This window comes from Nonomuraea sp. NPDC047897 (genome assembly GCF_043204415.1).
Taxonomy (GTDB): domain Bacteria; phylum Actinomycetota; class Actinomycetes; order Streptosporangiales; family Streptosporangiaceae; genus Nonomuraea.
This window is the reverse complement of sequence record NZ_JBIDCC010000007.1, coordinates 146847-261366: the sequence shown is the minus strand read 5'-3', so window position 1 is coordinate 261366 and position 114520 is coordinate 146847. Positions and strand designations below refer to the sequence as shown.

General features: G+C 72.5%; 103 protein-coding genes, 1 tRNA gene and 1 pseudogene (1 of these 105 running past the window's edge). 65 read left to right on the top strand and 40 right to left on the bottom strand.

The annotated features are described in order from the left end of the window. The 18 genes from mfd to ACGF0J_RS17985 form a co-directional block, all read left to right on the top strand. A protein-coding gene (mfd, locus tag ACGF0J_RS18070; protein ID WP_393147045.1) for a transcription-repair coupling factor crosses the window boundary here: on the top strand, positions 1–515 show its 3' end. Its footprint begins 2974 nt before the window's first position; 515 of the gene's 3489 nt are visible here — the last part of the coding sequence; its start codon lies off the left edge, out of view; its stop codon occupies positions 513–515. Positions 516–543: 28 nt separating this feature from the next. Next, positions 544–1143, top strand: coding sequence for a SurA N-terminal domain-containing protein (locus ACGF0J_RS18065; protein ID WP_393147043.1), 600 nt, complete (start codon positions 544–546; stop codon positions 1141–1143). Positions 1144–1156: 13 nt separating this feature from the next. Continuing rightward, a complete protein-coding gene (locus ACGF0J_RS18060) occupies positions 1157–2101 on the top strand; it encodes a MazG family protein (protein ID WP_393147041.1) in 945 nt (314 codons plus the stop codon). 49 nt (positions 2102–2150) lie between these two features. Continuing rightward, positions 2151–3287, top strand: a complete 1137-nt coding sequence (locus ACGF0J_RS18055; RefSeq protein WP_393147039.1) for a serine/threonine-protein kinase — start codon at positions 2151–2153, stop codon at positions 3285–3287. A gap of 89 nt (positions 3288–3376) precedes the next feature. Then, entirely contained in the window at positions 3377–4654 is a 1278-nt protein-coding gene (gene eno, locus ACGF0J_RS18050) for a phosphopyruvate hydratase (RefSeq protein ID WP_393147037.1), read from the top strand. Positions 4655–4750: 96 nt separating this feature from the next. Beyond that, positions 4751–5185 carry a septum formation initiator family protein gene (locus tag ACGF0J_RS18045; RefSeq protein ID WP_393147035.1) on the top strand — a complete coding sequence of 145 codons (435 nt, stop codon included), beginning with the start codon at positions 4751–4753 and terminating at the stop codon, positions 5183–5185. 64 nt (positions 5186–5249) lie between these two features. After that, on the top strand, positions 5250–5738 hold the full coding sequence (locus ACGF0J_RS18040; RefSeq protein ID WP_393147329.1) for a DUF501 domain-containing protein: 489 nt from the start codon (positions 5250–5252) through the stop codon (positions 5736–5738). After that, positions 5729–6673 (top strand): exopolyphosphatase, encoded by a 945-nt coding sequence (locus ACGF0J_RS18035; RefSeq protein WP_393147033.1) that lies wholly within the window; start codon positions 5729–5731, stop codon positions 6671–6673. Before ACGF0J_RS18040 ends, ACGF0J_RS18035 begins: the two co-directional genes overlap by 10 nt. A gap of 177 nt (positions 6674–6850) precedes the next feature. After that, on the top strand, positions 6851–8299 hold the full coding sequence (locus tag ACGF0J_RS18030) for a hypothetical protein (protein WP_393147031.1): 1449 nt from the start codon (positions 6851–6853) through the stop codon (positions 8297–8299). A 90-nt stretch (positions 8300–8389) separates the two neighbouring features. Next, the gene (locus tag ACGF0J_RS18025) at positions 8390–8734 is read left to right on the top strand and encodes a PadR family transcriptional regulator (protein ID WP_393147029.1); all 345 of its coding nucleotides are present in this window, start codon (positions 8390–8392) and stop codon (positions 8732–8734) included. Then, entirely contained in the window at positions 8712–9737 is a 1026-nt protein-coding gene (locus ACGF0J_RS18020) for a hypothetical protein (RefSeq protein ID WP_393147027.1), read from the top strand. Before ACGF0J_RS18025 ends, ACGF0J_RS18020 begins: the two co-directional genes overlap by 23 nt. A 45-nt stretch (positions 9738–9782) precedes the next feature. Then, complete coding sequence (locus tag ACGF0J_RS18015) at positions 9783–10577, top strand: uracil-DNA glycosylase (protein WP_393147025.1); 795 nt, start codon at positions 9783–9785, stop codon at positions 10575–10577. Between the two features lie 85 nt (positions 10578–10662). After that, positions 10663–11979, top strand: a complete 1317-nt coding sequence (locus tag ACGF0J_RS18010) for an NAD(P)/FAD-dependent oxidoreductase (RefSeq protein ID WP_393147023.1) — start codon at positions 10663–10665, stop codon at positions 11977–11979. Between the two features lie 79 nt (positions 11980–12058). Beyond that, entirely contained in the window at positions 12059–12571 is a 513-nt protein-coding gene (locus ACGF0J_RS18005) for a glycine cleavage system protein R (protein WP_393147021.1), read from the top strand. Positions 12572–12852: 281 nt separating this feature from the next. Next, a tRNA-Leu gene (locus ACGF0J_RS18000) sits at positions 12853–12925 on the top strand. Between the two features lie 168 nt (positions 12926–13093). Further along, on the top strand, positions 13094–13888 hold the full coding sequence (locus ACGF0J_RS17995; RefSeq protein WP_393147019.1) for a Bax inhibitor-1/YccA family protein: 795 nt from the start codon (positions 13094–13096) through the stop codon (positions 13886–13888). Between the two features lie 165 nt (positions 13889–14053). Further along, the gene (locus ACGF0J_RS17990) at positions 14054–14287 is read left to right on the top strand and encodes a DUF4287 domain-containing protein (protein WP_101788372.1); all 234 of its coding nucleotides are present in this window, start codon (positions 14054–14056) and stop codon (positions 14285–14287) included. Positions 14288–14341: 54 nt separating this feature from the next. Next, entirely contained in the window at positions 14342–14752 is a 411-nt protein-coding gene (locus ACGF0J_RS17985; RefSeq protein ID WP_393147017.1) for a PPOX class F420-dependent oxidoreductase, read from the top strand. Positions 14753–14880: 128 nt separating this feature from the next. On the opposite strand, the gene ACGF0J_RS17980 is transcribed toward ACGF0J_RS17985, so the two are convergent. The 3 genes from ACGF0J_RS17980 to ACGF0J_RS17970 form a co-directional block, all read right to left on the bottom strand. Beyond that, positions 14881–16098, bottom strand: coding sequence for an acetyl-CoA C-acetyltransferase (locus ACGF0J_RS17980; protein ID WP_393147015.1), 1218 nt, complete (start codon positions 16096–16098; stop codon positions 14881–14883). Positions 16099–16209: 111 nt separating this feature from the next. Further along, positions 16210–17580, bottom strand: a complete 1371-nt coding sequence (locus ACGF0J_RS17975) for a PQQ-binding-like beta-propeller repeat protein (protein WP_393147013.1) — start codon at positions 17578–17580, stop codon at positions 16210–16212. 59 nt (positions 17581–17639) lie between these two features. Beyond that, positions 17640–18623: an SGNH/GDSL hydrolase family protein gene (locus ACGF0J_RS17970; RefSeq protein WP_393147011.1), complete on the bottom strand. Its 984-nt coding sequence runs from the start codon at positions 18621–18623 to the stop codon at positions 17640–17642. 128 nt (positions 18624–18751) lie between these two features. Between ACGF0J_RS17970 and ACGF0J_RS17965 the strand changes: the two genes are divergently transcribed. Together ACGF0J_RS17965 and speB are read left to right on the top strand one after the other, a co-directional pair. Continuing rightward, on the top strand, positions 18752–20122 hold the full coding sequence (locus ACGF0J_RS17965; protein ID WP_393147009.1) for a cystathionine beta-synthase: 1371 nt from the start codon (positions 18752–18754) through the stop codon (positions 20120–20122). A 19-nt stretch (positions 20123–20141) separates the two neighbouring features. After that, positions 20142–21143 (top strand): agmatinase, encoded by a 1002-nt coding sequence (speB, locus tag ACGF0J_RS17960; RefSeq protein ID WP_393147007.1) that lies wholly within the window; start codon positions 20142–20144, stop codon positions 21141–21143. 6 nt (positions 21144–21149) lie between these two features. On the opposite strand, the gene ACGF0J_RS17955 is transcribed toward speB, so the two are convergent. After that, the gene (locus ACGF0J_RS17955) at positions 21150–22010 is read right to left on the bottom strand and encodes an NAD(P)-dependent oxidoreductase (RefSeq protein WP_393147005.1); all 861 of its coding nucleotides are present in this window, start codon (positions 22008–22010) and stop codon (positions 21150–21152) included. Between the two features lie 62 nt (positions 22011–22072). Here ACGF0J_RS17955 and ACGF0J_RS17950 point away from each other — a divergent pair, with 62 nt between their 5' ends. After that, positions 22073–25276 carry a BTAD domain-containing putative transcriptional regulator gene (locus tag ACGF0J_RS17950; RefSeq protein WP_393147003.1) on the top strand — a complete coding sequence of 1068 codons (3204 nt, stop codon included), beginning with the start codon at positions 22073–22075 and terminating at the stop codon, positions 25274–25276. On the opposite strand, the pseudogene ACGF0J_RS17945 reads toward ACGF0J_RS17950, so the two are convergent. After that, positions 25214–25930: pseudogene (locus ACGF0J_RS17945) on the bottom strand (sensor histidine kinase); the annotation flags it as partial. The gene ACGF0J_RS17950 and the pseudogene ACGF0J_RS17945 overlap by 63 nt on opposite strands. 512 nt (positions 25931–26442) lie before the next feature. Between ACGF0J_RS17945 and ACGF0J_RS17940 the strand changes: the two are divergent. Together ACGF0J_RS17940 and ACGF0J_RS17935 are read left to right on the top strand one after the other, a co-directional pair. After that, entirely contained in the window at positions 26443–26688 is a 246-nt protein-coding gene (locus ACGF0J_RS17940) for a hypothetical protein (protein WP_393147001.1), read from the top strand. A 160-nt stretch (positions 26689–26848) separates the two neighbouring features. Next, complete coding sequence (locus ACGF0J_RS17935; protein WP_393147000.1) at positions 26849–27988, top strand: cystathionine gamma-synthase; 1140 nt, start codon at positions 26849–26851, stop codon at positions 27986–27988. Positions 27989–27995: 7 nt separating this feature from the next. Here ACGF0J_RS17935 and ACGF0J_RS17930 read toward each other — a convergent pair whose 3' ends face one another. Beyond that, a complete protein-coding gene (locus ACGF0J_RS17930) occupies positions 27996–28424 on the bottom strand; it encodes a hypothetical protein (RefSeq protein WP_393146998.1) in 429 nt (142 codons plus the stop codon). Between the two features lie 275 nt (positions 28425–28699). Between ACGF0J_RS17930 and ACGF0J_RS17925 the strand changes: the two genes are divergently transcribed. After that, entirely contained in the window at positions 28700–29122 is a 423-nt protein-coding gene (locus tag ACGF0J_RS17925; protein WP_393146996.1) for a DUF6292 family protein, read from the top strand. Positions 29123–29153: 31 nt separating this feature from the next. On the opposite strand, the gene ACGF0J_RS17920 is transcribed toward ACGF0J_RS17925, so the two are convergent. After that, the gene (locus tag ACGF0J_RS17920; RefSeq protein WP_393146994.1) at positions 29154–31157 is read right to left on the bottom strand and encodes a VWA domain-containing protein; all 2004 of its coding nucleotides are present in this window, start codon (positions 31155–31157) and stop codon (positions 29154–29156) included. Positions 31158–31193: 36 nt separating this feature from the next. Continuing rightward, positions 31194–32615: a sigma 54-interacting transcriptional regulator gene (locus ACGF0J_RS17915; protein ID WP_393147327.1), complete on the bottom strand. Its 1422-nt coding sequence runs from the start codon at positions 32613–32615 to the stop codon at positions 31194–31196. Positions 32616–32757: 142 nt separating this feature from the next. On the opposite strand from ACGF0J_RS17915, the gene ACGF0J_RS17910 reads away from it, so the two are divergent. The 3 genes from ACGF0J_RS17910 (at position 32758) to ACGF0J_RS17900 (ending at position 35389) form a co-directional block, all read left to right on the top strand. Next, the gene (locus ACGF0J_RS17910) at positions 32758–33936 is read left to right on the top strand and encodes an FIST N-terminal domain-containing protein (protein WP_393146992.1); all 1179 of its coding nucleotides are present in this window, start codon (positions 32758–32760) and stop codon (positions 33934–33936) included. Between the two features lie 287 nt (positions 33937–34223). Further along, positions 34224–34775 carry an RNA polymerase sigma factor gene (locus ACGF0J_RS17905; RefSeq protein WP_393146990.1) on the top strand — a complete coding sequence of 184 codons (552 nt, stop codon included), beginning with the start codon at positions 34224–34226 and terminating at the stop codon, positions 34773–34775. Next, positions 34772–35389 carry a hypothetical protein gene (locus ACGF0J_RS17900; protein WP_393146988.1) on the top strand — a complete coding sequence of 206 codons (618 nt, stop codon included), beginning with the start codon at positions 34772–34774 and terminating at the stop codon, positions 35387–35389. The genes ACGF0J_RS17905 and ACGF0J_RS17900 overlap by 4 nt, the downstream gene beginning before the upstream one ends. A 46-nt stretch (positions 35390–35435) precedes the next feature. Here ACGF0J_RS17900 and ACGF0J_RS17895 read toward each other — a convergent pair whose 3' ends face one another. Both ACGF0J_RS17895 and hppD read right to left on the bottom strand, forming a co-directional pair. Further along, entirely contained in the window at positions 35436–36833 is a 1398-nt protein-coding gene (locus ACGF0J_RS17895; RefSeq protein ID WP_393146986.1) for a M1 family metallopeptidase, read from the bottom strand. Positions 36834–36920: 87 nt separating this feature from the next. Continuing rightward, positions 36921–38030, bottom strand: coding sequence for a 4-hydroxyphenylpyruvate dioxygenase (gene hppD / locus ACGF0J_RS17890; RefSeq protein WP_393146984.1), 1110 nt, complete (start codon positions 38028–38030; stop codon positions 36921–36923). A gap of 103 nt (positions 38031–38133) precedes the next feature. Between hppD and ACGF0J_RS17885 the strand changes: the two genes are divergently transcribed. Beyond that, positions 38134–38613 carry an Lrp/AsnC family transcriptional regulator gene (locus ACGF0J_RS17885; RefSeq protein WP_393146982.1) on the top strand — a complete coding sequence of 160 codons (480 nt, stop codon included), beginning with the start codon at positions 38134–38136 and terminating at the stop codon, positions 38611–38613. 105 nt (positions 38614–38718) lie between these two features. After that, complete coding sequence (locus tag ACGF0J_RS17880) at positions 38719–40842, top strand: transglycosylase domain-containing protein (RefSeq protein WP_393146980.1); 2124 nt, start codon at positions 38719–38721, stop codon at positions 40840–40842. Here the strand turns inward: ACGF0J_RS17880 and ACGF0J_RS17875 are convergent. Beyond that, the gene (locus tag ACGF0J_RS17875) at positions 40828–42915 is read right to left on the bottom strand and encodes a thioredoxin domain-containing protein (protein WP_393146978.1); all 2088 of its coding nucleotides are present in this window, start codon (positions 42913–42915) and stop codon (positions 40828–40830) included. The genes ACGF0J_RS17880 and ACGF0J_RS17875 overlap by 15 nt on opposite strands. A 627-nt stretch (positions 42916–43542) precedes the next feature. On the opposite strand from ACGF0J_RS17875, the gene ACGF0J_RS17870 reads away from it, so the two are divergent. Further along, positions 43543–44727 (top strand): hypothetical protein, encoded by a 1185-nt coding sequence (locus ACGF0J_RS17870; RefSeq protein WP_393146976.1) that lies wholly within the window; start codon positions 43543–43545, stop codon positions 44725–44727. 82 nt (positions 44728–44809) lie between these two features. Here ACGF0J_RS17870 and ACGF0J_RS17865 read toward each other — a convergent pair whose 3' ends face one another. The 3 genes from ACGF0J_RS17865 to mca form a co-directional block, all read right to left on the bottom strand. Then, positions 44810–45103, bottom strand: a complete 294-nt coding sequence (locus ACGF0J_RS17865) for a GNAT family N-acetyltransferase (RefSeq protein ID WP_393146974.1) — start codon at positions 45101–45103, stop codon at positions 44810–44812. Next, complete coding sequence (locus tag ACGF0J_RS17860; RefSeq protein WP_185083045.1) at positions 45104–45271, bottom strand: hypothetical protein; 168 nt, start codon at positions 45269–45271, stop codon at positions 45104–45106. A gap of 78 nt (positions 45272–45349) precedes the next feature. Next, a complete protein-coding gene (gene mca, locus ACGF0J_RS17855; protein ID WP_393146972.1) occupies positions 45350–46234 on the bottom strand; it encodes a mycothiol conjugate amidase Mca in 885 nt (294 codons plus the stop codon). Positions 46235–46367: 133 nt separating this feature from the next. Here mca and ACGF0J_RS17850 point away from each other — a divergent pair, with 133 nt between their 5' ends. From ACGF0J_RS17850 to ACGF0J_RS17815, 8 genes are all read left to right on the top strand, one after another. Beyond that, positions 46368–46784, top strand: a complete 417-nt coding sequence (locus ACGF0J_RS17850; protein WP_393146970.1) for a DUF4307 domain-containing protein — start codon at positions 46368–46370, stop codon at positions 46782–46784. A gap of 105 nt (positions 46785–46889) precedes the next feature. After that, positions 46890–47390: a transcription elongation factor GreA gene (gene greA / locus ACGF0J_RS17845; protein ID WP_101788184.1), complete on the top strand. Its 501-nt coding sequence runs from the start codon at positions 46890–46892 to the stop codon at positions 47388–47390. 74 nt (positions 47391–47464) lie between these two features. Next, a complete protein-coding gene (locus ACGF0J_RS17840; RefSeq protein WP_393146968.1) occupies positions 47465–48751 on the top strand; it encodes an NlpC/P60 family protein in 1287 nt (428 codons plus the stop codon). Between the two features lie 59 nt (positions 48752–48810). Then, the gene (locus ACGF0J_RS17835; protein ID WP_393146966.1) at positions 48811–49314 is read left to right on the top strand and encodes a hypothetical protein; all 504 of its coding nucleotides are present in this window, start codon (positions 48811–48813) and stop codon (positions 49312–49314) included. Positions 49315–49569: 255 nt separating this feature from the next. Then, the gene (locus ACGF0J_RS17830) at positions 49570–51363 is read left to right on the top strand and encodes a phosphoenolpyruvate carboxykinase (GTP) (protein WP_393146964.1); all 1794 of its coding nucleotides are present in this window, start codon (positions 49570–49572) and stop codon (positions 51361–51363) included. Positions 51364–51510: 147 nt separating this feature from the next. Further along, the gene (locus tag ACGF0J_RS17825; protein WP_393146962.1) at positions 51511–52092 is read left to right on the top strand and encodes a hypothetical protein; all 582 of its coding nucleotides are present in this window, start codon (positions 51511–51513) and stop codon (positions 52090–52092) included. Between the two features lie 55 nt (positions 52093–52147). Then, on the top strand, positions 52148–52909 hold the full coding sequence (locus ACGF0J_RS17820) for an isoprenyl transferase (RefSeq protein WP_393146960.1): 762 nt from the start codon (positions 52148–52150) through the stop codon (positions 52907–52909). A 213-nt stretch (positions 52910–53122) separates the two neighbouring features. Beyond that, the gene (locus ACGF0J_RS17815; protein ID WP_393147325.1) at positions 53123–54451 is read left to right on the top strand and encodes a PhoH family protein; all 1329 of its coding nucleotides are present in this window, start codon (positions 53123–53125) and stop codon (positions 54449–54451) included. A 1-nt stretch (position 54452) separates the two neighbouring features. On the opposite strand, the gene ACGF0J_RS17810 is transcribed toward ACGF0J_RS17815, so the two are convergent. The 3 genes from ACGF0J_RS17810 to ACGF0J_RS17800 are packed head-to-tail and all read right to left on the bottom strand — an operon-like array spanning position 54453 to position 57081. Continuing rightward, positions 54453–55001: a hypothetical protein gene (locus ACGF0J_RS17810; protein ID WP_393146958.1), complete on the bottom strand. Its 549-nt coding sequence runs from the start codon at positions 54999–55001 to the stop codon at positions 54453–54455. After that, on the bottom strand, positions 54998–56407 hold the full coding sequence (locus ACGF0J_RS17805) for an ATP-binding protein (RefSeq protein WP_393146956.1): 1410 nt from the start codon (positions 56405–56407) through the stop codon (positions 54998–55000). The genes ACGF0J_RS17810 and ACGF0J_RS17805 overlap by 4 nt, the downstream gene beginning before the upstream one ends. Next, complete coding sequence (locus tag ACGF0J_RS17800) at positions 56407–57081, bottom strand: response regulator (protein WP_393146954.1); 675 nt, start codon at positions 57079–57081, stop codon at positions 56407–56409. The genes ACGF0J_RS17805 and ACGF0J_RS17800 overlap by 1 nt, the downstream gene beginning before the upstream one ends. Positions 57082–57464: 383 nt before the next feature. On the opposite strand from ACGF0J_RS17800, the gene ACGF0J_RS17795 reads away from it, so the two are divergent. Next, complete coding sequence (locus ACGF0J_RS17795; protein ID WP_393146952.1) at positions 57465–58109, top strand: lytic transglycosylase domain-containing protein; 645 nt, start codon at positions 57465–57467, stop codon at positions 58107–58109. 91 nt (positions 58110–58200) lie between these two features. After that, positions 58201–60246 carry a glycosyltransferase family 2 protein gene (locus ACGF0J_RS17790; RefSeq protein ID WP_393146950.1) on the top strand — a complete coding sequence of 682 codons (2046 nt, stop codon included), beginning with the start codon at positions 58201–58203 and terminating at the stop codon, positions 60244–60246. A 91-nt stretch (positions 60247–60337) separates the two neighbouring features. Here ACGF0J_RS17790 and ACGF0J_RS17785 read toward each other — a convergent pair whose 3' ends face one another. From ACGF0J_RS17785 to ACGF0J_RS17775, 3 genes are read right to left on the bottom strand one after another with little or no spacing between them, the layout of a single operon-like run. Continuing rightward, the gene (locus ACGF0J_RS17785; RefSeq protein ID WP_393146948.1) at positions 60338–61633 is read right to left on the bottom strand and encodes an MFS transporter; all 1296 of its coding nucleotides are present in this window, start codon (positions 61631–61633) and stop codon (positions 60338–60340) included. A 54-nt stretch (positions 61634–61687) separates the two neighbouring features. Further along, positions 61688–63562, bottom strand: a complete 1875-nt coding sequence (locus ACGF0J_RS17780; protein ID WP_393146946.1) for a helix-turn-helix domain-containing protein — start codon at positions 63560–63562, stop codon at positions 61688–61690. A 49-nt stretch (positions 63563–63611) separates the two neighbouring features. Then, positions 63612–64361, bottom strand: a complete 750-nt coding sequence (locus ACGF0J_RS17775; protein WP_393146944.1) for a 3-hydroxybutyrate dehydrogenase — start codon at positions 64359–64361, stop codon at positions 63612–63614. Positions 64362–64604: 243 nt separating this feature from the next. On the opposite strand from ACGF0J_RS17775, the gene trpD reads away from it, so the two are divergent. Continuing rightward, positions 64605–65645 carry an anthranilate phosphoribosyltransferase gene (gene trpD, locus ACGF0J_RS17770; RefSeq protein ID WP_393146942.1) on the top strand — a complete coding sequence of 347 codons (1041 nt, stop codon included), beginning with the start codon at positions 64605–64607 and terminating at the stop codon, positions 65643–65645. Positions 65646–65686: 41 nt separating this feature from the next. On the opposite strand, the gene ACGF0J_RS17765 is transcribed toward trpD, so the two are convergent. Genes ACGF0J_RS17765 through ACGF0J_RS17755 form a run of 3 tightly spaced genes read right to left on the bottom strand, consistent with a single transcriptional unit; the run spans position 65687 to position 68228 of the window. Further along, positions 65687–66832, bottom strand: a complete 1146-nt coding sequence (locus ACGF0J_RS17765) for a thiolase family protein (RefSeq protein ID WP_393146940.1) — start codon at positions 66830–66832, stop codon at positions 65687–65689. Continuing rightward, on the bottom strand, positions 66829–67458 hold the full coding sequence (locus tag ACGF0J_RS17760; RefSeq protein ID WP_393146938.1) for a CoA transferase subunit B: 630 nt from the start codon (positions 67456–67458) through the stop codon (positions 66829–66831). Before ACGF0J_RS17760 ends, ACGF0J_RS17765 begins: the two co-directional genes overlap by 4 nt. After that, positions 67455–68228 carry a CoA transferase subunit A gene (locus ACGF0J_RS17755; RefSeq protein ID WP_393146936.1) on the bottom strand — a complete coding sequence of 258 codons (774 nt, stop codon included), beginning with the start codon at positions 68226–68228 and terminating at the stop codon, positions 67455–67457. The genes ACGF0J_RS17760 and ACGF0J_RS17755 overlap by 4 nt, the downstream gene beginning before the upstream one ends. Before the next feature lie 136 nt (positions 68229–68364). On the opposite strand from ACGF0J_RS17755, the gene ACGF0J_RS17750 reads away from it, so the two are divergent. Continuing rightward, positions 68365–69849 carry an IclR family transcriptional regulator C-terminal domain-containing protein gene (locus tag ACGF0J_RS17750; protein WP_393146934.1) on the top strand — a complete coding sequence of 495 codons (1485 nt, stop codon included), beginning with the start codon at positions 68365–68367 and terminating at the stop codon, positions 69847–69849. A gap of 12 nt (positions 69850–69861) precedes the next feature. Here the strand turns inward: ACGF0J_RS17750 and ACGF0J_RS17745 are convergent, their stop codons facing one another. The 4 genes from ACGF0J_RS17745 to ACGF0J_RS17730 form a co-directional block, all read right to left on the bottom strand. After that, the gene (locus ACGF0J_RS17745; protein WP_393146932.1) at positions 69862–71253 is read right to left on the bottom strand and encodes a class II fumarate hydratase; all 1392 of its coding nucleotides are present in this window, start codon (positions 71251–71253) and stop codon (positions 69862–69864) included. Between the two features lie 28 nt (positions 71254–71281). Further along, entirely contained in the window at positions 71282–73057 is a 1776-nt protein-coding gene (locus tag ACGF0J_RS17740; RefSeq protein ID WP_393146930.1) for a protein kinase, read from the bottom strand. 35 nt (positions 73058–73092) lie between these two features. Continuing rightward, entirely contained in the window at positions 73093–74259 is a 1167-nt protein-coding gene (locus ACGF0J_RS17735; RefSeq protein WP_393146928.1) for a serine/threonine-protein kinase, read from the bottom strand. Positions 74260–74329: 70 nt separating this feature from the next. Beyond that, entirely contained in the window at positions 74330–74938 is a 609-nt protein-coding gene (locus ACGF0J_RS17730; RefSeq protein WP_393146926.1) for a superoxide dismutase, read from the bottom strand. A gap of 592 nt (positions 74939–75530) precedes the next feature. On the opposite strand from ACGF0J_RS17730, the gene ACGF0J_RS17725 reads away from it, so the two are divergent. Continuing rightward, positions 75531–75719 carry a DUF5999 family protein gene (locus ACGF0J_RS17725; RefSeq protein ID WP_393146924.1) on the top strand — a complete coding sequence of 63 codons (189 nt, stop codon included), beginning with the start codon at positions 75531–75533 and terminating at the stop codon, positions 75717–75719. 36 nt (positions 75720–75755) lie between these two features. Here the strand turns inward: ACGF0J_RS17725 and ACGF0J_RS17720 are convergent, their stop codons facing one another. Together ACGF0J_RS17720 and ACGF0J_RS17715 are read right to left on the bottom strand one after the other, a co-directional pair. Further along, positions 75756–77408, bottom strand: a complete 1653-nt coding sequence (locus ACGF0J_RS17720) for a fumarate hydratase (RefSeq protein ID WP_393146922.1) — start codon at positions 77406–77408, stop codon at positions 75756–75758. A gap of 59 nt (positions 77409–77467) precedes the next feature. Continuing rightward, on the bottom strand, positions 77468–78343 hold the full coding sequence (locus ACGF0J_RS17715; RefSeq protein WP_393146920.1) for an EamA family transporter: 876 nt from the start codon (positions 78341–78343) through the stop codon (positions 77468–77470). A gap of 69 nt (positions 78344–78412) precedes the next feature. On the opposite strand from ACGF0J_RS17715, the gene ACGF0J_RS17710 reads away from it, so the two are divergent. The 3 genes from ACGF0J_RS17710 to ACGF0J_RS17700 are packed head-to-tail and all read left to right on the top strand — an operon-like array spanning position 78413 to position 81589. Next, on the top strand, positions 78413–79804 hold the full coding sequence (locus ACGF0J_RS17710; protein WP_393146918.1) for a PLP-dependent aminotransferase family protein: 1392 nt from the start codon (positions 78413–78415) through the stop codon (positions 79802–79804). Between the two features lie 49 nt (positions 79805–79853). Further along, positions 79854–80792: a Gfo/Idh/MocA family oxidoreductase gene (locus tag ACGF0J_RS17705; protein ID WP_393146916.1), complete on the top strand. Its 939-nt coding sequence runs from the start codon at positions 79854–79856 to the stop codon at positions 80790–80792. After that, entirely contained in the window at positions 80789–81589 is an 801-nt protein-coding gene (locus tag ACGF0J_RS17700; RefSeq protein ID WP_393146914.1) for a TIM barrel protein, read from the top strand. Before ACGF0J_RS17705 ends, ACGF0J_RS17700 begins: the two co-directional genes overlap by 4 nt. Before the next feature lie 15 nt (positions 81590–81604). Here the strand turns inward: ACGF0J_RS17700 and ACGF0J_RS17695 are convergent, their stop codons facing one another. Then, complete coding sequence (locus tag ACGF0J_RS17695; RefSeq protein WP_393146912.1) at positions 81605–82759, bottom strand: MFS transporter; 1155 nt, start codon at positions 82757–82759, stop codon at positions 81605–81607. A gap of 78 nt (positions 82760–82837) precedes the next feature. Continuing rightward, positions 82838–83506 carry a DUF998 domain-containing protein gene (locus ACGF0J_RS17690; protein ID WP_393146910.1) on the bottom strand — a complete coding sequence of 223 codons (669 nt, stop codon included), beginning with the start codon at positions 83504–83506 and terminating at the stop codon, positions 82838–82840. A 97-nt stretch (positions 83507–83603) separates the two neighbouring features. On the opposite strand from ACGF0J_RS17690, the gene ACGF0J_RS17685 reads away from it, so the two are divergent. Next, a complete protein-coding gene (locus ACGF0J_RS17685) occupies positions 83604–84248 on the top strand; it encodes a DUF1707 domain-containing protein (RefSeq protein ID WP_393146908.1) in 645 nt (214 codons plus the stop codon). A gap of 40 nt (positions 84249–84288) precedes the next feature. On the opposite strand, the gene glpX is transcribed toward ACGF0J_RS17685, so the two are convergent. The 4 genes from glpX to ACGF0J_RS17665 form a co-directional block, all read right to left on the bottom strand. Next, positions 84289–85323: a class II fructose-bisphosphatase gene (glpX, locus tag ACGF0J_RS17680; RefSeq protein ID WP_393146906.1), complete on the bottom strand. Its 1035-nt coding sequence runs from the start codon at positions 85321–85323 to the stop codon at positions 84289–84291. Between the two features lie 122 nt (positions 85324–85445). Further along, complete coding sequence (gene bla, locus ACGF0J_RS17675) at positions 85446–86360, bottom strand: class A beta-lactamase (protein WP_393146904.1); 915 nt, start codon at positions 86358–86360, stop codon at positions 85446–85448. A 13-nt stretch (positions 86361–86373) separates the two neighbouring features. Then, positions 86374–87369, bottom strand: coding sequence for an AraC family transcriptional regulator (locus ACGF0J_RS17670; protein ID WP_393146902.1), 996 nt, complete (start codon positions 87367–87369; stop codon positions 86374–86376). A gap of 7 nt (positions 87370–87376) precedes the next feature. Next, complete coding sequence (locus ACGF0J_RS17665) at positions 87377–88300, bottom strand: NADP-dependent oxidoreductase (protein WP_393146900.1); 924 nt, start codon at positions 88298–88300, stop codon at positions 87377–87379. A gap of 195 nt (positions 88301–88495) precedes the next feature. On the opposite strand from ACGF0J_RS17665, the gene ACGF0J_RS17660 reads away from it, so the two are divergent. The 3 genes from ACGF0J_RS17660 (at position 88496) to ACGF0J_RS17650 (ending at position 89954) form a co-directional block, all read left to right on the top strand. After that, positions 88496–89104, top strand: coding sequence for a TetR/AcrR family transcriptional regulator (locus ACGF0J_RS17660; RefSeq protein ID WP_393146898.1), 609 nt, complete (start codon positions 88496–88498; stop codon positions 89102–89104). 11 nt (positions 89105–89115) lie between these two features. Continuing rightward, positions 89116–89643, top strand: a complete 528-nt coding sequence (locus ACGF0J_RS17655; protein ID WP_393146896.1) for a DUF4245 domain-containing protein — start codon at positions 89116–89118, stop codon at positions 89641–89643. A gap of 65 nt (positions 89644–89708) precedes the next feature. Beyond that, entirely contained in the window at positions 89709–89954 is a 246-nt protein-coding gene (locus ACGF0J_RS17650) for an exodeoxyribonuclease VII small subunit (protein ID WP_393146894.1), read from the top strand. Positions 89955–89961: 7 nt separating this feature from the next. Here ACGF0J_RS17650 and ACGF0J_RS17645 read toward each other — a convergent pair whose 3' ends face one another. The 3 genes from ACGF0J_RS17645 to ACGF0J_RS17635 all read right to left on the bottom strand — a co-directional run bounded on the left by ACGF0J_RS17645 (position 89962) and on the right by ACGF0J_RS17635 (position 92668). Beyond that, positions 89962–90375 carry a nitroreductase family deazaflavin-dependent oxidoreductase gene (locus ACGF0J_RS17645; RefSeq protein ID WP_393146892.1) on the bottom strand — a complete coding sequence of 138 codons (414 nt, stop codon included), beginning with the start codon at positions 90373–90375 and terminating at the stop codon, positions 89962–89964. Between the two features lie 98 nt (positions 90376–90473). Then, positions 90474–91709 carry an exodeoxyribonuclease VII large subunit gene (xseA, locus tag ACGF0J_RS17640; RefSeq protein WP_393146890.1) on the bottom strand — a complete coding sequence of 412 codons (1236 nt, stop codon included), beginning with the start codon at positions 91707–91709 and terminating at the stop codon, positions 90474–90476. A 26-nt stretch (positions 91710–91735) separates the two neighbouring features. After that, positions 91736–92668 carry a hypothetical protein gene (locus tag ACGF0J_RS17635; protein ID WP_393146888.1) on the bottom strand — a complete coding sequence of 311 codons (933 nt, stop codon included), beginning with the start codon at positions 92666–92668 and terminating at the stop codon, positions 91736–91738. Positions 92669–92768: 100 nt separating this feature from the next. On the opposite strand from ACGF0J_RS17635, the gene ACGF0J_RS17630 reads away from it, so the two are divergent. Further along, on the top strand, positions 92769–93743 hold the full coding sequence (locus tag ACGF0J_RS17630) for a 4-hydroxy-3-methylbut-2-enyl diphosphate reductase (protein ID WP_393146886.1): 975 nt from the start codon (positions 92769–92771) through the stop codon (positions 93741–93743). Positions 93744–93824: 81 nt separating this feature from the next. Here the strand turns inward: ACGF0J_RS17630 and ACGF0J_RS17625 are convergent, their stop codons facing one another. After that, positions 93825–94334, bottom strand: a complete 510-nt coding sequence (locus tag ACGF0J_RS17625) for a DUF6542 domain-containing protein (RefSeq protein ID WP_393146884.1) — start codon at positions 94332–94334, stop codon at positions 93825–93827. A gap of 14 nt (positions 94335–94348) precedes the next feature. After that, on the bottom strand, positions 94349–95605 hold the full coding sequence (locus tag ACGF0J_RS17620; protein WP_393146882.1) for a DNA recombination protein RmuC: 1257 nt from the start codon (positions 95603–95605) through the stop codon (positions 94349–94351). Positions 95606–95801: 196 nt separating this feature from the next. On the opposite strand from ACGF0J_RS17620, the gene ychF reads away from it, so the two are divergent. The 14 genes from ychF to ACGF0J_RS17550 all read left to right on the top strand — a co-directional run bounded on the left by ychF (position 95802) and on the right by ACGF0J_RS17550 (position 114302). After that, entirely contained in the window at positions 95802–96878 is a 1077-nt protein-coding gene (gene ychF / locus ACGF0J_RS17615) for a redox-regulated ATPase YchF (protein ID WP_393146880.1), read from the top strand. Positions 96879–97042: 164 nt separating this feature from the next. Next, on the top strand, positions 97043–98548 hold the full coding sequence (locus tag ACGF0J_RS17610; RefSeq protein ID WP_393146878.1) for an ATP-binding protein: 1506 nt from the start codon (positions 97043–97045) through the stop codon (positions 98546–98548). A gap of 202 nt (positions 98549–98750) precedes the next feature. Further along, positions 98751–99137, top strand: a complete 387-nt coding sequence (locus tag ACGF0J_RS17605) for a hypothetical protein (protein ID WP_393146876.1) — start codon at positions 98751–98753, stop codon at positions 99135–99137. 365 nt (positions 99138–99502) lie between these two features. Next, complete coding sequence (locus ACGF0J_RS17600; RefSeq protein WP_393146874.1) at positions 99503–99817, top strand: hypothetical protein; 315 nt, start codon at positions 99503–99505, stop codon at positions 99815–99817. Positions 99818–100439: 622 nt separating this feature from the next. Then, the gene (locus ACGF0J_RS17595; protein WP_393146872.1) at positions 100440–101198 is read left to right on the top strand and encodes a conjugal transfer protein; all 759 of its coding nucleotides are present in this window, start codon (positions 100440–100442) and stop codon (positions 101196–101198) included. A gap of 81 nt (positions 101199–101279) precedes the next feature. After that, complete coding sequence (locus ACGF0J_RS17590) at positions 101280–101525, top strand: hypothetical protein (protein WP_221496131.1); 246 nt, start codon at positions 101280–101282, stop codon at positions 101523–101525. A gap of 54 nt (positions 101526–101579) precedes the next feature. Then, the gene (locus ACGF0J_RS17585; protein ID WP_393146870.1) at positions 101580–104273 is read left to right on the top strand and encodes a TcpE family conjugal transfer membrane protein; all 2694 of its coding nucleotides are present in this window, start codon (positions 101580–101582) and stop codon (positions 104271–104273) included. A 44-nt stretch (positions 104274–104317) separates the two neighbouring features. Then, a complete protein-coding gene (locus ACGF0J_RS17580; protein ID WP_393146868.1) occupies positions 104318–106792 on the top strand; it encodes an ATP-binding protein in 2475 nt (824 codons plus the stop codon). Then, positions 106789–109170 carry a type IV secretion system protein gene (locus ACGF0J_RS17575; RefSeq protein WP_393146866.1) on the top strand — a complete coding sequence of 794 codons (2382 nt, stop codon included), beginning with the start codon at positions 106789–106791 and terminating at the stop codon, positions 109168–109170. The genes ACGF0J_RS17580 and ACGF0J_RS17575 overlap by 4 nt, the downstream gene beginning before the upstream one ends. 2 nt (positions 109171–109172) lie before the next feature. After that, complete coding sequence (locus ACGF0J_RS17570; protein WP_393146864.1) at positions 109173–109793, top strand: hypothetical protein; 621 nt, start codon at positions 109173–109175, stop codon at positions 109791–109793. Next, entirely contained in the window at positions 109790–110875 is a 1086-nt protein-coding gene (locus tag ACGF0J_RS17565; RefSeq protein ID WP_393146862.1) for an NlpC/P60 family protein, read from the top strand. The genes ACGF0J_RS17570 and ACGF0J_RS17565 overlap by 4 nt, the downstream gene beginning before the upstream one ends. Beyond that, complete coding sequence (locus ACGF0J_RS17560) at positions 110872–111264, top strand: (deoxy)nucleoside triphosphate pyrophosphohydrolase (protein ID WP_393146860.1); 393 nt, start codon at positions 110872–110874, stop codon at positions 111262–111264. Before ACGF0J_RS17565 ends, ACGF0J_RS17560 begins: the two co-directional genes overlap by 4 nt. Before the next feature lie 62 nt (positions 111265–111326). Then, positions 111327–112757 carry a hypothetical protein gene (locus tag ACGF0J_RS17555; RefSeq protein ID WP_393146858.1) on the top strand — a complete coding sequence of 477 codons (1431 nt, stop codon included), beginning with the start codon at positions 111327–111329 and terminating at the stop codon, positions 112755–112757. 75 nt (positions 112758–112832) lie between these two features. After that, on the top strand, positions 112833–114302 hold the full coding sequence (locus tag ACGF0J_RS17550) for a hypothetical protein (protein ID WP_393146856.1): 1470 nt from the start codon (positions 112833–112835) through the stop codon (positions 114300–114302). The last annotated feature ends 218 nt before the right edge of the window (positions 114303–114520 follow it).

The window sequence follows — 114520 nt, the reverse complement described above, 5'->3', positions numbered from 1 at the left end:
AGCAGAAGGACAAGCTGTCCGGCGTCGAGACGCGCGAGGAGCAGCACGACGTCAAGGTCGAGCTGCCCATCAACGCGCACATCCCGCACGACTACGTCACCTCCGAGCGGCTGCGGCTGGAGGCGTACAAGCGGATCGCCGCCATCGCCACCGAGACCGACATCGGCGAGGTGCGCGACGAGCTCACCGACCGCTACGGCAAGCCGCCGGTCGAGGTGGACAACCTGCTGGAGGTGGCCCGCTTCCGCATCAGGGCGCGTCAGGCCGGGCTCACCGACGTCACCGTGCAGGGCCCGAACATCAAGTTCGGCCCGGCCAGGCTCAGGGAGTCGCAGCAGGTCAGGCTGGACCGGTTGTACAAGAAGGCCGTCTACAAGCAGGCCGCGGAGACGCTGCTGGTGCCCGTGCCCAAGACCAAGCCGCTGGGCGGGCAGCCGCTGCGCGACCTCGACCTGCTCAAATGGTGCGGCGACCTCGTCGAGGCGATGTTCCTCGAGCCCGCACGGGTAAGCTAGCCGGGGTTTTTGTCGGAAAGGGACGCACGTGAAGTCGATTCGAGCGGCTGCGGCCGCTGCCGCCGTGGGTGCGAGCCTCGTCGCGCTGACCGCCTGCTCCTCCCCCATGGAGGCCGGTGCGGCGGCCGTCGTGGGCGGCGAGCGCATCTCGGCCAGTGACCTGAACAGGAACGTCCAGGAGTACGAAGCGGCGCTGAAGCGGGCCGGCATCCAGCCCGACCAGCTGCCCGCCCCCATCACCCAGTTCGTGCTGACGCGGATGGCCAACCAGAGCGCGTTCGAGCAGCTCGCCGCCAAGCACAACATCAGGGTGAGCGAGGCGGAGGTCGACACCGGGCTCAAGGACCCCGGCCAGTACCAGTCGCCCGAGATCAACCTGTTGGCCAAGGGCGTCTCGCCGGCCGACGCCCGCGCGTACATGCGCGCCGAGCTGGGCGTGGTCAAGCTGCAGCGGCAGTTCGGCGGCCCGGAGGACCAGAACGCCGCGGCCAAGCTCCAGCAGGAGTTCGGCGCGATCAAGATGGTCTACAGCCCCCGCTACGGCCAGTTCACCAACGAGCAGGGCTTCGTCGACACGGGCCGCTTCGGCAAGCTGACCCAGCAGGCCCAGCCGCCGGCCCAGGGCTGACGGGGCCGACCCGGTGCCGCTGATCGTCGTCACCACCTCGCCGCGGGTCGCGCCCGGCCTGCTCAGCCACCAGGCGTGGCGGGCGTTCGGGTCGGGCCGGGTCCTGACCGGCTCGGAGGACCACCCCCAGCTGCCCTACCTGGCCGAGGCCGGCGTCGAGGTGACGGTCGTGCCACCCGACGCCGCCCGGCTGGCCCGCGAGGCGGTCGCGGGCACGGTGGTGTGGCTCGCCGACGGCGCCGGGTCCGACGAGGAGTTCATGCGCGCGCTCGGGCACGCCGCGATCGCGCTGGACGACCCGCCGGTGATCGAGGTGGTGCCCGGCTCGTACGACCTGCCGGGCGCCCGCGTGCTCGACCTGGTCGCCGTCATGGAGCGGCTGCGGGCCGAGTGCCCCTGGGACCGGGGGCAGACCCACGAGTCGCTCGTCCCCTACCTGCTCGAAGAGGCCTACGAGGTGCTGGAGACGATCGAGCAGGGCGACTACCCCGCGCTGCGCGAGGAGCTCGGCGACCTGCTGCTGCAGGTGGTCTTCCACGCCAGGGTGGCCGAGGGCTTCGACATGGACGACGTGGCGGCCGGCATCGTGGACAAGCTGGTCCGGCGGCACCCGCACGTGTTCGGCTCGGTGCGGGCCGACAGCGCCGACGAGGTCAACGACAACTGGGAGGCCATCAAGGCCGCCGAGCGGGCCGCCAAGGGGGAGCGGACCTCCGCGCTCGACGGCGTGCCGCTGGGCCAGCCGGCCCTGTCGCTGGCGGCCCAGCTCCTGCGGCGCGCCGAGCGGGCGGGCGCGCCCGAGAGTCTCGCCTCGGCGGTCGGCCAGGGGGTCGGGCGCGAGCTGTTCGACCTGGTGCGCCGGGCCCGGGGGGCCGGCATCGACCCCGAGGCGGAGCTGCGCGCCGCCGCCCGTTCCTACCGCGAGCGCGTGCACGCCTGGGAGACCCACGAGACGTAGATCCGCCGAAGACGCCAGGATCAAGCTGTTCTCGACGGCAGGGGGCCTGATGGCACGCGTGCGGGAGTTGCATCGGGGGGAGCCGCGCGAGGTCGCCGGCTACCGGATCGTGGGCGTGCTCGGCGATGGCGGCCAGGGCAGCGTCTACCTGGCCGAGGACGCCGCGGGGCGGCGGGTGGCGGTCAAGGTGCTGCACGCGCGCCTGGCGGGCGACGAACGCGCCACGCGCCGCTTCCTGCGGGAGAGCGTCCTGGCGCGCAAGGTCGCCGCCTTCTGCACGGCCAGGGTGATCGACTCCGGGCTCGTGGACGGTCGCCCCTACCTCGTGAGCGAGTACGTGCCGGGGCCGTCCCTGCAGGAGCTGGTACGCCGGGAGGGGCCACGGCGAGACGGCGCTCTCGAACGGCTGGCGGTGGGCACGGCGGCGGCACTCAAGGCCATCCACCGGGCCGGGATCGTGCACCGCGACTTCAAACCCGGCAACGTCCTCATCGGCCCCGACGGGCCACAGGTGATCGACTTCGGCATCGCCAAGACCCTGGAGACGGGCACCACAGGCAGCGTCCTGGTGGGCACGCCCGGGTACATGGCGCCCGAGCAGATCGCGGGCGAGCCGGCGACCGCCGCCTCCGACATGTTCGGCTGGGCCGCCACGATGACGTACGCGGCGACGGGCCGCGAGCCCTTCCCCGGGGAGTCCATCCCGGCGGTCATGCACCGCGTCCTCACCGGCGAGCCGGACCTGTCGGGGGTGGAGGAGCCGCTGCGTTCGCTGCTGGGAGCCTGCCTGGCCAAGGATCCCGAGGCCCGCCCGTCGGCGGACGGGGTGCTGGAGACGCTCATGGACGGCGGCGGCGACCTCGTGGCGCCGGCCGCCGCATGGCACTCGACCGTCGAACGGTTCGCGGACGGCGAACGACGCGCGGACGGCGGACGCGCCGGCGAGGACGAACCCGTCGAGGACGAGGGGTGCTTCACGGACGACGCCGTCATGTACCCGATCGAGGGCAGGGCAGCGGACAGCGGGCCCGGGCGGGGCCTGTCGCCCCGCCGGCGCGCGCTCGCCGCCGGCGGGGTGGCCGTCCTGCTGCTGGGCGGGATGGCGCTGGGCCTGGCCTGGCGCAGCGACGTCGGCGCCGTGCGGCCGCCCGACGTCGTCAGGCCGATCGACTGGGCGGGCCGCTGAGCCGTCCGCGCGTGGACCCTGCGGCAGCCGGCGGCGGTACCGATAGGCTCTGAAGGCATATTGCCTTTTCGGATTTAGGAGCGCATCCCGTGGCTACCATCGAGGTCGTTTACGCTCGTGAGATCCTCGACTCCCGGGGCAACCCCACGGTCGAGGTCGAGGTGGTGCTCGACGACGGCAGCAGCGGCCGCGCGGCGGTGCCCAGCGGCGCCTCGACCGGGCAGTTCGAGGCCGTGGAGCTGCGTGACGGAGACGAGCGCTACGGCGGCAAGGGCGTGGAGAAGGCCGTCCTGGCCGTCACCGACGAGATCTTCGACGAGATCCACGGGGTCGAGGCCGAGGACCAGCGCATCGTCGACCAGATCATGATCGACCTGGACGCGACGCCCAACAAGTCCAAGCTGGGCGCCAACGCGATCCTCGGCGTGTCGCTGGCCGTCGCCAAGGCCGCCGCCGACAGCGCCGAGCTGCCGCTGTTCCGCTACCTCGGCGGGCCCAACGCCCACGTGCTGCCCGTGCCGATGATGAACATCCTCAACGGCGGCGCCCACGCAGACACCAACGTCGACATCCAGGAGTTCATGATCGCTCCGATCGGGGCGGGCACGTTCCGTGAGGCCGTGCGCATGGGCACCGAGGTCTACCACGCGCTGAAGAAGGTGCTGCAGGAGAAGGGCTACGCCACCGGCCTCGGCGACGAGGGCGGCTTCGCGCCCAACCTGCCATCCAACCGCGACGCGCTCGACCTCATCCTGGTCGCCGTCGAGCGGGCCGGCTACACGCCCGGCGAGGACGTCGCGCTGGCCCTCGACGTGGCCGCCACCGAGTTCCACAAGGACGGCGTCTACACGATCGACGGCAAGGGCCTGTCGGCCCAGGAGCTCATCGCCTTCTACGCCGACCTCGTCGACAACTACCCGCTGGTCTCCATCGAGGACCCGCTCGACGAGGAGGACTGGGAGGGCTGGAAGGCCATCACCGAGGCGCTCGGCGACAAGGTGCAGCTCGTCGGCGACGACCTGTTCGTGACCAACCCCGAGCGGCTGGAGCGCGGCATCGGCACCGGCACCGCCAACGCGCTGCTGGTCAAGGTCAACCAGATCGGCACCCTGACCGAGACGCTGGACGCCGTCGAGCTGGCCCACCGCAACGGCTACCGCTGCATGATGAGCCACCGTTCCGGCGAGACCGAGGACACGACCATCGCCGACCTGGCCGTGGCGGTCAACTGCGGGCAGATCAAGACGGGTGCGCCGGCCCGTTCGGACCGCGTGGCCAAGTACAACCAGCTGCTGCGCATCGAGGAGCTCCTCGACGACGCGGCCCGTTACGCCGGTCGCGCGGCCTTCCCGCGCTTCCGGCGGTAGTTTCCGGGTACGGGCCCGTGATCGCGAACGGTCGCGGGCCCGTACGGCCGGAGCCGGACGGAGATCCGGCCGCACGCATGAGGGGGGACGCGGAGCATGGCGAAGAGGCCGCAGCTGACCGGGAGGGCCGCCATCCTGGCGATCGTGGTGTGCGCGATCGCGATGAGCCTCGCCTACCCGGTGCGCGAGTACATCGCCCAGCGCCGCGCCATCGCGGAGCTGCAGGCGGAGAAGTCGCGGGTCGAGGCCGACCGGCGGGCGCTGGAGGCGCAGGCCCGGCAGATCCGCGACCCCAACTGGATCAAGCGCACCGCCAAGGAGCGCCTGCACTACTGCGGTCCCGGCGAGAAGTGCTACGTGGTGATGGAGGCCGAGCCCGGCAAGTCGCAGACGGCCGTCAAGCAGGCCGCGCCCGCGCCGCCGTGGTACCAGACGTTGTGGAAGTCCGTCGAGGCCGCCGACGCGGGCACCGGCCGCAAGGCGGGCGCCGGGGAGAGCCCGGGGGAGAAGGAGACCGTTGGACAGCCCTGAGCCCGAGCCCGCCGGCGACGTGCGGGACAGCGACGTGCGGGACAGCGACGTGCGGGACAGCGACGTGCGGGACAGCGACGTGGAGGCGGTGCGGCGGCAGCTCGGCCGCCCGCCCCGCGGACTGCGCGGGGTGGCGCACCGCTGCCCGTGCGGCAACCCCGACGTGGTGGAGACCGCGCCGCGGCTGCCCGACGGCTCGCCGTTCCCCACCCTCTACTACCTGACCTGTCCCCGGGCGGCCTCCGCCATCGGCACGCTGGAGGGCTCCGGCCTGATGCGTGAGATGCAGGCCAGGCTGGCGGACGACCCCGAGCTGGCCGCGAGCTACCGGGCCGCACACGACGACTACGTCGCCCGGCGTGACAAGGCTGCCGAGGACGCGGGCATGGAGCCGCTTCCGCGGGACATGCAGAGCACCGGGGGCATGCCGCTGCGGGTCAAGTGCCTGCACGCGCTCGTCGCGCACGAGCTGGCCGCCCCCGGGACCAACCCGTTCGGCCGGGAGGCGCTCGATGCCCTCCCCGATTGGTGGAGTGACGGACCATGCGTGTAGCCGCCGTCGACTGCGGCACCAACTCCGTACGCCTGCTCGTGGCCGACATCCCGCACGACACGCTCACCGAGGTCGAGCGGCGGATGGAGATCGTACGGCTGGGGCAGGGCGTCGATGAGACCGGCCGGCTGTCGGCCGCGGCCCTGGAACGCACGTTCGCCGCGATGCGCGGCTACCGGGAGCTGATCGACCGCCACGGCGCCAAGCGCACCAGGGTGGTGGCGACGAGCGCGACGCGTGACGCGGCCAACCGGCAGGAGTTCGTCGACGGGGTGCGCGAGATCTTCGGCGTCGAGCCGGAGGTCGTCAGCGGCGGTGAGGAGGCCGAGCTGTCGTTCACGGGCGCGACCCGTGGCCTGTTGCACCTGTCGCCGGAGACGGAGCATCCCGAGGGGCCGGTGGGGCCCTACCTGGTGGTGGACATCGGCGGTGGCTCCACCGAGTTCGTGATCGGCTCGCGCCACGCCGAGGAGGCCCTCTCGGTCGACATCGGCTGCGTCCGGCTCACGGAACGGCACCTGCGTGACGCGGGCGACCCGCCGTCGTCGGCGGCGGTGGCGGCCATGACCGCCGACATCGAGGCCGCGCTCGACCGGGTGACGGAGGCGGTGCCCGTGGAGCGGGCGCACACGCTGGTGGGGCTGGCGGGCTCGGTGACGACGGTCGCCGGCATCGCGCTCGGCCTGCCGGCCTACGACCGCGACCGGATCCACCACGCGCACGTCACCGCCGAGGAGGTCCACGACGTCACGCGGCGGCTGCTCGCGATGACCCATGGTGAGCGGGCCGGCATTCCGGTGATGCATCCGGGGCGGGTCGACGTCATCGGGGCGGGGGCCCTGATACTCGACAGCGTCATGCGTCGTTTCGCGTTTTCGCAGGTCGTGGTCAGTGAGCACGACATCCTCGATGGAATTGCGTGGTCTATCGCCTAAAAGAGCCACTAAATCCGGACATTTCGCGTTACGGTGCCGTGTTGAGCGTGCAATCAGTATTGTGCTTAGGTAAAGGGGCATTACGGGGGCTTTGCCATATTGCCGGACACGTATGGTGCCGGCGTGGCGACCGTTCCCGAGCGCATCTTTTCCCTCACGGAATGGAGCACTCTCACCATGAAGTCATCACCGTTAGCGCGTCGGGCGGCGGCGCTCGGCGCCACCTCCGCGATGCTGGCCGGGCTGGTCGGGCTGGTCGCCACGCCGGCGCAGGCGGCCACCGCGGCCACCGCGTCCGCCTCGAAGGCCAAGCCCAAGGTCTCGGTGTCCACGCCGACGACCGCGGACCGCAGCTACGTGGGCGCGTGTCCGGCCAAGGTCAGCTTCTCGGCCAAGATCAAGGTGAAGCTGACCGGCAAGACCACGCTGGCCTACCGCTGGCTGCACGGTGACGGATCCGCGAGCAAGGTCAAGACGATCAAGCTCAGCGGCAAGGGCACCAAGTACGTCAACGTGTCCCAGGCCAACACCTTCGGCGAGGACGTCAAGGGCTGGGAGGCCCTGCAGGTCCTCAGCCCCCGCAAGGTGACCTCCAAGAAGAGCCACTTCTCGGTCACCTGCGCGGACCCCAAGGTCATCGACGAGGACCAGCTCTCCAACCGGCACAAGGTCTCGGCCCGCGCCTGGGCCAGCCCGAGCACCTACGTCGGGTCCTGCACCCCCGGCGACAAGGTCCACTTCGGTGGCCGGATCAAGGTGAACAAGCCGGCCTGGGTGAGGTACCGCTGGGTCCTCAACGGCCGTGTCGTCGACTACGGCAAGACGAAGGTGTGGAGCAGCAAGCGGGTGGGCTTCGGCATCTCCCCGCGTGACAGCCAGCGTGGCTACGCGCAGCTGGAGGTCCTGAGCCCGGCTCGGGTCTCCTCCAACCGCGCCTACTACAAGGTCGTCTGCCAGGACGAGGCCCCGGCCCCGCGCGTGTCCGTCTCCGGCCTGGTGACGGCCACCGACCACGAGACCTGCGCGGTCAGCGCGCACGCGAACGTCAGCTCGACCGCCCGCGGCCGAGTCGAGTACGCGTGGAAGCTGAACGGCCGCACCGTCAAGACCGGTGACGTCTGGTTCAGCCACCGTGACACCCGCAACATCCAGCTCGGCGAGCAGGAGCTGCGGGGCTACGCCACCAAGGGCGGCAGGATCACCCTGACGGTCTCCGGGGCGCGCAACACCGACTCGATCACGCAGTCCTACGCCGCGTGCGAGGCGCCGAAGCCCAAGGTCTCGGTGTCCAGCGTCTCGGTCGCGGGTCAGCGTAACGACATGTGCGCCGACAACCGGGGTCCGGGCGTGGACTTCCAGGCCACGATCACCAGCACCGGGCCGGCCACGGTCAAGTACTACTGGGTGATCAACGGCAAGCGCGAGCACGAGACGCTCGAGCGTCAGGTGAACGGCAGCCTGAACGTCACCTGGGGGATCGGCGGCACCCACGGCGCCTCCGAGACCTCGGGCTCGGTCGCGCTGGTCGTCGTGAGCCCGAACGAGGCCGCCTCCGGCAGCACCGCCTTCTCGGCGACCTGCCCGCCGAAGGCCGCCGAGTCCGGCAAGGCTGACACGTCCGCCTGATCGGGATGAACTAGGCCGGACGGCGTCCCCGTGGCGCCGTCCGGCTTTCTCGTTTGCCACTATTACGCAAAGCGCAGTAGTGTGCATGCCGTGGATAGCAGCCAGCTCCTCAAGGGCGTGCTCGACCTGGCCGTCCTCGCGGTCCTCGACGAGCGCGACGGCTACGGCTACGACGTCGTGCGCAGGCTGAGGGAGGCGGGCCTGCACGACGTGGGCGACGCCTCGGTGTACGGGACGCTGCGCAGGCTGTTCAAGGCCGGCGCGCTCACCTCGTACGTGGTGGCCTCCGACGAGGGGCCCCATCGCAAGTACTACGGGCTGAACGAGGTCGGCAGGAGCATGTACGCCTCCTCCACCCGGACCTGGACCTCGTTCGCGGCCACCATGGCATCCCTGCTCAAGGAGGGGCACAGTGACACAGCACCCCGGTCCTGAGGCCGGTGACGGCACCCTGGACACCCCGGCGCGCTACGCGCAGGCCGTACGCGACGCCCTGGCCGGTCATCCGGACGCCGAGGAGCTGCTCGACGACCTCGACGACCACCTCGCGGAGATCGCGGCGGAGTCGGACGTCCCGCTGGAGGAACGGCTGGGCCCGCCGGCCGCGTACGCGGAGGAGCTCGCGGCCGCCTACGGGGGCCGGCCCGCGAGCCGCCAGAAGCGCCGCCTGCGGCCCGTCGGGCGGCTGCGCGACCTCCACGCCACCCTCATGGGTAAGGACGCTTACCGAGGCTTCCTGGGCCTCCTGCGCGAGCTCAGGCCCGGCTGGTGGGTGCTGCGCGGCTACCTGCTCGCCATGATCCTGGCCGGCTTCGCCGACGACCGCGTCCTGCCGGGCGACGCGCTGGGCTGGCTGCTGGTCCTCGCGTTCGTGGCGGCGTCGGTGTGGTGGGGCAGGTCCGCCCGGGGCCGGCTGGCGCTGCCGGTCACGCTGCTGGCCAACGCGGGGGCCGTGGTGGCGCTGCTGATCGGGGTGGCGATCGCGGACCGGCCCGCCCTCGACGAGCGCCACCTGGCCGACGGCTCGGGCCCCGTCATGGTGGAGACCGTCTCCGGCCTCGGCGGCGACGTCTACAACATCAAGCCGTACGCCAAGGACGGCACCCCGCTGACCGACGTCTACCTCTACGACCAGAACGGCCGGCCGCTCACCACCGACCCCGAGGCGCACGGCTACACGGTCGACCGGTCGTGCGGCGAACCGATACTCAACCGCTACCCGCTGCCTCTGGTCGAGGAGACCGAGCCCGACTCCGGCGTCGCCCGGAGCCCCTCGTGCGCGACGGCCGCCCCTGCCGCGCCGGCCTCCTCGCCGGCGCCGGCGCCCGTGCCCAGCGCCGACTCCGGCCAGGCGCCGCCCCGCACGAGGTCACCCGAGCCGTCCGGCCGGCCGTCCGGCCCGCCGTCCGGCGTGCCGTCCCCCGAGCCGTCCGGCTGACGGGCGGCGGCGGGGCCCGGCGGCGGATCGGGCACCATCGAAGGCATGAGTTTCGTTCCCCCCGGCACCGGCTGGCCCGAGGACCCGGCGACCGCCGAGACGCCGGTCGCCCATGACCCCGCGGACGTGCGCCGCCTCGCCGCCACCAGTCGCACCCTCGCGGAGCTCACGGCGCGGCAGTCGGTCTGCCGCGCCTGTCCCCGCCTGGTGGCCTGGCGCGAGGAGGTCGCCCGGACGAGGCGGCGCGCGTTCGCGGACGAGACCTACTGGGGCCGCCCGGTCGCCGGGTGGGGCGACGAGCGCCCGCGCCTGCTCATCGCCGGGCTCGCCCCGGCGGCCCACGGCGGCAACCGGACGGGCCGGATCTTCACCGGCGACCGCAGCGGCGACTGGCTGTTCGCCTCGCTGCACCGCTGCGGCCTGGCCGCCCAGGAGACCAGCACCCACGCCGGCGACGGGCAGCGGCTCCTCGGCGCGCGGATGGTGGCGTCGGTGCGCTGCGCGCCGCCCGCCAACAAGCCCGCCCCCGACGAGAAGGCCGCCTGCTTCCCGTGGCTGGCCCGCGAGGTCGCGCTGGCCGCCCCGTCCGTCCGGGTGATCGTCGCGCTCGGGGGCTACGCCTGGCAGGCCCTGTGGCCGGCGCTGAAGGAGGCTGGCTACGCCCTGCCGCGGGCCAGGCCGCCGTTCGGCCACGGCGCCGAGGTCGCGCTCTCGTACGGCGAGACGCCCGTGACCCTGCTCGGCTGCTACCACCCGAGCCAGCAGAACACCTTCACCGGCCGGGTGACCGCTCCGATGCTCGACGACGTCTTCACCAGGGCATTCCGCCTCATGGTGTGATGAATCGCATTGCTCACGGAGTGGAGTTCCGCCCCATCGGCGCGTAAGCTTGTGAATGCTTTCACAAACGAGGATGGGCCTCAGGATGAACAAGCGCATTGTGATCGTGGGCGGCGGCTACGTCGGCCTCTACACCGCACTCCGACTCCAGAAGACGCTCCGCCGCGAGCTGCGCGACGGCTCCGTCAGCATCACGATCATCGACCCCCAGTCGTACATGACCTACCAGCCGTTCCTCCCGGAGGCGGCCGCCGGCAACCTGTCACCGCGGCATCTGGTCGCGCCGCTGCGCCGGGTGCTGCCCAAGGTGGAGATCCTCAACGGCACCGTCACCAAGGTCCACCACGGCGAGCGGACCGTCACCTTCCAGCCCGCCGAGGGCCAGGCGCGCGAGATCGCCTACGACGTGATCGTGATGGCCGCGGGCTCGATCTCGCGGACGCTGCCGATTCCCGGTCTCACCGACATCGGCATCGGCTTCAAGACCGTGGGCGAGGCCATCGCGCTGCGCAACCGCGTCCTGCACCTGCTCGACGTGGCCGAGTCCACCGAGGACCCCGAGGTGCGCCGCCGGGCGTTGACCTTCGTGGTCGTGGGCGCCGGCTTCGCGGGCGTCGAGGCCCTGGCCGAGCTGGAGGACATGGCCAAGGACTCCACGCGCTACTACCGCAACATCAAGCCGTCCGACCTGCGCTGGGTGCTCGTCGAGGCCACCAACCGGGTGCTGCCCGAGGTCGGCCCGGAGATGGGCACGTGGACGCTGGAGCAGCTCCGCGAGCGCGGCATCGACGTCAAGCTGGAGACCCGCCTGGAGTCCTGCGTCGGCGGCCGCGTCGTGCTCTCCGACGGCACCGAGTTCGACGCCGACACCCTCGTCTGGACGGCCGGCGTCAAGCCCAGCACGATCGTCAACTCCACGGACCTGCCGCTCGACGAGCGCGGCCGGGTCAAGACCACGGCGGCGCTGACCGTCGCGGGCGTCAAGGGCGCCTTCGCCGCCGGTGACATCGCGGGCGTGCCCGACGTGACCAACCCCGGCCAGTACTGCGCGCCCAACGCGCAGCACGCGGTGCGCCAGGCCAAGGTGCTCGCCGACAACATCGCCCGCCACCTGCGCGGTGAGCAACTGGTCGACTACCGCCACAAGTATGTCGGATCGGTCGCCGGGCTCGGCCTGCACCAGGGCGTCGCCAACGTCTACGGGGTCAAGCTTCGCGGATTCCCTGCGTGGTTCATGCACCGGACCTACCATCTGTCGCGGGTGCCGACGCTCAACCGGAAGGTCCGTGTCGTCGTCGACTGGACTCTTGCGCTGTTCTTCAAGCGGGAGACGATCTCGCTCGGCGAGGTCGAACACCCGCGTGACGGGTTCAGGGCCGCTGTGGCGACGATGCGCCGCTAGCCCGGCCACGCAGCGCCCCGGTGCCCTCGCGCCGGGGCGTTCCGGTGCCCGCGATCTTCGGACGAGAGGGGATCCACGGGTGGGGCTCTCAGCGGTGACCGTGCTCGGCGTCGACCGGCCCGGCGTCATCGCCGCGGTCACCGGTTCGCTCGCCGGATGCGGGGCGAACATCCAGGACTCGACGATGACCCTGCTCGGCGGGCACGTCGCGATGATGTTACTGGTGTCGGGCGACCTCAGCCCGGAGGACCTGCTGCGGCGGGTGAGCGCCCCCGACCTGGTGGTGACCGCCTCGGCCGTCAAGGCACAGCGGCACTTCGGCTCCCCGTCCAGCGGGCGCGGCCACGTGCTGACCGTCCACGGACCCGACCGGCCCGGCATCCTGTCGGTCATCAGCACCGAGCTGGCCGCGGTCGGCGGCCACATCACCGGCATGAGCAGCCGGCTGTCCGGCCGCCTGTACGTGCTCATCGCCGACGTGGAACTGCCGGACGAGGTGGACGTGGCGGGCCTGGCGTCCCGGCTCGCCGCCGTGGGCGCCGGCCTTGACAGCGAAATCACCATCCGTCGTGTGGAATCTCACGCGCTGTGAAGGCCGGGTGAAAACCGTGCGAGTACGCTCCGTAACCCGTGGTCGTCCGAACAGCGAAAACGCGGCGTACTTCACATAAGCGGTTGCCAGAAACGCAAGATCCCGTCACCATCGAAGCCGATGCCCCCGAACCCCGGTCCTTTCCGCACCATCAGGACCAAGGGTGTTGTCCCTGGACAGAGCGTCAGGAGCCCTGACACTTCCTCGCGGGCTTCACAGTTGTGACGCATGATGCGAAGTTGTGCTCCTCGGGAGCATGGTCCGTTTCGTATGATTGCGGCGCCCCCGTAGCCCAATGGCAGAGGCAAACCCCTTAAAAGGGTTGACGTGCGGGTTCGAATCCCGCCGGGGGCACGCGCGTCCACTCCGGAAAAGGACCCTGTTTTCGATGCCGCTGACCCCGGGAACTTCCCGGGTGTCACGTTCGTTGTGCTCGCGATGACGTCTCGAACCTACATAGATCTGGGCGCGAGTTGACCTAGGCGGTGACCGGTCCAATAGGCTCGGCCACAGGAGGCACCGATGGAGAGCAAGAACCCCGTTTTCAGCAGGTCGCGGCAGCAGTCCGGTGGTTGGGGAGCGCCCGCCCCCACGCCCGATCAGCTGCAGCACATGTACGACAGCCCGTCGTACGCCCCCCCGGCCCCGCCGGCCTACCGCGCGATGACGCTCGACGACGTGGTGGTCCGCGGGTTCATCACCCTCGGCGCGCTCGTCGCGGCGGCCGCCGCGGCCTGGTATTTCGAGGTGCCGATGGGCGTCGCGGTGGTCTCGGCCATCGTCGCGCTGGTCATCGGTCTGGTGGCGTCGTTCAAACAGAGCACCAACCCGGCGCTCATCCTCGCCTACGCGGTCTTCCAGGGTGTGTTCCTGGGGGCGCTCAGCTCCCTGTTCCAGTCGATGTTCGGCAACAACATCGTGCTCCAGGCGGTGCTGGGCACGGCGTTCGCCTTCGGCGCGATGCTGACCGTCTACTCACTGCGCATCGTCCGCGTCACGTCCAAGATGGTCAAGTACGTGGTGGGTGCCGCCATCGCGGCGCTCGGCCTCGTGCTGGTCAACCTGATCCTCGGCTTCTTCATCCCCGGCGGGCTCGGCCTGCGGACCGACTCCCCGATCGGCTGGGTCTTCAGCATCGCGATGATCCTGATCGGGTGCTTCTTCCTGCTCCTCGACTTCGACGCCGTCGAGCAGGGCGTCAAGCAGGGCGCTCCGGAGAAGTTCGCCTGGCAGTGCGTCTTCGGGCTCACGCTCACCCTGGTGTGGATCTACATCGAGGTGCTGCGCTTCATCAGCTACTTCACCAGCAGCGACTGACCGGTCCGTCCGACCGCTGCTGCGAAGGGCCCTGCCGACCCGGCGGGGCCCTTCGGCTTGCCAGGAGATCAACAGTTCGTAACGAATTGGTGGCGAGTTGGGGGTTGCGATTCCGGATGAGGTGTTGCAGTGTCAAGCAAAGGACCTTATTCCGTGGAGGTGCCCATGTCCTTGAACCACTCACCGGAGACGCAGACCAAACTGATCGCAAGGGTCCCGGCGATAACGGGACGCGAACTCCCCGAGTGGTTCCAAGCCATCGACAACGGCCCGAGCTTCCTGCGCTGTGACGAGCGGGCCAACTGGCTCGCCGACGAGCACGGGCTGACCCACGGCTACGCCGCCGCGATCGTTCACGAGCACGAGCGGCACCGCCGCAACCGGATGGGCTTCATCTAGAGCCCGCCCCACCCGCGCGCCCGTGCCTCGGCACGGGCGCGTCATCATGGGGGCATGGATCTGGACGCAGCACGCACGTTCCTCCGCGGCAGCCACCGCGCGGTCCTGCTGACCCGGCACGCCGACGGCCGCCCGCAGCTCTCACCGGTGACGGTGGGCGTGGACGCGGAGGGGTTCCTGGTGGTCAGCAGCAGGGAGACGGCGGTCAAGACACGGAACGCCCGCCGCGACCCCCAGGTGTCCGTCTGCGCCTTCACGGACGCCTTCTTCGGCGAGTGGGTGCAGGTGGACGGCACGGCGGAGGTGGTCTCGCTGCCGGAGGCGATGGACCACCTGGTCTCCTACTATCGCGACATCTCGGGCGAGCACCCCGATTGGGACGACTACCGGGCGGCCATGGTGCGCGAGCGCAGGGTCGTCATCCGCATCACGCCGCACCGCGCCGGCCCCGACTTCCACGGCTGACCCGCCGCGGGCGCGCGTCCCTCCGTCCGGCGGGCGCGTCCGGAGAGCGGTCGGCGGGCGGCGGCCGGCTGTGCCCGGCTGGGCGCGGCCGGGCGCGGCACGTTCGGCGCGGCGCCCGGCCACGGACGTCAGGAGAGGCGCTCCAGGATCATGGCCATGCCCTGGCCGCCGCCCACGCACATGGTCTCCAGCCCGATGGACTTGTCGTGGTGCTGGAGGCTGTTGATGAGCGTGGAGGTGATGCGGGCCCCGGTCATGCCGAACGGGTGCCCCACGGCGATCGCCCCGCCGTTGACGTTCAGCCGGTCGAGGTCGATGCCCAGCTCGCGGTAGGACGGGATGACCTGGGCGGCGAACGCCTCGTTGATCTCGACCAGGTCGACGTCCTCGATCGCCATCCCGGCCCGTGACAGCGCCTGCCTGGACGCCTCGACCGGGCCCAGGCCCATGATCTCCGGTGACAGGCCGGTGACCCCGGTCGAGACGATCCGGGCGAGCGGGGTGATGCCCAGCTCGGCCGCCCGGACGTCGCTCATCACGACGACGGCCGCGGCCCCGTCGTTGAGCGGGCAGCAGTTGCCGGCCGTGACCGTGCCGTCGGGGCGGAAGACGGGCTTGAGCGCCGAGACGCCCTCGTACGTCGTGCCGGCCCGCGGGCCGTCGTCCTGGCTCACCACGGTGCCGTCGGGCAGCGTCACCGGGGTGATGTCCTTCTGCCAGAACCCGTCGGCGATGGCCTTCTCGGCGAGGTTCTGCGAGCGCACGCCGAACTCGTCCTGCTCCTGGCGGCTGACGCCCCTGAGCCGGGCGACGTTCTCGGCGGTCTGGCCCATGGCGATGTAGACGTCGGGCAGCGTGCCGTCCTCGCGCGGGTCGTGCCAGTCGCGGCCGCCCTCGGCGAACTGCCGGGTGCGGGCCACGGCCTCGTCGAAGGCGGGGTTCTGGGTCTCGGGCAGCGAGTCGGAGCTGCCCTTGGCGAACCGCGAGACCATCTCGACGCCGGCCGAGACGAACACGTCACCCTCGCCGGCCTTGATGGCGTGGAAGGCCATCCGGGTGGTCTGCAGCGACGACGAGCAGTAGCGGGTGATCGTGGTGCCCGGGACGCCGTCCAGGCCGAGCATCACCGACACGACGCGGGCCATGTTGAAGCCCTGCTCTCCGCCGGGCAGGCCGCAGCCCAGCATGATGTCGTCGATGGTCGTCGGGTCGAGCTGGGGCACCTTGTCCAGCGCGGCTCTGATCATCCGCACGGTCAGGTCGTCCGCGCGCAGCTCCTTGAGCGACCCCTTGAAGGCGCGCCCGATCGGGGATCGGGCGGTGGCGACGATGACTGCCTCGGGCATCTGCCCCTCCTCTGTCAGCACTTAACAGAACTATATTTCAGTGCTGGCGGGTGGTCTCGTCGCCCCGTCGCCAGGTTATTTCCGCACTTTTGTACGACCTGTCATCTTCGGTCAGCCGTACATGCCCGGCGCGGTGGCCGTGTTGTCGTTGACCGCGTGGACGGCCCCCTTCTCGTCGCGCCACAGCCGCCAGCCGTTCTGGCTGCCGGTGAACCACGAGGGCGGCGTCGGCGAGCCCGTCACCCGCCGTCCCGTGGCCAGGTCGTACTCGCACACGGCGGCCACCGAGTAGAAGCCGGGCGCCTGCCCCTTCAGCGGGAGCGGCTTGGGGTCGGTCACGCAGAAGGACCAGCCGCGCTGCTCCTCCACGGGCACCGGCCGGCCGGTGGTCAGGTCGAAGACCGACCCCTTGCCGCCGTGCCGGAGGAAGCCCAGCTTGTCCATGCGGTCGGGGAAGGCGAGCCACCAGCCCGAGCCGGGCACCGAAGCGGCCGGGATCTGGCCGATCACCCGGCCGGTGCCGGAGTCGAGCCGGGCGAAGCCCCCGTAGGCGCCCTGCTCGTCGACCGGACGCACGACAGGCGCGAAGCCGGGGTTGCCGCTCGGGTAGACCCGGACCACCGAAGGGCGCATCCAGTTGACCGTGCCGTCGGCGATCTTGACGGAGAACAGGCCGAACGTGGTGAGCTTCTTCGTGCGGGGGTCGGTGTAGGGGGCGAGGTAGCCGACCAGGTCGGAGCCGCTCGCGCCGAACGCCCAGCCGCCCGACAGGTCGATGCCGGGGCCGAGCGCCTGCTCGACGGGCTGCTGCCACAGCAGCTTGCCGGTCTTGAGCTCGTACGACTCGACGGTGGGCGCGGCGGCCAGGCGCAGCATGAGCACGCGCTCGCCGTCGGACCACTCGACCTCGGCCAGGCCGGGCAGCTTCCACACGGGCTTGCCGGTGGCCGGGTCGAGCACCACCACGCGCGCCGACGACAGCGCGGTGTGCTCCGACAGGCAGACGTACGGACCGCAGCCCTGCGGGCCGAAGGTGGAGTGCACCGGCCGGGCCCACAGCCGGCGGCCGGTGCGGGCGTCGCGGGCGACGACGGTGGCGTTCCAGCGGCCCTCCTTGGCCGGGTCGAGCGCCACGACGACGGCGCCGCCCCCGCCGGGCAGCTCGGTCAGCGCGGGGGCCGAGACGCCCATGCCGGGCAGCCGGCCCGCCATCGTGGCCGGGTGCGCCCACAGGCGGCGGCCGGTGGCGAGGTCGAGGGCGACGGTTTCGAGCGTGCCGCCGGACTTCATGGACGTGGCCGTGACGACACCGCCTCCGGTGACCATCCGGCTGACGACGTCGACCTCGGAGTTGTGCCAGGCGGGGAAGGCGGCCGTGGCCGCGTCGCTGCCCGAGCAGCCGGTCAGCGTGGTGGTGAGCGCGGTGGTCAGCGCCAGCGCCGAGGCGAGGGCGGGGGCGGGTTTCGTGAGGGGCCGGAGCACGGTCAATCCACTCCAAACAGGACGAAGAGTGGCGGCCTGGACGCGGAGGGTGACCGGTGTCAGGCGTCGTCGAGCAGCGGCCCCGGCCGCCGGCGGAACAACGTCACCCACCTGCCGTGGGGGCCCGTCGCCTGCCCCGCGACCCGGGTCGCGGAGACCTCGGTGCCGGACTCCTCCGCGGCCGCAGCCGCCGCAAGGTAAATCGGTTGCAGTCCTTCGCCACGCCCGGGACGCGGCTCGGGCCACAACCCCAACGCAGTGCATACAGAAGGTAGCACCGCGTAAGCGGCCTGTGCGTAACCTCGGTCAGATGGATGGAAACGATCCGGTCCGAACATCTCTGCGGGGTTTGTGTCGAATTCGGGGCCGAGCAGGTCGGCGAAGGCGACCGTCCGGCCCCCCGCGTCGACCACCGCCACCGTCTGGGCCGCGGCGAGCTGGCGGCTCCACCGCCGGGTGACCCAGCGCAGCGGCTGCGCGATGGGGCGCACCGTGCCCAGGTCGGGGCACGTGCCGACGACCACCTCCGCGCCCGCCTCGCGCAACCGCCGCACCGCCTTGACCAGGTGACGCACGGCCGTCGCCGGCGGGGTCTGGGTGACCACGTCGTTCGCGCCGACGAAGACGACGGCCACGTCGGGCCGCGCCCGCAGCGCCTGGTCCACCTGCTCGCCCAGCTCGGCCGAGGCCGCCCCCGACCGGCCGAGGACGAGCAGCCGCACCGGACGCTCGGCGAGAGCCGCCAGGCCGTTGGCGATCAGCGCCGCCGGAGTCCGCTCGGGCGCGCTCGCGCCGAGGCCGACGGAGGTGGAGTCACCCAGCATCACCAGGGTCAGCGGCTCGCCGGAGAAGTCGCCGTACACGCCGTCGGAGGGCGGGCCGTCGAGGCCGTGGGGCTGCCCGATCATCTTGCGGGCGACCAGGCTTTCGACGATGAGCAGCCCGTAGGCCGTGGCCCCCAGAGCCGTCAGCCCGCCCCCGCCCAGCGCGGCCGCCATGGCGATCCTGCGGGCGGCGCGCGCCGCGCCCGGCGCCCAGACCATGCGATGCCCCCCTCGTGCGGACTCGGCGGTAGCGTTTGCCTGAGAAACTAGCCGAGCGCCGGCCACCCCCATCGGCCCTCGGCGTCGAGCTAGCTGACCAAGCTTTGGCAAAGAAGGTGAACACCTCGGTGCGCGTACATGATTCCCTGGTCGAGCTCATGGGCAACACTCCGCTCGTCAGGCTGCACAAGGTCTCGGCGGGAGCGCCCGCCCAGGTGCTCGCCAAGGTCGAGTACTTCAACCCCGGCGGTTCGGTGAAGGACCGCATCGCCGTCCGCATGATCGAGGCGGCGGAGGCGTCCGGCCGGCTGCGGCCCGGCGGCGTCATCGTCGAGCCGACGTCCGGCAACACCGGCGTGGGCCTGGCCATCGTGGCCCAGCAGAAGGGCTACCGGTGCGTCTTCGTGGTGCCCGACAAGGTCGCCCAGGACAAGATCTCCGTCCTGCGGGCGTACGGCGCCGACGTGGTCGTCTGCCCGACCGCCGTCGCGCCCGACCACCCCGAGTCCTACTACTCGGTCTCCGACCGGCTGGCCGCGGAGATCCCCAACGCGTGGAAGCCCGACCAGTACTCCAACGTCGACAACCCCGCCTCCCACTACCACTCCACGGGGCCCGAGCTGTGGGAGCAGACCGAGGGGCGCATCACCCACTTCGTCGCCGGCATCGGCACCGGCGGCACGATCAGCGGCACCGGCCGCTACCTCAAGGAGATCTCCGGCGGCCGAGTGAAGATCATCGGCGCCGACCCCGAGGGCTCGGTCTACTCGGGCGGCACCGGCAGGCCCTACCTGGTGGAGGGGGTCGGCGAGGACATCTGGCCGGCCACGTACGACACGACGATCTGCGACGAGATCATCGCGGTGTCCGACAAGGACTCCTTCACCATGACCCGCCGCCTCGCCCGCGAGGAGGGGCTGCTCGTGGGCGGCTCCTGCGGCATGGCCGTGGTGGCCGCGCTGCGGGTGGCGGCCCAGGCCGGCCCGGACGACGTGGTGGTCGTGCTGCTGCCCGACGGCGGCCGCGGCTACCTGTCGAAAATCTTCAACGACGACTGGATGGCCGACTACGGCTTCCTCACCGAGTCCTCCGAGGAAGGGCTCGTGGGCGACGTGCTGGCGCGCAAGGGGGCCGGGCTGCCCGAGTTCGTGCACGCCCATCCGCACGAGTCGGTCGGCACCGCCATCTCCATCATGCGCGAGTACTCCGTGTCGCAGCTCCCCGTGATGAAGGAGGAGCCGCCGGTCATGGCCGCCGAAGTGGTCGGCTCGATCGTCGAGCGCGACCTGCTGGAGGCCCTCTACCACGGCAAGCTGTCGTCCGACGACCCGATCGGCGACCACATGTCGCCGCCCCTGCCGACGATCGGCAGCGGCGAGCCGGTGGCCCGCGCGGTCGAGGCGCTGGAGAAGGCCGACGCCGCGGTGGTGCTGGAGGACGGCAAGCCCGCCGGGATGATCACCCGGCAGGACCTGCTGGGCTTCCTGGCCAACCACTAGCCGGGGCGGGCGGATCGCCATGACGCGTTACGGAGCGCAGTTCGGCCCCGACATCACCTTCCTCGGGGTCGACCGCTGCGACCTCGACGACCCGGCGTCGTACGCGGGCGCCGACGTGGTCGTCGTCGGCGCGCCGTTCGACGGAGGCACGTCGCACCGGCCCGGCGCGCGCTTCGGCCCGATGGCGATCCGCCAGACCTGCTACCTGCCGCAGGACGGCTCCCGCCCGCACCTGGCGCTGCGGGTGGACGCCCTGCGCGACCTGCGGGTGGTGGACGCGGGCGACGTGGAGATGTACTCCGGCGACGTCGAACGCTCCATCGGCGCGCTGGAGGAGGCCGTCTTCGCGGTGGCGTCGTCGGGCGCCGTCCCGCTCGTCCTGGGCGGCGACCACACGATCGCGCTGCCCGACGCGACGGGCGTGGCCCGCCACCTCGGCTACGGCAACGTCTCGATGCTGCACTTCGACGCGCACGCCGACACCGGCCACATCGAGTTCGGCTCGCTGTACGGGCACGGCCAGCCGATGCGCCGGCTGATCGAGTCCGGCGCGCTGCGCGGTGACCGGTTCCTGCAGATCGGCCTGCGCGGCTACTGGCCGGGCCCGGAGACCCTGGCGTGGATGGCCGGGCAGCGCATGCGCTCGTTCGAGATGACCGAGATCGGCAGGCGCGGCCTCGACGACTGCCTCGACGAGGCGTTCGGCATCGCCACCGACGGGTGCGCGGGCGTGTTCCTGTCGGTCGACGTGGACGTCTGCGACCCCGGGCACGCCCCCGGCACCGGCACCCCGGAGCCCGGTGGGCTGTCCGCCCGCCAACTGCTCGACTCGGTGCGCCGGATCTGCCTGGAGCTCCCGGTGGTCGGCATCGACATCGTCGAGGTCGCCCCGCCGTACGACCACGCCGACATCACCGCCTACCTGGCCAACCGGGTGGCTCTGGAGGCGCTGTCGGGCATCGCCGCCCGCCGCAAGGGCATCACGCACGACCCGGCGGGGCCGCTGCTGGAAGGCCGCTGACCCGGGTCAGGGCTTCCTGATCGACTCGATCACGGTGCCGAGCCCCTCCTGGCCGCGGCCCTCGGCGTCGGCCCGCTCGAACAGCGCCTTCAGCGCGCCCGGCACGGTGGTCTCCAGCCCGGCGTCCCGCAGCGCGTGCACCGCGTGGCCCAGGCCGACGGCCTGCATGTGCAGGGTGTTGAGCTCGCCCGGGTAGACGCCCGCCTCGAACTCCTCGGCCAGGATCTTGGCGAACCCCATCGGGCCGTCGCCGCCGAGCCCGGTGAACGTCTCCTGGGCGTACGGCATGAACTCCGTCGGCTTGACCCCGGCGGTGCCGAGCATCGCCACCGCGTGCATGTAGCTGGTCAGGCTGGACCAGAAGATCAGTAGCTGGGCCTGGTAGTAGAGCATCGCCAGACCCTCGTCGGCGCCCATGTAGTGCACCTCGGACAGCGCCTTCAGCGTCTCGGCGTGCCGCTCCACGACCTCCTTCGGGCCGCTGTAGAAGGTGTAGGCGCCCGGCTGCCCGATGCCCGGCGGCGGCACCATGATGCCGCCGGTGACGAGCACGCCGCCCCGGCCGGCCACCCAGCGGGCCGCCGCGCGCAGCTCCTCGGGGGTGCCGGAGCTGAGGTTGACCACCACCTTGCCGTCGAGGCGCAGGTCGCCGAAGCTGTCGTACATCGCCTGGTAGCCGATCTGGCTGACCACCAGCAGTTCGCTCGGGCCGACGGGCGTGGCGGAGAGCCCGGCGCCCTTCGCCACGAGCGGCTCGGCCTTGCTCGCCGTGCGGTTCCACACGGTCACGTCATGTCCGGCCTGCAGGAACGTCTCGGCCATCGTCGCACCCATCGGCCCCAGGCCGATCACTGTCACATCCGTCATGGCTCCACCTTGCGGCTCGGCGCTACGGAAATTCTGCGGGCCGGCTACGGGTTGGTGGTGGTGTGCTGCGTTTCGGAGTGCTCGGCCCGCTGGAGGTGTGGGCGGACCACGGCGATCCCGTCCCGGTGGGCGAGCCGAAGGTCCGGGCCCTGCTGGCCGACCTGCTCGCGCACGGAGGCGGCCCGGTGCGCGCCGACCGGCTGATCGACGACCTGTGGGGCGAGCGGCCCTCGCGCAACCCCCTGGGCACCCTGCAGGCGCGCGTCTCCCAGCTCCGCCGCGCCCTCGGCGACCCCGGCGCGGTCGTGCACGGCCCGGCCGGCTACCGGCTGGCCGACCACTGGTCGGACGCGGCCCGCTTCGACGAGCTGCTCGCCCGGCGCTCGGGCGGCCCGCCTGAGCGGATGGCTCGCCTCGACGAGGCGCTGGCGCTGTGGCGCGGCCCCGCCTACGCCGACTTCGCCGACGCCGAGTTCGCCCGCGCCGAGCGGACGCGCCTGGAGGAGGCGCGGCTGAGCGCCCTCGAAGAGCAGGCCGAGCTGCGGCTCGCGCTCGGCGAGGACGTCGACCTGGCCACCCTCGCCGCCCGCCACCCGCTGCGCGAACGGCTGCACGGGCTGCACATGAAGGCCCTCTACCGGGGCGGACGGCAGGGCGAGGCGCTGGCTGTCTACAGCGCGCTGCGCGAGCGGCTGGCCGACGAGCTGGGGGTGGACCCGTCGCCGGAGCTGACCGCGCTGCACGCCGCCATCCTGCGCCAGGACCCCGGCCTCGCCGGCCGGCCCCCGGTGCGCGCCAACCTGCCCGCCGCGCTCACCGGCCTGGTCGGGCGGGAGCCGGAGCTGGCCGAGCTCCGCCACCTGCTCACCCCGGCGGGCCCGCCGACTTCGGCCGGTCGGTCGGCTCCGGCCGGTCGGTCGGCTCCGGCCGGTCCGCCAGATTCGGCCGGTCCGCCGGCTTCGGCGGGTCCGGGCGCCTCGGCCCGCCTGGTCACGCTCACCGGCCCCGGCGGCGTCGGCAAGACCAGCCTCGCCCTGGAGGCCGCCCGGACGGCCCTGGACGGCTCCAGGAGCTCGGGGGAGGGGTTCCCCGACGGGGTGTGGCTGGTCGAGCTCGCAAACAGCCGGGAGGCGGCACAGGCCGTGGCGGCCGTCCTCGGCGTCCGCGACGACGGGGCGGGCCCGCTGCCGCCGAAACTGGCCGCCGCGCTGGCCGAGCGGCGCATGCTGCTCGTCCTCGACAACTGCGAGCACCTGGTGGCGGAGACGGCCGCGCTGGTGGCCGCGCTGCTGCGGGCCGCCCCCGGCCTGCGGGTGCTGGCCACCAGCCAGGAGCCGCTGGGCGTCACCGGCGAGCACGTGCTGCCCGTGGCGCCGCTGGCCGAGCCCGAAGCGGTCCGGCTGTTCACCGCACGGGCCGGGATCGGGGCGGACGAGCACGTCGCGACCGTCGTGCGCCGCCTCGACGGCATCCCGCTCGCCCTGGAGCTGGCCGCCACGCGGGTGCGCGCGCTCGGCTTGCGCGGGGTGGCCGACCGGCTCGACGACCGGTTCAGGCTGCTCAACGCCGGCACGCGGGACGCCCCGCCCCGGCAGCGCACGCTCCGGGCCACGATCGACTGGAGCTGGGGCCTGCTGACCGAGCCCGAACGGGTCGTGCTGCGGCGGCTGGCCGCACACGCCGACGGCTGCACGCTGGAGGCGGCCGAGGAGGTGTGCGCCGAGCCGGGCGTGGACGTCCTCGACGCGGTGGCCAGGCTGGTGGACAGGTCCCTGGTCGTGGTGGCGGCCGGGACCGGGCACGGGCCGAGATACCGCCTGCTGGAGTCGGTCGCCGCCTACTGCGCCGAACGGCTCGCCGAGGCCGGCGAGCTCGACGCGATCAGAGAACGGCACGCGCGCCACTACACCGAGCTGGCCGAGCGGGCCGACCTGCGCGGCCCCCACCAGCTCGACTGGCTCGACCGGCTCGACGCCGAGAGCGGCAACCTGCGCCTCGCCCTGGCCGGTCCAGAGCCGCTGCGCCTGGCCAACGCACTGGCCTGGTACTGGTACCTGCGCGGCCGGATCGGGGAGGCCCGCCGGGCGCTGGCAGCCGCCCTGGCCAGGGGCGGAGCGCCGGCCGAGGCGGCCACGGCGTCGGTCTGGCTGGCCGGGATGACCGCGCTCACCGGCGAGCCGCCCACGCCCGTCCACCACGCCGCCCTCGACGAGCGGGGCCGCGCGCTGGCCGGCTGGTTCCTGACGCACGTCCGGTGGGCGTACGGCGACATCCGGGCGCACGAGGCGGCGGTGAAGGAGGCGCTGGAGCTGTTCGAGCGGCTGGGCGACCGGTGGGGGACCGCCGCGGCGCTCGCCCAGCGCGCCCGGCTCCGGCTCTTCCCCGGCGACCTGCCGGCCATGCGGCGCGACGCCGAGCGCAGCCACGCCCTGTTCGCCGAGCTGGGCGACGTGTGGGGGCGGCTGGAGGCCATGGACAGCCTCGACCGGCTGGCCGAGATGCGCGGCGACTACGCCGAGGCGGCGCGGCTGCGCGAGGAGGAGCTGCGCCTGGCCGAACGGCTCGGCGTCGAGACCTCCTTCAAACTGTCGGCCCTGGGCCGCACGGCGCTGCTGGCCGGCGACCTCGCCGCCGCCGACGACTACCACGAGCGGGCCCGCCGGCTGGCCGTGGCGCAGTCGTACAAGTCGGCCGAGGAGCACGCCGTGCTCGGCCTGGCCCTGAGCGCCCGGCGGCAGGGCGACCACGAGCGCGCCGAGGCGCTGCTGACGCCCTGGCTCGACTGGCTGCGCCAGGTGCGCGGGACGTCCGGGATCGCCTTCGTCATGGCCGAGCTGGGCTTCGCCGCCGAGCAGCGCGGCGACGCCGGGACGGCGCTGGCCAGGCAGCGGGCGGGCCACGAGGCGGCGGTGGCCAGCGGCGACCCGCGGGCGGTCGCGCTGGCGCTGGAAGGGCTGGCCGGCGCCGTGTCGCTGACGGGCGACCACCTGGAAGCGGCGCGGCTGCTCGGCGCGGCCGCGGCGGTCAGGCGGGCCGTGGGCACGCCGCTGGCCGCCGGGGAGAGCCGCGACGTCGAGCGGATCACCGCCCGGGTCCGCGCCGCGATCGACGAGACCGCGTGGGAGCGGGCCCGCGCCTCAGGCGAGCGGGAACTCGGCGACCACTTCCCAGGCGCCTTCGGGGGACGGGCCCGCGTACAGGCGGCCGCCCAGCGCCTCCACCCGCTCGGCCATCCCGACCAGCCCGAAACCGCCGCCCAGCCGTGAGACCCGCGGGTCGGTCGCCCGCGGATCGGGCGCCGGGCCGTAGTTGCGCACCCGCAGCACCACCGACCGGTCGGACCGCCGCAGGGACGCCTCCACCCACGCCGTGCCCGGCGCGTGCTTGCGCACGTTGGTCAGCGCCTCCAGCAGCACCCGGTGCAGCGTCGTCATCACCTCGGGCGGCAGGGTGGCGTCGTCCACGCCCTGCGCGATCTCGAACGCCACCCGCGGCCCGTTGGCCGCGAACCGTTCGGTCAGCTGACGCAGGTCCGCCAGCGACGTGCCCGGGGTGCGGTCGGCCCGCTCCTCGGCCCGCAGCACGGTGACCAGGCGCCGCATCGAGGTGAGCGCGTCGCCGCCGGCGGTGGCGATGGCGTCGAGCGCGGGCACCACCGCCTCGGGCTTGAGCTCCGCCACCGTGCGGGCCGCCTGGGCCTGCACGACGATGCCGGTGATGTGGTGGGCCACCAGGTCGTGCAGCTCGCGGGCCAATTCCAGGCGCTCGGACCGCCGTACGGCGTGCACGGCCTCGTTGCGGCGCTCCTGCTGGAAGCGCAGGTAGCCGCCGATGCCCGCGGCCGTGGACCAGCCGGCGAACAGGAGGAACGAGAAGATCACGCCGTTGCCGTAGTAGTCGCGGCCGATCCCCTCGGCCATGAGGACCACCAGCGCCGCGATGGAGAACACGGCGGCACGCCGTACCGGCTGGACGTGGCGCAGCACGCCGATGGTGAGCACGAGCAGCGAGCCCGTCTCCGCCGAGCCGGGCACCCCGTGCGTGAAGGTCAGGCCGAGGACGAGCGAGGCGGTGAGCGACACCACGAGCATGGCGACGAACCCCTGCACCCGGTGGCGGCGCCGCAGCACCACGGCCACCATGCCCGCCACGCCCGCGATGGGGGCGCACCACTGCGCCCCGCCGAGGTTGACCGCGATGGCCAGGTCGACCAGCAGCATCATGCTCAGCCAGCCGAGCATGGCGATCTCGCTCAGCCTGCGGATCCAGTAGACGACGCGTTTGGTCTCCCCCACGCGCCACAGCCTAGGCCGGAAGTCCTACGGGCAGGATCGACCGATCGGCCGAGGGCTCGCGGCGTGGACCGGCCCTTCAGCGGAGGCGCGGGGCGGGGCCGTCCGGCGATGCTGGACGCGTCGGAAGGGGAACGGCCATGGTGGTCATCGGATTCACGCTGCTGGGTGTCGGGCTGGTCGTCGGGCTGCTGCTCGCGCTGGCGGACCCCGTGCTGCTGTCACGCATCAACGGGGAGCCGGCGCAGGGCGGCAGCGGGCGCCACATCGACGCGCCCCCGGTGCGGGCGTCGCGCGAGGCCACCGCTGGGGCCGCCGCTGGGGGGGCCGTGGTGCGGCTCGCGGACCGTGTCCGCGGCGAGCGGCCCGCTTCCCGGGCCGCCTGAGCCGGGCACGTCCAGGCTCGTCCAGGCTCGTCCACACTCCGGGCCCGTGCCCGTTGACAGGGGGCCACGGTCCGGCGGGCGCGGTCGGGAGACCCGCGCCCGGCCCGGCCCGCGATCCGTTGGGGAACGGGTCGCGGGCCGCTTCCGTTACCGTGGCCGTATGACCAACGGTTTCGAAACTCTGGCGATCCACGCAGGTCAGGAGCCTGACCCGCTGACCGGCGCGGTCGTGCCGCCGATCTACGCCACGTCCACCTACAAGCAGGACGGCGTGGGCGGCCTGCGTTCGGGCTACGAATACAGCCGCTCGGCCAACCCGACCCGCACCGCCCTCGAAGCGGCGCTCGCCGCCGTGGAGGGCGGCGCGCGGGGCTTGGCCTTCGCCTCCGGCCTGGCGGCCGAGGACACTCTGCTGCGTACCGTGTGCAAGCCGCAGGACCACGTCATCATCCCGAACGACGCCTACGGCGGCACCTACCGGCTGTTCGCCAAGGTGCACGCGCGCTGGGACCTGCACTTCGACCCGGTGCCGCTCGGCGACCTCGACGCCGTGGCCGCCGCGATGACGCAGAAGACCAAGATCGTATGGGTGGAGACGCCCACCAACCCGCTGCTCGGCGTCGCCGACATCGCCGCCCTGGCGCAGCTCGCCCACGACAACGGGGCGCTGTTGGTCGTCGACAACACCTTCGCCTCGCCCTACCTGCAGCAGCCGCTCGCGCTCGGCGCCGACGTGGTCGTGCACTCGACGACCAAGTACATCGGCGGTCACTCCGACGTGGTCGGCGGCGCGCTGGTGGCGGCCGACCAGGGGCTCGGCGACGAGCTGGCCTACCACCAGAACGCCATGGGCGCCGTGGCCGGACCGTTCGACGCCTGGCTGACGCTGCGCGGGCTCAAGACGCTCGGCGTGCGGATGGACCGCCACTGCGACAACGCCGAACGCGTGGTGGACCTGCTGCTGGCGCACCCGCGCGTCACCGACGTACTCTACCCGGGGCTGGCCGAGCACGCCGGGCACGAGGTGGCGGCCAAGCAGATGAAGAGGTTCGGGGGCATGGTGTCGTTCCGCGTGGCCGGGGGCGAGGACGAGGCTGTCGCGGTGTGCGACCGGGCCCAGCTCTTCACGCTGGGGGAGTCGCTCGGCGGCGTCGAGTCGCTGATCGAGCACCCGGGCAGGATGACGCACGCCTCGGCGGCGGGCTCGCCGCTGGAGGTGCCCGCCGACCTGGTGCGCCTGTCGGTCGGCATCGAGACGGTCGACGACCTGCTCGCCGACCTCACCCGGGCGCTGGGCTGATCCCCGGTCAGCTCGGGAAGATCATCAAAGCGAGGATCACCAGCCAGATGACGGCCAGCAGGCCGCTGATGGCGGCGATCCGGCCGTTCTGCACCTTCGCGTCGTCGTCCGTCCCCTCACTGGTGAGGGCCCGGACGGCGGCGCGCAGGTCGCGGTCGATGAGGAAGAGCAGCACGATGGCCACGATGAACAGCGTCATCGACGCGGTCATGTGCCACCTGCCCAGCAGGCCGCCGCCGAGTGACACCCCCAGCGCGATGCCGAACAACAGCACACCCAGCGAGCCGATGCTGTAGATGCGCGTCGTACGCTGGATGTTCTGCAGGACAGCGATGTTCTTGGCGCGGATGGCGCGCGGCGCGGCCATGGTCACGGCGGTGAGCGGTCCGATCGTGAAGATCGCGAACCCGATGTGCAGCCAGAGAAGCAGGGACATGCCGCTGAGACTAGTCGGCGGCGATCTCGGCCGGTGATCCGACACTCTCCTTCCGCCGGGCGGCGCAGTGCAGCACGAGCTCCGTGGCCACGACGGCCACGATCATCAGCGTGATCAGAAGAATCATGGCAATCATGACAATGCCTCCTTCCCCGTGCTGGACGTGAATATCGTCCGTAATGACTAGACGCTCTGGTCTCGGAATAAGTTCGGCGCGGGTATGGTTGTCAATCGTTCCGTTTTGCTTACCCGCGAGGCACAAGGGGGTGCCGTCCGTGGCCATCAGGCACGTCGAGCCGTATTCCGACGAGTGGCTGCAGCAGCCGGTCTGCTACCTGCGGCGCGTCGTCGACGTGCTCGGACCCGAGGTCGCCGACTGGTGGGAGGGCCCCTGCGATCCGCGTGACGCGACCGTCCTGCTGTCCGACGGCAGCGCGCTGGTGTGGGACGAGGAGAGCGGCTGGCGGCTCGGCCAGTTCGTCTCCGGCGGGCACGGCCGGCACACCGAGTTGTCAGGCGTCCGCTACCTGGGCGGCGGGTTGCTGCCCCGGCCGGAGCGGGTGCCGCAGGCGCTGCTCGACGCCCGCGCCGGAGTGGGCGCCAGCACGGCATTCCGGCCGTGCTACCGCTCCCACCGCAACTGCCGCGACGGTTTCGACGTCGCCCTCGACTTCTACGTCCGCCTCGTGGAGGCCTGACCCTCCACGGCCTCCTCGCCCGGCCGGGCGGTCAGCGGGCGCGGCGCATCCGCAGGAAGTCGCTGACCACGTACTCGCCGAGCTTGTCGGCGCTGGGGGAGAAGACGCGGCCGCCATTGCGGCGTGCCACCTCGTCCACGAAGTCCTTCAGCCGCTCGTCCGCCGCCAGCATGAAGACGTTGAGCGTCGCCCGCCGCCGCGTCATCTTGTCGACCTCGGCGAGCGTCAGCTCCAGCGTCTCGCGCGACGGCGGCCACTCGAACGCCGCCGTGCCGTTGCGCAGCAGGTGGGCCGTCGGCTCGCCGTCGGTGACGACCAGCACGACCGGCTCGAAGTCGGGGTGGCGGTCGAGGTGCCGGCCCGCGATCAGCAGGGCGTGGTGCAGGTTGGTGCCCTGGACCATGTCCCAGTCGAGGCCGGCGAGCTCGTCGGGCTGCAGCACCCGGGCGTAGTTGGAGAAACCGATGATCTGCACGGCGTCCTGCGGGAACTTCGACGCGACCAGCGCCTGCAGCGCCAGCGCCGTCTGCTTGGCCGCGGCCCAGGTGCCGCGCAGCGCCATCGAGTACGACAGGTCGACGAGCAGGCAGACGGCCGCCGCACTGCGCCGTTCGGTCTCGGCCACCTCGAAGTCGTCCACGGACAGCCGCACCGCCACCGACCCGGTCCGTGGCCCGGCGCCGCCGCCCGCCTCCTCGCCGGCCGGTCGCGAGCGGCGCAGCCCGCCGGCGCGGACGCCGTTGACCAGGGTGCGCACCACGTCGATGGGCTGCTCGTCGCCGAAGCGCCACGGCCGTGACGACCCGGTCAGCTCACCGGCCGAGCCCGCGTCGCGCTGGTCGTGATCGCCGCGCCGCCCCGCGTCGAGCGAGGCGAACACCCGGCGCAGCGCCGTCTCGCCCAGCCGCCGCACCGCCTTGGGGGTGAGCTCCAGCTTGCCGCGGCGGCGCAGCAGGTAGCCCTGCTCCTCCAGCTCCCGCTCGATCCGTCGCAGCGCCTCCAGGTCGTCCACGGCCGACCGGCCGAGCGCCCGGCGCACCGCCGCCTCGTCGATGTCGTCCAGCCGGGCACCCGGGTAGTCCTGTCGCAGAGCCGACTCCAGCCGCGTCAGGTCGGCCAGCTCCTCCAGCGCGGTGACCGCGTCACCCATGCCGAGCGGCTCCTCGCCGGTCAACCGCTCGGGGGCGGTCCACGCCAGGTCGGGCCGGCGGGCGACGAGCGCGTCACCGAGGCGGCGCATCTGCTCCGACAGCCCGGCCTCGTCGAGGGTCTGGTTGATGAGGTTGCCCAGCTCCACGCGCTGGCGCGGGGTCATGGAGGCCAGCATCCGCTGGGTGGCCGCCGCCCGGCGGGCCAGGATGTCGACCAGCTCCTCCAGGTCGCGCGGCCGCTCGGGGAACAGATCGCCGTACTCGTCCATGAACGCGTCGAAGTCGGCCTGGGTGTGCTCGCCGCGGGAGTCCTTGTCGAGCATGTCGTTCAGGCCGGCCATCATCCGCCGGACCCGTTCCATGGCCTCGGGGTCGGGGTTGGCCAGCGCGTCGCGCAGCCCCTTGAACTGGCTGTCGAGCACCTCGCGCCGCAGCAGGTCGCGCAGCTCCTCGAAGGTGCGCCGGGCGGCGGCCGAGCGCCACTCGTAGCCGCTCAGCTCCTGAATGGCGCTCGCCGTGTCCTCGGGCAGCGCGTCCAGCTCGCTCTCGCGCAGCCGCGCCTCGTCGGAGGGGTCGGGGAACAGCTCGGCCCGCTCCTGCCCGATCGCCTTGTCGAGCAGCGCCCGGGCCTGCTCCAGCGTGCCGTCGAGCCGGCCGCGCTCGCGCAGCTCGCGGCGCCTGCGCCGGACCTCGCGCAGCATCTCGTCGAGGCCGTTGCGTTCCTGGGCGCCCGGCAGCCCGCGCTTGAGCAGGTCACGCAGGGCGTGCACGGGGGTGGAGCCGGACAGGATGGCGTCGCCCATCTCGTCCAGCGCCGCCCGCACGTCGTACGGCGGGGCGAGGGGGTCGGGGCCGTCGTGGTACGCGCCATAGCGGTAGGCCATCACGCCACCACGCTAACCCGGAATGTCCCACCGCGGTCAGGTGCGATAGACGGTCACCCCGTCCATGTCGTCCTTGGACAGGCGGCGCAGCAGGTAGAGGCCCTCCAGGGCGAACTCCAGCGCCGCGGCCGCGTGCCCGGGCGACTCCTCGCCCTCGCCCATGCCGAGCCGGGACATGATCTTCGACAGGCCCTCGACGGGCCCGATGCGGTGCAGCAGCTCGCCGGCCGGCACCAGCTCGCCCGACTCGACCTGGTTGCCCTGCGCGAACTTGTCGGTCAGCGGCGCCAGATCCAGCCCGCCCAGCCGGGCCCGGAACGTCTCGGCGGTGGCCCGGCGCAGCAGATGGGCCAGGATCTCCGTCTCCCGGCCCTCCTCGCTGACCTCGAACTCCACCTTGCCGCGCAGGCTGTGCACCACGTTCGCCAGGTCGCACACCCGGGTGACGGCATGCTCCTCGCCGGTGATCGCCGCCCTGCGCACGGCCGAGGCGGCGGCCGTCTCGGCGGCGGCGATGGAGAAGCGCGCCGACACGCCCGACCGGGCGTCCACCGACGTGGACTCGCGGACCAGCCGGGTGAAGCGCGCGATGGTCTCGACCAGGTGCTCGGGGACGTCGGCCCCGATGTCCGGCATCGACTCCTGGCGGATCAGCGCCAGCTCGTCCTCGATCGTCGGCGGGTAGTGGGTGCGGATCTCGGCGCCGAAGCGGTCCTTCAGCGGCGTGATGATCCGGCCCCGGTTGGTGTAGTCCTCGGGGTTGGCGCTGGCGATCAGCAGGATGTCGAGTGGCAGGCGCAGGTTGTAGCCGCGCACCTGGATGTCGCGCTCCTCCAGCACGTTGAGCAGCGCCACCTGGATGCGCTCGGCGAGGTCGGGCAGTTCGTTGACGGAGAAGACGCCGCGGTTGGTCCGCGGCACCAGCCCGTAGTGGACCGTCTCCGGGTCACCCAGCGTGCGCCCCTCCGCGATCTTGATCGGGTCGACGTCGCCGATCAGGTCGCCGACGGAGGTGTCGGGGGTGGCGAGCTTCTCGCCGTAACGCTCGTCGCGGTGCTTCCAGGCGACGGGCACCTCGTCGCCCAGCTCCTGCGCCAGGGCGCGGCACCGCGCGCAGGCCGGTTCGTACGGATGGTCGTTGATCTCGCAACCCGCGACCACCGGCGTCCACTCGTCGAGCAGGCCGGTGATCGTACGGATGAGCCGGGTCTTGCCCTGGCCGCGCTCGCCGAGCAGGACCAGATCGTGCCCGGCGAGCAGGGCCCGCTCCAGATGGGGCAGGACGGTGTCGTCGAAGCCCACGATGCCGGGAAAACGGGGCTCACCTGCTCGGAGCCTGGCCAGCAGGTTTTCGCGGACCTCTGCTTTCACGGTGCGATGAACGTGGCCGCTCTCTCGCAGCTCGCGGAGAATTAGAGGCTGATGCACGGGATCGAGACTACGTCCCCCGCGCCCGATGCGGCAGAGAAGTTTCGCATCCAACCAGATTTCGGATCCTGACCCATTGTGTGATGGTTCGGGCGCGTGCTTGTCCCTTTAGTGGGGAGAATCCGAGCCTGAGGGAACTTGGCAGCCGAGGGAGGCGGGACGCGTGGCCCTGATGACCAGCCGATTCGCAGACGGCCTCGCCGTGGGCTCCGACCTGGTCGAGGTGGCCGAGCGAGCCGTGCGCCAGGCGCTGTCCAGGCTCGGTGGCGAGGCCGACCTGATCTGCTTCTTCATCTGCGGCGACGACCCCGACGACGTCGCCCGCGCGGGTCAGCGCGCGATGCGGATGGCACCCGGCGCCAATGTCATCGGGTGCAGCGCCACCGGAGTGATCGGCGACGGCCAGGGGGTGGAGCTCACCCCCGCGGTGAGCGCGTGGGCGGCCAGGCTCGGCGAGGCCAGGCTGACCACGTTCGCGCTGGAGACGCTGAACGCCGAGGACAAGTTCGTCGTCGTCGGCCTGCCCGAGCGCAGCCCCGACGACCACGTGGCCATCCTGCTGACCGACCCCTACTCGTTCCCCACCGACGCGTTCGTCGAGCGGTCCGCGGAGGTGCTCGGCGAGCTGCCGCTCATCGGCGGGCTGGCCAACGGGATGCACGGCCGTGGCTCCGTCCGGCTCTTCGCCGACGGCGAGGTCTACGCCGAGGGCGCGATCGGCGTGCTGATCAGCGGTCAGGTGCGGGTCAGCACCGTCGTCAGCCAGGGCTGCCGCCCGATCGGGCCGTCCATGGTGGTCACCCGCGCCGAGGAGAACCTCCTCCTGGAACTCGCCGGCCAGCCCGCCCTGGCCCGCCTGGAGGACATCGTCAGCGACCTCGACGAGGACGACCGCGACCTGGTCGCCTCCGGGCTGCAGATCGGCGTGGCCATCGACGAGTACGCCGAACGCCACGAACGCGGCGACTTTCTGATCAGGGGCGTGATCGGCATCGACCCCGAACGCGAGGCGGTGGCCATCGGCGACATCGTCGAGGTGGGCCGCACCGTGCGCTTCCAGGTGCGCGACGCCGCCACCGCCGACGAGGACCTGTACGACCTGCTGGACGCCCACCGCGAGGAGTTCGGCCGGGTGGACGGGGCGCTGCTGTTCTCCTGCAACGGCCGGGGGTCGGCCATGTTCGGCAGCGCGGACCACGACCCGGTCGCGCTGCGTGACACGCTGGGGCCCGTCGGCATGGCCGGCTTCTTCGCCGCGGGCGAGGTCGGGCCGGTCGGCGGACACAACCACGTGCACGGCTTCACCGCCTCGGTCCTCGTCTTCTCCGCCGCCACGCCCGACGGCGAGTAACCCCGCACCACTCCCTCCGGCGAGTACCCCCGCCACCACTCCCAACGGCGAACAACCCCGCCGCCACTCCCTCCGGCGAGCAACCCCGCCATCACACCCAAGGGCGAGTGGCTCCGCACCACACTCAACGGCGAGCAACCCGCCGCCGGTCCCGCATGCGCGGGGCCCGGCTGCCGACCCCCATCGCGTCCGCGCGCGACCGTCCGGGCAGGCGCTCGACTGGGTTTGTAACGCTTCGGCGGGGCCGGTCCAAGCAGGGGTGAAGATCGACGAAGGGAGCACGGCCGGTGCGTCGCAAACAGGCGGAGATCGCCACCGACCCCGTGGCGTTCGAGGCCTTCTACCGGCGGCACGTCGACGAGGTCACCCGCTTTCTGGCCCGCCGGGTCGACGACCCGCACACGGTGGCCGACCTGGTGGCCGAGGTGTTCGTCGCGGTGCTCGACTCGGCCCACACCTACCGGGCCGGACTGGGCAGCGAGATCGCGTGGCTGTACGGCGTGGCACGCAACACGCCGTCGGCCGAGCGGCGGCGGGCGTTCAGGGAGTCGAGGCTGGCCGACCGGCTGAACGGGCGGCGGCTGCTCGACTCCGACGCCCTCGTCCGGCTGGAGGAGCGGATCGACGCGGAGAGCCACGCCAGGCGGGCCTTCGAGGCCATGGCCGAGTTGCCGGAGGGCGAGCGGGCCGTGATCGAGCTGGTCGCCCTCGACCAGTTGACGGTCCCGGAGGCCGCGCAGGCCCTCGGCATCCGGCAGAGGACCGCCAGGGTCCGGCTGCACCGCGCCCGCCGCGCGCTACGGGCCGTGCCCTTCGTCATGGGAGGAACGACACGATGAGTTTCGAGGAGCGTCTGCTGATGGAACTGAAGACCGAAGTCGCCACCCGTGGCGAGCGCCGCCGCAGGACCACGGTCCGCCGCCTGTTCGCCGGGGCGGCGGTGGCCGGGCTGGCCGCCGCGGCCGCCGTGGCGGTGCCGCTCCTGACAGGGGCGGAGCGGCCCGCGTACGCGGTGAGCAAGAGCGCCGACGGCACCGTCCGGGTGCAGATCAAGGAGTTCAGGGACGCCGACAGACTGGAGGGCGACCTGAAGCGCATGGGGATCACCGCCGACGTCAGCTACACCCCGCCGGGCAAGCGCTGCCAGTCGGGCAGGGGGCGCGTTCTCGGAGGGGAGTCGGCCACCCCCGAGGAATGGGACAAGTCCCCTTCCGCGAAGGCCGTGCTCATGAGGAAGGACGGGATCCACATCGACCCCGCGCACGTGGCCCAGGGCCAGACCGTGGTGATGGAGTTCGCCGAGAACGACGACCAGGTCTCCGACAAGCCGCAGGTGCTCTGGCAATTCGCCGGCAAGGTGATCGACGGGCCGGTCAAGCCCTGCGTGCTCGTCGACGACCCGCTCTGGAACGACGTGGGCGGTCCCGAGGGGCAGCCGCCGGCGGGTAGCTGACCTGTGCCGCCAGGGGCACCGGGCGCGTGCCCCTGGCGCGACGGGGTCAGGCGGGGCGGCGGGGCTGGAAGAGCCAGGCGTCGAAGAGGGTGTCGAGCTGCTTGCCCGAGCGCTGCTCGGCCAGGGTGACGAACTGCTGGGTGGTGGCGTTGCCGTACTTGTGCCGCTCCACCCACTCGCGCAGCAGCGCGAAGAACGTCTGGTCGCCGATCTCCTTGCGCAGGGCGTGCAGCGTCATGGCGCCCCGCTTGTAGACGGCGTCGTTGAACAGGTCGTCGGGCCGCGCCCGCCCGGGCGGGTAGGTCCAGAAGGCGTCGGTGGCGGGCCGGGCGCGCAGGGCGGCGAAGTGGGCGTCGGCCGTGGTGCGGCCCCGGTGCTCGGACCACATCCACTCCGCGTAGGTGGCGAAGCCCTCGTTGAGCCACAGGTCCTGCCAGCGCTGGATGGTGACGCTGTTGCCGAACCACTGGTGGGCGATCTCGTGGGCGATGATGCTCTCGTCGGGGGCGAAGCCGCCGTACATCGGCTTGGTCTGGGTCTCCAGCGCGTAGCCGGCCGAGTAGTCGTCGACCACGCCGCCGGTGGAGGAGAACGGGTAGGGGCCGAAGACCTTGCTCCAGTGGTCGGTGACCTCGCCGGAGACGGTGTGGAGCTTGTCCAGGGAACCCCGGTAGGCCGGGTCGACGGCCGCGACGTTGGGCACGCCGCCGGCCGTCTCGCCCCGCCGCAGCTCGAACTTCCCGAGGGTGGCGGTGGCGAGGTAGGTCGCCATGGGATGGCGCTCGCGCCACCGGAACGTGGTCTTGCCGCCGCTGGTCGTCGGCTCGCCGGCCAGCTCGCCGTTGGCCAGCGCGGTCAGCCCGCGCGGCACCGTGATCTCGAAGTCGAACGTGGCCTTGTCGGCCGGGTGGTCGTTGGCCGGGAACCACGTCTTGGCGCCGTTGGGCTCGGCGGCCACGAAGGCGCCGTCGGGCGTGGGGATGAAGCCGAACGTGCCCAGGTTGCCCGAGTCGGTGATCGGCCGCGGCTGCCCGCCGTAGCCGACCTTGACGGTGAACCGGGCGCCGGAGCCGAGGGGGGTGGCGGGGACCACGGTCAGCTCGTCGCCCTGGCGGGAGAAGGTCGCCCCGGCGCCGTCGACCGACACCTCGGCCACCTGGAGCCCCGACAGGTCGAGGTTGAAGCGGGACAGCGGTTGCAGGGCCCTGGCCCGGATGGTGGTGACGCCGTCGAGCCGCTTGGTGGCCGGGGTGTAGCCGAGCGCGATGCCGTAGTGGGAGACCTCGTAGCCGCCGTTGCCGTCGAGCGGGAAGTCACGGTCGCCGATGCCCGCGGCCCCGGCGGAGGGGGGCTGGGTGGGCAGCACGGCCCCGTCGGTGGGCGAGCAACCCAGCAGGGCCAGGATCGCGACGACCGGCGCGACCACGTGACGGATGGACCTCATGGAACAACGCTCCCCTTCTTTGGCGTGAGCATGAGCTTACGCTGAGTAAGGGGAGCGCGGGTCCACACGGTCGCCGGTCGGTGGGCGTCACAGGTTGCCGCGACGCTCCTGCTCACGCTCGATGGCCTCGAACAGCGCCTTGAAGTTGCCCTTGCCGAACCCGAGCGACCCGTGCCGCTCGATCAGCTCGAAGAACACCGTGGGCCGGTCCTGCACCGGCTTGGTGAAGATCTGCAGCAGGTAGCCGTCCTCGTCGCGGTCCACGAGGATCTTGCGCTTCTTCAGCTCCTCGATCGGCGCCCGCACCTGGCCGATGCGCGCCCGCAGCTCCGGGTCGTCGTAGTAGGAGTCGGGGGTGTCCAGGAACTCGACGCCGGCCGCGCGCATGTGGTCGACGGTGGCCAGGATGTCGTTCGTGGCCAGCGCGATGTGCTGCACGCCGGGCCCGCCGTAGAACTCGAGGTACTCGTCGATCTGCGACTTCCTGCGGCTGACCGCCGGCTCGTTCAGCGGGAACTTGACCTTGCGCGTGCCGTCGGCCACGACCTTCGACATCAGAGCGGAGTACTCGGTGGCGATGTCGTCGCCGATGAACTCCGCCATGTTGGTGAAGCCCATCACCTTGCGGTAGAACTCCACCCACTCGTCCATCTTGCCGAGCTCGACGTTGCCGACGCAGTGGTCGACGGCCTGGAAGAGCCGCCCGTTCCTGACCGCCGGCGCGGGCACCAGCGGCTCGGCGGGCGCGTAGCCGGGCAGGTAGGCGCCGCTGTAGTTGGACCGGTCGACGAGGGTGTGCCGCGTCTCGCCGTAGGTGGCGATGGCCGCCAGCACCACCTTGCCGTGCTCGTCCTCCAGCGTGTACGGCGCCGCCAGCCCCCGCGCGCCCTGGGCCACTGCGTGCTCGTAGGCGGCCTCCACGTCGGGCACGTCGAGGGCGAGGTCGATCACCCCGTCGCCGTGCTCGGCCACGTGCCGGGCCAGCGGGGTGCCGGGCCGGACCGAGGCCCGGAACTCGAACCGGGCGCCACCGGAGGTCAGCACGTAGGCGACCTCGTCGCGGCTGCCGTTCTCCGGCCCGCGGTAGGCCGCCAGCCGCATGCCGAAGGCGGTCGAGTAGTAGTGCGCGGCCTGCTTGGCGTTGCCCACGGCGAACACCACGGCGTCCATGCCGTTAACCGGAAAGACATCACTCATGCCACTAAATCTCGTCTTTCCTGGACGACCTGTGCAAGAGTTACTTTCGACAGTGGACAATCTGACCAGTCGTCCGTGCGAAACCGGGGAGTTCCTGTACACCATGACGATCGACGAGCTGGACGCCCGCCTCATCGCCCTGCTGGCCGCCGAGCCGCGCCTGGGCGTGCTGGAGTGCTCGCGCCGCCTCGGCGTCGCCCGCGGCACCGTGCAGGCGCGCCTCGACCGCCTGATCTCCCGGGGGGTGATCACCGGCTTCGGTCCGGACGTCTCGCCCGAGGCGCTCGGCTACGGCGTGACCGCGTTCGTCACGCTGGAGATCAGGCAGGTGGCGGGCCACGACCCGGTCGCCGACGGCCTGGCGCGCATCCCCGAGGTGCTGGAGGCGCACACGATCACCGGCGGCAGCGACCTGCTGTGCCGGGTGGTGGCGCGCAGCAACGCCGATCTGCAGCGGGTCATCGACCAGATCGTTGACGTCCAGGGCGTGCTCAGGACCTCGTCCCTCATCGCCCTCGACACGCCTGTGCCCTACCGTGTGCTGCCCTTGGTCGCGGACGTTCCGCGGCGTGCCTCGCGCTAGACGTATCCTCGCAGGAGGGGGCGAGCACCGTTAGCAGTCGTTTACCCTTGCTATTCGCCCAGCATACGGGGGTATGACCAGGTGCGGAGCGGTGGTGGGAAGGGCATGCGGAAACGGAGGCTGCTCCGGCGGCTGTCGATCGCGGTCGGCGTGGGGGTCCTGCTGGGCGTCGTACTGTTCGGCATCGCCTGGGCGATGACCCCGATCCCCGACAGCACCCAGAAACAGGCGACCGCGCAGGGGTCGGTCATCTACTACCGCGACGGCAAGAGCGTGCTCGCCCGCCAGGGCGTCGACCGCCGCAACGTCGAGCTGGCCAAGGTCCCCCGGCACGTGCGCGACGCCGTGATCGCGGCGGAGAACCGCTCCTTCTACGAGGACGCCGGCGTCTCCATCAAGGGCACCGGCCGCGCGCTGTGGTCCACGATCACCGGCCAGCAGCTCCAGGGCGGCTCCACGATCACCCAGCAGCTCGTCCGCAACTACTACAGCGGCCTGAGCCAGGAGCGGACCGTCACCCGCAAGTTCAAAGAGATCATGATCGCGATCAAGGTCGACCAGTCCAAGTCCAAGGACTGGGTGCTGGAGCAGTACCTGAACACGATCTACTTCGGCCGCGGCGCCAACGGCATCCAGGCGGCCGCCCAGGCATACTTCGGTAAGAACGTCGACAAGCTCACCGTCGCCGAGGGCGCCTACCTGGCCGCGGTGATCCAGCAGCCGAGCCGCTTCGCCGACCCCAAGGGCGCCGACCTGACCGCCGCCCGGGCGCGCTGGCAGGCCGTCGTCGAAGCGATGGGCCAGACCGGGGCGCTGGACGCCCAGCAGGTGGCCGCCCAGACGTTCCCGAAGCTCGCCAAGGCCAAGAAGCCTTTCGTGCTCAAGGGCCAGGCCCAGTACATGCTCGACCAGGTCACCGCCGAGCTGAACCGGCGCGGCTACAGCGACGAGGACATCAGCAGCGGCGGCCTGCGCGTCGTCACCACCTTCGACAAGAAGCTCATGAAGGCGGCCGAGCGCGCGGTCAGGAGCGTGCTGCCGCAGGCCACGCCGAAGAAGGTGCGCACCGGCCTGGCCGCGGTCGACCCCGCCACGGGCGAGGTCGTCGCCTTCTACGGGGGCGACCCCGAGCGCTCCGACTACGACAACGCCTTCTCCGCCAAGGTGCAGGCCGGCTCGACGTTCAAGCCGTACGCGCTGGCCGCCGCGCTGAACGGCGGCTACGACCTGTCCACCCGCGTCGACGGCAACTCGCCGATGCGGGTGGCCTCCGATCCCCGGCACCCCATCCCGAACGACAACGGCCGCTCCTACGGCCCGATCGACCTCGTGCAGGCCACCACCAACTCCGTCAACACGGCGTTCGTCGACCTCGGCCAGAAGATCGGCCTGGACAAGGTCGCCGCCACCGCCGAGGCCGCCGGCATCCCCAGGGCGCAGCTCGAACGGCAGCGGACGGCCGCCTCCTTCCCGCTCGGCGTGGCCTCGGTGAGCGCCGTCCAGAACGCCTCGGGCTTCTCCACCTTCGCCAACGGCGGCGTCCACATGGAGGCGCACGTCGTCAAGTCCGTGACCGACGCCGACGGCGCGAAGGACGTCGTCAAGCCCGCGTCCACCGAGGTGATCGGCAAGCAGGCCGCCGCCGACACCGTCTACGCGATGGAACAGGTCGTCCAGCGCGGCACCGGTACGGCCGCCCGGCTCTACGACCGTCCGGTCGCCGGCAAGACCGGCACCACGGACGACTCGGGGGCGGTGTGGTTCAACGGCTTCACGCCGCAGCTCGCCGTCGCCGTGAACATGTTCCGCGACGACAACAAGACGGTCACCATCCCCGGCTACGGCGTCCAGTTCGGCGGGCAGCTCCCCGCCCAGATCTGGCGGGCGTTCATGACGGAGGCCATGCAGGGCAAGCCGGTCGAGGAGTTCCCGGAGCCGTCCGAGCGCGGCTACGGCGGCTACGACGACGCCGCGCCCGAGCGGTTCGACGAGGACGTCCCCGACTGGCGGCCGAGCCGCCGGCCGGACGACTGGCGGACCGACGGGCCGGAGGAGCCCGAGCCGTCGTTCAGCGAGCCGGCTCCCACGGCGACGCCCGACGACCGGGGCGGCGTGCCGGACGAGACCGTCGCACCACCCACGCCGGACGACCCGGCCGTGCCCAGCGGCGGCACGGAGCGCACCGGCACGCCCGAGCAGCGGGACGCCCCGCCCTCACCGGCCGGCTAGCTCGGCCCGCAGCTCCTCGGCGGTCGTGACCGGCCGCCGGCAGGTGAAGCCCCGGCACACGTACGCGGCGGGCGCCCCGTCCACGAGCCCCCGCCCGTCCAGCAGCGGGGGCTGCTCCGCGACCGCGGCCCGCCAGTCGAGGGTCCCGTCCGGCCCCGGCATGAGCCCGCCCGAGCCGTCTGCCACGCCCGTGCCGGCCCCAGTGCCGGCCCCAGTGCCGGCCCCCGTGCCGGCCCCAGCGCTCACGCCGGAGTCGCCGCGGCCGAGCGCCACGACGAGCCCCGGCACGTCGGCGAGCAGCGCCTCGCGGTGCAGCGCCCGGGTGCGCGGGTCGTCCGGCGGCCCGACGATCGCCACCTCCACCGGCCCGTTGAGCGCCGCCCGCACCACGGCCAGCCCCCACCCGGCGAAGCGCGCGTGCCCGGCCGCCAGCACCGACACCGGGCCCAGCGCCGCGTGCGCCGCCTCCCGGTGCCGCGCCGACCCGGTCAGCGCGGCGTACGCCAGCAGCGCGCCCGCTGCGGCGTACTGGCCCGACGGCGTGGCGTTGTCCGTGGGGTCCTGCGGCCGCTGGAACAGCAGCTCGGCGTCGTCGGCCGTGTCGTAGAACCCGCCCACCCCGTCGGCGAACCGGTCGAGCACCGTGTCGAGCAGCGACCCGGCCAGGCGGAACCAGCGCGGGTCGCCGGTCACGCCGTGGAGGGCGATCAGGCCCTCGGCCACGTTCGCGTAGTCCTCCAGCACCCCGGCGCTCGGGCCCGGCCGGCCGTCGCGTGAGGTGCGCGCCAGCCTGCCGCCCACCACGTGCACGTCGTCGAGCAGCACGGCGCACGCCGCCGCCGCCTCGACCAGGTCGGGCCGGTCGAACACCGCGCCGGCCTCGGCCAGCGCCGCGATGGCCAGGCCGTTCCAGGACGCCACGACCTTGTCGTCGCGTCCCGGCCGGACGCGCCGCTCCCGCGCGGCGAGCAGCCGGGCCCGCACGGACGTCAGCCGCTCCGGGCCGGGCGGGTCCTCCAGCAGCCGCAGCACCGACGTGCCGTGCTCGAACGTGCCCGTCACGTCGAACACGACGCTCGCCCAGTCACCGTCCTGCTCGCCCAGCACCTCGCGCAGCTCGTCGGGCGTCCAGACGTAGAACCTGCCCTCCTCGCCCTCGCTGTCGGCGTCGAGAGCCGAGGCGAAGCCGCCCTCGGGGGTGCGCATCTCGCGCAGCATCCAGTCGGCGGTCTCCAGTGCCACCCGGCGGGCGAGCGGGCCGCCGCCCGCCTTCCACCAGTGCGTGTAGACCCGCAGCAGCAGCGCGTTGTCGTAGAGCATCTTCTCGAAGTGCGGCACGACCCAGGCCGCGTCGACGCTGTAGCGGGCGAACCCGCCGCCGAGCTGGTCGTAGATCCCGCCGCGGGCCATCGCGTCGAGCGTCTTGCCGCTCATCTCCCGCTCGCCCGAGCGCAGCAGGAACTCCAGCACCATCGACGGCGGGAACTTCGGCGCACCGCCGAAACCGCCGTGCACCGGGTCGAACGTCTCGCGCAGGTTGCGCATGGCCTGGTCGAGCGTCTCGGCGGTGGGCAGCGGGCCGCTCGGCAGCGCCGTCTGCGTGTTGAGCGCCTCGACGAGCTTGGCGCCCTGCTTGAGCACCGCCTCACGGTCACCGGTCCACGCCTGGTGCACGGCCACCAGCAACCGCTGGAAGTTCGGCCGCGGGAAGTAGGTGCCGCAGTAGAACGGGTGACCCTCCGGCGTGGCGAACACCGTCATCGGCCAGCCGCCCTGGTGCGTCATGGCCTGGGTGGCGCTCATGTAGACGGCGTCGACGTCGGGCCGCTCCTCGCGGTCCACCTTGACGTTGACGAAGTGCTCGTTCATCAGCTTCGCGGTCTCGTCGTCCTCGAAGCTCTCGTGCGCCATGACATGGCACCAGTGACAGGCTGAGTAGCCCACGCTGATCAGCAGCGGCACGTCCCTGCGGCGCGCCTCGGCGAACGCCTCGTCGCCCCACGGATGCCACTCGACGGGGTTGTCCGCGTGCTGGAGGAGGTAGGGAGAGGTCTCACTACCGAGCCTGTTCATAACTCCAGGCTCTCACACTGTCAGAACAGGACGACGCGGGTGAGAAGCACCTGTCGGTTCGGTTCTTACGGTCGGCGAGCGTGTCAGCCACGACCTCCGAAGGGACCACAGGCCAAAGGCCGTCGTCCTCGTTCACCGGACGCCGCGCTCCTGCCGTCGGCGTAGGACCTCGTCCATGGTGGTGGTGGGCAGACTCCCGGCTTCGGCCGCCGCTCGGATGCGGTCACGATCAGGGTCGGTGTCCAGAGTCGCGCCCCCACCAGGCGTTGAGCACACCATCCAACTCAGGGCCTTGCTGAGCTTCTAGAAGTTCGGCGAAGAACTGAGCACGGCGGCTGCTCGCAGCGCTCCGGAGACGCCGCCGATGGTTCGCGGCACCCCCGGGCGGTCGGCTGCGCCACCGTGGACAGGCTGAGCACTCATGACACCACCTTTCACGAGTGCTCAGCCTACGTCGTGATCGCACATTATGGAGGGAATCCGGTGCCACCGGTGACGGGCCGCGTGGGCACGCTCATCAGCGGCGGCACGTCTCAGCTGTGGCACGTCGGGCCCGTGTTCGCTCCGGGGGCGTGTGGCGGAAGGGGCGCGTGTGCGGAGGGGGCGCGGGGGCGTAGGTTACGGAGAGTGGATCTGGACTTCGTCTGCACGCACGCCGGCCGCCCGGCCGCGGCCCTGACCCGAAGGGACGTGGCGCGGGCGCTGCTGGCCGTGCCGTCCGGGGTGGCGCTGGTGGCCGTCCCCGACCTGCGGCGCGCCCTGCTGGCCGCCGGCAACCCCCTGTCCGCGCCGTTCTGGGACTCGGCGCGCACCACGCTCAGCTCGATCGAGTCGGGGCTGGCCACGGTCGGCGACGTCCAGCGCTGGGTCGAGTCCACCGGCACCGAGCCGGTCCTCATGACGCCCGGCTACTTCGTGTGGCCGGAGGAGGACGAGCGCGGACCGGTGGCCGCCGAGATGTACTCCCGGCTCGTCCGCCACCTGGAGGAGCGGGTGCAGGCCGGCGAGATCGACCCCGACGCGCTGGCCCACGGCGACGCCGAGGCGCGCGGCCGCTACGAGGAGCTGCAGGAGCAGTGGCTGAGCACGCCGCTGCCCGACGGCCGGGTGCCCGCCTTCGCCGTCAACGACGAGCAGGACGAGGAGCTGTTCGCCGTCTGGGACGAGGAGGAGGCGTTCGCGCTGTCGGAGCTGCGGCGCATCCTCGCCGATCTGCCCAAGCAGCCGGAGCTGCCCGCCGACGAGCTCGACCGCGCGGGTGCGCGGCTGCGCGTGCTGCTCGGCCAGCCCGGCTACCCGGCCAACGTGCTGCGGGCCTGCGCCGGTTTCGAGGAACGGCCGATGCCCGACGACGACGGCGAGCTGTGGCTGTCGGTGGCCGCCGGCATCGCCGGGCCGGTCTCCGACCTGTCGGAGGACGGCGACACCCTGGAGGAGTTCGCCGACCTGGACGGTGAGCTGAGCCACGAGGACGACGTGCTGTCCAAGCTGTGCGCCATCCAGCACGCCGACTGGCTGGCCGCCGTGGCCGCGCTGGCCAGGCTCGGCCCCGGCGTGCTGGCCTCGCCCGAACGTCTCGCCCGGCTGATCGCCGAGTCGGAGGACATCGACGTCGAGCTCGACTCCTCCATGGACCTCGACCTGGCCGCGGGCATGGGCGTGGACGAGGTGGAGGCGACCGAGCGGCTCTTCGTGCCGGTCGTCACCCTGTGGGGCCACCTCGGCGTCGTCGACGAGGACGACGTGCTGACGCCGCTCGGCTGGTGGGGGCTGCCGCGAGCGCTGGAGCTGGCCTGGTCGCCGCGCGACTGAGCCGGGGCGCACGGGCCGGATGCGCCACGCGGCCGTGCCGGGGCGCACGGGCGAGGCGCCGGGCGGCCGTGCCGGCGCGCCGCTACTCGGCGGGCGCGGCTTCGAGCAGGTCCTGGTACTCGGGGTGGCGCTCGATGTAGGAGGCGACGTACGAGCAGAGCGGGACCACGCGCAGCCCGGTGTCGCGGCTGGCGTCGAGGGCGTGCCTGACCATCCTGGCGGCCAGCCCCCGCCCCTGGAAGTCGGCCGACACCTCGGTATGGGTGAAGGAGATCGTCACGCCGCGCAGCCGGTAGTCGGCCAGCCCGGCCAGCTTGCCGTCCACGTGCACCTCGAAGCGGCTGCGCTCGACGTTGTCGACCACGTCGATCGCCATCTAGTCGGCTTTCTTGTCGTGCGGGACGTCGGTTTCGCGTGGCACGCTGATCTTCCCCATCTGCTTGTTCATCGACTTGATGAGGAAGTACGTCGCCAGTCCGATGAGAGCGATGACGACGAAGCCGAGCAGGCCCGGGCTGACGTCACCGGCGGCGAGAACTGTCACCCCTCCAGTCTGCCACCGGGGGGTGATGCTCCGGCCGCCGGCAGGCGCCGGCGGCCCGGAGCGTGCGTGCGGGCGGCCTCAGTGGCAGGCGGGGGAGACCTCGTCGGCGTGGATGCCGGTGAACAGGTCGTCCTCGGGCAGCTCGGTGTCGACGAGCGAGCGGGCCAGGTGGTAGTCCTCCGTCGGCCAGATCTCCTGCTGCAGCTCGCGCGGGCAGACGAACCAGAAGCCGTCGGGGTCGACCTGTGTGGCGTGCGCGAGCAGCGCCTGGTCGCGCAGCTCGAAGTAGTCGGCGCACGGCACCCGGGTGGTCACCGGCCACTTGGCGGGCCGGTCCTCCCAGCGGGCGATCCAGTCGGAGTAGGGGGATCCCATGCCGCGCGCGGTCATCGCCTCGTGCAGCGCCTCGAACCGCTCCTTGGTGAAGCCCATCTGGTAGTAGAGCTTCAGCGGCTGCCAGGGGTCGCCGGTGCCGGGGTAGCGGTCGGGGTCGCCCGCGGCCTCGAAGGCCTCGACCGACACCCGGTTGGTCATGATGTGGTCGGGGTGCGGGTAGCCGCCGTCGTCGTCGTACGTGATGATCACATGCGGCCTGAACTCGCGCACCGCGGCCACCAGCGGCGCCGCGGCCACCTCCAGCTTCTGTACGGCGAAGCAGCCCTCGGGCAGCTCCTCCTCCTCGCTCTCCGGCAGGCCGGAGTCGACGAAGCCCAGGAACCTCTGCCGGACGCCGAGGATCTCGCGTGCCCGGTCCATCTCGGCCCGGCGGACCTCGGCGATGTTGGCGACGACGTCGGGCCGGTCCATCTTGGGGTTGAGCACGGAGCCCCGCTCACCACCCGTGAGCGTACAAACCAGCACCTCGACGCCTTCGCGAACGTAGCGCGCCATGGTGGCGGCGCCCTTGCTCGACTCGTCGTCGGGGTGTGCGTGGACTGCCATCAGCCTCAGCGGTGCACTCACGGGCTCGATGCTCCTAGGTCGGACGGTTCACCCGCCCAGAGAGGTTAGTTTCTGCTGGGCGGTCGCGAGGGCGTGACCCGCGCGCGAGACAATTGTCTCGGATAACGCTGAGGGAGTGCAGGGAGATTCCGTCATGGCCACCAGAGATGTCGAGAACGGACCCGTTCTCGGCACACCCGACGACTACCCGGACCGCCCCGAACGAGGCGGCCGTCTCGTCGTCCACGTGGTGATCGGCCTGCTGGTGGCCATCATCGCGGGAGGCTGGGGCTTCGTGATGTGGTCGATGACCGGCACCGGCTCCGGGGCCACGGCCCAGGTGGTGTCGTTCAGCGTCACGCCGGGCCAGGCCGAGGTCGTCTTCGAGCTGGCGAAGCCGGACGACCGGGCCGCCGTGTGCCGGGTCAGGGCGCTCGACGTGACCCACGGGGAAGTCGGCGCGAAGGACGTAAGAATCGCGGCCGGTGCGGGTACGAAGAGGTTCAAGGAACGCCTGGCCACCAGTGGTGAGGCCGCTTCTGTCCACATCCAGTACTGCAATCTCGTATAATGAGACGTTTGGGGAAGCGTACCATCGGCGAAGTTGTTAGCCTTTCGCAATTCGACCGACACGCACCTCAAGTGTTCAGGGCCCCTAGGCAAGCAAGGAGAACCCGTGGCCGACTCTCGCGATGAGAACGTCACATGGCTGACGCAGGAGGCGTACGACCGCCTGAAGGCGGAGTACGAGTATCTCTCGGGCCCAGGGCGCGTCGACATCGCCAAGAAGATCGAGGCCGCCCGTGAGGAGGGGGATCTCAGGGAGAACGGCGGCTACCACGCGGCCAAGGACGAGCAGGGCAAGATGGAGGCCCGCATCTTCCATCTGCGCCAGATCCTCGACAACGCGAAGGTGGGCGAGGCTCCCAAGACGGAGGGCATCGTCGGTCCCGGCATGACCGTGACGATCAGGTTCGTCGGTGACGACGACGAGGTGACCTTCCTGCTCGCCTCCCGGGAGGAGAGCGGAGCCCCGATCGACGTCTACTCGCCCAAGTCCCCCCTGGGGGCGGCCATCAACGGCAAGAAGATCGGCGAGAAGGCGACCTACAGCATGCCCAACGGCCGTCAGAACACGGTCGAGATCCTCGAGGCCGTGCCGTACATCGGCAACTGACCCCCGACGACACGCACCGCCGGGCCCCGACGGGTCCGGCGGAACTCATGCGTGCCCCGGCAGGTTCGGAGCTCATGCGACCTTCGGCGATCCGTCAGGACCTCAGCTTCCTCGTCCGCTCGCCCGGGCGGCGGCGCGACCATCGATGGCTGGTGCCGTTCATCGTCGTGACGCTCGTGGCGGTGCTGACCGCCGACGTGCTGCTGCTCGCCCAGAGCGGGCAGCGGGACGGGCAGCAGAGCGGGCAGCGGGACGGGCAGCAGAGCGGGCAGTGGGCCGGGCGGAGCGAGGGCGGTGAGCGGCCGGGCGAGGGGCGGCGGACGGCGACCACGCAACCCCGCCCCGCGCCGCGGCAGACCCTCGTCGCCGAGGCCAGGGCGGTGCAGCCGGTCAGGCCGCTGGACAAACTGCACAAGCCACATCTGTTCGTGGTGACCCGCAAGCCGTTCACCCGGGAGCTGCTGGAGAAGGTGGCCGCGCAGCGCGGGGTGCGGGCGCTGGAGCTGGCCGACGCCGCCTCGATCATGCTCGACGGCAAGCGGGTGCAGACGCTGGGCGTCGACCCCTCGTCGTTCCGCGCCTACACCCCCAAGGTCACCGCCGCCTCCGACCCGCTGTGGGGCAACATCGCCGCCGGTGACGTGGCGGTGTCGTTCGTGCTGGGCACCGACGGCGGGCTGCAGTTGCACAGCCGGGTCAACGGCCCGGCCGGGCAGTTACGCATCGGCGCCTACGCCACCACCGGCTTCGGCGCGGTCGACGCGGTCGTCTCGAAGGAGACGGCCCGCTCCCTCGGCCTGCCGCGCGACAACGCGCTGATCGTCAGCGCCCCCAAGGCCGACTCCGGCAAGCTGCGCGCCGCCCTGCTCAAGGTGCTGCCGAAGGGCACCCAGGTGGCCATGGTCAATCCGGTGCTGCGACCGGCGCGGACCCAGGCGCGCCCCTCCGCCACGGGTGCGTACATGTCCGGCGAACAGCTCACCGTGGCGCTGCGCGCGGCCGTCTCCAAGCTGGGCCGGCCGTACGTGTGGGGCGCCGAGGGCCCCGACACCTTCGACTGTTCGGGGCTGGTGCAGTGGGCCTTCGCCCGGGCGGGGGTGAAGATGCCGCGCGTGACGCATCAGCAGTGGGTCACCGGCCCGCAGGTGCCGCTCTCCCAGGCGCAGCCGGGCGACCTGCTCTTCTGGCGCAGCGACCCGACCAACCCCGGCTACATCTCGCACGTGGCCATCTACTGGGGCCAGGGCAAGATGCTGCACGCTCCGCGCACCGGTGACGTCGTCAAGATCGTCCCAGTGAACACCCGCAACCTCGCCGGCGTGGTCCGCGTCAGCCCGCCCGTGGCGGCCCGGGTCAGGTAGCCCTTCTCGCACCTCCGCGGCAGGTGCGCGCGGCCCTCTTGTCGTGTAATTCTCATTACATGGAAACAGCACAGGTACGCGCCTGGTTCGCCGGACGGCTCCCGGACGGCTGGTTCACCGGTGCGCCGGAGATCGTCCAGGACCGCGAGGAGATCGCCGTGCTCGGCGCGCTGCCCGAGCCGCCCGGCGACGTGCCGGAGGAGGAGCGTCCCGCCCTCGTCGAGGGGCTGGTGGCGCGCTTCCGGGAGGAGACCCGCGAGCGGCGGGTCGAGATCGCCCGGGAGGCCGAGCGGAAGTTCCGGCAGAAAGTCTCGTGGGGCGTCGTCTGCGGCGGGGAGACAGTGATGTTCACCACACTGTCCGTGCCGGTGATGACGCGCCTGCGCCAGTCGGAGCGCCAGGTGCTCGACACCCTGGTCGCCGCCGGCGTGGCCCGCAGCCGCAGCGACGCGCTGGCCTGGTGCGTGCGGCTGGTGGGCCGCAACACCGACACCTGGCTCGCCGAATTGCGCGACGCACTGCGGCACGTCGACCGGGTCCGCGCCTCCGGACCCGGTCTCTGATCCCCGCGCGGCGCAGGCGAAACGGCCCGGAAAATGGTTTATACCAGTCGCCGAATTGGTTTAGACCAGCGTCGATGGTTTATGCCAGGGCCCCCGAAAGACAATTTTAAAACCGTTCGGCGTGGGTAGGCTTCCCGAATCGTCAAGGCCGCTGCCTGCGACGACGGGCGTCGCCGAAAGGTCTATGCCAATTGGCTCCGGCGCCACTTCGTCGTTAATGATGACTGGGCCCTGAAGAGTGGAGGAGCCGTAGCCGTGTCCCTTTCCGTAGAAGTCCCGGCGCCGACGACCAATAGCGAATTGGTCGCGTGGGTGCACGAGATAGCGTCCCTTGCCCAGCCCGATCGGATCGAGTGGTGCGACGGCTCGGAGGAGGAGTGGACGCGCCTGACCAACCTCCTCTGCGAGCAGGGCACGTTCACGCGGCTGGCCAAGCGGCCCAACAGCTTCTACGCCACCTCCGACCCGAGCGACGTGGCCAGGGTCGAGGACCGCACCTTCATCTGCTCCGAGCGAGAGGAGGACGCGGGGCCGACCAACAACTGGATCGCCCCCGCCGAGATGCGGGCCACGTTCGGCGAGCTGTTCAAGGGCTGCATGCGCGGCCGCACCATGTACGTCGTCCCGTTCTGCATGGGGCCGCTCGGCGGCGAGATCTCCCAGCTCGGTGTGGAGATCACCGACTCGCCGTACGTCGCCGTGTCCATGCGCGTCATGACGCGGATGGGGGAGCGGGCCCTGCGCCTCATCGAGGAGCGCGGCGACTTCGTCCGCTGCGTGCACAGCGTCGGCGCGCCCCTGGAGCCCGGGCAGCGGGACGTGCCCTGGCCGTGCAACTCCACCAAGTACATCAGCCACTTCCCCGAGACCCGCGAGATCTGGTCGTACGGCTCCGGCTACGGCGGCAACGCGCTGCTCGGCAAGAAGTGCTACGCCCTGCGCATCGCCAGCACCATGGCGCGCGACGAGGGCTGGATGGCCGAGCACATGCTCATACTCAAGCTGACCCCGCCGGACGGCGAGGCGCGCTACATCGCGGCCGCGTTCCCGAGCGCGTGCGGCAAGACCAACCTCGCCATGCTCCAGCCGACGATCCCCGGCTGGAAGGTCGAGACCGTGGGCGACGACATCGCCTGGATGCGTTACGGCGCGGACGGCCGGCTCTACGCCATCAATCCCGAGGCCGGGTTCTTCGGCGTCGCGCCCGGCACGGGCGAGGTCACCAACGCCAATGCCGTCAAGACGCTCTGGGGCAACAGCATCTTCACCAACGTCGCCCTCACCGACGACGGCGACGTGTGGTGGGAGGGGCTCACCGACGAGCCCCCGGCGCATCTCACCGACTGGAAGGGGCGCTCCTGGACCCCTGACGGCGGCGAGCCGGCGGCCCACCCGAACGCCCGCTTCACCACTCCGGCCGCCCAGTGCCCGACCATCGCACCCGAGTGGCAGGACCCCAAGGGCGTGCCCATCTCGGCGATCCTGTTCGGTGGCCGCCGCGCCAGCGCGGTGCCGCTCGTGACCGAGTCGCTGAGCTGGGAGCACGGCGTCTTCCTCGGAGCCAATGTCGCCTCCGAGAAGACCGCCGCCGCCGAGGGCAAGGTCGGCGAGCTGCGTTACGACCCGTTCGCCATGCTGCCGTTCTGCGGCTACAACATGGGCGACTACTTCGGGCACTGGCTGGAGATGGGCCGCCGCGCGGGGGCGGAGCCGCCGCGTATCTACTACGTCAACTGGTTCCGCAAGGACGCGGACGGGCGGTTCGTCTGGCCGGGCTTCGGCGAGAACAGCCGGGTGCTCAAGTGGATCGTGGAGCGGCTGAACGGCGAGGCCAAGGCCGTGCCCACCCCGATCGGGCTGGTGCCCGAGACGCTCGACACCGAGGGGCTGACCCTGTCGGAGGAGGACCTGCGCACGCTGCTCAGCGTCGATCCCGAGGTCTGGCGGCAGGAGGCCGAGCTGATCCGGTCGCACTTCGACACGTTCGGCTCCCGCCTGCCCAAGGAGCTGTGGGACGAGTACAACGCGCTGCTGGACCGCCTGTCCTGATCCGGCTGTCCTGATCCGGCTGCTCGGTACGACGCCGGCACGGCCGGCCCCGCGTGGCGCGGGGCCGGCCGTGCGCGCCGGGTGCCATGCCATTGCTGGGCGTTTTTGCGGGTTTAGTGAAGTTTGACGCTGGATATCCCATCCGACGTGGGAGGAGTACGTTGCGTCGATGGATCTTTCCTGACCGTCACGCCGGTCGCGTGCACGGACAGCGTGGGCGTGCCGTACGAGGTGACCCTGGAGCTGCGGCGCGACGGCACGCCGTACGGGACCGTGGGTGAGCGGTGCGGTTGGCTGCTGGCGCGGCTGGCGCGCGGCGTGGCCGAGGCGCGGGCCGGGCGCGGGCCGGCGGCGCGCTGGCCCGATCCCGACGACAGGTTTCCCGACGAGGAGCCGGACAGCGAGTTGTTCGCGTTCCGCTATCGTACGAGGTCGAGCCTGGTGGGCGGCGGTGAGCTGCGCTGCCAGCTCCGGACGATCCCGCTCTGGGTGCCCCGCCGGGGACGGCCGGGCGAGTGGCGGCTGACGCGCCGCGCCTTCGTCGAGGCGTGGGGCGCGGAGGGCGTGGGCATGCGGGCGGTGCTCACGTCGGGAGAGCTCGCGGAGTTCGTGCGCGAGCTGGTGGACGAGGCCGAAGGTTGTCTCGCCGGTCGGCCGCTGGCCCGAAATCCGGGTGAAGATCTTCCCAGGAATCCCGTTGAGGGGGCGGGCACGGGCGAAACGCGGTGATAATTGCCTGTTAGGTCATTCGGCCATTGGCACCGCACCACTGGGGAGGGACTCCGTGGGCCTGCGCGACCTGGTCTACCGGCTGTACGAGCGTCGGCTGGAGACCAAGCTGTCGAGGGACAGCATGCCCCGGCACGTCGGGGTCATCATCGACGGCAACCGCCGCTGGGCCCGCGCCATGGGCATGCGCGACGTCTCCAGCGGCCACCGCAAGGGCGCCGACAAGATCTCCGAGCTGCTCACCTGGTGCCGTGACACCGGCGTCGAGGTGGTCACGGTGTGGATGCTCTCCAACGACAACCTCAACCGGCCCCGCGAGGAGCTGGAGCCGCTGCTGCGCATCATCGAGGACGTGACGCGGGAGCTGGTGGACCAGGGCTGGCGGATCAGCCCCGTCGGAGCACTCGACCTCCTCCCTGACAGGACAGCAAATGTCCTGAAAGATGCGAAAGAGGCAACATCTCACCGTCCGGGCCTGATTGTGAACGTTGCAGTTGGGTATGGAGGAAGACGTGAGATTGCCGATGCGGTGCGCTCACTCCTCCAGGAGCACGCCAGCAAGGGGGCGAGCATCGAGGACCTCGTCGAGGTTCTCGATGTCGAGCACATCGCGGAGCATCTCTACACTCGCGGTCAGCCCGACCCGGACCTTCTCATCCGGACCTCGGGCGAGCAGCGGCTGTCCGGCTTCATGCTCTGGCAGAGCGCTCACTCGGAGTTCTACTTCCACGAGGCCTACTGGCCTGACTTCCGCAGGGTCGACTTCCTGCGGGCGCTGCGCGACTATGCCGCGAGACACCGACGTTACGGTTCCTGATGGGACATCTGGGTATCCAGTACGTAACGTTGGAAGTGTCCGGCCACAGGCCGGACACTCCGGAGAGGGCCCGTCCTTGCGCCACGAACCGCCGAGGGGGGCCGGAACCCGGCGCCGACGGCACGTAGCGGCCGAGGACACGGGTCCGGTCCGATTCCCACCTCGTCTGCAGGGTGCCCGTTCCCACGGGTGCCCGGGGGAGAACGTGTGGCAGTGTCCTCGAGCAACCCTTCGACCCAGCCCACCGAGCGCGAGCCGGGCAAGCGCACGTACGTGCTGGACACCTCGGTCCTGCTAGCCGACCCGGCGGCGATGACGCGCTTCGCGGAGCACGAGGTCGTCCTCCCGATCGTGGTCATCACCGAGCTGGAGGGAAAGCGGCACCATCCCGAACTCGGCTACTTCGCGCGCAAGGCCCTGCGCTACCTCGACGACCTGCGCGTGCAGTACGGCAGGCTGGACGAGCCGATGCCCACCGGGGACGGCACCATCAGGGTCGAGCTCAACCACAGCGACCCGTCGATCCTGCCCGTCGGCTTCCGCCTGGGTGACAACGACACCCGCATCCTGACCGTGGCCCGCGCACTGGCCGCGGAGGGCTGCGACGTGGTGCTGGTCTCCAAGGACCTGCCCATGCGGGTCAAGGCGGCCTCGATCGGCCTGGCGGCGGAGGAGTACCGCGCCGAGCTGGTCGTCGAGTCGGGCTGGACCGGGATGGCCGAGCTGCAGGTCACCAGCGAGGACGTCGAGACGCTCTTCGACAAGGGCACCGCCGAGCTGGAGGAGGCCAGGGACCTGCCCACGCACACCGGGCTGCGGCTGCTGTCGAGCAAGGGTTCGGCGCTCGGCCGGGTGCTGCCCGACAAGTCGGTGCGGCTGGTGCGGGGCCACCGCGAGGTGTTCGGGCTGCACGGCCGCTCCGCCGAGCAGCGCATCGCGCTCGACCTGCTCATGGACCCGGAGATCGGCATCGTCTCGCTGGGCGGCCGGGCCGGCACCGGCAAGTCGGCGCTGGCCCTCTGCGCGGGCCTGGAGGCCGTCCTGGAGCGCCGCCAGCACCGCAAGGTCATCGTCTTCCGGCCCATCTACGCCGTGGGCGGGCAGGAGCTCGGCTACCTGCCCGGCACCGAGGGCGAGAAGATGGGCCCGTGGGGCCAGGCGGTCTACGACACGCTCGGCGCGGTGACGACGCCCGAGGTGATCGAGGAGGTCCTCGACCGGGGCATGCTGGAGGTGCTGCCGCTCACCCACATCCGCGGCCGCTCGCTGCACGACGCGTTCGTGATCGTGGACGAGGCCCAGTCGCTGGAGCGCGGGGTGCTGCTGACCGTGCTCAGCCGGATCGGCGCCAACTCCCGGGTGGTGCTCACCCACGACATCGCCCAGCGCGACAACCTGCGGGTCGGCCGGCACGACGGCGTGGTCGCGGTGGTCGAGAAGCTCAAGGGCCACCCGCTGTTCGCGCACGTCACGCTGACCAGGTCGGAGCGGTCGCCGATCGCGGCGCTGGTCACCGAGATGCTGGAGGACATCACCCTCTAGCTCACCTGAGATCGCCGCAGATGAACCGCCCCTCCGTCCTGGAGGGGCGGTTCTCGTACCGGTGGACGATCTTGACCTGCTCGAAGGCGGCGTCCTGCTGGGCCGTGCAGACGATCTGGGCCTTGCCGAGCTTGGACAGCCGGCCCTCGCCCTTGACGAACACGGTCAGCGTGGAGGTTCGCGGCAGCCGCACCTCGTCCCGCTGGACGGGATTGAGCGAGTCCTCGATGCCCTCGAACGTGAAGCCGCGCAGCGCGGTGTCACGGTCGCCGAGCGGCTGGGCCGAGGCCGCGAACAGGGCGGTGAGCAGGCTCTCCACCGTGTCCGACTCGACGTCGGCGGGCTCCAGCGCCAGCTCGCCGTTCTTCAGCAGGTAGATGGTCTTGGACGGCGGCGGTACCTCGACGGTCGGCGGCTTGGCCCGCTCCTGCACGTCGGTGGGCGCGATCCCGCACCCCGCCGCCACGACCACCGCCACGACGACCGCCACGACCGCGGCGAGCAGCGCCGCGACCGGTCGCGGCGCTCCGGGGAGTCGGCGGCCGGTCATCGGCGGGGCAGCCAGACCGTGAAGAGCGTGCCGGGGTCCTGGGCGCGCACCGAGACGGTGCCGCCGTGCAGGTGGACGTTGGCCCGCGCGATGGCCAGCCCCAGGCCGCTGCCCTGGCTGCGGGCCCGCCCCGCGCCGGCCTTGTAGAAGCGGTCGAAGACGTGCGGCAGCGCCTCCGGCGGGATGCCCCGCCCGTGGTCGCGCACCTTCACCTCCAGGCCGTTCTCGGTGCCCCGGGCGCTGACCTGCACCGGCGGCCCGCCGTGCTTGAGCGCGTTGCCGACGAGGTTGGCCACGATCACGTCGAACCTCCTCGGATCGAGGTTCGCCGCCAGCCCCTTGGGGGCGCTGACCCGCACCTCCCCGGCCCAGCCGCGCACCTCCAGGCAGTCGTGGACGGCGTCGGCCACGTTCACCGTCTCCAGGTTGAGCGTGGCCGTGCCCGCGTCGAAGCGGCTGATCTCGATGAGGTGCTCGATCAGCTCCCGCAGCCGCTCGATCTCGTTGAGCACCAGCCGCACCGCCTCGCCCGTGTCCGGGGGCAGCCGGTCGGCCTCCTCGTGCAGCATGTCGGCCACGGCCGTCATCGCGGTCACCGGCGTGCGCAGCTCGTGGGAGACGTCCGCCACGAACCTGCGCGACATGGCCTCCAGCGCGCGCAGCTCGGACACGCTGAGCTCCAGGGCCGCCGCCGCGTCGTTGAACCTGGCGGTCAGGTCGGCCAGCTCGTCCTGACCGTGCACCGGCAGGCGGGTGTCCAGCCTGCCCTCGCCGAGCGCCTGCGCGGCCGCGCTAAGCCGCCTGACCGGCAGCAGCACCCGGTGGGCCGACACCAGGGCGACGACCAGAGCGATCAGCACGACGGCCGTGCCGCCCTGGGTGAGCCGGGTCCTGAGCATGGACAACTGGCCCTCCTCCGCGCGCAGCGGGAAGAACACGAACGCCCGCAGCCCCGTCGCCTCGGCCCGCGCGCCGCTGCGGCGGTGGACCTCGGAGCCGACGATGAGCCACAGCTCGTTGCCGATCACCCGGCGCTGGGTGACGAGGTGCCCCTTGGCCCTGCCGTACAGCTCGTTCGGCACGTCGTCCATGGTCAGCGGGCCGTCGGAGTAGGTCAGGTCGCGATACTCCACCATGACGCTGCGGCCGGGGCCGTCGAGCGCCTGGGCCAGCGAGGCCAGCTCGGCGCTGCCCGGCGCCGCCTCGCCGGGCCTGAGCCGGCCGATGGGGAAGGTGATCCGGTCCAGCTCTCTCCTGACCACGCTGATGGCGTTGTCCTCGGCCCGCTGCACGAGCGCGGTCTTGGCCAGCTCGAATCCGATCGTCGCCACCAGCACGGACGCCAGCACCCCGACCAGGGTGAAGGTGATGACCAGCCGGGCGCGCAGCCCGGTGGGCAGCCGCATCACGGAGGGCTGAACCGGTAGCCGAACCCGCGGACGGTGTGGATGAACACAGGCTCGGCCGGCACCGGCTCGATCTTCGCGCGGACCCGCTGGACGCAGGCGTCGACCAGGCGGGAGTCGGCCACGTGGGTGTGGTCCCACACCTCGCGCAGCAGGTAGCGCCGGTTGAGCACCTGGCCGGGGTGGCGGACCAGCTCCAGCACCAGCCGCAGCTCGGTGGGCGTCAGGTGGATCTCCTTGCCGGCCAGCGTCACCTTGAGCGCGCCCCGGTCGATCACGAGGTCGCCGAAGGTGATGCGGTCGGACGTGGCCGACTCGGCCCGGCGCAGGATGGCCCGGATGCGGGCGTCCAGCACCCTCGGCTCGACCGGTTTGACGACGTAGTCGTCGGCGCCCGCCTCCAGACCGACCACCACGTCGAGGTCGTCGCCGCGGGCGGTGAGCAGGATGACGGGGAGCTGGTCGAGCCGGCGGATGCGGCGGCACACCTCCACCCCGTCGATGCCGGGCAGCATCACGTCGAGGATGGCGAGCTCCGGGCGGCGTGAGCGGATGTGCTCCAGCGCCTCCTCGCCGGTCGCGTACGAGGTGAGCGAATGGCCCTGCCTGGTCAGCGCCAGCTCCAGAGCGGTGCGGACTGAGGGATCGTCTTCGACGAGGAGGATGCCGGCCACACGGACATTATTCGCCCGGGTCACGCATGCTTCTGCCTAGTGTCATGAAACTGTGACAGCCCACTCACATGACTATAAAGAACCCCGGCCACCCTGAAAGCGGCCCTCCCTTCGGTACGGGCGCCCGAAGGGTGGTCCGCGCGCCCGTTTCGCGTTGCCTCCGATGCCGGCGGGAACTGTGAGGAAATTCACACCCGGCGGGAAACGGCACGCCAAGCAGGCGATCACCATGGGAACGCCAACCGAATGTCTCGTATCGGTTGCGGACCACCCCCCCGGACAGGGCAAGCTCTTTGCTCGTGAGCCCAGGTCCGAAGGTGAGTGAGCGCCGCGCATCCGAATCCCCCCGTTCGGCACGCCGGCCGGCCCGCAAACCCTCCCGGGTGACGCCGAAGCGCGTGCTGGTGGTCGGCCTGTCCGCGGCGATCCTCTTCGGCGGGGGCGGCTTCACCGCCTACACCGCCGTCCAGAACGCCAACGCCCCGGTCAAGCAGGTGCTCGACCTTGACGACATGGCCGCGATCGCCAGCGGCGACCTCTACACGCCCGACCCCGAGGCCGACGCGCTCAAGGAGGCGGCGGCCCAGGCGTACAAGGCGAAGAAGCTCAAGGACGGCCGCGCGGGCGGCGGCCCCGGCGACTTTTCCTGGATCGAGGTCAAGGAGCGGGCCCCGGGCGGCGACGGCTTCCCGCCCGCCAACTTCCCGCCCGGCTCCAACCCCTCGCCGGGCAGCAACAAGGCCGTCGCCAAGGCGATGATGGCCTCCTTCGGCTTCGGCGCCGACCAGTGGGGTTGCCTGGAGAGCCTCTGGCACAAGGAGAGCGGCTGGAACGAGCGGGCGATGAACCGCTCCTCCGGCGCCTACGGCATCCCCCAGTCGCTGCCCGGCAGCAAGATGGCCACGGCCGGCGCCGACTGGCAGACCAACGCCGCCACCCAGATCAAGTGGGGCCTCGGCTACATCAAGGGCCGCTACGGCTCGCCCTGCGGCGCGTGGGGGCACTCGCAGCGGGTGGGCTGGTACTGACGGTCTGGGAGCCGATACCGGAGGGTCATCTTTCCCTCTGCAATCGGCAAGCCGCCGCACCGCCTGACGGGGGTGGGCGCACGCTGGCCGCATGGGTGTGAAGGTCAGTGTGATCGTCGATGTCCACAACCCCGGTGATTCGGCCGACGCGTGCCTGCGCTCCGTTCTGGAGCAGACGCTGCCCGCCGACGAGTACGAAGTGATCTTCGTGGACGACGGGTCCACCGACGGGATCGCCGAACGGCTCGACACCGTCGCCGCCGTCCGCCGCAACGTCCGCGTCCTGCACCTGCCGCACGCCGGCTCGCCGCCGCGTGGCCGCAACGCCGGCATCGCCGCCGCCCAGGGCGACTACGTCTACCTCATGGACCAGGGCGACCGGCTGGAACGCGACGCCCTCCAGCGGATGCACGAACGGGCGGTGGAGACCGACGCCGACGTGCTCGTCGGCCGCCTGGTGCGCGACGCGGGCCCGCCGGTCAGCGCCTTCCACCGAAGCAGGGGGCGGGCCGACATCCTGCGCGACCGGCTGTTCGCCCTGCTCACCCCGCACAAGCTCTACCGCCGCGCGTTCCTGCAGGAGCACGAGCTGGGCTTCGCCGACCCCGGAGGCCACATCGCCGAGCAGGCGTTCGTGGTGCGCGCCTACCTGCAGGCCAAGGTCGTCGCGATCCTCGCCGAACGCGTCTGCTGCCACCTCGGCGAGCGCCCCGAGCCGGCCGACGACCCCCGCACGGTCGTCGCCGAACTGCGGGCGCTGCTGGACGACATCGACGCCCACATCGGCGAGGGCCGCCACCGCGACCGCATGTACGGCTACTGGTTGCGCTCCACCGTGCTCAGGCCGTTCCTGAGCAGCAGGTTCGCCGCCTCCTCGGTGGACCGCAGCGTGTACTTCCGGCTGCTGCGCGACCTGGTCCTCGACCGCTTCCCCGAACGGCTGGACCGCTACCTGCCCGTCCAGCTCCGCGTCGTGGCCACGCTGCTGCGCGCCGGACGGCTCGACCAGCTCGTCCTGCTCGCCAACTCCGCCAGGCGGGCCGGCCTGCGCGCCGACCTGACCGAGGTGCGCTGGGACGCCCACGTGCTCGTGCTCGGCCTGACCGTCGAGGTCTTGGGCGGCGACGGCCAGCCCACCCGGTTCCGCGCCGACGGCGACCGCCTCTTCTGGATCCCGCCGCGCTCCCTCGACGCCGGACTGCTGTCCGACACCGTCACCGACGTCACCTCCGCCGTCGAGCGGGCCCGCCTGGAGGTCTACGTCCGGCACGCGGAGTCGGGCGTCGTCCACTTCCTGCCCGTGGCCTACCGCGTGGAGCGGATCCAGGACGGTCGCCGCCACACCCGCGTGCAACTCGTCGGCGAGGCCCGCGTGGACGTGACCGCCGCCGCGATGGGCGAGCCGCTGCTGCCGGGCCAGTGGGAGGTGCACGTGCGCATGTACGGCGGCGCGCACCAGGCCAGGAGCCGCGTCCGGCGGCCGGAGGGGCCGCTCAACTGCCTCGGCGTGCTGTCGCAGCGGCCCAGGACCCGGCTGGTGCTGCCGTGCTGGACCGACACGGGCGAGCTGGGCCTGGCCGTCGAGCCGCGCTCGTTCCCCGAGTCGATCGCGCTGGTGTCGCCGGCGGTGACGGTCAGGCGGCAGGGCGGCCACCTGTACGTGGTGCTGCCCGTGCCGTACGTGCCGCCGAGCGGCGGGCCGCCGCTGGAGCTGGTGCTGCGCAGCGGCGCGCGGGGCGGGCGCGAGGTGTGCGCTCCGGCGCTGGTCGAGCCGGGCGTGCCCGGCGAGATCGCCGGGCAGCTCGTGGCCAAGGTGCCCGTCAAGCGGATGATGCCGGGAGCGGACGAGCTCGGGCCGGGCCTGTGGACGGTGTCGCTGCGCACGGCCGAGGAGGAGGCCGGGCTCAGGTTCGCCCTGGAGGTCCGCCGGGGGAGGGCCGTGGTCCGGCCCGCCACCGCCGTCACCCCCGCCCGGCGTTCGCCGCTCGGCCGTGACACGGCGCTGCACCGGCTCGGACGGCGGCTGCCCGGCGCCCGGCACATCGTCCGGCTGGCCCGCGCCGGCAGGCACCGCTACCTGAGGGACGTCAGCGACGTGCAACGGCCGAAGCAGCCGGGCCGCCCGCCCGAGCGGTGACCTGCCCCGTGACCTGCACCGTGACCTGCACCGTGACCTGCCCCGTGACCTGCCCGGTGACCGCGGGGCGGGCCGGCCGTCCGGCCGCGCCTCACGCGCGGATCCGCTCCGCCAGGTCACGCCCCTGGGTCTCGCGGGCGGCGAACACCGCGATCAGGGTGAGCACGGCCGCCCCGCCCAGGTAGACGGAGATCGGCAAGCCGCTGCCGAACGCCTGGAGCAGCGCCACCGCGATGATCGGGGCGAGCGCCCCGGCCACGATCGCCGAGAGCTGCGCGCCGATCGACACCCCGGTGTAGCGCATCCTGGTGCCGAACAGCTCGGAGAAGAAGGCCGCCTGCGGGCCGTACATCATGCCGTGGAAGATCAGCCCCACGGTCACCGCCAGCGTGATCGCCAGGAAGTTGCCCGTGTCGACGAGCGGGAAGAACGCGAAGATCCACACGCCCACCCCGGCCGCGCCGGCCAGGTAGATCGGGCGGCGGCCGACCCGGTCCGACAGCGCCCCCCACAGCGGGATCGTCGCGAAGTGGATGACCGAGCCGATGAGCACGGCGTTGAGCACGGTGGAGTTGTCGATGCCGCCCGCCTTGGCGTAGGTGATGACGAACACCGTGATCAGGTAGAAGGAGATGTTCTCCGCCAGTCGCGCGCCGATCGCGGTGAGTACGTCCCGCCGGTGGTGGCGCAGCACGCCGACGATCGGCGCCGTCTCCTCCGGCTCGGCCTGCTGGAAGACCGGCGACTCGGTGATGGTCAGCCTGATCCACAGCCCGATCAGCACCAGCACGCCCGACAGCAGGAACGGCACCCGCCAGCCCCAGCTCAGGAACGCCTCGTCCGTCTGCCAGGCCGCGAGCACGGCCAGCACGCCGGTGGCCAGCAGGTTGCCCCCCGGAGCGCCGGCCTGCGGCCAGGAGGCCCAGAAGCCGCGCCGGCGCGCGTCGCCGTGCTCGGAGACGATCAGGACCGCGCCGCCCCACTCGCCGCCCAGCGCGAAGCCCTGCACCAGCCGGAGCACCGTCAGCAGCAGCGGAGCCGCCGCGCCGATCGCCGCGTGCGTCGGCAGGCAGCCGATCAGGAACGTCGCCGCGCCCATCATCAGCAGGCTGACGACCAGCAGCGTCTTGCGGCCGAACCGGTCACCGAAGTGGCCGAAGACCAGCCCGCCGAGGGGCCGGGCGACGAACCCGACCGCGTAGGTGAGGAACGCCAGGAGGGTGCCGGTCAGCGGATCGGCCTCGGGGAAGAACAGCTTGTTGAACACCAGCGCGGCCGCCGAGCCGTACAGGAAGAAGTCGTACCACTCGATGGTGGTGCCGATGAGGCTCGCAACGACGATCTTCTTGATGGAGGCGGCGCCTGCCTTGTTGTGGGGAGCGTCCATGCCGTCACGCTAGGGAGTGATGGGCGTCACTCATATGGGGGCCGGGCCCACACTCTACGGAGCCGCTGTGTGGCCCAGCCGGTGCAGGCGCAACGCGAGCTGGATCTCCAGGGCGCGCTCCGGTTCCGCCCAGCCCGCGCCGAGCAGCCGGGTGACGCGGTCGAGCCGCTGGGTGACGGTGTTGACGTGGATGTGCAGCGCCTCGGCCGTACGGGAGGGGGAGGCGCCGGTGCCGAAGTAGGCGGCGAGCGTGTCGGCCAGCGCGGTGCCCCGGCGGGCGTCGTAGTCGATGATCGGGCCGAGCACCGAGTGCACGAAGCCCGGCACGTCGCGCTCCTCGCCGATCAGCAGGCCGACGAAGCCCAGCTCGGCGGCCCCTGCGCCGTCTCCGGCGCGGCCGAGCGCGATGAGCGCCTCCGCGCAGCGCCGCGCCTCCCGGTAGGCCGTCGCCACGTCGCGGGACCGGCCGCCCGCCTGTGACGCGCCCGCGGTCGCGGGCGCGCCGAGCGAGGCGCTCAGCTCGGTCGCCACGCGGCGCGCCAGGTCACCGGCGTGCGCGCCCGGCAGCAGCAGCACGACCTCGTCGGCCCGGCCGGCGGCCAGCCCGTGGCGGAGCGCCGCCTGCGACGACGCCCAGAACAGGGCCCGCTCCCGCTGCCCGTCGTGCCTGACCACCACCACGACGTGCGGGGCGCCCAGGTCGACGCCCAGCCGCCGGGCCCGGTCGGCCAGCCCCGGCGTGTCCGGCCGGGCGATCAGGTCGTCGAGCAGCTCGCCGCGTACCCGCCCCTCGGCCTCCGCGACGCTCCTGCGGAACAGCAGCAGCAGCGCGCAGACCAGCGCCGCCCGCTCCAGGATGCGCTCGTCGGCGTCGTCGCTGCGCAGGACCAGCGTGCACAGGGGCTCGCCGCCGACGTCCACCGACGCGATGCGCAGGTCGGCCCGGCGCACGGTACGGCCCAGCGCCCGCGACGCCTGCGCCGCCTCGAACACGCCGGAGTCCAGCTCGCCCACACCGGTGCCGGGAACGCCGTCGTCGGGCGGCCCGGCGATCGGCCTGCCGAGGTCGTCGAGCACCACCAGCGACCCGCCGAGCACGTCGGTCACCACGGCCGCCACGTCCTCGATGCCGCCGCCCCGCAGCACCAGCGAGGTCATCCTGTCGTGCGCCAGCGCCGCCCGCTCGACCGCCTCGGCGTGCGCCCTGGCGGTGCGGTGGGCGCTCGACAGCTCCTCCAGCGCATTGCGGGTCTCCTGCAACAGGCGGGCGTTGTCGATCGCGACCGCCGCGTGCGCCGCCAGGCTGGCCAGCAGCGACACCTCCTCCTGGTGGAACGGCCGGGCGCTGCGGTTGGCGGCGAACAGCACGCCGATCACCCGCTGGCCGAGCCGCAGCGGCACGCCCAGGATCGCGACCAGGCCCTCCTCCAGGACCGCCTCGTCGATGTCCTCCTTGTGGTGGAAACGGGCGTCGGCGAAGTAGTCGGCCGTCGCGTACGGCACCGCCGTCTGCGCCACCAGCCCGCCCAGCCCGGCGCCCATGGCCAGCCGCAGGGCACGGAACTTCGCCGAGATCGACCCGTCCGTCACCCGCATGTAGGTGTCGCCCCGCTCGGGGTCGTGCAGGGTGAGGTAGGCCGTGTCGGTCGCCAGGAGCTGCCTGGCCCGGTGCACGATCGCCTCCAGCACCGCGTCCAGGTCGCGCAGCGCCGCCAGGTCGCCGGCCGTGTCGTACAGCGCCGACAGCTCCGCCTCGCGCCTGGCGCGGCGCCTCAGCAGCGCGCGCACCCGCAGCGCCTCGACCTTGGCGCGTTCGAGCTCCTCGATCGCGGTCGGATCGGCGCCCGCCGCCCTGGCCTCGACGATCGACCCCTCGAACTCGACGGCCGACGCCTCCCTGGCGAGCAGTTCGAGGAAGCGCCTGCTCACGGCCGCCCCCCGGGGGCGGCTCGCCGGGCGGGGAACAGGCCGCCGGCCACTAGCGCGCCGTCCAGCCGCCGTCCACCGGCAGGGAGACGCCGGTGATGAACGAGCCGTGCGGCCCGCACAGGTAGGCCACCAGCTCGGCCACCTCCTCCGGCTCGATCAGCCGCTTGACCGCCGCCGGCCGCAGCATGACGTCGGCCACGACCTCGTCCGGGGCGATGCCGTGCACCGCGGCCTGGCCGGCGATCTGCCCCTCGACGAGCGGCGTGCGCACGTAGCCGGGGCACACGCAGGTCGAGGTCACCCCGTGGGCGGCGCCCTCCAGAGCCACCACCTTGGAGAAGCCTTCGAGCGCGTGCTTGGCCGTGATGTAGGCCGACTTGTACGGCGAGGCGCGCAGCCCGTGCACCGACGAGATGTTCACGAACCGGCCCCAGCCCCTGGCGTACATGCCGGGCAGCACCCGCCGGGCGATCAGGAACGGCGCCTCCACCATGACTCTCAGCATGCCCGCGAACACCTCGGGCGGGAACTCCTCGATGGGCGCGACGTGCTGGAAGCCCGCGTTGTTGACGACGATGTCGGCGTCCTTCGGCAGCTCGCCGACGAAGTCGGGAGCGCCCAGGTCGGCCACGACCGCGCTGCCCCCGATCTCGGCCGCCACCTTGCCCGCCGCCTCCGCGCTCCGGTCGACGACGACCACGGCCGCGCCGCCGGCGGCCAGCCGGCGGGCGCACGCGGCGCCGATCCCGCTGCCGCCTCCCGTCACCAGCGCGGTACGTCCCATCAGCTCCTTCGCCATGCCTTCGACCCTAAGCCGCCGGAGGCACGGGCAGCATGGCGTCCGACGACATAGCCGGCTCCTCCGCTATGTGGGCGACCCCGGCTGGTAGGGTCTGCGGCATGACCGCGTATCCGCTCCTGTGGTGGGCCGCCTCCTAGGCGGACCCGCAGCGCATACGCATCCCGGCCGCCTCGGCGAGGCGGCCGTCGGCATGTCCGGGAAGCCCCCCGTCGAGACCTCGACAGACGAAAGGGCGTTCTCGTGACCACCACCTGGCCTTCGCTGCTCTCCACCCTCCTCGACGGCGGTTCGCTCACCTCCCGGCAGGCGGCCTGGGCGATGGAGCGGATCCTGACGGACACGGCCACGGACGCCCAGATCGCGGCGTTCGCCGTGGCCCTGCGCGCCAAGGGCGAGACCGTGACCGAGGTGGCGGGTCTCGCCGACGGCATGCTGGCGCACTCCTCGGCCATCAGGATCCCCGGCGACACGGTCGACCTCGTCGGCACCGGCGGCGACCGCGCCGGCACCGTGAACGTCTCCACCATGGGCGCCGTGGTGGCCGCCGCCGCCGGCGCCCGCGTCGTCAAGCACGGAGGCCGGGCCGCCACCTCCGCCTCCGGCGCGGCCGACGTGCTGGAACGGCTCGGCGTGCGCGTCGACCTGCCGCCCGCCGCCGTCGCCCGGATCGCGGAGGAGGTGGGCATCACGTTCTGCTTCGCCGCCGCCTTCCACCCCGGCTTCAGACGGGCCTCGGGGCCGCGCCGGGAGCTGGGCGTGCCCACGTTCTTCAACTTCCTCGGGCCGCTCACCAACCCGGCCCTGCCCGCGGCGCAGGCCGTCGGCGTCTCCGACGCGCGGATGGCGCCCGTCGTGGCCGGCGTGCTGGCCGAACGCGGCGGCTCGTCGCTCGTCTTCCGCGGCGACGACGGCCTGGACGAGCTGACCACCACGGGGCCGTCCACGGTCTGGGTCGTGCGGCGCGGCACGGTCACCAGCACCCGCTTCGACCCGGCCGACCTCGGCCTGCCGCGCGCCCGCACGGCGGACCTGCGCGGCGGGGACGCCGCCCGCAACGCGGCGGTGGCGCGGGCGGTGTTGGCGGGCGAGCCGGGGCCGGTGCGTGACATCGTGCTGCTGAACGCCGCGGCCGCCCTGGTCGCGGCCGACGGCGTCCCGCCCGCCGCCGGCCTCACCGAGGCCCTGGCGGCGGCGGTCAAGCGCGCGGCGGACGCGGTCGACTCGGGCGCAGCCGCGTCGCTCCTCGACCGGTGGGCCGCCGCGACGACCCGCCGGCCCTGAGCCCTGAGCCCTGAGCTCTGAGGAGGCGGGCGGCGGGGCGGTCACCGGTCGAGGACGAGGGCGAGCCCCTGGCCGACGCCGATGCAGAGGGTGGCCAGGCCGGTGCCGGAGCCCGTCGCGGCGAGCTGGTGGGCGACGGCGCCGGTGATGCGGGCGCCGGACGCGCCCAGGGGGTGGCCGAGCGCGATGGCGCCGCCGCGCGGGTTGACGATCGCCGGGTCGAGGTCGGGCAGCTCGGCCAGGCAGCCGAGCACCTGGGCGGCGAACGCCTCGTTCAGCTCGGCCACGGCCAGGTCGCCGAAGCCCCGGCCGGCCTTCGCCAGCGCCTTCCGGGTGGCCTCGACGGGGCCGAGGCCGAAGTAGCGGGGTTCGAGCGCGCTGACGCCGCAGGCGGCGATCCTGGCGAGTGGCTCCCGTCCGGCCAGCCCCGCCTCGTCGGTGAGCAGCAGCGCCGCCGCGCCGTCGCTGAGCGGGGAGGAGTTGCCCGCGGTCACCGTGCCGCCCCGGCGGAAGACCGGCTTGAGCCGGGCCAGCGCCTCCGGGGAGGTGTCCTCGCGGACGCCCTCGTCCCGTGACAGCTCGCCGACGGCGACGATCTCGCGCTCGTACGAGGCGCCGGCCGCCTTCCGGTGGCTGGCCAGGGCGAAGGCGTCCTGCTCGGCGCGGGTGATGCCGTGCCTGTCGGCGATCAGCTCGGCTCCCTCGCCGAGCGGCACGGTGTGCTCCTCCGGCATCAGCGGGTTGACCAGGCGCCAGCCGAGCGTGGTGGAGACGAGCTCCTGTCCGCCGGTGGGGAAGGCCCGGTCGGGCTTGGGCAGCACCCACGGGGCGCGGGTCATCGACTCCACGCCACCGGCGATCACCACCGAGGCGTCGCCCACGGCGATCGACCGGTACGCCTGGATGACGGCCTCCATGCCGGAGCCGCACAGCCGGTTCACGGTCGCGCCCGGCGTGGTCACCGGCAGCCCGGCGAGCAGCGCGGCCATGCGGGCCACGTTGCGGTTCTCCTCGCCCGCGCCGTTGGCGTTGCCGAGGATCACCTCGTCGGCGTGGTCGAGGCCGGTGCGCTCGGCCAGTGCCCGGACGACGTGGGCGGCCAGGTCGTCGGGGCGCACGCCGCTGAGCGCTCCGCCGTACCTGCCGATCGGGGTCCGGACCGAGTCGGCGATGTAGACGTCCTTCATGCGATCACCTTCGCTCCCGTACGGTCGCGCAGCTCGGCCGCGCTCACGCCGGGCGCGGTCTGCACGAGCACCAGCCCGCCGGCGGTCACGTCGAGGACGCCGAGGTCGGTGATGACGCGGTGGACGCACGCCCGGCCGGTGAGCGGCAGCGAGCACTCCTCGACGATCTTGGGGGAGCCGTCCTTGGCCGTGTGGTCCATGACGACGATCACCCGGCGGGCGCCGTGGACCAGATCCATTGCCCCGCCCATCCCCTTGACCAGCCTGCCGGGGACCATCCAGTTGGCCAGGTCGCCCCGGGCGGACACCTGCATGGCGCCGAGCACCGCCACGTCGATGTGGCCGCCGCGGATCATGCCGAACGACAGGGCGGAGTCGAAGAAGGACGCCCCGGGCAGGACGGTGACGGTCTCCTTGCCCGCGTTGATCAGGTCGGGGTCGACCTCGTCCTCGGCCGGGTAGGGGCCGACGCCGAGGACGCCGTTCTCGGAGTGGAGCACCACGTCCACCTCCGGCGGCAGGAACGACGGGATGCGGGTGGGCAGGCCGATGCCGAGGTTGACGTAGTCGCCGTCGCGCAGCTCGGCCGCGGCCCTGGCGACCATCTCGTCCCGTGACCAGCTCATGACGCCCGCCGCGTCCCCGGCGCGGTGGAGACCGTACGCCGTTCGACGCCCTTGTCGGCGGCCTGCTCGGGGGTGAGCACGACCACCCGCTGCACGAACACGCCGGGCAGGTGCACCTCGTCGGGGTCCAGCTCGGTCAGCTCCTCCACCTCGGCGATCGTGACCCGCCCGGCCATCGCCGCGACGGGGTTGAAGTTGCGGCTCGCCTTGCCGAACACCAGGTTGCCGTGCCGGTCGCCACGCGCCGCGCGCACCAGCGCGAAGTCGGTGGTGATGCCGCGCTCCAGGACGTGCTCCACGCCGTCGAACTCGCGCACCTCCTTGGGCGGCGAGGCGACGGCGATCGAGCCGTCGGCCGCGTGGCGCAGTGGCAGGCCGCCGTCGGCGACCGGGGTGCCGACGCCCGCGGGGGTGTAGAAGGCGGGGATGCCGCACCCACCGGCGCGCAGCCGCTCGGCCAGGCTGCCCTGCGGGGTCAGCTCCACCTCCAGCTCGCCCGCGAGGTACTGCCGGGCGAACTCCTTGTTGTCGCCGATGTAGGAGGCGGTCACCCGGGCGATGCGCCGCGCGGCCAGCAGCACGCCGAGGCCGCCGCCGTCCACGCCGCAGTTGTTCGACACCACGCTGATGCCGGTGACCCCCGTGTCGTACAGGGCCCGGATCAGCACGCCGGGGATGCCGCTGAGGCCGAAGCCGCCGACCGCGAACGACGCGCCGTCCCACACGTCCGCCAGCGCCTCCTCGGCGGTGGCGATCACTTTGCTCCGCACGACCCTCCAGGCGTTCGTATAGTGAACTTTAGTTCACTACTTTCGCCGAGTATGCGGGGCACGGGCGATCCCTGTCAAAGTGCTTCGATCGGGTGACGAGCAGACTCACGAGCGAGCAAACTCACGAGGAGGACGGATGGAGCCGGCCGGCGCCTTCGAACGCGGCCTGGCCGTGCTGCGCGTCCTGTCGGCCGACCCCGGGCGGCCGCTGCGGGCGACGGACCTGGTACGCGCGACCGGCCTGGCCAGGTCCACGGTCGACCGCGTCGTGACCACCCTGGCCACCCTCGGCCACCTGCGCGTCGAGGACCGCGATGTGCTCCTCGCCGGCCCGCTGATGGAGCTGGGCGAGGCCTACCTCGCCTGCGGCGGCCTGGCCGACGTCCTCGGCCCGCACGCGGACGCCCTCGCGCAGACGCTGGACGAGACGGTCACGCTGGCGGTCCCCGACGGCGACGGCGTCCGGCTCGTCGGCTCGTACGCCCGGCGGCGCACGATGGCCATCGCCTTCCGGGCCGGCGACCTGCTCCCCGCCGACCGCTGCGCGGCCGGGCCGGTCCTGCGCGACCCGTCCGCGCCGTGGGCCGAGGACGACCAGCTCATGGAGCCGGGGCTGATCGCGGTGGCGATGCCGGTGGCGATGCCGGTTTCGATGCCGGTGCGCGACGGCGGCGGCCGGACGGTCTGCGCGGTCAGCGTCGTCAGCCACACCAGCAGGCACACCGTCGCCGGCCTGCGCGCCCACGCCCTGCCCGCGCTCCGCGAGACGGTCGCCGCGATGCGGACCGCCCTCGCCGCGCCGCCCCCGCCGCCCGCGCCGCCCGTGCCGTCCGTCGCCTCCCGCGCGGCGAAGGAGGAGCTGGGCGCCGTGTACCTGCAGTCGCTGGCCCGGGGCCTCGCCGTGCTGGTGGCGCTCGGCTCGGCGCGGGGCGGGCTGACGCTCGCCGGCGCTGCCAGGGTGACCGGCCTGCCCAGGGCCACGGTGCGGCGGGCGGTCATCAGCCTGGAGCGGCTGGGCTACGCGGCCGCCGAGGGCGACCGGTTCGTGCTGCTGCCCAGGGTGCTGGAGCTGGGGTACGCCCACCTGTCGGCGTGGAGCCTCGGCGAGATCGTGCACCCCTACCTGGCCGACCTGGTGGCGCGCGTCCACGAGTCGGCGTCGGTCGCGACGCTCTCGGGCGACGACGTCGTCTACGTGGCCCGGGTGCCCACGCGCGCCATCATGAGCGTCGACATCACCGTCGGCACCAGGTTCCCCGCGTACGCCACCTCGATGGGCCGCGTGCTGCTGGCCGGCCTGCCCGACGGGCGGCTGGCCGGGATCGACCCGAAGCCGCTGACCAGCCGCACGGTCGCCTCGCCGGAAGAGCTGGCGGCGGTCGTCCGGCAAGCGCGCGCCGACGGGTACGCCCTCGTCGACCAGGAGCTGGAGGAGGGCGTGCGGTCCATTGCCGTCCCCGTCCGCGACCGGGCCGGGCAGGTCGTCGCGGCGGTGAACGTGGCCGCGCACGCCGGCCGCGTCACCGCCGGCGAGCTGGTGCGCGACGTCCTGCCCGTGCTCGCCGGGACCGCCGCCGCGATGACGGCGGACCTGGCGCGCATCCGCCGCCCGCTCCCGTAGCGGCCCGGGAGGTCAGGTGGCGGGGCGGGTCATGGCGAGGACGTCGAGGGCCGCGTCGAGCTGGGCCTCGGTGATGGTGCCGGCGGCGACGTGGCCGCGTTCGACGACCACCTCGCGGATGGTCTTGTGCTCGGCCAGGGCCTGCTTGGCGATCCGGGCGGCCTCCTCGTAGCCCACGTACCGGTTGAGCGGGGTGACGATCGACGGCGAGGACTCCGCGTACTCGCGCAGCCGGTCCTCGTTGGCCGTGATCCCCGCCACGCACCGGTCGGCGAGCAGCCGTGAGACGTTCGCCAGCAGCCGGATGGACTCCAGGATGTTGCGGGCGATCACCGGAAGCTGCACGTTGAGCTCGAACGTGCCCGAGGCGCCCGCGAACGTGATGGCCGCGTCGTTGCCGATGACCTGCGCCGCGACCATGGCCGTGGCCTCGGGGACGACCGGGTTGACCTTGCCCGGCATGATCGACGAGCCGGGCTGCAGGTCGGGGAGGTTGATCTCGGCCAGGCCGGCCCGGGGCCCCGAGCCCATCCAGCGGAGGTCGTTGGCGATCTTGTTGAGGGAGACGGCCACCACCTTGAGCTGGCCGGACAGCTCGACGATCGAGTCCTGGGCGCCCTGCGCCTCGAAGTGGTCGAGCGCCTCGGTGAACGGGATGCCGGTCGCCTCGCGCAGCTTGGCGACGGCCTTCTCGGCGAAACCCGGCGGGGTGTTGATGCCGGTGCCGACGGCCGTGCCGCCCAGGGGCAGCTCCAGGACGTGGCCGAGCGCCGAGCGCACCCGCACCACCCCGTGCTCGATCTGCGAGGCGTAGCCGCCGAACTCCTGTCCCAGCGTCACCGGCGTGGCGTCCATCAGGTGCGTCCGGCCCGACTTCACCACCTGGTCGAACTGGATGGCCTTGGCCCGCAGCGCCGCCGCCAGATGTTCGAGCGAGGGCAGCAGGTGGTAGGTCACCTCGGTCGCCGCCGCCACGTGGATCGAGGTCGGGAAGACGTCGTTGGACGACTGCGAGGCGTTGACGTGGTCGTTGGGGTGGACCGGACGGCCCAGCCGCTCCTGGGCCAGGTGCGCGACGACCTCGTTGGCGTTCATGTTGGACGAGGTGCCGGAGCCCGTCTGGAACACGTCGATCGGGAAGTGGTCGTCGTGCTCGTTCTCGGCGACGTCGGCCGCGGCCTGCGCGATGGCCTCGGCCAGGTCCTTGTCGAGGACGCCCAGCTCGGCGTTCACCTCGGCGGCGACGGCCTTGATCAGGCCCAGCGCGGCGATGTGCGACGGCTCCAGCGGCCGTCCTGAGATCGGGAAGTTCTCCACGGCCCGCTGGGTCTGCGCGCGCCACCGGGCACCGGCCGGGACGCGCACCTCACCCATCGAGTCTTGTTCGATGCGGAACTCGCTCATGCCCCCAGTCTGTCCCACGGCGGCCGGGTCAACCGGACGACGCCACCGCCACGATCACGATCGCCATCACCACGGCCACCGCAGCGGCGACGGCGAGGATGAGCAGCCCCTTGCGGTTGCCGGTGGGGCGCTGCTCGGGACCGGCGATCGCGAACAGGTCGGTGCCCAGGCCGTGGGAGTCGGGCCGCTCGGGCCGCGGCTCGTGCGGGGAGCCGGCGCCGTAGGGGCGCTGCTGCCCGCCGGGGGGCACCGCGCCGGGGGACATCGCGCCGGGGGACATCGCGCCAGGGGACAGCGTGCCAGGGGACATCGCGCCGGGTGGGAACGCGCCGGGCGGGGCCTGGTGCGGCGGCGTGGGGCCGGGCCGGGCGCCCGGGTGGCCCGCCGGTGGCGCGGGCAGCGGGTAGACCTGCTGGCCGGGCGAGCCGATGGGGTTGCGATGCACCTGCACCCGCCGCGTGGTCATGGAGCCCTCGTCGTGCGGCGGGTGAGCGGGCGGGACGGGCGGCCGCTGCGGCGCTCCGGCGGCAGGCGGGGGAGGCGGCGGCGACTTGGGCCGCATCACGCTGACGGTCCGCTCCGGGTCCCACTCCGCGGCCTTCCGGGGGCCCGGCGCCTGGCCAGGCGCGTGGTCCGGTCTGTGGTCCGGCGTGGTGCCCGGTGGTGGCCCGCCCGGGACGTCGGCCGGGTGGGCCGCACGCGCGGCGTCGGGCCGCGTGTGCGGGACCGTGCCGGGGCCGCGCTGAGCGGGTTCGGACCCGTACGGGGCGGCGTCCGGGCCGCGCCGTACGGGCCCGGCGGCGGGTGGGCCGGAGGAGGCGGGCGGGCCGGAGGGGCCGGGTCGCGGCGGGACGCCGGGCGCCCCGTACGGCGAGGCGGGCCCCGCGTGGGGAGGGGCGGCGGGGTCGGTGTGCCTGGCGTCGGCCACGGACGTCTCCTGTTCCGGTGGGGCCTCGCCTGTGATGGCCGGCATCTCGCTGGTCGGCGTGTCGGCGACCATGCGCAGCATCGTCTCCGCCTGGGCCGCGCTCAGGCGCTGCTTGTGGTCCTTGTGCAACAGCCCGTTCAGCACCGGCCGGAGTTGCCCGGCCTGGGTGGGTGGGTCGGCGTTCTCGCTCAGCAGTGCGGCCAGGGTCGCGGCTATCGAGGACCGCTCGAACGCCGGGCGCCCCTCGACGGCGAAGTAGAGCGTCGCCCCGAGCGACCAGATGTCGGACTCGGGGCCGGTGTAGTCGCCCCGTGCCCGTTCGGGGGCGGTGTAGCCGGGGGAGCCGATCACCATGCCGGTCTTGGTGAGCCGGGAGTCGCCCTCGGCGCGGGCGATGCCGAAGTCGGTCAGCACCACGCGGCCGGTCTCGGTGATCAGGACGTTGGCGGGCTTGACGTCGCGGTGCGTGATGCCCTGCGCGTGCGCGGCGCGCAGCGCGCCGAGCAGGTCGACGCCGATCTCGGCCACCAGCCGGGGCGGCAGCGGGCCCTCCTCGTCGATGACCTGCTCCAGCGAGCGCGCCTCGACCAGCTCCATGATGATCCACGGACTGCCCTCGTGGATGAGCACGTCGTGGATGGCCGCCACGGACGGGTGGCTGATGCGGGCGGCCAGCCGGCCCTCGCGCACCATGCGCTCGCGCAGCTCGCTCCGCTGCTCCTCGGTGAGACCCGGGTCCTCGCGGATCTGCTTGACCGCCACCTCGCGCCCGAGAGCGCGGTCGTGGGCGCGCCACACGGTCCCCATCGTCCCCCGCCCGAGCGGTGAGATCAGCTCGTAGCGCTCCGCGAGCAGGCGAGTCTGGTGTTCCGGCATGAGAAGAAGATATCGATTCTCGCTTGGGAAGTGCTTTACCCGCGCTTGCGAAGTTCGCGAGGCCAGAAACGCCTGGGGAGGCACATCTTTATCAGCGCGGCCTTCACCCGGGCGTAAACGGACAGCGCAGGGTGAGGTTCGACGCGCCTGCGGTGCACTCCCTCGCCGGGCCTGCGCTCCTGCCGGGGCGGTGGCACGGCCTGGGGCCGCTCGCCGCGCTGGGTGACGGGCGGGCGGGCCGCGGTCGCGCCGTTGGACAGGGCCGCCGCCGTCGCCTCCGCCCGGTGCAGCCCGCGGTGCGCGGGCCGGCGGGTGAAGGACGGCGCCGAGATCACCGATCCCGGTCGCGTGGACCTGCGGGGCGCGAGTGGTTCCTCCGCCGAGCCGCCGGCCGCCACGCGGGCCAGCATGAGCGAGGCCCGGACCGAGTCGAGCCTGGTCTGCGGGTCGATGCGGAGCAGCGCGTCGAGCACCGGGGCGAGCGGCCCGGCCTTGGTCATCGGGATCGGCTCGCCACTGGTGAGCGCCGCCAGCGCGGCCGCGGCGGTGCGGCGGCCGTGCAGGCCCCTGCCCTCGACGGCGGTGTAGAGGGTCGCGCCGAGCGACCACAGGTCGGCGGCCGGGCTGGCCTTGGCGCCGAGCACGCGCTCTGGAGCGATGTAGCCGGCCGAGCCGAGCACGATGCCGGCCTGGGTGATGGAGACGTCGCCCTCCAACGCCGCCAGCCCGAAGTCGGTGAGCACCGCCCGGTCCTCGGTCACCAGCACGTTGCTGGGCTTGACGTCGCGGTGCAGGATGCCCTTGGCGTGCACGGCGCGCAGCGCGCCGAGGATCTGCCGGCCGATCTCGGCGGCCCGGCGTGGATGGAGCGGTCCCTCCTGCTGGATGAGCTGCTCCAGGGACCTGGCCTGGAGCAGCTCCATCACGATCCACGGCCGGTCGTCCTCGGTGACGACGTCGAAGACGGTGATGACCGAGGGGTGCGCGACCATCGCGGTCGCCCTGCCCTCGCGCTCGGTGCGCGCGCACAACTCGGCGCGCAACTCCTCGTCGAGCACGGCCGGCAGCCGGACCTCCTTGACCGCCACGTGGCGGTCGAGCAGCTCGTCGTGCGCCCGCCACACGGTGCCCATGCCGCCGCGACCGACCGGTTCGAGAAGCCGGTAGCGCGCGGCGAGAAGGTAACCGGAGGGCGCACGCATGCCTGGCAGCTTACCTATTCGTGTAAACCGACCAGTAGAGGCCGGGCCGATAAAATGTTGCGAATCTGAGTCAACCGGCCTGACTCGTCACGTCAGTAAAGCGGGCTGCCACGTCGGTCCAGTTCACCAGGTCCCAGAGTTTGTGCACATAGTCGGGGCGCACGTTGCGATACTGCAGGTAGTACGCGTGTTCCCAGGCGTCGAAGACGAGCAGGGGCGTGGTGTTCATGCCGACGTTGCCGTGGTGGTCGTAGACCTGCTCGACCACGAGCCTGCGGCCCAGCGGCTCCCAGGCCAGCACGCCCCATCCGGAGCCCTGCACGGACGCCGTCGCGGTGGTGAGCTGCTTCTGGAACGCCTCGAACGTGCCGAAGTGCTCGTCGATGGCGTCCGCGAGCGCGCCGTCGGGCCGGTCGCCGCCGTCGGGGGAGAGGTTCTGCCAGAAGATCGTGTGCAGCACGTGGCCGGACAGGTTGAAGGCGAAGGTCTTCTCCAGGCCGACGAGGTTGCCGAACTCGCCCCTGTCGCGCGCCTCGGCGAGCCGTTCCAGCGTGTCGTTGGCGCCCTTGACGTACGCGGCGTGGTGCTTGGCGTGGTGCAGCTCCAGGATCTCGCCGGTGATGGCGGGCTCCAGGGCGGCGTAGTCGTAGGGCATGTCGGGAAGGGTGTACTCCCCCATGGGTCCTCCTTGGTGATCGCTACGCCTGCCGACACTATTGCAAGCAACTCGCAACTGCATCAGTCTTGCGACCTAGGACCCGATTGGACAGGATGGCGAGGGTCAGTTGGGTCCCGATCGGCGCGGGCGGCCCGCCGCCGCCCGCGCCGATGCCCGATTTCGTATTATTCATGCGCTTCTGCGCTGTTCGCCGTAATATGCGGCCGACCGTCGAACTCCTTCTGCGTCTCATTACGCGGACGACGCGGTTAAACGGGTGGCATGCTGGCGACAGACGTTACTGACAGGAACTTTGGGGTTCGTCAGCGAGTTGTAAGGGTGGCGTAAGGGGGCGGGGGCAGTGTGAAGGTGCGAAAAGCGCCAGCCCTCCGACCGGCCGGAAAGTGTCGGTGTCGGTCGGCACGATGGGGGTATGCGCGAGCGACCATGACGGCTTCAGCTGGAAGGACGTGATGAGGATGCGCCAGACCCGGATTCGTCCCCGGCCGCCCCGCAAGCCGAGCGGCGCGTCGCTCGACCTCCGCACGCCGTCGGGGCGGCCGTTGCCCTTTTGAGACTTCGCACTACAGGAGCGTCAGCTGAGAGGTGCACGATGTGCAGACACGTTCCCCCTTGTCCCACCGCCGACTCGCCCGACCGTGAGGCGTCCCACGTGATCGCGGCCCATCCCGACCAGGGGTGGAGCCTGTTGTGCAACGGGGTCGTGCTGTTCGACGACACCGGTCTGCTGCTCCCCGACGGCACCACGGTGGCCCCCCACCGAGCCCCCGTCGCCGTCTGACCCCCGCTCTCCGGGCCGGCTCCCGGCAGCCCCGCGTCAGCGGCGCCCGATGCTCAGCACCGGCCCGGTGCGGTCGGTGAAGAAGTCGTCACCCTTGTCGTCCACCACGATGAACGCCGGGAAGTCCTCGACCTCGATCCGCCACACGGCCTCCATCCCCAGCTCCGGATACTCCAGGACCTCCACCTTCCTGATGCAGTCCTGCGCCAGCCGCGCCGCGGGCCCGCCGATGGAGCCGAGGTAGAAGCCCCCGTACTTCTGGCAGGCGTCGGTCACCTGCTGCGACCGGTTGCCCTTGGCCAGCATGACCATCGAGCCGCCGGCCGCCTGGAAGCGTTCGACGTAGGAGTCCATCCGCCCGGCGGTCGTCGGCCCGAACGAGCCGGAGGCGTAGCCCTCGGGCGTCTTGGCCGGTCCGGCGTAGTAGACCGCGTGGTCTTTGAGGTACTGCGGCATCTCGCCACCGTTGTCGAGCAGCTCGGCGATCTTGGCGTGCGCGATGTCGCGGGCGACGACGAGCGGGCCGGTGAGCGACAGGCGCGTCTTGACGGGATATTTCGTCAGCTCGGCCAGGATCTCGGGCATCGGGCGGTTGAGGTCGATCCGGACGACGTCCTCGGAGAGCTGCTCGGAGGTGGTCTCGGGCAGGAACCGGGCGGGGTCGGTCTCCAGCCGCTCCAGGAACACGCCCTCGGCGGTGATCTTCGCCAGGGCCTGCCGGTCGGCCGAGCACGAGACCGCGATCGCCACCGGGCAGGAGGCGCCGTGGCGGGGGAGCCGGATGACGCGGACGTCGTGGCAGAAGTACTTGCCGCCGAACTGGGCCCCGATGCCGAGCTTCTGGGTCAGCTCGAAGACCTTGGCCTCCATCTCCAGGTCACGGAAGCCGTGCCCGGCGGGTGAGCCCTCGGTGGGGATGGAGTCGAGGTAGCGGGCGCTGGCGTACTTGGCCGTCTTCAGCGCGTACTCGGCCGACGTGCCGCCCACGACGACCGCCAGGTGGTACGGCGGGCACGCCGCGGTGCCGAGGGAGCGGATCTTCTCCTCCAGGAAGGCGAGCATGCGCTTCTCGTTGAGCACCGCCTTGGTCTCCTGGTAGAGGAACGACTTGTTGGCCGAGCCGCCGCCCTTGGCCATGAACAGCAGCTTGTAGGCGTCGGCGTGGCCGCCCGGGTCCTCGGCGTACAGCTCGATCTGGGCCGGCAGGTTGCTGCCGGTGTTCTTCTCCTCCCACATGGTCAGCGGGGCCATCTGGGAGTAGCGGAGGTTGAGGCGCGTGTAGGCGTCGTAGACGCCGCGCGAGATGTGCGCGGCGTCGCGCCCGTCGGTCAGCACGTGGCGGCCCCGCTTGCCCATGACGATGGCGGTGCCGGTGTCCTGACACATGGGCAGCACGCCGCCGGCCGAGATGGAGGCGTTCTTCAGCAGGTCGAGCGCGACGAACCGGTCGTTGCCGCTCGACTCGGGGTCCTCGATGATCCTGCGGAGCTGCGCCAGGTGCGACGAGCGCAGGTAGTGGGAGATGTCGTGCACTGCCGTCTCGGTGAGCAGGCGCAACGCCTCGGGCTCGACCTCCAGGAACGTGCGGCCCGCCGCCTCGACCTTCCGCACCCCCTCCGACGTGATCAGCCGGTACGCGGTCTCGTCGGCACCCAGCGGGAGAAGGTCGGTGTAGTCGAACTCGGCCATGCCCATCCTTTCGGTTTCCCAAAGGGTACGCCCACGCGCCGGCGGGCCCGTACCGGCCGTCAGGCGGTGGCGACGGCCACCGGCCGGGCGGGCGCCGTGAGGCCCACCGCGATGCCGGCGATCACCAGGCCGGCGCCCAGCAGGTCGTAGCCGGACGGCGTCGCGATGCCCAGCGCGAGTCCCGTGACGATGGCGCCGACCGGGATGAGCCCGGCGAACAGCCCGGCCCGGCCGGGCCCCAGCTTGGGCAGCGAGGTGTACCAGAGGCAGAACGCCACCACGGTCACCACGATCGCCAGGTAGCCAAAGCCCGCGGCCTCCGCGAGCGTGGGCATCCGCAGCGCGCCGGCGCCGTCCTGGACCAGCCCGATGACGGCCAGCAGCGGCACGGCCAGCACGGTCGAGTAGGCGCTGACCCGCATCGCCCCGAGCTTGGGCAGCAGCGGGATCGCCAGCAGGGAGAACCCGACCTCTCCGGCGAGCGCGCCGAGCGCCCACAGCAGCCCGGCCGGGTTGCCGCTGCCGAGCCCGGTGGCCAGCGTGGCTCCGGCCACGACCACGCCCGCCCCCACCAGCAGCCGGGGCGCGGGCCGCCCACCGGCCAGCGCCAGGGCCAGGGGTACGGTGCCGAGCACGGTGCCGACCAGTGCCGGGCCGGAGGCTCGGGTCGACTCGACGACGCACACGTTGAAGATCACCAGGCCGAGCAGTGACAGGCCGCCCAGCAGTGCCCACTCCTTCCCGGTCAGCCGGACGAACCGCAGGCCCATCAGTCGTGTCACGGCCAGCAGCACGACGGCCGCCACCAGGTAGCGCACCGCCTGCCCGCCGTACAGCGGATAGTCCTTGACCAGCCCGGACACGCCTGCCAGCGTGCCCACGAGGAACATCGCGCTCGCCGCGCCCGCCACTCCGTTGCTCATGGAAGCTCTCATGGAAGGTGACTCTAGGGAGAGAATGGTTCAATCAAACAGGCCAATTCCGGTGTATTTGAAGGGACCAATGTGGCCGATCTGTACGTGCCGATAGACCACGCGCGGGGCGGCATCGCCGGCCAGATCGCCGCGGCGCTGCGCGAGGCCGTCCGCCGCGGCCGCCTGGAGCCCGGCCGCCGCCTGCCTGCCAGCCGCGACCTCGCCCTCGACCTGGGGGTGTCCCGCGGGGTGGTCGTGGAGGCCTACGAGCAGCTCGTGGCCGAGGGGTTCCTCGTGTCGAGAGTCGGGTCGGGCACCCGCGTGGCGCCCGCCGCCGCGCGCGGAGCCGCCCCCTCCCCGCCGGAGCCGCCGGGCGCGGCCGGCGGCCGGCCGTACCACGGGCACCGCGCCACCGAGCCGGACCTCGGCCGCTTCCCGAGGGAGCGCTGGCTCGCCTCGCTCAGGCACGCCGTGACCACCATGCCGTCCGGCGCCTTCGACTACGGCGATCCCGGCGGCGTGCCCGAGCTGCGCGAGGAGTTGGCCGGCTACCTGAGGCGGGTCCGGGCCGCCGACGTGGACCCGGCCAACCTGGTGATCGTGGGCGGCGCGGCCCAGGGTCTCAGCCTGGTGCTGCACGCCCTCGCCCGGCGGGCCGACGGGCTGCCCCTGGCGGTCGAGGACCCGGCCGGCCACCGGCAGGTGCCGCTGCTGCGCCGGGCGGGCGCCCGCCTGCTGCCCGTCCCGGTCGACGGCGAGGGCATCGACGTGGCCGCCCTGCGCGCCGGACCGGCCCGGGCGGTGCTGGTCACCCCCGCCCACCAGTACCCGACGGGGGTCGTGCTCTCGCCGGGCAGGCGGGCCGCGCTCGTGGAGTGGGCGCAGGAGACCGGCGCGATCGTGCTGGAGGACGACTACGACGCCGAGTTCCGCTTCGACCGCGACCCGGTCGGCTGCCTGCAGGGTCTGGCTCCCGGCCACGTCGTGCTGACGGGCAGCGTCAGCAAGGCCCTGGCGCCCGGCCTGCGGCTGGGCTGGGTGGCGGCCCCGGCCGACCTGGGCGAGGCGGTGCGGCGGGCCAGGGGCGAGCTGGATCTCGGCTCGCCGGTCGTCGAACAGTACGCGCTGGCCCACTTCCTGCGCACCGGCGGCTACGACAAGCACCTGCGCCAGACGCGCCGCGAGTACCGCCGCCGCCGCGACGCCCTGGTCGGCGCCCTGGCCGAGCACCTGCCGCAGGTCCGGGTGCGCGGCATCGAGGCGGGCCTGCACGCCTACCTCGACCTGCCCGCCGGCTGGGACGAGGACCGCACGGCCGAGGCGGCGCGGGATCTCGGCCTGACCGCCGAGCCGGTCGGGCCGATGCGCTTCACGCCCGGCGGACCGGCGCTGGCCGTCGGCTTCGCCCGGCTGCCCGCGCACCGGGCCGAGGAGGCCGTCATCGGACTGAAGGTCAGAATGTCAGGACAAAGTGTTGACTGAGCGTGCACGTCTCGCTTAGAAAGAAAGCCATCCCTTCCTTGGAGGCGCCATGCGTGTCGGACTGCTGGGCCTGGGCCGGATCGGAGCGTTCCACGCCGCCACCCTGGCCGCCCACCCCCTGGTCGACGAGCTGGTCGTCGCCGACCCCGTGCGCACGTCGCCGCACGGCCGGCCGGGCGACCCGTTCGACGCCGACGCCGTGGTCATCGCCACCCCGACCAGCACCCACGCCGAGCTGCTGATCGAAGCCTGCCGCCGGGGCGTGCCCGCGTTCTGCGAGAAGCCCGCCGCCGTCGGGGTCAAGGAGACGCTGGAGGTGCTGGCCGCGAGCCGCGGCAACCGGGTGCGGATCGGCTTCCAGCGCAGGTTCGACGCCGGATACGTGCGGGCCGCCGCCGCGCTGCGCGCCGGCGAGCTGGGGGAGCTGCACCGCGTCCACCTGGTCACCGCCGACCCCGCGCCGCCGCCCGCCACCTACATCCCGCTGTCCGGGGGCATCTACCGCGACTGCCACATCCACGACTTCGACATCCTGCGCTGGGTGACCGGCCGCGAGGTGGACTGGGTGTACGCGGCGGGCGCCAACCGGGGCGCCCGCTTCTTCCAGGAGGCGGGCGACGTGGACAACAGCGCCGCCCTGCTCGGCCTCGACGACGGCACCCTCGTCACGCTGCAGGGCTCCCGCTACAACGGCGCCGGCTACGACGTGCGCATGGAGCTGGCCGGCACCGAGGGCACGCAGGTCGTCGGTCTCGGCCCGCGCGCCCCCCTGCGCTCCACCGACGGCCTGCAACCACCGGACGAGCCGTGGCCCGACTTCGTGACCCGTTTCCAGCAGGCGTACGTGGACGAGATCGACGGTTTCCTGCGCGACGACCCGCGCCTGTGCTCGGTCGAGGAGGCGCTGGCCGCGCTCTACGTCGCCGAGGCCGCCGACCTGTCGCGCCGCGAGGGCCGTCCCGTCCCGGTCGCGGAGGTGCGGGCATGAGGCTGGCCGGAGCGCCCATCTCGTGGGGCGTGTGCGAGGTCCCCGGCTGGGGCCATCAGCTCCCGCCGGAGCGGGTGCTCGGCGAGATGCGCGAGCTCGGCCTCACCGCGACCGAGCTGGGTCCCGAGGGGTTCCTGACACCCGCGCTCATCGCCTCGCACGGGATGAGCGCCGTGGGCGCCTTCGTGCCCGTGGTCCTGCACGACCCCGGTCACGACCCGCTGCCCGGCATCCCGGCGGTCGACGGCATGCTCGTGCTGGCCGCCGCCACCGGCCGCGACGGCTACGACGCGCGCCCCGTCCTGGACGAGACCGGCTGGACCACCCTGCTGGCCAACCTCGACCGGATCGCCGCCGCGCACGGCTCGGACGTGGCCCTGCACCCGCACGTCGGCACCATGGTCGAGACCAGCGACGAGGTGAGCCGGGTGCTCGACGGCAGCGCGGTCCCGCTCTGCCTGGACACCGGGCACCTGCTGATCGGCGGCACCGACCCGGCCGAGCTGGTGCGCGGCGCCGCCGACCGGGTGTCGCACGTCCACCTCAAGGACGTCGACGCGCGGCTGGCCGCGCGCGTCTCCAGCGGCGAGCTGACCTACACGCAGGCGGTGCGCGCGGGCGTCTACCGCCCGCTCGGGCAGGGCGACGTGGACGTCGCCGGCATCGTGGCCGGCCTCGGCGCGCGCGGCTACCACGGCTGGTACGTCATGGAGCAGGACGTCATCCTCGCCGGCCCCGGCGACCGTCCCGTCGAGGACGTCCGGCGCAGCCTCGCCTACCTGCGTTCCCTGACCTAGCCGCGCCCCCGGCCCTCAGCGGCGCGTCCTGACCGCCGGCTCGAAGCCCCCGGCGAGCACCACGATCACGGCCGCCAGCACGAGCGGCGCCACGAACGCCACCCGCATGTCGGCGGCGTCCGCGATGCCGCCGACCAGGGCCGCCCCGAGGATGAAGCCGACGTAGTTGAACAGGTTGACCCGAGCGATCGCCACGCCCGTGCCCGCCGGGTCGAGCCGCCCCGCCGCCGAGAACGACTGTGGGGCCACCACCGCGAGGCCCATCCCGGTCAGCCCGAACGCCACGATGGTCAGCGGCTGGCTCGGAGCGAGCACCACCCCGAGGAACCCCAGCGTCGCGATGGCCCCGCCGATCCGGACGATCGCCGCCGGGCCGTACCTGCGGACCGCGGCGTCCCCGCCCAGCCGTACGGCCAGCGTCGCCCCCTGGTAGGCGGCGTAGGCGAGCGGCACCACGCCGGGGCCCGCCGCCATGACGTCCTGCATGAAGACGGTGCTGAAGTTCGACACCGCGGCGTCGCCGACGTACAGGAAGCCCATCGCGAGGCAGAGCGGGATGATCGGCCCCCACGGCTGGCGGCCCGTGACGGCCGCCGTGAACTCCGTCTTCTCCTCCTGCGGGGTGCACAGCCGCGGTCCGGCGTACAGGGAGGCCGCCACGGCCAGCGCCATCGGCACGCCCATGATCACGATCAGGTCGAGCGAGGCCGCCCACGCCGCCCACAGCGCTCCGGCCAGGCTGAACACGCTCCACATGCTGTGGAAGCCGTTGAGCACGGCCCGGCCGTACCTGCGCTCGACCGCGACGCCCTGCATGTTGATGCCCGCGTCCACCGCGCCCACCGCCAGGCCGAACAGCAGGAGCGCGGCGAGCAGCACCGGCACGTCCGGGGCGATGCCCGCGAGCACGACCGCCGCGGCTACCACGGGCTGGGCGAGGCGCAGCATGAGCTTGCTGCCCCGGCGGTGGGCGAACGAGCCCGCCGCCAGGCTGCCCACCCCGGCGAAGACGGGCACGACGAGCAGCAGCAGCGTGAGCGAGCCTTCGTCGAGACGGTGCCTGTCCTGCAGGGTCGCGGTCTGGACGAGCAGCGTCGCGAACGACAGGCCCTGCACGGCGTAGGCGACGAACGTGGCGACACGTGCCTGGCGGTCGCGGGGGGACGACACGAAGGCCTCCAGACGGGGGGATCAGCAAAGGTGAGGCGCGGTCAGGTTATTGCGTCGACCGGTCCCCCCGCCAGGCGTCTAGCGTTCGGATTCGACGGCCACGGGTGAGAGCACCGGCGGCTGCCCGGCGACCGGCTGCCCGCGGGCCGCGAACACCCCCAGCGCGACCAGCGCCGCCACCTCCGTCACCGCGAGCCCCCGCTCCACCAGCCCGAGCGGCATGACGCGATACCACGGCAGCCCGTTCTGCGTCCCCACCAGCACCATCGCCCCGATGCCGGCCACCCACAGCACCGAGCACAGGCCCAGCCCGAAGGCCACCAGCGCGTGCCGCCGCCGCTCCGCGTGCCGCCACGGGCGGGCGATGACCACCGCGGCCAGGGGCAGGCTCAGGAACGCGACCAGGCTGCCCACCCGATGGATGTGGCCGTCCACGCTCGGCCCCACCGACCAGTCGTGCTTGGGGAAGTACGCCACCACCGACAACCCGGCGCTCCACGCCATCAGCGCGACCGTGCCGAACACCCCGGCCAGCCGCGTCCGCACCAGCGAGACGCCGATCGCCACCGACCCCGCCGCCAGCAGCGCCACGGCCACCCCGAAGACCCAGCCCTGCTCGCCCAGCCCGTGCTCGCTGATGGTCCGGCGCAGCGGGTTCATCCGGTCCAGACTGGCCAGGTCGAGAGCGGCGATCACCGCCGCGCCGGTCCCCACCGCGCCGAGCCCCCACCGCGCCGCCTGATGCACGAGCGCCCTCCCCTGAACGACGGTCTTTGGGGGGTGAACGGTCACCGGACCCGCGGGATTCCACTCATCGCCGCCAACGCCGGTTATCGTCGGAAGTGTGAACGACCGCCAAAGTTCTTGGCTACCCCGCCTGCAGGAAGCCGGTGAGCGGCTCGCCGAGGAGTGGATCGCCGCGCGCCGCCCACGATCCGAGACCCCCGCGCCGCGCGAGCTGCGCGCCTCCGACGACGACCGCGAACGCATCGCCCAGGTGCTGCAGGCCGCCCACGCCGACGGGCGGCTGACGATGGAGGAGTTCGAGGAACGGCTCGGCACCGTCTACTCCGCCCGCACGCTCGGCGAACTGGCCGCGGTGACGACGGACCTCCTCCCCGCCGAGCAGCAGCCGCTGAAACTCGACGGCAGGCCCGTGTCGGCCTTCTTCAGGAAGGAGGAGCGCGACGGCCGCTGGGTGGTGCCGGCCGAGCTGGACGTGACCGCGATGTTCGGCGTGACCAAGCTCGACCTGCGCGACGCCATCCTGCAGAACCACCGCGTCGTCATCAACGCCACGCTCGTCCTCGGCGGGCTGGAGATCCACGTGCCCGAGGGCCTTGAGGTGGTGCGCGTTGCCAAGGGCCAGACCGTCCGGCTCACCAAGCAGCAGACGGAGCCGGACTCCCCGGTCGTCGAGGTGCGCACCACCAACTTCCTGGGCGACATCAAGGTCAAGGAGCCGCCCCGGCGCAAGCGCCGCCGGTGAGCCGGGGCGGACCCCCGGCCCGGTCGCCGAGCCGGGGGTCTCAGCCCGCGGTGTCGAAATTGATCGCGCTGTAGGCGCGCAGCTTCCACAACTGGTGCTCGCTGTCCACCCGGCGGATCGTGCCCGACCGCCCTCGCATGACCAGCGAACTGGTCATCGCCACGCCGCGGCTGAACCGCACGCCCTGCATCAGCTCACCCTGCGTGATGCCCGTCGCCGCGAAGAACACGTCGTCGGAGCGCACCAGGTCGTTCGTGGTGAGCACCTGGCTCAGGTCGTGGCCCGCCTCGACCGCCTTGGCCCGCTCGGCGTCGTCGCGCGGCCACAGCTTGCCCTGGATCACACCGCCCAGGCACTTGAGCGCGCACGCGGCCACGATGCCCTCGGGTGTGCCGCCGATGCCCAGCATGAGGTCGATGCCGGTGCCCTGCCGGGCCGCCATGATGGCGCCCGCCACGTCGCCGTCGGTGATGAACTTGATGCGCGCCCCGGTCTCCCGGATCTCCTTGACCAGCCGCTCGTGCCGAGGACGGTCGAGGATGACGACCGTGACGTCGGACGCCGAGCACGCCTTGGCCCGGGCGACCGCGTTGATGTTGTCCGCCACGGGCGCCTCGATGTCGACCACGTCGGCCGCCTCCGGGCCGGTCACCAGCTTCTCCATGTAGAACACCGCCGACGGGTCGTACATCGAGCCGCGCTCGCTCACGGCGATCACCGAGATCGCGTCGGGCATGCCGAGCGCGGTCAGCCGGGTGCCGTCGATCGGGTCGACCGCCACGTCGCACTCGGCGCCGGTGCCGTCGCCGACCCGCTCGCCGTTGAACAGCATCGGCGCGTGGTCCTTCTCGCCCTCGCCGATGACCACCACGCCGTTCATGGAGACCGTGTTGATGAGCTGGCGCATCGCGTTCACCGCCGCGCCGTCGGCGCCGTTCTTGTCGCCCCTCCCCACCCAGCGGGCGGCGGACATCGCGGCCGCCTCGGTGACACGGACGAGCTCGAGCGCGAGGTTGCGGTCGGGCGCGTGCTCGCCGGTGGCCAGCGCCGCAGGAACGGACGTCTGATCGGACATGGACAGGCCTCCTCGTGGACAACTGCTTCGATGGTAGTCGCGTACCCCGGGCCCGCCCGGAAATGGGTGGGCAAGGAAGCCGATCGAGGAGCCGCCCGCCCCCACGGGAACGGGACGGGCGGTCACAACCTGCCGAGGGCCTTGGCCAGCGCGGCCGCGGTGGAGGCGAACACCTTGTCGTCGTGCGGGGTGCCGTCGCGGTCGCGGTTGGCGAACACCGACAGCACGATCGGCGCGGTCGACCCGGGCGTCCAGACGATCGCCAGGTCGCTGGCGGTGCCGTGGTTGCTCGCGCCGCCGGTGCCGGTCTTGTCGCCGACCGTCCAGTTCTTCGGCAGCCCCGCCCGGATCCGGTTGGCGCCGGTGAGGCTGGCCTTCAGCCAGCCGACCAGCCGCGCCCGGTCGGCGTCGTGCAGGGTCCTGCCGGTGGTGAGCTCGGCGAAGGTCCGCGCGGCCGCCTCCGGGGTGGTGGTGTCACGCTTCTCCCCGGGGCTCCACTCGGTCAGCGTGGGCTCCGTCCGGTCCAGGCGACTCGTCCGGTCACCGACGGCGCGGAAGAAGGCGGTCAGCCCGCGCGGCCCGCCGATCTGCTTCAGCAGCATGTTGCCCGCGAAGCCGTCGGACTTGGTGATCCCCGCGCGGCACAGCTGCGCGGGCGTCATGCCGGTGTCGGTGTACTCGGTGGTCTCCGGGGAGTTCGCGGTCAGCTCCGCCATGTCGGCGGGTGTCCAGCGCACCACCTCGTCCATCAGCCCGGGGCGGCCGGCGCGCGCCTCGTGCAGCACCGCCGCGCACGCGAACACCTTGAACGAGGAGTTGAACGGGAAACGCTCGCCGGCCCGGTAGCCGACCGTCCTCCCGGTCGCCAGGTCGATGCCCACCGCGCCGATACGCCCCTCGTAGGACTGCTCCAGTTTCCGCAGCGTCCTGTCCAGTTCGGAGCCGGCGGCGGCACCCGCCGCCTGGGGCGCGCCGCCCACCAGCACCCAAACGGTCAGCGTCGCGACCCCGAGTCGCAGTCGGAGATGTCGTGGCATGCCGAAGAGGCAATCAGACAAGATCCCGAGTGTCCAATATCGATATGGGCTCATGCGCCATATCGGGATGGATATCGGCCCCGAGCGTCCTCGCCTGCCGGCGGTAGCCGCCGGGGGCGATGCCGTACTCCCGCTTGAAGGCCTTGGCGAGCGCGAACTCCGTGCTGTAGCCCGCCCGGACGGCCACGGTGGTCAGCGGGACGTCGGAGTCACGCAGCAGCTTGGCGGCCAGCGTCAGCCGCCACCGGGTCAGGTACGCCATGGGCGGCTCGCCGACCAGGGCGGCGAACCTCCTGGCGAAGGCGGCGCGGGACAACCCGGACTGAGCGGCCAGCGCCTCGACCGTCCACGGGGCCGAAGGCGCCTGGTGGACGGCGGCCAGCGCCGGAGCGACGGCGGGGTCGCGCAGCGCGGCCGACCAGCCCTCACCCTCGGCGGGCTGCTCCGCCAGCCAGGCCCGCAGGATGTACAGCAGCAGCGAGTCGATCAGCGCCGGCACGATGCCCTCCGAGCCGACGCGCGGATTCTCCAGCTCCGCCCCCAGCAGCTCGACCGCGGCCTTCAGCTCGGCGTGGCGGCCGTGCCGGGTCGGCAGGTGGATCACCTCGGGGAGCTGCCGGAGCAGCGGATGGGGCCGGGCCATGTCGAGGTGGTAGTTGCCGCACAGCAGGCTCGTGCGGCTTCCGTCACCGCCGAGCACGACCGAGCCGATCGGCGGGGCCTTGGTGTAGCACTCCGGACCCGGCACCTCGCCCGGCGTGGCGGGGTGGTCGGCCAGCACGAAGTCGGGGCCGCTGCGCAGGAACACCACGTCGCCGGCGCCCATCGGGACCGGCTCCAGGTGCGGGGCGTCCACGGGGACGAGCCAGCACGAGCCGTACAGGACCACGTGGAAGCCGGCGCCCGCGGCAGGCGGCAGCCGCAACCCCCACGGGGCGCGGCCGTCGGTGCGTACCGAGGTGGGATGCCTGGTCCGCATCGACGCCAGCGCCTCTGTGAGGATGTCCATGCCCGTTTTATACCGTCAGCACGAGCTTGCCGGTGACCCGGCCGGCTCCCAGCACCTCGTGCGCCTTCGCCGCCTCCTCCAGCGGGAAGACCTGCTCGACGTGCGGGCGGATCGCGCCGGCGTCGACCAGCCCGGCGATGGCCTCCAGCGCCGCGTAATCCGGCTCGACCGACACGCCCGCGAAGCGCCGCCCGGCCGCCTCCACCCGGGCGGCGAGCGCGGCGTCGCCGTGCTCCATGATGCTGACGAGCACCCCGCCCGGCCGGAGCACGGCCAGCGAACGCTCGCCCTCCATGTTCGAGTCGAGGACGACATCCAGGTCGCGGACCGCCTCGGTGAAGTCGACCTCCCGGTAGTCGATCACCTCGTCCGCGCCCAGCGACCGGACGAACCCGTGCTTGCCGGCGCTGGCCAGCGCGATCACGTGGGCGCCCCGGGCCTTGGCGATCTGCACCGCCAGGTGCCCGACCCCGCCGGCCGCCCGGTGGATCAGCACCCGGTCGCCCTCCTTGACGCCCGCCGCGTCCACCAGGCCGTGCCAGGCGGTGAGGCCGGCCAGCGGCAGGGCCGCGGCGTGCACGTGGTCCAGGGAGGCGGGCTTGCGCGCCACCTGCCGGGAGGGCGCGGCGACGTACTCGGCGTAGCCGGTCGCGGCCCGCGGGAAGAACGGCATGCCGTACACCTCGTCGCCCACCTTGAACCTGGCACCCGGTGCCGCCTCCGCCACGACACCGGAAATGTCCCAGCCGACTCCGAACGGCGGTTCGCCGAGCAGCGGGTAGGCGCCGGACCGCACGGCCACGTCGACCGGGTTCAGTGCGCTGGCCCGCACCTGGATCAGGACCTCGCCGCCCAGCGGCGCCGGCCGCTCGACCTCGGCGACCTGCAGGACTTCGGGACCACCGAAGGAATTCTGGATGACGGCACGCATGGCAACTCTCCTCAAGGTTGGTGTTCTCGCACCACCCAACCTAGGAAAGCCGGCCGATCCGCGGAATGGCCCGCCGTCTTCGCCACATATCCACGCGTCTCGCCCCCCGGCACTCCCGGAACACGGCCGCGGCCGCGCCGGCCCGGATGACAGTTGTCCATGTATCCCCGGACAGCGGAGGATAATGTGCCTGCCATGAGCAGCGATGTCGAACGGCCGGTCACCGCCCGCACCTCCGAGCGCGGCGCGGCGACCCGCGCCGCGCTACTCCAGGCGGCCCGCGAGGTCTTCGTCTCCAAAGGCTTCGCCGAGGCGGGCGTCACCGACGTGGTGGGCCGGGCCGACGCCAGCGTCGGCAGCCTCTACCACCACTTCTCCGGCAAGGCCGACCTCTACCTCACGCTGTTCGAGGAGTTCCAGGCCAAGCAGGGCCGGCGCACCAAGCAGGCAGTCCGCGAGGCGCGGGCCGAGGGCGAGAGCGACCCGATGCGGGTCTTCCTCCGCGCCGCCCGCGCCTATCTCGACGGCTGCCTGGAGGAACGCGAGCTGGCCGCGCTGTTCCTGCGCGGCGACGGGCCACCCGGGTTCGAGGTGGTCATGCGCGACCGGCTGCGCAAATGGGCCGAGCTCAACGCCACGCTCTTCGAGGACGAGGGCGCGCTGGTCGTCGTCGTCACCGGCGCCCTCGCGGCGGCGGTCAACGAGGTGGTCCGCACCGGCGACCCCCAGCTCGCCGACGACGTGCTCGCCATCATCGGCCAGATCCGCCCGGCCGCTTCGGCGACCGGTCCCGCCGGCGGGTAACCTCGCGAAGTGTGCGACGGTTCACCGATGGGTTCTACGGCTACGCGGTAGCCCTGTTCGTCTGCCTGGCGGCAGGAGGCTGCTTCCTGCTCGTCAACCAGGGCGGCGAGGAGCACATCCCCAGGCGCGACTACTCGATCACCGTCGCCAACTTCGGCCACACCGTGCCGTACGGGGTGTGGGCCCCCACCCAGGACCCGGCTGGCTGGATCCCCAACAGCAACCGGATCGCCAAGGGCGACAGCGGCGCGCAGGTGCTCTACCTGGGCTACGCCACGAGCGAGCGCGAGCACGTGATGTTCGCGCAGAGCAACGAGAAGCCCGCCGCCGAGTTCGCCAACCGGATGGCCAACACCAACCAGGTCGCCGGCACCCAGCAGGTCAACGGCCAGCCGTGGGAGCGACGCGTCCGCGAGGACAAGAACCAGCGCTCGCTGGTGCGGGTGCTGCCCGACGTCACCCTGGTGGTCACCGGCACGGCCGACTGGCCGGAGCTGGGCCAGCTCGCCGCCGTGCTGCGGCAACGGCCCCAGGGCTGACCACGCGGCCCCGGCCCGGCGGGCCGGGGCGACGTTCGTCGGTGGCTGACTCTAGGGTGGGTGACGTGGCAGACGACACCGCGGACAAGGCGCCCTCGTACGAGCAGGCCCGGGAGGAGCTGACCGAGGTGGTGCGCCGCCTGGAGACGGGCGGGCTCACCCTGGAGCAGTCGATCGAGCTGTGGGAGCGCGGCGAGAAACTGGCCGCGATCTGCGAGGAGTGGCTGCAGGGCGCCCGGGTCAAGCTCGCCGCCGCGATGGCGCGACGAGCCGACCCCGGTGCCGTCCGCGACGACGACGCCCCCTTCTGAGCGCCGCTCAGGCGGGCAGGCGCTCCAGGACGACCACCGGGATGCGGCGGCTCGTCTTCGCCTCGTACTCCGCGAAACCGGCGGCCTGCTCGACCATCCGGGCGTAGAGCCGGTCGCGCTCCCCGCCGTCGGCGAACGCCGCCTTCACCGCGAACGTCTCCGTGCCGACCTCGACCGTCGCCTCCGGGTTGGCGAGCAGGTTGTGATACCAGGCCGGATGGCGGTCGGAGCCCCCGTTCGACGCGATGACGACCAACCGGTCGTCGTCCTTCAGGTACATCACGGGGGTCGTGGTCGGCTTGCCGCTCCTGGCGCCCGTGGTCGTGAGCAGCACCAGCGGCGAGCCCTCGAACATCCCGCCGACCCGCCCCCCGTTGGCGCGGAACTCCTCGATGATCTGCTGGTTGAAATCGTTCGGCATGCCGGGCTCCCCTGTGCGTGGAAGGCCTCCGCCCCTCGACCCGGGCGAAGACGTTTCCGGCTACAACCCGGACATGGCGCGCCGGTGTTCCCGCGTGGTCACCGTGCCTCGGGAGGCTCGCCGGCCGGGTCGCGCGGCTCGGCGCGGACCGTCAGCCGGTCGTCGGTCAGGCGGATCGTCAGCAGGGCGCCCGGCGGCACGTCCTTGGCGAGCCGCACCACCTCGCCCGACGGGTCCTGCACGATGGCGTAGCCGCGCTCGAGCGTCGCCGCCGGCGACAGCGACACCAACCGGGCGCGCAGGTGCGTCATCGAGTCCTCGGCCCGGTCGAGGGAACCCGTCAGCGAGCGCCTGGCCCGCTCCCGCAGCGCGTCCACCTGCTCCGCGCGGCGTTCGAGCTCGCGTACGGGATCGGCGAGCGACGGCCGGGACCGGACGGACGTCAGCCACGACATCTCACGGTCGAGCCAGCCGCCCAGCACCCGGCGCCCCCGGTCGCGGAGCTGGCGCACCAGCGTGAGCTGCTCACCCACGTCGGGCACCACCTTCTTGGCGGCGTCGGTCGGCGTGGAGGCGCGCACGTCGGCCACCAGGTCGAGCAGCGGGCTGTCCTGCTCGTGGCCGATCGCGCTCACCACCGGGGTGCGGCACCCGGCCACCGCCCGCACCAGCGTCTCGTCGGAGAAGGGCAGCAGGTCCTCCAGGGAGCCGCCGCCGCGGGCGATCACGATCACGTCCACCGACGCGTCCGCGTCGAGCTTGCGCAACGCCTCGGTGACCTCGCCGACCGCGTACGGGCCCTGGACGGCGACCTCCTCCACCTTGAACCGCACCGCGGGCCAGCGGCGCCGGGAGTTCTCCAGGACGTCGCGCTCGGCAGCGGAGTCACGGCCGCAGATCAGCCCCACCGTGCCGGGCAGGAACGGCAGCCGCCGCTTGCGGTCGGCGTTGAACAGCCCCTCGGCCGCCAGCAACTGCCGCAGGCGCTCCAGCCGGGCCAGCAGCTCGCCGACGCCCACCGGTCGGATCTCCAGCGCGGTGAAGGCGAACGAGCCCCTGTTGACCCAGAAGTCCGGCTTGACGTGCACCACGACCCGCGCCCCGTCGGCGGGGCGCGGCACGGCCGCCTCGTAGACGCCGCGCGGGGCCGTGACGCGGGCCGAGACGTTGGCCACCGGGTCGCGCAGCGTCAGGAACACCGTGCCGCCGCGCGCGCTCAGGTCGGTGATCTGGCCCTCGACCCAGACCGTGCCCAGCTTGCCGATCCAGCCGCCCACCATCTGCAGGACCGTGCGGATCGGCAGCGGGGACTCGGGCGTGGTCTTCGTGGTCATGCCCGAAGACTACGGTGCCGCGGCGACTATTCCCCGGCCTGGAGCTTGGCGAGGCGGTTCTCGAACATGCGGACCACCTCGGGGCGCCCCGCCGTGGCCTGCTCGTAGGAAAGGAGGGCGGAGATCTGCTCGGCGGACTTGCCACGCATCCGGGCGCGCAGCGACGCCACGGTCAGATCGTCGTAACCGGGCAGCGGCTCGACCAGGCCGGCCGCCCCCGCGGGGGTGCCGGGCGTGGCCTCGGGCCTGGCGCCGGCCTCGGCGGCGGGGGTGGCGGCCTTCGGCTTGGCGGGGGCCTTGCGCCTGGTCTCGCCCTTCGGCTTGGCGGCGGAGGCCCTCGGCTTGGCCGGCGGCTTCGCCTTCACGGCGGCCTTCGCCGTGGTGACGGGCTCCTCGGCGAGGTCCTTGGCGAGCCCCTCGGCGTCCGTGCCCGTGGCCTGCCCGGTGGTCGGCTCTGTGGCCTGCTCTGTGGCCTGCTCTGTGGCCGCCTTGGCGGTCGCCTTGGCGGCGGCTTCGAGGGGAGCCTCGGGCGCCTTCGTCTCGGCGGGCCGCACGACCGGCTCCGGCGCGGCGGCGACGGGCTCCGCGGCGACGGGCTCGGGCGCGGCGGGCTTCGCGGCGGGGGAGAAGATGACCGGCTCCGGCTTGTCCTTCGCCGCGCCGTTCGGCTCGGGCGCGGCCGACGGGCGCGGCGCGAAGATGACCGGCTCCCTGCGGGCGGGCCTGTCCTCGGCGGCCGGGACGGCCGCCTGCTCGTCGGCGTCGGGGCGGGAGTCGGCTTCATCGGCCTTGTCCTTGCCGCCCAGGCCCTTGATGGAGTTCTTCATCCGGTCCACCAGCAGCAACGCCTGCCCGGCTGCGCTCAGTGTGCCCTGGACGACCATGAGGGGGAGTTCTTTGGCCTTCTCCTTGTCGGTGACGGTCTTGGCGATGTTGCGTATCACGTCGCTGAGGGACATGACGGCTCCCTGGGAGGTCAGTAGTGGACGGCCAGTGTGGCAAACGGCGGGCTTCGCCGCACGCACGGGCCTCTTGGCCGCTCCACGTAGCATAAGAACTATGGAGCCCCAGTCCCGCAACCGCCGAGTTCTCGTAGCCAAGCCGCGCGGCTACTGCGCCGGAGTCGATCGAGCCGTCGTGGCGGTCGAGAAGGCGCTGGAGCAGTACGGCGCGCCGATCTACGTGCGCAAGCAGATCGTGCACAACACCCACGTGGTCAAGACGCTGGAGAGCAAGGGAGCCATCTTCGTCGAGGAGACGGAGGAGGTGCCCGAGGGCGAGATCGTCGTCTTCTCCGCCCACGGCGTCTCCCCGGCCGTGCACGGCGAGGCCAGGGATCGGGGGCTGCGCACCATCGACGCCACCTGCCCGCTGGTCACCAAGGTGCACAACGAGGCCAAGCGGTTCGCCGCCCAGGACTACGACATCCTGCTCATCGGCCACGAGGGCCACGAGGAGGTGGAGGGCACCTCCGGTGAGGCCCCCGACCACATCCAGCTCGTCGACGGCCTCGACTCGGTGGACGACGTCAGGGTGAAGGACCCCGGCAAGCTGGTCTGGCTGTCGCAGACCACGCTGTCGGTCGACGAGACCAACGAGACCGTCGCGCGGCTCAAGGAGCGCTTCCCGACCCTCATCGACCCGCCCAGCGACGACATCTGCTACGCCACTCAGAACCGTCAGGTCGCGGTGAAGGAGATCGCCGCCGAGTCGGAGCTGGTCATCGTGGTCGGCTCCGAAAACTCCTCCAACTCCAAGCGCCTGGTGGAGGTGGCCCTCGACCACGGCGCCGATGCCTCCTACCTGGTCGACAACGCGTCGTTCATCCAGGACGCCTGGCTGGAGGGCGTCACCACGGTTGGCGTGACGAGCGGCGCCTCGGTGCCGGAGGAGCTGGTGGAGGAGGTGCTGGCCCACCTGGCCGAGCGCGGGTTCGCCGACGTCGAGCAGGTCGAGTCGGTGCACGAGAGCATGCGCTTCGCGCTGCCCCACGAGCTGCGCAAGGACCTGCGCGCCCCGGTCGCCCAGCGCTGACGCTCCGTTCGCCCAGCGCTGCTCCCTGGACGCCCGCCGGGCGCTGACGCTTCGACCGCCGCGGCGTGGACGCCGCGGCGGTCAGTCCTCGACGCGCGGGGTGCCGTAGACCTTGGGCTCGAAGTAGCCCTCGGGCTCGGGCACGTACGGCTGGCGCGGGCGCGGCACCTCCGCGCCCGCCTTCAGCTGCGCCCGCAGGTCGCGCACGTTGTCGCGCAGGCCGCGGCGCAGCGCGACGGCCAGGACCACGGCGGACCCGGCGAACAGCCACGGCGCGCCGTTGGACAGCGAGGTGTAGAGGCCGAGCGCCAGCGACTGCACGATCGACACCGACCCGAGCGCGCGGCCGACCTCGACGAACAGCGTCGCCGCGAAGAACACCAGCGGCGGCGTGACCACCAGCGACAGCAGCTCGCGCGGATTGACCAGCAGCGCGCCGACCAGGCTCGCGGCCACGAACGCCGGCCCCACCAGGAACGCCAGGTCCAGCACGTCGGCCAGGACGTATCCCGCCAAGGTGGCGACCAGGGCGAGCGCGATGGCGCCACGCGCGGTCAGCCTGACCGCCGAACGCCTGCCTTTCCCACTCACCGGCCCCGCCCCCCTTACTGCGACCCGTTGGCCAACTTACCGTTGACCGGGGAAATCAGAGACGAGGTTTCCAGCAGTTCGGGCGAGGCCAGCGGCCGGGGCAGCCCGTCGAGCATGGCGGGGGAGTCCAGCTCGGCGTCCACGACACCGAGATCGTGCATCTTGCGCGCGCTGACCAGCACGCGGCTCTCAAGTGATCCCACGGTCTTGTTGTACGCCTCGACGGCCCGGGTGAGCGACTTGCCGAGAGTCTCGACGTTCCTGCCCAGCGACGACAGCCGGTCGTACAGTTCCTTGCCCAGCTCGAACACGGCCCGCGCGTTCTCGCTGAGCGCGGCCTGCTGCCAGGCGTAGTGGGCGGTGCGCAGCATCGTGACCAGGGTGGTCGGGGTGGCGATGTGCACGCGCCGGGTCAGCGCGTACTCCAGCAGGCCCGGGTCGCGCTCCAGCGCGGGCGCCAGGAACGCCTCGCCCGGGATGAACAGCACCACGAACTCGGGTGACGGGTTGAACCCCTGCCAGTAGGACTTGGCGGCCAGCCGGTCGATGTGCTCGCGGACGTGCCTGGCGTGCGCGTCGAGGCGTACGGAGGCCAGCGACTCGTCGGCCGCCTCGGCTGCCTCCAGGTAGGCGGCGAGCGACACCTTGGAGTCGACCACGATGTTCTTGCCGCCGGCCAGCCGCACCACCATGTCGGGCCGCATCGACCCCTCGCTGACCTGCTCCTCGAAGTCGCAGTGCCGCTGCATGCCGGCGATCTCGGCGACCCGGCGCAGTTGCAGCTCGCCCCATCGGCCACGCGCCTCGGGCCGCTGCAGGGCGCGGACCAGGGCCGTGGTCTGCGAGCGCAGCTCCTGGCTGCTCTGCCGGACGAACTCCATCTGCTGGGCCAGCTCGGCGCGGGCGGCACGTTGGCCCGCCTCGGTGTCGCGCAGTTGCGTCTCGACCCGGGTGAGCGCCTCCTTCAGCGGCTCGACCAGGTGTTCGACGGCCTGCCTGCGCTGGTCGAGGTCGCCGGCCGCCTCGGCGCGGCTGGCGGCGAGCCTGGTCTCGGCCAGCTCCAGGAAGCGGACGTTGTTGACGTCGAGCGCCCGCGTGGACAGCGCCTGGAAGCGTTCGGCGAGCTGTTCCTCGACGTAGCCGAGCTTGTCGGCGGCGGCCTTGGCCCGCGCGTCGGCCTCGGCCACCCGTACGGCCGCCCGGGTGCGGGCCAGCAGGAAACCGATGGCCAGTCCGACGGCGAGCCCGATGAGAAGCGAGACGACATCCACTCCAGCGATGATTGCAGGACTTCGCCGCCGGATCCGCGAGACACGCCTGTGCGAGCCTTGACCGTCGCTTGTCCCGGCGCCCGTCCGGTGACCTGGCCGCCCCCCGTGAGCAAGTAAACTCGCTGGACGTGAGCGAGCGCAGCGGAGCAACGACCGGCAACGGGCATCGGCTCGTGTGGCCGGCTAAGGAGCACGGGTGAGCCTTTCCATCGGCATCGTCGGCCTGCCCAACGTGGGCAAGTCCACGCTCTTCAACGCGCTGACCAAGAGCGGCAACGCGCTGGCCGCCAACTACCCGTTCGCCACCATCGAGCCCAACGTCGGCATCGTGGGCGTTCCTGACGCGCGGCTGCCCAAGCTGGCGGAGATCTTCGACTCGGCCCGCATCCTGCCCGCCAAGGTGGAGTTCGTCGACATCGCGGGCCTGGTCAAGGGCGCCTCCGAGGGGCAGGGGCGGGGCAACCAGTTCCTCGCCAACATCCGCGACACCGACGCGATCTGCCAGGTGATCCGGGTCTTCAGCGACCCTGACGTGACCCACGTCGACGGTGAGATCTCCCCGAAGCGCGACATCGAGACGATCAACACTGAGCTGATCATGGCCGACCTGCAGACGGTCGAGAAGGCCATCCCGCGCCTGCAGAAGGAGGCGCGCAACAACAAGGACAAGAAGGCCGCGCTGGAGGCCGCCGAGAGCGCGCTGAAGGTCCTGGAGACGGGCAGGACCATCTTCGAGAGCGGCCTCGGCGGCGCGGAGCTGCGAGAGCTCCACCTGCTGACGGCCAAGCCCTTCCTCTACGTCTTCAACCTCGACGCCGACGAGCTGGCCGACGCGGCGTTGCGGCAGCGGCTCGCGGAGCTGGTGGCCCCGGCCGAGGCGGTGTTCCTCGACGCCAAGATCGAGTCCGAGCTGGTCGAGCTGGACGACGAGGAGGCGCTGGAGCTGCTGCAGTCGGTGGGTCAGGAGGAGTCGGGCCTGTCGCAGCTCGCCCGGGTGGGCTTCGAGACGCTGGGCCTGCAGACCTACCTGACGGCCGGTCCGAAGGAGACCCGCGCCTGGACCATCCCCAAGGGCGCCACCGCGCCGGAGGCGGCCGGGGTGATCCACACCGACTTCCAGCGCGGCTTCATCAAGGCCGAGGTCGTCTCGTTCGACGACCTGGTGGAGGCGGGCTCGATCGCCAAGGCCCGCTCGCTGGGCAAGGCGCGGATCGAGGGCAAGGACTACGTCATGCGCGACGGTGACGTGGTGGAGTTCCGCTTCAACGTGTGATCCCGGTACGTCGCTGTCCGCCGCTGGGGCCGCTGTGCGTGAGGATTACGCGGCCGTGTCACCCCCCCTTGACCGGCTCAGACTTCCTGATGAAGTCCGCTGCGACGGAGAGCGTCGAAGTAGACTTAGACGTCTTCCGTTGCAGTCGGGGTGTTGGAGGCTGAGTGCAGAAAGGCCTGCCGGCCAAGCCGGACGACGTGGTCGATCGGGACCGGGAGTGGAACCTGCTCGCGCAGTTCCTCACCGACCCGGACCCCGCGATGCGGCTCGGCATCGTGTCCGGGCGGCGGCGGCACGGGAAGTCGTATCTTCTTCGGGCGCTGTCCGAGCAGGTCGGCGGCTTGTACGTCACAGCCGTCCGGGAAGAAGGGCGGTTGCCCGCGATCCAGCGGTTCAGCGACGCGGTCGCCATTCACACCGGCCTCAGACCGGGCAGTCTGCGCCTGACCGACTGGCGCGACGTCCTGTCCAACGCCCTCGACGTGACCGCCCGTTCGCCCCAGCCGCTCCTGGTGATCGACGAGTTGCCGTATCTGCTCCAGCACTCGCCAGAGATCCCGGGACTGCTCCAACAGCTCTACGACGAGCGCCAACGTGGGGCCCGGCCCGGTGACGGACCGGGCCCGCGGCTGATCCTGTGCGGTTCCGCGATGAGCGTCATGCACGAACTGCTCTCGGGAACCAAGCCACTACGGGGCCGCGCCGTGGTCGATCTGCGGTTGGGGGCCTTCAGCTACCGGGACAGCCGGGCCTTCTGGCAGATCGCCGATCCGTTGACCGCGCTGAAGGTGCACGCGGTCCTCGGCGGGGCCCCCGGCTACCGGCCGGTGGCTGCCCGTCCGCATCCGGACGACGGCTTCGCCACCTGGCTCACGGGTACGCTGCTCGATCCAGGGCGGGCGGTGTACTCGCGTACCGAGACCGAGTACCTGCTGCGCGAGGACCCGAGGATCACACAGCACACGCTGTACTACGACATCCTCACCGCGATCGCGCAGGGCGCCACCACACCAAGCAAGATCGGTGCTGCCCTGGAGCGACCGCGCAACGCCGTTGCTCACCCCCTCGGGGTTCTGGAATCCACCGGCTACATCCGGCGGGAACAGGACATTCTCCGCGCCAGGCACCCCGTGATCACCCTCGCCGACCCCGTCATCCGCTTCAACCAGCTCATCACCCTGCCGCAGGCCGCCGCCGTGGAGCAGGGTTTCGCCGAGCAGGTGTGGCAGCAGGCCGTTCCGACCTTCAACTCCAAGATTCTCGGGCCGCACTTCGAGGACCTCGCCCGCGACTTCACCCGCCGTTACGCCCACACCCTGCTTCCTGGTGGACTGCCCGGGCCGGTCGGCACCACCGAGGTCGCCGACCAGGCCGCCCGGACCAGGCACGAGGTCGACGTCATCGCCCTTGCCGCCGGCGAGCGTCCGCAGGCCTCCCGCGCGAAGATCGCACTCCTGGGCGAGGCCAAGGCGACCGCCGCCCGCCGGGGAACCGGAGACCTGGAACGCCTCGAACGCATCCGTGTCCTGCTCGCCGACCAGGGGTACGACACCGCTGCCACCACCTTGGCCCTGTACTCCCTCCACGGCTTCTATCCCGACCTGGTCGCCCTGGCCGACCGCCGGGACGACCTCCTCCTGGTCGATCTGACAACCCTTTACGACGGGTGACACGAGATGCGCAGGTTGAGAGCGCCCCAGCGGGTCACGTCGCGTAGGAGCCGCGCATGTTGCTAACCTTCGCGTTACTAACATTGTTGTTAGTTTCGTACAGAAGGTTGTCGGGCCGTGGTGGACTTCGTGGGCCGTCGCCAGGAGCTGGCGACTTTGGAGCGAGAGCTGCACATGCGCGGAGTGGTCGCACGGCACGGGGTTGTGGGACTTCCTCGGCGAAGCGCTGAATGATCCGGTCTCGGCCCTGCTGGTGTCGGCCGAACGCTCGTTGGCCGCAGAGTTCCCCCCGCAGGCGCAGGCACGTACGGTGCTGGCGGCGATCGGCAGTGGCGAGCGGACCTTCACCAACATCTCCCGGGCGGCCGGCGGGATCGGGGCCACGCCGCTGCAGCGAGCCCTGGAGCTGCTCACGGACAAGCGGATCGTTGCCGCGGAGCTGCCCGTATCGCTGCGTCCGTCGAAGGATCGCCGCTACCGGGTGACAGATCCTTACCTACGGTTCTGGCTGCACCTGCTCGGCCCGTCCATGGAGGAGGTCGAGCGAGGGCGGGGTGATCTGACCTTGGCACGGGTCCGGGAGAGCTGAACCAGCTGGCGCGGTCGGGCGATCGAGCCGCTCATCCGCGAGGCGCTCGCCCGGATCCTGCCCGACGACCGGCACGACCTGGCAGCTCTCCATCGGCACCGGGCCGCACTCACTGGCGGACCCGTTCCGGTCGTGGCGGTCTCGCGCAGCGGAGTCGACTGTCCGGGGCTCGATGCCGCTTACGGCCCTGACGATCTGCTGGCCGCTTGGCCACTGTGACTGGCGGACGGCAGGCGACCGTGGCTCGGACGGCCGCCGGGCGACTCCACCCGGACAGTTGATGGCGGGACTTGTGCGGCGTCAACCGCTTTGGGGGGCTGCGCGTCGAATCGTCACGGCGTCGACGCTGACTCGGGAGGGCCCTCATGATTCGTCGCATCATCCGGAAACGACGTCCCGCGCCCACGCTCACGGGCATCAGCCTTGAGGAGGAGCTCGCCCTGCTGAGGGTGGAGCTCATGTACGGCCTGCGTGTCAACCGCGAGGAGTACCTGCGCAGGAAGGCCGACGAGCGGGAGCAGCTCGCGGCGCGGATGCGCGATGGCGACACGGCCACTCTCCTCGCCGACCTACGCCACGTCCTGGAGCGGGCGGTGCCGAGCCGCCTGCCGCAGGCCACCGTGGTGGACCTCCAGAGCCGGCGGCACTCGCAGCCCGCGAAGGGTCCGGAGCCGGTCTGACGGCCGGTGGCGGCCCGCCGCGTGGGCCGCGACACGCGAGGGGCGCCTTTATACCAAATGCGCAGGTCGCGACAGTCCCAACGCCATTCGGACAGGAACCTCTGGCTCCGGGGATATGTGGCGGGGAATGTCTGGCCTGGTCACGTGCCGATTCCCGGCGATGAGGACATCGGTCCGCACTCCGTCGTTCCATACGCACTCGGTTTGCTCCCAGACGGCGATGCCTGCAGCATGGGCGTGGCTTTCCTGGAACAATGGCGGAGACCGGATAGGGTGACTGCTTCACCACGGATCATGGGGATCGGCAACGGACGACACCGCGCCCTCCGGGGGGATGGGCGCGAGCGGAGGCGTGATGGCTCGTAGGTCAACCGTCCAGCACGGTCCTCGGATCGCTGGCGACCCCGAGCTTTCGGCACCCCCGGACCCGGCCGGCTACCCCGCCGACTACGACGTGCAGCCGCCGCCCCGGCGGCGCGGGCGCTGGTCCGGCGGCGGTGGGCGCTGGCTCGTCTGGGCGGGCCGCATCATTCTCTGGGCGCTTATCGTGGTCATTGTGGTTAACGGGGTCCGTGCACCTTTTGAGCGGTTTACGCAGGAAAACGCCCCTGCGTCCAATCAGGTGCCCGAGGAGGGCAGCGGATTCCCCACCGGGCGGGCGATGGCCTTCGCCGCACAGTTCGCGGGCGTCTATCTGAATTTCAGCCCAGCCGACGCCACGAGCAGGGCGGGCAAGCTCGCGGCCTTCCTCGCCGAAGGCATGGCGCCGCAGGTCGGCTGGGACGGCAACGGCAAGTTCGCGGCCGTGGCCATCCAGCCGTACGACATCCGGATCCTCGACGCCGGCAACGCCGTCGTCTCCGTGGCCTTCCAGTCGGGGTCGCGCAGGCTGCTGCTGTCCGTCCCGATCTACTACTCCGGCGACGACTCCGGCCGCTTCGCCGTATCGGGCAGGCCCGCGATCCTGCCCGCCCCCGCACCCGCCGAGGTGCCGCAGACGGTCGAGCCCGAGACCGACGAGGTCGCGACGGCCGAGCTGAAGCCCCAGCTCGAGGGCTTCTTCCAGGCGTACGCCAAGGGCGACACCACCGGGCTGCAGCGCTACCTCGCCGCGGGCAAATCCCTGGCGAGCTTCGGCGGGGCCTTCGACTTCGGCGGGCTCCAGGAGCTCGTGGTGCCTGCGGGGGGCGCCACCCGAGAGGTCGAGGCGGTGGTGGTGTGGGTCGTGCCGGGGGCCTCGCCGTCGGCCTCCCCCGAGGCCACCTCCGACGCGAGCGCGGCGTCCGCCCGCATCGAGCAGGCCTACCGCCTCACCGTGGAGAAGCAGGGCGACAAGTGGTACGTCAACGACATCCGCGGTGCCGGCCGGGCCGTTGGATAGACGCACGACCGCGCTGCTGATCGGCACCCCCCGGGAGGACAAGAAGTGACCCTGAAGACCATAGTGCTCGACCTGATCGCCATGACGCCGTCACCAGCACCGACGGGCGTCAACACCGAAGGACTCGCCGAGTTCCTGCGCGCGTTCTTCGCCCCGCTCTTCCTCGTCGTCGTCTCCGTGGTCGCGCTGTTCTTCCTCTTCACCCGCGAGATCACGCGGTTCGTGCAGTTCCTCATCCTGGCCGTGGCCATCGGTGTGATCTTCTACGTCCCCAACATCATCGAGGTGACCGCGAAGGCGATCGCGGGGGCGCTCGGCATCAAGTGAGGGTTGAGACCGCTCCACGGCGGTCATGAACGAGCGGGTGGAGAGGAGGACCGCGTGGACCTGCCCACGTACACGAACATCTGGCGCATCGAGAAGCGGCTCTACAAGCTGTACGACCTACGGCTGCCGATGCCGCTGCCCATCGTCTGGATCGGCGTGTTCGTCGGCGTGTTCGTGCCCTGGTCGCTCCTGCTGGTGCTGATCGGGGTGCCGGTCCAGATGCCGTGGCACGTCCTGTTCCTCGTGCCGCCCGGGATCGTCACCTGGCTGTCCACCCGGCCCGTCATCGAGGGCAAGCGACTCACCGAGCTCCTGGAGTCCCAGCTACGCTACCTCGGGCAGCCGCGCGCCTGGTACCGCCTCGCGCCGTCCGCGGAGCCCGAGACGATCACCTTCGCCGGCCGGGTCTGGCACACCACCCCCGCGCCCGTACGGGTGAAGAAGCCCCGCAAGGCGCGTGCCGCACAGGACGAGAAGCAGCTTGAGCGGCAGGCCAGGAAGCAGCGCAGGCGGCAGGTGGAGCGGGCCGCCGGGCCGCGCCAGGTGCGCCCGGCCGTGGCGGCGGCCGCTGCCGCCGCCGCGCGGGCACCGCTGGCCGAGCCGGCCGGCGGCCGAGCCCTGGGCGCGGCTCCCCGCCGCGGCACCGCCCCCGCGCTCGGGTCCGCCGAGGCCGCCACGCCGACCCCGACGGAGCGCGCCCTCGGCACGCGGGACGCCTCGGGATCGCTCCGGTGGGGCGAACTGCCGCTGGTGAACGCGCACGACGGCCACCCGCGCGCCCCGATGGACCACCAGCCGCCCGACGCGGAGGCGGACGCTCCAGCCGACGAGGTCCGGCGCCTCGCGGTGTCCGCGGACGAGGCACACGCGGACACCCCCGCCGACCCCGCACCGGCACCCGACCTCGCACCGGCACCCGGCTCCGCCCCCGACCCCACCGCTCCCGCCTCCACCACCTCCGCCGACGCCACCGCGCCGGACGTGCGCGCCACCGCGCCGGACGTGCGCGCCACCGCGCCGGACGTGCGCGCCACCGCGCCGGCCCCCGAGGTGCCGGCCGGGCCTGGGCGGGCAGACCAGAGCCGGTCCGCGGCGGGGAAGCCGATCGACACCGAGGCGCTGCGCCGGCTACGCAGACTCGCCGCGAGCGCCGACACCCAGCCACCGGCGAAGCGCCACGAACTCCAGCAGGCGCCGCCCGAACCGCATCTGCCCACGCCCACGCCCGCCTCCGAGCCCCAGCCTGAGCCCCAGCCCGAGCCGCAGCCCGAGCCCCAGCCTGAGCCGCGGCACGATCTCCCGTCCGTCGTGACCAGGCACGCGCCTGAGCCGCCGCCGCCCGTGGTCCTGCCGGCCGTGTCCGCGGTCGCCCCCGTGTCGTCCGTGGACGACGGTTCGACGCCGGAGCCCGTGGTGTCCTCGTCCGAGGGCCCGCAGGACGGCGGCGAGGTTCCCGAGGGACGCGAGCCCGCCGCCACGGGGCCCGCGACGCACGACTCCGCCGAGGTGGCGCGCCGGCAGCACCGCAAGGGGCAGCCGCCCAGGCAGCACCCGTCGCTGCCGACCGGCACCCGACAGGTGTGGCCGTCGTTGAGCCCCGCCGCCGGGCGCGAACGAGGCGCGCCCGCCGCCGAAACACCCGGGGAGCGGCGGACCGACAGCACCACCGCACCTCAGCTCCGGCAGACGCGGCTCGAAGTCCCCGAGGCCCGTGCGGGAGCCGCCGAGGCGCGGGGACCGGTGTCGCCGGTGCGGGCGCTGCCGCCCGAGGGGCGCCGGGAGGCGCCGGGGCGGGTGCGGCGGGTCGAGTCCGTGGTGGGCCGCGACTCCGGCGGATGGCGGAGGATCGCCCAGGTGGTCGTCGGCGGCGGCGGAGTGCGCACCGACGGGTCCGAGGTCGACGAGGCCCGCGCCCGGGGCGTGTTCGGCGGCAGCCGCCGGATCGTCGTGCTCGGCTGCACGGGCGGCGCCGGGCAGAGCACCACCGCGCTGATGCTCGGCCACACGCTGGCCGGCATCCGCGACGACAAGGTGATCGCGGTCGACGCCAGCTCCGGCCGTCAGACGCTGACCAGCCGGATCACCCCCGAGACCCCTGAGACGCTGACGTCGCTGCTGTCAGGTCTCGACCGGGTCAGCGGCTACCTGTCGATGCGCGGCTACGTCTCGCGGGCCCCCTCGGGCCTGGAGGTGATCGGAGCCGACAGCGACGCCGATGCCGAGCGCCGGCTGGCCGACCGCACGCTGCTGTCCGACCACCGCCTCGGCCAGGTGATGCACCTGCTCGACCGGCACTACAAGCTGGCCGTCGTCGACCCGGCCGCCGCGCTGGCCGCCCGGGTCCTGCCGTACGCCGACCAGCTCGTGCTCGTGGTCCCGGCGAGTGAGGAGGCGTCGGAGGCGGTCGCGATGACGTACGAGTGGCTCGACGGGCACGGCTGCGCGGACCTGCGCAGGCGGGCGGTGATGGTGGTCAACGGCGTGAGCAGGCGGTCGATGGCCGACGTCGAGCAGGCGGAGGCGGTGGCCCGGGGCAGGTGCCGGGCCATCGTGCGGGTCCCCTGGGAGGACGACCTGGCGCCGGGCGGGGCCGAGGTCGTCGAGCCGGGCCAGTTGCGCGCGGCCGGGCGGCGGGCCTACCTCGCCCTCGCCGGCGTCGTGGTGGCGGGTTTCGCGGCGCAGACCGTCCGACCGAGCGAAGAGGAGATGGCGAGTGACCCCCCGGGCACGAGAATCGGTGAGCGATAGGTGAACACGCGAGCAGGAGCCAGTTCATGCGCTGAGGGGGCGGTATGAGCAGGGCGTCCCGGGCGCACCAGCGCCTGGCGGTCCGCTACTTCGACGACCGCATCCTGCTCACGGACACCAGCGCCTGGGCCTACTTCCGCCTACCGACGGTCAGCTACGAGTTCGTCACGCCGGAGGAGCGCGAGGCGCTGGCCACCAACATCACGATCGCGCTGGCCGCCATCAGGATGCCCGACGCCGAGGTGCACCTGCGGGTCGCCCATCGCACCTACCCGGCGGCCGAGTGGGCCATGGCGCTCAACGGCACCTCCGACGAGGGGCCGGGCTGGCGCGACTACCTGGAGGAGATGTACCGGCACGTCTGGACCAAGGACTTCTGGTCGAAGGAGGTCTACCTCGGGGTGCGGCTGGGCCCGCGCGGCCGGCAGATCGGCGGCGGCGTGCTGTCGCAGCTGTTCGGCTTCTACCAGCGCACCGAGAAGGTGCTCGGCATCGACGACGACCACGTGCCGGACGGCGAGATCAGCCGCTGGACCGAGCACGCCGAACGGCTGGGCCGGGCCCTGGCCTCCAGCGCCCTCTACGCCAGGCACGCCACCTCGGTCGAGGTGGCGTGGCTGTTCCAGCACGCGGCGGCCGGGGCGCTCGGCGACCCGCCGCCGTCGGCCAGCCCCAAGCGGCGCTGGGGCCGGGGCGAGATCGAGTCGCTGGTCGAGGGCGAGATCCACAACGGCAGGTCGCTGCTGCGCATCGTGCAGCCTCAGGGTGACTCCTACGTGGCCCACATGTCGTTCGCCCGTTTCCCCGACCTCATGCCGTTCCCGGACGGCGAGCCGTGGATGCACTTCGCCGACCAGCTCCCGTTCCCCGTGGAGATCTCGTCACGGATGCGGCTCATCCCGCCGGTCAAGGCGTCCAAGGACGTCGCGCGCAAGCTCGCGCACGCCCGCGACATGGACATCCACATCCGCGAGGCCGGCGCCGAGGCGCCGCTGGCGCTGGCGGAGCAGATCGACGCCGCACGCATGCTCGAACACGGCATCACCAAGGAGCGCCTGCCCTTCGTGTACGGCTGGCACCGGCTGATGGTCTCCGCTCCCACCGAGGACATCTGCGTGCAGCGGGTGGAGGCGGTCGTCGAGCACTACCGCGACATGGGCATCGACGTGGTCGCCTCGACCGGCGACCAGTTCTCGCTGTTCTGCGAGTCGCTGCCGGGGGAGAAGGTCCGGGTCAACGCCTACGCCCAGCGTCAGCCGCTGCGCACGATCGCGGGTGGCATGGCCACGGCGACCGTCGATCTCGGCGACCGGCTCGGCGAGGGCAGCGAGGGCTGGCTCGGCCCGTACATCGGGGAGACCGTCGGGCGGGCGCGCAGTATCGTGCACTTCGATCCGCTGGTGGCGGCCACCCGCAACCGGCCGACCGCCATCGCGATCACCGGCGAGCCGGGCGGCGGCAAGACGACGCTGGCCCTGCTGATGATCTACCAGATGGCGCTGCGCGGCGTCACCGTCGCCGTGATCGACCCGAAGGGCGACGCCGAGTCGCTGGTGCGGCTCCTGGAGAAGCGGGGGCGTAAGGCCAGGATCATCCCGCTCGGCTCGGCCGCGCCCGGCCTGCTCGACCCGTTCTCGTTCGGCGACGACATCGCGGCCAAGAAGACCATGGCCACCGAGACGCTGCGGCTGTTGCTGCCGCGCATGTCGGAGGAGCGGGAGTCGGCGATGATCCAGGCGGTCGCCGCCGTCTCCAACAGCCCCGACCCGTCGCTGGGCAAGGTCGTCGAGCATCTGGAGCAGTCGCAGGACGCCGCCTCCAAGAACCTCGGCGCGGTGCTCCGATCCATGTCGGAGATGCACCTGGCCAGGCTCTGCTTCGACCCGTCGGGCGGCGAGCAGATCGACAGCGAGGGCTGGACGACCGTCTTCACGCTGGGCGGGCTGACGCTGCCGGACGTGGCGACCGGCCGGGACGACTACTCCTACGAGCAGCGGCTGTCGGTCGCCCTGCTCTACCTCGTCTCGCAGTTCGCCCGGCGGCTGATGAACGGCCTCGACCGGCGCGCGCCCAAGGCGATCTTCCTGGACGAGGCGTGGGCCATCACCTCCACGCCCGAGGGCGCCAAGCTGGTGCCCGAGGTCAGCCGGATGGGCCGGTCCCGCAACACCGCCCTCGTGCTGGTCTCGCAGAACGCGGGTGACCTGCTGAACGAGCAGGTCACCAACTGCCTGTCGTCGGTGTTCGCGTTCCGGTCCACCGAACGGGTGGAGGTGGAGCACGTCATGTCGCTGCTCGGGGTCGAGCCGTCGGAGGAGCACAAGGCGGTGCTGCGCTCGCTCGGCAACGGCGAGTGCGTCTTCCGCGACCTCGACGGCCGGGCCGGGCGCATCGCGGTGGACCTCATCTCCGAGGACCTGCTGCACTGGCTCGACACCAATCCGACACACGACAAACCCGACGACGGCATGCATGATCTTCAAGGGGGAGTGGGCAGAGCGCAGGAGGTTCGGTCATGAAGATCCGGCTACCCAGGCGGCTCTCGCTCGTCCTGGCCCTCATGGTGGGCGTCCTCGCGGTGCCGCTCGTGGTGGGCGGCCTCTCGCCCGCCGCCGCCGGCCCGTGCGACCTTTCGCCGCAGCTCACCCCGGAGATCGTCGGCAGCGGCGTCGACGGCATGATCGCCCCGCCGGCGCGCGAGGACGGCGCGCCGGCGCCCGCCACCAACTACGCCCAGTTCGGGATGAGCGGGCAGTTCTGGCACACCTACGACCTGGGCTGCTCCGACATCGTCGCCGTCATGGGCAACGGCTGGGCCAACATGGTCTTCCTGTGGGCCAAGGCGATCGACCGGGTCACGATCACCACCTACCAGGCCGCCGCCACCGAAGGGCCGCTCCAGTCCATCAAAGACGTCGTCGACGACATCGTGACGAACCTGTCCGAGGCGATGTACTGGCCGTTCCTGCGCCCCATCGTCATCCTCGGCGCCATCTGGCTCGCCTGGTACGGCCTCATCCGCAAGCGGGCCACCACCACGGCCGAGGGCGTCATCTGGATGGTGCTGGCCGTCACGGTCGCCACCTGGTTCTTCAGCCGGCCCGGCGACTTCACCGGCCTCGGCAAGGTGGTCACCGACAAGACGGGTGAGGTGGTCAACTCCGCCTTCTCCGGCCTGCCCGGCGCGGGCGGCGCCTCCTGCCTGCCCGGCCCCGGCCAGAGCGATCCCGAGGTGAAGGCCGGCGGCTACGGCCAGGTCGGCACGCCCGGCGTCGACCAGAACGCCGACGCCCTGTGGTCCACGCTGGTCTGCAAGCCGTGGCTGGTCGGCATCTTCGGCACCGCCGACCCGAACGCGCCCGTCGTCCGCGAGTTCGGCCGGACCATGCTGGAGATCCAGTCGATCCCGGCGCCGCAGACCGGCCAGGCGGCCGCCGACCCGGCGGCCCACCAGGCCAGGTACGCCGAGGTCGCCGAGAAGCTGAAGGGCGACCCGCGCTTCGCCATCTTCCAGGGCAAGGACTGGACCAGCCGGCTCGGCGTGGCCATCGGCGCGCTGATCGCCGCGCTGGTCGCCGGCGTGCTCATCTTCCTGGTCGCGGTGTCGCTGCTGGTGCTCAAGGTGGGCTTCCTGCTGCTGCTGATCCTCGGACCGGTGTTCCTGCTGATCGGCGTGCATCCGGGCAGCGGGCGGATCATCGCGATGCGCTGGGTGGAGATGCTGGTCGGCACGCTGCTCAGGCAGGCCGTGCTGGCGCTCGTGCTCGGCGTGCTCGTGTACGGCTACGCGCTGATCATCTCGACGGCCATGCCGTGGGGCTTGCAGATCCTGTTCATGGCGCTGCTGACGATCGCGGTGTTCTTCTACCGCAGGCCGTTCCAGCACCTGTTCGCCTCCATGAACGGCCACACGCTGACCACCCGCATGCTCGGCGAGGCGGCCAGCTCGCGGGTGCTGGAGCGGTCCGCGGTGACGCTGCCGCCGGTGGCCTCGGCCCGGATCGGGCGCTGGGGCGTGCGCAAGGCGGAGCCGTTCATCCAGGCGGCGGCGACCGGAGCCGCGGCGGGCGGGGCGGCCTCCGCGGCCGTGGCCCAGGGCCGGGCGCGTGCCGAGGAGGGCGCGACCGCCGGGGTGCAGGCGGGCACCCGGGTGCCGGCGACGCCGGCGCCGCTCAACACCGACCAGCAGGGCGGCAAGGCGGGCACCCGGCACACGCCGGTGCCGCGGCCGGGCGCCGCCCCGCCGCTCAATCTGAACGGCACGCCCACCCGCAACCGCGGCGCGGCGGCCGGCGGGTCCCGGCTCGCGGGCGGCGTCTCCCGGGCGGCCGGCGCGGGCGGCTCCTCCGGGGGCGGGGCGGGTGGCTCGTCCGGCGGCTCCTCCGGCGGCTCCGGCTTCTCGGGCGGCTCCGGTGGCTCGGGCGGTTCCGGCGGGTCCGGTGGCCCGGGCGGCGGGGGCTGGTTCGGCGGACGGTCCGGCGGAGGCTGGGCGCCGCGCGGCGGCACGGTCCGCTCCGGCGGCCCGGCGCGGACGGGCGGGTCCCGGTCGGGAGGCACCCGGTCGGGCGGGGGCATCTTCGGCGGTTCGGGCTCCGGCTCGGGCGGGTCCGGGGGCTCGCGGTCCGGTGGCGGGCTGTTCGGCGGAGGCTCCCGGTCGGGCGGCTCCGGATCGGGCAGGTCGCGGCCGGGCGGGTCCGGCTCGGGTGGTTCCGGCTCGGGCGGCGGCGGGTCCCGGTCGGGCGGCGGCGTCTTCGGCGGCTCCTCCCGGGGAGACACGCCGTCGCGGTCAGCGGAGCCGCCGCCCCTGTGGCTGCCCAGCCGCCGCGGCAACGGCTCGCGCGGTGACGAGCCGCCGGTGCCGTTCTGGCTCAAGCCGAGCAGTCAGGACAGAGACTGACCATGTCCGCGACGGGTGACAAGCGGGGGCTCGCCTTCGCCGCCATCGTGGTGGTGATCGCGGCCGTCGGCATCTACCTCACCATGTGGCCGGGCTCCGGCGACGAGGACTCCGAGCCTCCGGCGGCAACGGCCACCGCCGCCGCGCCGCCGGCGGCGCGCGGCACGCCCCTGGCCACCGCGAGCGGCGCGCCGTTCGACATCTACTCCTATCTGCCGATGACGAAGGAGCAGCTCGCCGCCGCCGCGGACCTGGCCGAGCGGTTCACCGCCGCGCACGGGACGTTCCGCTACGACGAGGACCCCGCCGCCTACGCCGACCGGGTGAAGGTGTACACCACGGCCGACTTCGGCAACGTGCTCGCCAGGACGTTCAGCATCGTCGAGCAGGACCGCGCCGACGAGGTGGTCGCCACGACCACGGCCAAGGTGACGTCGATCAGGTCGGTCGAGAAGACGTCCGTCGTCTTCGTCGTCACCGGCACACAGCAGATCGCCGCCAAGAGCGGCGCCAAGCAGCTCACCGCCGACTACGCGGTCACGGTGAGCCAGATGGGCACCGACTGGCGGGTGTTCGACCTGCAGCCCGCCGGCGAGGGCCAGGACGGGGACAGCGAGGGGTGAACCCTTCCCGCACACGTGTCGCCCTGCTGCTCGGCATGGCCGGGGCGCTGCTGCTCGCCCTGGTCATCGTCTCGCCCGTGCTGTTAACGGGGATCCCGTCGTTCGTCGGCAACGGCGGCGAGCAGCCCGACTGCACGGGCGGCGGCACGCAGAACGAGCAGGCCTCCGACACGGCCGCCTCCGACATCCCGGACGACTACCTGGAGCTGTACAGGGAGCACGGCGAGAAGATCGGCGTGCAGTGGAACATCCTGGCCGCCGTCGGCAAGCGCGAGACCGACCACGGCCGTTCCGACCTGCCCGGCGTCAAGAGCGGCACCAACTACGCGGGCGCGGCCGGCCCGATGCAGTTCCTGATCAGCACGTGGGGCGGCAAGGCACGGATCGACGTGTCGTCACGGTTCAACGGTTACGCCTCCGACGGCGACGGCGACGGCATCGGCGACGTCTACAACCCGGCCGACGCCATCCTCGGCGCCGCCAGGATGCTCAAGCGCAACGGGGCCCCGGAGAACGTCCGGCGGGCGCTGTTCGTCTACAACCGGGCCTGGTGGTACGTCGACCAGGTCGAGGCGATCGCCAAGCGCTACGCCAAGTCCGGCGAGGTCCGGGTGCCGCCGCAGGCCGACGACTCGTGCGACGACCCGATGGTCGAGGCGGCGCCCAGCGACGTGGTCGCCAAGATCCTCACCTTCGCGCTGGCCCAGCGGGGCAAGCCGTACCTGTGGGGCGGCACCGGGCCCGACGCGTTCGACTGCTCGGGCATCGTGTACGCGGCCTACCGGGCGGCCGGGCTGGCGATCCCGCGCACCACGTTCGTGCAGTGGCCGTTCGGCGTGAAGATCGAGCAGGGCAGCGAGCAGCCGGGTGACCTGGTGTTCTTCAACTCCGGTCCGGGTACGTCGGCCGACAATCCCGGCCATGTGGGGATGGTCGTGTCCAAGGGGAAGATGATCGAGGCGAGATGCCGGCTGTGCGGGCCGATCAAGGTGACGGGGTACGAGACGAGGGGCAACATCGTGGGCTTCACGCGGCCGCTGCAGCACCCGGATGTGCAGGCGCAGCTCAAGAAGCTGCTATGACCGTGGTCGTGGTCGCGGCGGCGATCGTCGCGCAGGGTGACCGGGTCCTCGCCGCGCAGCGGGCCGAACCGCCTGCTCTGGCGGGCGGCTGGGAGTTCCCCGGGGGCAAGGTGGACCCGGGGGAGAGCGAGCACGACGCGCTCGTCCGGGAGTGCCGCGAGGAACTCGGGGTGGAGATCTCCGTGGGCGCCCGCATCGGCGGCGACTTCACCCTGGCCGACGGGTACGTGCTGCGCGTCTGGCTGGCCACGGTGGCGTCCGGCACGCCCGAGGCGAAGGAGCATCTGGCGCTGCGCTGGCTGGGGCCGGACGAGTACTACGACGTGGCGTGGCTGGGGGCCGACCTCCCGGTCATGGAGGCCGTGGAGAGCGCGCTGCGACGAGGCTAGTGTGTCACTCTGTGTAACATTACGAGTGCCAGGAGCTGTTTGTCGCTGCCGGGGGGAAGCGCGTGATCAGACGAGGCTGGGTCGTGGCGGGGACGATGATGGCGGCGGGGGCGTCCGTCGTGCCCGCGGCGGCGTCCGGGGTGCCGCCGGTGCTCGACCGGGTGGACGATGCTGATCTGCCGGGGCCGTGGGCGCGGGCCGGTGACGAGCTGCGGTTCAGGGTCAGGCTGACGGGGCCGGGGCGCGCCGCCCGTCTCGCGCTGGCCGCAGGTCCGGCGCGCGCCCTGACCTCGGTGAGCTGCGCCCCCGCCGACGACGGCGCGGTGGACGAGAACGCCGACGACGGCGCGGTGGGCGAGAACGCCGACGCGGCGGGCCCTCCGGAGCTGACGTTCCATGCCCTCGCCCCGGATGCCGCCGACGCGGCGCCGCCGGTCCGGCCGTCGCCCGACGCCGAAGGCATGGCGGTGACGCCCGCCGAGGGCATGGCGGTCACGCCCGCCGAGGCCGCAGCGGTGCCGGCCGGGGTCCGCTCCGCGATGCGCAGGGCGTACGCCGCCGCCGAGTCCGCGCGGCCCGTCCCGGCCGGGCGGGCGTCCGCGTGCGCGCTGGGCGACGTCCGCGGGTGGCACGAGGTGGACGTACGGCTCACGGCTCCGTACGGGGCGCGGGAGGTCGTGCTCGCGGCGGTGGCGCGGATGGGCGAGCGGGAGGGCGGCGGGGTGACGGTGGTCAGCCGGGCGGTCACCCTGCCTGTCGTGGACCCGCAGCCCGGACAGTCGGCACCCGGATCGGCGGGTTTCCTGACCGCCGGGGAGGCGTCGATCCCAGGCGGTGCGGCCGTGGCGGGGGACGACGTGGCGGAGCAGGAGGTTGCGCAGCAGGGCGTTGGGCAGCAGGGCGTGAGGCAGCAGGGCGTTGGGCAGCAGGGCGTGAGGCGGGGCCGCGGGGCTGAGGACGGCGAGGCGCAGGCGGCGGCGGTCCGAGAGGCCGGCAGTCGGGCGGCTGGGGATCGAGCGGCGGGAGATCCGGCGGCTGGGGTTCGGGCGGCTGGGGTTCGGGCGGCGAGGGATCGGGTGGCTGGGGCTCGGGAGGTTCGGGCGGTGGCCGGGGTGGACGGGCGTCCGGCTCGGCACGGCGTGGCGGCCAGGTCGTTCGTGGAGGCTCCGCCCCCGGCGGGCTACGGCGTCGTGCCGGCCCAGCCGTTCGGGGCCGAGCCCGGGGACGAGCTGAACTTCCCCGCGGCCACTCCCGCGCCCCCGTGGCCACCACCACAGGCGCCGCTCACCGGGAGCGCGGACGGCGGCCTCGGGGCGCCACTTCCCCGGCTGATCGCCATGTCCGCGGCCCGCCCGGAACGGTCCCGGCCGGTGAATGTCCTGGCAGGGCCGCAGGGCGTCGCCGTGGCGGGCGGCGGCATCGCCGTGCTGCTCGGAGCCCTGTGGGGAGTTTCTCGGGTACAGCAGGCACGAATCCGAAAAAAGGTCCGCTAATTCCGTCTTTACTGTTCCTTTTACGCGACTAGTATTTCCTCTGACCAACGTCTCGGGAACGCGCGGAGGGCACAGGTGGCACGCACGCGAGCGACGGCCGTCTCCGCGATGGTGCTGGCACTCGGCCTGACCGCCATCGGTTCCGCGCCCTTCGTGGGGCAGAGCGCGAGCGCCACAGTGGTGGCGCTGGATCCCGAGGTCCCGCCGTGCGAGGCGGACGAGGCGTGCGAGCCGACCGAGGTCACGGTCACGGTCACCACGACGCCCCCCGAGCCGACCGAGGATCCCGAGACCACGGTCACCCGTACGGTGACGCAGTCCGCGAAGCCCACCAGGACGGCCTCGCCCACCCCGACGAAGACGAAGACGAAGACCGCCGGCGCCGCGCCGACCACACCGCCCGCCGTCCCGAGCCAGGACCTCGACCCGATCCCGTCGCAGAGCGTGGAGGTGCCGCTCGCCACCCCGCCGGCCGCGGAGACGACCCCCGAGGACACCGTCTCGTTGCCCGCCGTCGCGGGCACGGAGACGCCGCTGACCCAGCCCAGCAGCAGCCCCCTCGCGGAGGAGACGTCGTCCGGCGAGCCGGTCCAGCTTGAGGTGCGCAACGCGTCACCGGAGTTCGACCAGCAGAGCCTGACCCGGCAGTTGAGCATCCCTGCGCTCATCCTGGTGCTGCTGACGCTGTTCGCGGTGCTCATCTTCGAGGGACGGCTGCGCCGGGTGGCCCACGCGGCGGCCGTGCGCCGGGCGGGCCCGCAGCCCGGCGGCCCCGACCTCGGCGGTCCGGGGCTCGGCGGTTCGGGGCTCGGCGGTCCGGGCCTCACAGCGTCCGGGCACCCCGCGGGCCCGGGCGGGGCGTACCCCGGCCACCCCGCCGGCCCGGGCGGGGCGTACCCCGGCATGCCGGGCGGTGCCGGCTACCCCGGCCACCCCACCGGGCACGGTTATCCGGCCGGTCCCGGCTACACGGTCGGCTACCCCACCGCCGGATACCCCGGCGGTCCGGCGTACGCGCCGATCATCAGCTTCGTGCCCGTGCAGACCTACCCCGGCGGGGAGGTCCAGTACAGCCCCGTCTACCAGGAGCCGTCCGCGCCGGCCTTCGTTCCCGAGGAGCCGGCCGCGCCGCCTGCCGAGGCGGTCGTGCTGCACCCGGACGACTTCGACTCCTACAGCCACGAGCCCGCGCCCGAGCGTCCCGAGGGACAGCGGGGGTTCTTCGAGCCGCTGGTGCCGCCGGAGGTCCCTCCGGCCGACATCCCGGCGGGCGGCGCCGCCCCGTACGACGGCTCGCCCGAGCTTCCCGTGAGCTCCGCCTCGGGGGCGGAGACGGGCGACTCCGAGCCCTGGCAGGCGAGCGTCCCGCCCTCCGACGCCGACAACCGGACCCGGCCCGAGCACCTGCCGCCGGTCCCGCCGCCGGGCGACGGGGAGCAGGCGACGGTCGTCGGGCAGGTGCCGGCCGGTGGGCAGGAGACGGTGGAGCAGCCGCTGCCCGAGCAGGACAAGGGCAAGCGCGGCTTCTGGCGCCGCGCCAGGTAACGCGCGCGCCGCCGCTTCCCACCGGTGCCCGACCGCGCCGCCGTTCCCACGGCGTGGCCTCCCGTGACGTCCCTGACCGTACCGTGCACGTCCCGTGACGTCCCTGGCTGTTCCGAGACATGCGGCGGGGGGGGGGGGGGGGGGGGGGGGCCCGCCGGGGGGGGGGGGGGGGGGCGGGGTGGGGGGGGGGGGGGTGGGGGGGGGGCGCCCCCCCCACC

Excerpts from the sequence above, each read along its gene's own strand:
- ACGF0J_RS17970 (WP_393147011.1), bottom strand. The coding sequence starts at position 18,623 with ATGGTCTGGGCGCCGGGCGCGGCGCGCGCCGCCCGCAGGATCGCCATG.
- ACGF0J_RS17930 (WP_393146998.1), bottom strand. The coding sequence starts at position 28,424 with ATGTCCCTGCTTCTCTGGCTGCACATCGGGTTCGCGATCTTCACGATC.
- ACGF0J_RS18030 (WP_393147031.1), top strand. The coding sequence starts at position 6,851 with ATGAAGTCATCACCGTTAGCGCGTCGGGCGGCGGCGCTCGGCGCCACC.
- ACGF0J_RS17880 (WP_393146980.1), top strand. The coding sequence starts at position 38,719 with ATGCGGAAACGGAGGCTGCTCCGGCGGCTGTCGATCGCGGTCGGCGTG.
- ACGF0J_RS17790 (WP_393146950.1), top strand. The coding sequence starts at position 58,201 with ATGGGTGTGAAGGTCAGTGTGATCGTCGATGTCCACAACCCCGGTGAT.
- ACGF0J_RS17875 (WP_393146978.1), bottom strand. The coding sequence starts at position 42,915 with ATGAACAGGCTCGGTAGTGAGACCTCTCCCTACCTCCTCCAGCACGCG.
- hppD (WP_393146984.1), bottom strand. The coding sequence starts at position 38,030 with ATGAGTGATGTCTTTCCGGTTAACGGCATGGACGCCGTGGTGTTCGCC.
- ACGF0J_RS17900 (WP_393146988.1), top strand. The coding sequence starts at position 34,772 with ATGAGTTTCGAGGAGCGTCTGCTGATGGAACTGAAGACCGAAGTCGCC.
- ACGF0J_RS17920 (WP_393146994.1), bottom strand. The coding sequence starts at position 31,157 with ATGGCCTACCGCTATGGCGCGTACCACGACGGCCCCGACCCCCTCGCC.
- ACGF0J_RS17980 (WP_393147015.1), bottom strand. The coding sequence starts at position 16,098 with ATGCCCGAGGCAGTCATCGTCGCCACCGCCCGATCCCCGATCGGGCGC.
- ACGF0J_RS17750 (WP_393146934.1), top strand. The coding sequence starts at position 68,365 with ATGGAGCCGGCCGGCGCCTTCGAACGCGGCCTGGCCGTGCTGCGCGTC.
- ACGF0J_RS17575 (WP_393146866.1), top strand. The coding sequence starts at position 106,789 with ATGAAGATCCGGCTACCCAGGCGGCTCTCGCTCGTCCTGGCCCTCATG.
- ACGF0J_RS17995 (WP_393147019.1), top strand. The coding sequence starts at position 13,094 with ATGGAGAGCAAGAACCCCGTTTTCAGCAGGTCGCGGCAGCAGTCCGGT.
- ACGF0J_RS18035 (WP_393147033.1), top strand. The coding sequence starts at position 5,729 with ATGCGTGTAGCCGCCGTCGACTGCGGCACCAACTCCGTACGCCTGCTC.
- ACGF0J_RS17850 (WP_393146970.1), top strand. The coding sequence starts at position 46,368 with ATGGCCACCAGAGATGTCGAGAACGGACCCGTTCTCGGCACACCCGAC.
- ACGF0J_RS17645 (WP_393146892.1), bottom strand. The coding sequence starts at position 90,375 with ATGCCGAACGATTTCAACCAGCAGATCATCGAGGAGTTCCGCGCCAAC.
- ACGF0J_RS17785 (WP_393146948.1), bottom strand. The coding sequence starts at position 61,633 with ATGGACGCTCCCCACAACAAGGCAGGCGCCGCCTCCATCAAGAAGATC.
- ACGF0J_RS17635 (WP_393146888.1), bottom strand. The coding sequence starts at position 92,668 with ATGTCCCTCAGCGACGTGATACGCAACATCGCCAAGACCGTCACCGAC.
- ACGF0J_RS17810 (WP_393146958.1), bottom strand. The coding sequence starts at position 55,001 with ATGACCGGCCGCCGACTCCCCGGAGCGCCGCGACCGGTCGCGGCGCTG.
- ACGF0J_RS18010 (WP_393147023.1), top strand. The coding sequence starts at position 10,663 with ATGAACAAGCGCATTGTGATCGTGGGCGGCGGCTACGTCGGCCTCTAC.
- ACGF0J_RS17705 (WP_393146916.1), top strand. The coding sequence starts at position 79,854 with ATGCGTGTCGGACTGCTGGGCCTGGGCCGGATCGGAGCGTTCCACGCC.
- ACGF0J_RS17670 (WP_393146902.1), bottom strand. The coding sequence starts at position 87,369 with ATGGACATCCTCACAGAGGCGCTGGCGTCGATGCGGACCAGGCATCCC.
- xseA (WP_393146890.1), bottom strand. The coding sequence starts at position 91,709 with ATGACCACGAAGACCACGCCCGAGTCCCCGCTGCCGATCCGCACGGTC.
- ACGF0J_RS17740 (WP_393146930.1), bottom strand. The coding sequence starts at position 73,057 with ATGCCGGAACACCAGACTCGCCTGCTCGCGGAGCGCTACGAGCTGATC.
- ACGF0J_RS17865 (WP_393146974.1), bottom strand. The coding sequence starts at position 45,103 with ATGGCGATCGACGTGGTCGACAACGTCGAGCGCAGCCGCTTCGAGGTG.
- ACGF0J_RS17560 (WP_393146860.1), top strand. The coding sequence starts at position 110,872 with ATGACCGTGGTCGTGGTCGCGGCGGCGATCGTCGCGCAGGGTGACCGG.
- ACGF0J_RS17630 (WP_393146886.1), top strand. The coding sequence starts at position 92,769 with ATGGAGCCCCAGTCCCGCAACCGCCGAGTTCTCGTAGCCAAGCCGCGC.
- ACGF0J_RS17735 (WP_393146928.1), bottom strand. The coding sequence starts at position 74,259 with ATGCGTGCGCCCTCCGGTTACCTTCTCGCCGCGCGCTACCGGCTTCTC.
- ACGF0J_RS17765 (WP_393146940.1), bottom strand. The coding sequence starts at position 66,832 with ATGAAGGACGTCTACATCGCCGACTCGGTCCGGACCCCGATCGGCAGG.
- ACGF0J_RS17580 (WP_393146868.1), top strand. The coding sequence starts at position 104,318 with ATGAGCAGGGCGTCCCGGGCGCACCAGCGCCTGGCGGTCCGCTACTTC.
- ACGF0J_RS18015 (WP_393147025.1), top strand. The coding sequence starts at position 9,783 with ATGAGTTTCGTTCCCCCCGGCACCGGCTGGCCCGAGGACCCGGCGACC.
- ACGF0J_RS17660 (WP_393146898.1), top strand. The coding sequence starts at position 88,496 with ATGAGCAGCGATGTCGAACGGCCGGTCACCGCCCGCACCTCCGAGCGC.
- ACGF0J_RS17700 (WP_393146914.1), top strand. The coding sequence starts at position 80,789 with ATGAGGCTGGCCGGAGCGCCCATCTCGTGGGGCGTGTGCGAGGTCCCC.
- glpX (WP_393146906.1), bottom strand. The coding sequence starts at position 85,323 with ATGTCCGATCAGACGTCCGTTCCTGCGGCGCTGGCCACCGGCGAGCAC.
- ACGF0J_RS17760 (WP_393146938.1), bottom strand. The coding sequence starts at position 67,458 with ATGAGCTGGTCACGGGACGAGATGGTCGCCAGGGCCGCGGCCGAGCTG.
- ACGF0J_RS18055 (WP_393147039.1), top strand. The coding sequence starts at position 2,151 with ATGGCACGCGTGCGGGAGTTGCATCGGGGGGAGCCGCGCGAGGTCGCC.
- ACGF0J_RS17730 (WP_393146926.1), bottom strand. The coding sequence starts at position 74,938 with ATGGGGGAGTACACCCTTCCCGACATGCCCTACGACTACGCCGCCCTG.
- ACGF0J_RS17745 (WP_393146932.1), bottom strand. The coding sequence starts at position 71,253 with ATGAGCGAGTTCCGCATCGAACAAGACTCGATGGGTGAGGTGCGCGTC.
- ACGF0J_RS17895 (WP_393146986.1), bottom strand. The coding sequence starts at position 36,833 with ATGAGGTCCATCCGTCACGTGGTCGCGCCGGTCGTCGCGATCCTGGCC.
- ACGF0J_RS17665 (WP_393146900.1), bottom strand. The coding sequence starts at position 88,300 with ATGCGTGCCGTCATCCAGAATTCCTTCGGTGGTCCCGAAGTCCTGCAG.
- speB (WP_393147007.1), top strand. The coding sequence starts at position 20,142 with ATGACGCGTTACGGAGCGCAGTTCGGCCCCGACATCACCTTCCTCGGG.
- ACGF0J_RS17940 (WP_393147001.1), top strand. The coding sequence starts at position 26,443 with ATGGTGGTCATCGGATTCACGCTGCTGGGTGTCGGGCTGGTCGTCGGG.
- ACGF0J_RS17775 (WP_393146944.1), bottom strand. The coding sequence starts at position 64,361 with ATGGCGAAGGAGCTGATGGGACGTACCGCGCTGGTGACGGGAGGCGGC.
- ACGF0J_RS17985 (WP_393147017.1), top strand. The coding sequence starts at position 14,342 with ATGGATCTGGACGCAGCACGCACGTTCCTCCGCGGCAGCCACCGCGCG.
- ACGF0J_RS17885 (WP_393146982.1), top strand. The coding sequence starts at position 38,134 with ATGACGATCGACGAGCTGGACGCCCGCCTCATCGCCCTGCTGGCCGCC.
- ACGF0J_RS17570 (WP_393146864.1), top strand. The coding sequence starts at position 109,173 with ATGTCCGCGACGGGTGACAAGCGGGGGCTCGCCTTCGCCGCCATCGTG.
- bla (WP_393146904.1), bottom strand. The coding sequence starts at position 86,360 with ATGCCACGACATCTCCGACTGCGACTCGGGGTCGCGACGCTGACCGTT.
- ACGF0J_RS17840 (WP_393146968.1), top strand. The coding sequence starts at position 47,465 with ATGCGACCTTCGGCGATCCGTCAGGACCTCAGCTTCCTCGTCCGCTCG.
- ACGF0J_RS17935 (WP_393147000.1), top strand. The coding sequence starts at position 26,849 with ATGACCAACGGTTTCGAAACTCTGGCGATCCACGCAGGTCAGGAGCCT.
- ACGF0J_RS17990 (WP_101788372.1), top strand. The coding sequence starts at position 14,054 with ATGTCCTTGAACCACTCACCGGAGACGCAGACCAAACTGATCGCAAGG.
- ACGF0J_RS17805 (WP_393146956.1), bottom strand. The coding sequence starts at position 56,407 with ATGCGGCTGCCCACCGGGCTGCGCGCCCGGCTGGTCATCACCTTCACC.
- ACGF0J_RS17835 (WP_393146966.1), top strand. The coding sequence starts at position 48,811 with ATGGAAACAGCACAGGTACGCGCCTGGTTCGCCGGACGGCTCCCGGAC.
- ACGF0J_RS17590 (WP_221496131.1), top strand. The coding sequence starts at position 101,280 with ATGACGCCGTCACCAGCACCGACGGGCGTCAACACCGAAGGACTCGCC.
- ACGF0J_RS17720 (WP_393146922.1), bottom strand. The coding sequence starts at position 77,408 with ATGGCCGAGTTCGACTACACCGACCTTCTCCCGCTGGGTGCCGACGAG.
- ACGF0J_RS17955 (WP_393147005.1), bottom strand. The coding sequence starts at position 22,010 with ATGACGGATGTGACAGTGATCGGCCTGGGGCCGATGGGTGCGACGATG.
- ACGF0J_RS18045 (WP_393147035.1), top strand. The coding sequence starts at position 4,751 with ATGGCGAAGAGGCCGCAGCTGACCGGGAGGGCCGCCATCCTGGCGATC.
- ACGF0J_RS17725 (WP_393146924.1), top strand. The coding sequence starts at position 75,531 with ATGTGCAGACACGTTCCCCCTTGTCCCACCGCCGACTCGCCCGACCGT.
- ACGF0J_RS17600 (WP_393146874.1), top strand. The coding sequence starts at position 99,503 with ATGATTCGTCGCATCATCCGGAAACGACGTCCCGCGCCCACGCTCACG.
- ACGF0J_RS17715 (WP_393146920.1), bottom strand. The coding sequence starts at position 78,343 with ATGAGAGCTTCCATGAGCAACGGAGTGGCGGGCGCGGCGAGCGCGATG.
- ACGF0J_RS17910 (WP_393146992.1), top strand. The coding sequence starts at position 32,758 with ATGACCAGCCGATTCGCAGACGGCCTCGCCGTGGGCTCCGACCTGGTC.